67 protein-coding genes and 2 pseudogenes (1 of these 69 running past the window's edge) are annotated in these 115,343 nt (G+C 60.7%); 24 read left to right on the top strand and 45 right to left on the bottom strand.

From position 1 onward, the window contains the following. Window positions 1-506 precede the first annotated feature (506 nt). Window positions 507-1,352: a patatin-like phospholipase family protein gene (locus tag ACZ41G_RS02055; RefSeq protein WP_464145665.1), complete on the top strand. Its 846-nt coding sequence runs from the start codon at window positions 507-509 to the stop codon at window positions 1,350-1,352. A gap of 331 nt (window positions 1,353-1,683) precedes the next feature. On the opposite strand, the gene ACZ41G_RS02050 is transcribed toward ACZ41G_RS02055, so the two are convergent. Then, window positions 1,684-2,640 carry an SPFH domain-containing protein gene (locus ACZ41G_RS02050; protein ID WP_464145663.1) on the bottom strand — a complete coding sequence of 319 codons (957 nt, stop codon included), beginning with the start codon at window positions 2,638-2,640 and terminating at the stop codon, window positions 1,684-1,686. A gap of 315 nt (window positions 2,641-2,955) precedes the next feature. On the opposite strand from ACZ41G_RS02050, the gene ACZ41G_RS02045 reads away from it, so the two are divergent. From ACZ41G_RS02045 to ACZ41G_RS02015, 7 genes are all read left to right on the top strand, one after another. Continuing rightward, the gene (locus ACZ41G_RS02045) at window positions 2,956-4,164 is read left to right on the top strand and encodes an Ldh family oxidoreductase (RefSeq protein WP_464145661.1); all 1,209 of its coding nucleotides are present in this window, start codon (window positions 2,956-2,958) and stop codon (window positions 4,162-4,164) included. Window position 4,165: 1 nt separating this feature from the next. After that, the gene (locus tag ACZ41G_RS02040; protein WP_464145659.1) at window positions 4,166-5,422 is read left to right on the top strand and encodes a pyridoxal phosphate-dependent aminotransferase; all 1,257 of its coding nucleotides are present in this window, start codon (window positions 4,166-4,168) and stop codon (window positions 5,420-5,422) included. Between the two features lie 94 nt (window positions 5,423-5,516). Continuing rightward, complete coding sequence (locus tag ACZ41G_RS02035) at window positions 5,517-6,524, top strand: D-2-hydroxyacid dehydrogenase (RefSeq protein WP_464145657.1); 1,008 nt, start codon at window positions 5,517-5,519, stop codon at window positions 6,522-6,524. A 66-nt stretch (window positions 6,525-6,590) separates the two neighbouring features. Then, window positions 6,591-7,046, top strand: a complete 456-nt coding sequence (locus tag ACZ41G_RS02030; RefSeq protein WP_464145655.1) for a GNAT family N-acetyltransferase — start codon at window positions 6,591-6,593, stop codon at window positions 7,044-7,046. Window positions 7,047-7,409: 363 nt separating this feature from the next. Then, window positions 7,410-8,543, top strand: coding sequence for a methionine ABC transporter ATP-binding protein (locus ACZ41G_RS02025; protein WP_052400856.1), 1,134 nt, complete (start codon window positions 7,410-7,412; stop codon window positions 8,541-8,543). After that, window positions 8,540-9,217, top strand: a complete 678-nt coding sequence (locus ACZ41G_RS02020) for a methionine ABC transporter permease (protein ID WP_033505047.1) — start codon at window positions 8,540-8,542, stop codon at window positions 9,215-9,217. The genes ACZ41G_RS02025 and ACZ41G_RS02020 overlap by 4 nt, the downstream gene beginning before the upstream one ends. Beyond that, a complete protein-coding gene (locus tag ACZ41G_RS02015) occupies window positions 9,207-10,073 on the top strand; it encodes a MetQ/NlpA family ABC transporter substrate-binding protein (RefSeq protein ID WP_464145652.1) in 867 nt (288 codons plus the stop codon). Before ACZ41G_RS02020 ends, ACZ41G_RS02015 begins: the two co-directional genes overlap by 11 nt. A 425-nt stretch (window positions 10,074-10,498) precedes the next feature. Here ACZ41G_RS02015 and ACZ41G_RS02010 read toward each other — a convergent pair whose 3' ends face one another. The 5 genes from ACZ41G_RS02010 to ACZ41G_RS01990 form a co-directional block, all read right to left on the bottom strand. Then, window positions 10,499-10,930 (bottom strand): hypothetical protein, encoded by a 432-nt coding sequence (locus tag ACZ41G_RS02010; RefSeq protein ID WP_464145650.1) that lies wholly within the window; start codon window positions 10,928-10,930, stop codon window positions 10,499-10,501. Between the two features lie 96 nt (window positions 10,931-11,026). Continuing rightward, window positions 11,027-12,370 (bottom strand): M20/M25/M40 family metallo-hydrolase, encoded by a 1,344-nt coding sequence (locus tag ACZ41G_RS02005; RefSeq protein ID WP_464145648.1) that lies wholly within the window; start codon window positions 12,368-12,370, stop codon window positions 11,027-11,029. Between the two features lies 1 nt (window position 12,371). After that, a complete protein-coding gene (locus tag ACZ41G_RS02000) occupies window positions 12,372-13,277 on the bottom strand; it encodes an ABC transporter ATP-binding protein (RefSeq protein WP_464145646.1) in 906 nt (301 codons plus the stop codon). After that, window positions 13,274-14,377 carry an ABC transporter permease gene (locus tag ACZ41G_RS01995; protein WP_152570287.1) on the bottom strand — a complete coding sequence of 368 codons (1,104 nt, stop codon included), beginning with the start codon at window positions 14,375-14,377 and terminating at the stop codon, window positions 13,274-13,276. Before ACZ41G_RS01995 ends, ACZ41G_RS02000 begins: the two co-directional genes overlap by 4 nt. 107 nt (window positions 14,378-14,484) lie before the next feature. Continuing rightward, a complete protein-coding gene (locus ACZ41G_RS01990) occupies window positions 14,485-15,534 on the bottom strand; it encodes an ABC transporter substrate-binding protein (RefSeq protein ID WP_464145643.1) in 1,050 nt (349 codons plus the stop codon). A 341-nt stretch (window positions 15,535-15,875) separates the two neighbouring features. On the opposite strand from ACZ41G_RS01990, the gene ACZ41G_RS01985 reads away from it, so the two are divergent. From ACZ41G_RS01985 to metK, 3 genes are all read left to right on the top strand, one after another. Then, window positions 15,876-17,315 (top strand): O-acetylhomoserine aminocarboxypropyltransferase/cysteine synthase family protein, encoded by a 1,440-nt coding sequence (locus ACZ41G_RS01985; protein ID WP_464145641.1) that lies wholly within the window; start codon window positions 15,876-15,878, stop codon window positions 17,313-17,315. 221 nt (window positions 17,316-17,536) lie between these two features. After that, the gene (locus ACZ41G_RS01980; protein ID WP_464145639.1) at window positions 17,537-18,289 is read left to right on the top strand and encodes a class I SAM-dependent methyltransferase; all 753 of its coding nucleotides are present in this window, start codon (window positions 17,537-17,539) and stop codon (window positions 18,287-18,289) included. A gap of 161 nt (window positions 18,290-18,450) precedes the next feature. Further along, window positions 18,451-19,638, top strand: coding sequence for a methionine adenosyltransferase (metK, locus tag ACZ41G_RS01975; RefSeq protein ID WP_464145637.1), 1,188 nt, complete (start codon window positions 18,451-18,453; stop codon window positions 19,636-19,638). A gap of 1,314 nt (window positions 19,639-20,952) precedes the next feature. Here metK and ACZ41G_RS01970 read toward each other — a convergent pair. Together ACZ41G_RS01970 and ACZ41G_RS01965 are read right to left on the bottom strand one after the other, a co-directional pair. Beyond that, window positions 20,953-22,170: a trans-sulfuration enzyme family protein gene (locus ACZ41G_RS01970; RefSeq protein WP_464145635.1), complete on the bottom strand. Its 1,218-nt coding sequence runs from the start codon at window positions 22,168-22,170 to the stop codon at window positions 20,953-20,955. Between the two features lie 1,003 nt (window positions 22,171-23,173). Further along, on the bottom strand, window positions 23,174-24,544 hold the full coding sequence (locus ACZ41G_RS01965) for a glycerate kinase (RefSeq protein ID WP_464145633.1): 1,371 nt from the start codon (window positions 24,542-24,544) through the stop codon (window positions 23,174-23,176). Window positions 24,545-24,687: 143 nt separating this feature from the next. Between ACZ41G_RS01965 and ACZ41G_RS01960 the strand changes: the two genes are divergently transcribed. Continuing rightward, window positions 24,688-25,716, top strand: coding sequence for an aldo/keto reductase (locus ACZ41G_RS01960; RefSeq protein WP_441481570.1), 1,029 nt, complete (start codon window positions 24,688-24,690; stop codon window positions 25,714-25,716). Window positions 25,717-26,414: 698 nt separating this feature from the next. Next, window positions 26,415-26,774 carry a YccF domain-containing protein gene (locus ACZ41G_RS01955; protein ID WP_033505108.1) on the top strand — a complete coding sequence of 120 codons (360 nt, stop codon included), beginning with the start codon at window positions 26,415-26,417 and terminating at the stop codon, window positions 26,772-26,774. A 61-nt stretch (window positions 26,775-26,835) separates the two neighbouring features. Here ACZ41G_RS01955 and ACZ41G_RS01950 read toward each other — a convergent pair whose 3' ends face one another. From ACZ41G_RS01950 to ACZ41G_RS01925, 6 genes are all read right to left on the bottom strand, one after another. Further along, window positions 26,836-29,025: a GTP-binding protein gene (locus ACZ41G_RS01950; protein ID WP_464146178.1), complete on the bottom strand. Its 2,190-nt coding sequence runs from the start codon at window positions 29,023-29,025 to the stop codon at window positions 26,836-26,838. Window positions 29,026-29,339: 314 nt separating this feature from the next. Then, entirely contained in the window at window positions 29,340-32,672 is a 3,333-nt protein-coding gene (ileS, locus tag ACZ41G_RS01945) for a mupirocin-resistant isoleucine--tRNA ligase (protein ID WP_464145630.1), read from the bottom strand. Between the two features lie 695 nt (window positions 32,673-33,367). Continuing rightward, a complete protein-coding gene (locus ACZ41G_RS01940) occupies window positions 33,368-38,281 on the bottom strand; it encodes a Spy0128 family protein (protein WP_464145628.1) in 4,914 nt (1,637 codons plus the stop codon). 425 nt (window positions 38,282-38,706) lie between these two features. After that, entirely contained in the window at window positions 38,707-40,788 is a 2,082-nt protein-coding gene (locus ACZ41G_RS01935) for an ABC transporter ATP-binding protein (protein ID WP_464146176.1), read from the bottom strand. Then, window positions 40,788-42,524 carry an ABC transporter ATP-binding protein gene (locus tag ACZ41G_RS01930; RefSeq protein WP_441481697.1) on the bottom strand — a complete coding sequence of 579 codons (1,737 nt, stop codon included), beginning with the start codon at window positions 42,522-42,524 and terminating at the stop codon, window positions 40,788-40,790. The genes ACZ41G_RS01935 and ACZ41G_RS01930 overlap by 1 nt, the downstream gene beginning before the upstream one ends. A gap of 143 nt (window positions 42,525-42,667) precedes the next feature. Next, window positions 42,668-43,333: a MarR family winged helix-turn-helix transcriptional regulator gene (locus tag ACZ41G_RS01925; protein WP_464145626.1), complete on the bottom strand. Its 666-nt coding sequence runs from the start codon at window positions 43,331-43,333 to the stop codon at window positions 42,668-42,670. A 510-nt stretch (window positions 43,334-43,843) separates the two neighbouring features. Here ACZ41G_RS01925 and ACZ41G_RS01920 point away from each other — a divergent pair. Then, on the top strand, window positions 43,844-46,165 hold the full coding sequence (locus tag ACZ41G_RS01920; RefSeq protein WP_464145624.1) for a glycoside hydrolase family 3 N-terminal domain-containing protein: 2,322 nt from the start codon (window positions 43,844-43,846) through the stop codon (window positions 46,163-46,165). A gap of 99 nt (window positions 46,166-46,264) precedes the next feature. Here ACZ41G_RS01920 and ACZ41G_RS01915 read toward each other — a convergent pair whose 3' ends face one another. The 7 genes from ACZ41G_RS01915 to nrdD form a co-directional block, all read right to left on the bottom strand. Beyond that, a complete protein-coding gene (locus ACZ41G_RS01915) occupies window positions 46,265-46,894 on the bottom strand; it encodes a TetR/AcrR family transcriptional regulator (protein ID WP_441481565.1) in 630 nt (209 codons plus the stop codon). A gap of 43 nt (window positions 46,895-46,937) precedes the next feature. Beyond that, window positions 46,938-48,209, bottom strand: a complete 1,272-nt coding sequence (locus ACZ41G_RS01910; RefSeq protein ID WP_464145622.1) for a glutamate-cysteine ligase family protein — start codon at window positions 48,207-48,209, stop codon at window positions 46,938-46,940. A 243-nt stretch (window positions 48,210-48,452) separates the two neighbouring features. Next, entirely contained in the window at window positions 48,453-53,291 is a 4,839-nt protein-coding gene (locus tag ACZ41G_RS01905) for an acyl-CoA dehydratase activase-related protein (RefSeq protein WP_464145620.1), read from the bottom strand. Between the two features lie 202 nt (window positions 53,292-53,493). Beyond that, the gene (locus ACZ41G_RS01900; RefSeq protein WP_464145618.1) at window positions 53,494-53,628 is read right to left on the bottom strand and encodes a hypothetical protein; all 135 of its coding nucleotides are present in this window, start codon (window positions 53,626-53,628) and stop codon (window positions 53,494-53,496) included. A gap of 2 nt (window positions 53,629-53,630) precedes the next feature. Continuing rightward, window positions 53,631-54,155, bottom strand: coding sequence for a hypothetical protein (locus ACZ41G_RS01895; RefSeq protein ID WP_464145616.1), 525 nt, complete (start codon window positions 54,153-54,155; stop codon window positions 53,631-53,633). 237 nt (window positions 54,156-54,392) lie between these two features. Next, window positions 54,393-55,106, bottom strand: a complete 714-nt coding sequence (gene nrdG / locus ACZ41G_RS01890) for an anaerobic ribonucleoside-triphosphate reductase activating protein (RefSeq protein WP_081966451.1) — start codon at window positions 55,104-55,106, stop codon at window positions 54,393-54,395. A gap of 211 nt (window positions 55,107-55,317) precedes the next feature. After that, window positions 55,318-57,666: an anaerobic ribonucleoside-triphosphate reductase gene (gene nrdD, locus ACZ41G_RS01885; RefSeq protein ID WP_412170976.1), complete on the bottom strand. Its 2,349-nt coding sequence runs from the start codon at window positions 57,664-57,666 to the stop codon at window positions 55,318-55,320. 463 nt (window positions 57,667-58,129) lie between these two features. Here nrdD and xseA point away from each other — a divergent pair, with 463 nt between their 5' ends. Together xseA and ACZ41G_RS01875 are read left to right on the top strand one after the other, a co-directional pair. After that, window positions 58,130-59,464: an exodeoxyribonuclease VII large subunit gene (gene xseA / locus ACZ41G_RS01880; protein ID WP_033505024.1), complete on the top strand. Its 1,335-nt coding sequence runs from the start codon at window positions 58,130-58,132 to the stop codon at window positions 59,462-59,464. Between the two features lie 194 nt (window positions 59,465-59,658). After that, window positions 59,659-59,964, top strand: coding sequence for an exodeoxyribonuclease VII small subunit (locus tag ACZ41G_RS01875; protein WP_029576615.1), 306 nt, complete (start codon window positions 59,659-59,661; stop codon window positions 59,962-59,964). 269 nt (window positions 59,965-60,233) lie between these two features. Here ACZ41G_RS01875 and ACZ41G_RS01870 read toward each other — a convergent pair whose 3' ends face one another. Continuing rightward, a complete protein-coding gene (locus tag ACZ41G_RS01870) occupies window positions 60,234-61,274 on the bottom strand; it encodes an endonuclease/exonuclease/phosphatase family protein (RefSeq protein WP_464145613.1) in 1,041 nt (346 codons plus the stop codon). 152 nt (window positions 61,275-61,426) lie between these two features. Here ACZ41G_RS01870 and ACZ41G_RS01865 point away from each other — a divergent pair, with 152 nt between their 5' ends. Beyond that, the gene (locus ACZ41G_RS01865) at window positions 61,427-62,518 is read left to right on the top strand and encodes a hypothetical protein (RefSeq protein WP_464145611.1); all 1,092 of its coding nucleotides are present in this window, start codon (window positions 61,427-61,429) and stop codon (window positions 62,516-62,518) included. Window positions 62,519-62,807: 289 nt separating this feature from the next. On the opposite strand, the gene ACZ41G_RS01860 is transcribed toward ACZ41G_RS01865, so the two are convergent. Continuing rightward, a complete protein-coding gene (locus ACZ41G_RS01860; RefSeq protein WP_029576618.1) occupies window positions 62,808-63,464 on the bottom strand; it encodes a peptide deformylase in 657 nt (218 codons plus the stop codon). Window positions 63,465-63,466: 2 nt separating this feature from the next. Beyond that, complete coding sequence (gene glmM, locus ACZ41G_RS01855) at window positions 63,467-64,867, bottom strand: phosphoglucosamine mutase (protein ID WP_015450010.1); 1,401 nt, start codon at window positions 64,865-64,867, stop codon at window positions 63,467-63,469. Between the two features lie 584 nt (window positions 64,868-65,451). Between glmM and ACZ41G_RS01850 the strand changes: the two genes are divergently transcribed. From ACZ41G_RS01850 to ACZ41G_RS01835, 4 genes are all read left to right on the top strand, one after another. Further along, entirely contained in the window at window positions 65,452-66,054 is a 603-nt protein-coding gene (locus ACZ41G_RS01850; protein ID WP_464145609.1) for a cytidylate kinase-like family protein, read from the top strand. Between the two features lie 18 nt (window positions 66,055-66,072). Then, complete coding sequence (locus ACZ41G_RS01845) at window positions 66,073-68,808, top strand: bifunctional amino acid transporter/iron-containing alcohol dehydrogenase (protein WP_464145607.1); 2,736 nt, start codon at window positions 66,073-66,075, stop codon at window positions 68,806-68,808. 103 nt (window positions 68,809-68,911) lie between these two features. Beyond that, window positions 68,912-69,355: an N-acetyltransferase family protein gene (locus tag ACZ41G_RS01840; protein ID WP_464145605.1), complete on the top strand. Its 444-nt coding sequence runs from the start codon at window positions 68,912-68,914 to the stop codon at window positions 69,353-69,355. Window positions 69,356-69,714: 359 nt separating this feature from the next. Beyond that, window positions 69,715-71,079: an aspartate aminotransferase family protein gene (locus tag ACZ41G_RS01835; protein WP_464145603.1), complete on the top strand. Its 1,365-nt coding sequence runs from the start codon at window positions 69,715-69,717 to the stop codon at window positions 71,077-71,079. Between the two features lie 142 nt (window positions 71,080-71,221). On the opposite strand, the gene ACZ41G_RS01830 is transcribed toward ACZ41G_RS01835, so the two are convergent. From ACZ41G_RS01830 to ACZ41G_RS01765, 14 genes and pseudogenes are all read right to left on the bottom strand, one after another. After that, window positions 71,222-71,590 carry a HepT-like ribonuclease domain-containing protein gene (locus ACZ41G_RS01830; protein WP_033505013.1) on the bottom strand — a complete coding sequence of 123 codons (369 nt, stop codon included), beginning with the start codon at window positions 71,588-71,590 and terminating at the stop codon, window positions 71,222-71,224. Continuing rightward, the gene (locus ACZ41G_RS01825; RefSeq protein WP_321046399.1) at window positions 71,590-72,147 is read right to left on the bottom strand and encodes a helix-turn-helix domain-containing protein; all 558 of its coding nucleotides are present in this window, start codon (window positions 72,145-72,147) and stop codon (window positions 71,590-71,592) included. The genes ACZ41G_RS01830 and ACZ41G_RS01825 overlap by 1 nt, the downstream gene beginning before the upstream one ends. Window positions 72,148-72,252: 105 nt before the next feature. After that, window positions 72,253-74,859 carry an aminopeptidase N gene (pepN, locus tag ACZ41G_RS01820; RefSeq protein WP_412170964.1) on the bottom strand — a complete coding sequence of 869 codons (2,607 nt, stop codon included), beginning with the start codon at window positions 74,857-74,859 and terminating at the stop codon, window positions 72,253-72,255. A 653-nt stretch (window positions 74,860-75,512) separates the two neighbouring features. After that, window positions 75,513-77,372 (bottom strand): ribonuclease J, encoded by a 1,860-nt coding sequence (locus ACZ41G_RS01815; protein WP_015449999.1) that lies wholly within the window; start codon window positions 77,370-77,372, stop codon window positions 75,513-75,515. Between the two features lie 60 nt (window positions 77,373-77,432). Further along, the gene (gene dapA, locus ACZ41G_RS01810; RefSeq protein ID WP_033505010.1) at window positions 77,433-78,338 is read right to left on the bottom strand and encodes a 4-hydroxy-tetrahydrodipicolinate synthase; all 906 of its coding nucleotides are present in this window, start codon (window positions 78,336-78,338) and stop codon (window positions 77,433-77,435) included. Between the two features lie 144 nt (window positions 78,339-78,482). Further along, window positions 78,483-79,235, bottom strand: a complete 753-nt coding sequence (dapB, locus tag ACZ41G_RS01805; RefSeq protein ID WP_321046401.1) for a 4-hydroxy-tetrahydrodipicolinate reductase — start codon at window positions 79,233-79,235, stop codon at window positions 78,483-78,485. 100 nt (window positions 79,236-79,335) lie between these two features. Further along, window positions 79,336-80,730, bottom strand: a complete 1,395-nt coding sequence (locus ACZ41G_RS01800; RefSeq protein WP_321046402.1) for an MFS transporter — start codon at window positions 80,728-80,730, stop codon at window positions 79,336-79,338. Then, a complete protein-coding gene (locus tag ACZ41G_RS01795) occupies window positions 80,731-81,654 on the bottom strand; it encodes an N-acetyltransferase family protein (protein ID WP_464145598.1) in 924 nt (307 codons plus the stop codon). 143 nt (window positions 81,655-81,797) lie between these two features. Then, window positions 81,798-86,258, bottom strand: a complete 4,461-nt coding sequence (locus ACZ41G_RS01790; RefSeq protein ID WP_464145596.1) for an ATP-dependent DNA helicase — start codon at window positions 86,256-86,258, stop codon at window positions 81,798-81,800. Beyond that, window positions 86,255-90,763 carry a PD-(D/E)XK nuclease family protein gene (locus ACZ41G_RS01785; RefSeq protein ID WP_464145594.1) on the bottom strand — a complete coding sequence of 1,503 codons (4,509 nt, stop codon included), beginning with the start codon at window positions 90,761-90,763 and terminating at the stop codon, window positions 86,255-86,257. The genes ACZ41G_RS01790 and ACZ41G_RS01785 overlap by 4 nt, the downstream gene beginning before the upstream one ends. 982 nt (window positions 90,764-91,745) lie before the next feature. Continuing rightward, window positions 91,746-95,861 (bottom strand): DNA-directed RNA polymerase subunit beta', encoded by a 4,116-nt coding sequence (locus ACZ41G_RS01780; protein WP_464145592.1) that lies wholly within the window; start codon window positions 95,859-95,861, stop codon window positions 91,746-91,748. Window positions 95,862-95,953: 92 nt separating this feature from the next. After that, window positions 95,954-99,523, bottom strand: a complete 3,570-nt coding sequence (gene rpoB / locus ACZ41G_RS01775; protein ID WP_464145590.1) for a DNA-directed RNA polymerase subunit beta — start codon at window positions 99,521-99,523, stop codon at window positions 95,954-95,956. 640 nt (window positions 99,524-100,163) lie between these two features. After that, complete coding sequence (locus tag ACZ41G_RS01770; RefSeq protein ID WP_464145588.1) at window positions 100,164-100,826, bottom strand: hypothetical protein; 663 nt, start codon at window positions 100,824-100,826, stop codon at window positions 100,164-100,166. Window positions 100,827-101,021: 195 nt separating this feature from the next. Beyond that, window positions 101,022-101,915, bottom strand: a pseudogene (locus ACZ41G_RS01765) (HhH-GPD family protein); the annotation flags it as partial. 161 nt (window positions 101,916-102,076) lie between these two features. On the opposite strand from ACZ41G_RS01765, the gene ACZ41G_RS01760 reads away from it, so the two are divergent. Next, window positions 102,077-102,751 (top strand): tRNA (cytidine(34)-2'-O)-methyltransferase, encoded by a 675-nt coding sequence (locus tag ACZ41G_RS01760; protein WP_081932183.1) that lies wholly within the window; start codon window positions 102,077-102,079, stop codon window positions 102,749-102,751. Between the two features lie 1,210 nt (window positions 102,752-103,961). On the opposite strand, the gene ACZ41G_RS01755 is transcribed toward ACZ41G_RS01760, so the two are convergent. The 6 genes and pseudogenes from ACZ41G_RS01755 to ACZ41G_RS01730 all read right to left on the bottom strand — a co-directional run bounded on the left by ACZ41G_RS01755 (window position 103,962) and on the right by ACZ41G_RS01730 (window position 110,773). Beyond that, complete coding sequence (locus tag ACZ41G_RS01755) at window positions 103,962-105,326, bottom strand: PFL family protein (protein ID WP_033507421.1); 1,365 nt, start codon at window positions 105,324-105,326, stop codon at window positions 103,962-103,964. A 67-nt stretch (window positions 105,327-105,393) separates the two neighbouring features. After that, window positions 105,394-105,666, bottom strand: coding sequence for an ACT domain-containing protein (locus ACZ41G_RS01750; RefSeq protein WP_015449974.1), 273 nt, complete (start codon window positions 105,664-105,666; stop codon window positions 105,394-105,396). Between the two features lie 272 nt (window positions 105,667-105,938). Continuing rightward, window positions 105,939-107,162: a galactokinase gene (gene galK / locus ACZ41G_RS01745; protein ID WP_464146173.1), complete on the bottom strand. Its 1,224-nt coding sequence runs from the start codon at window positions 107,160-107,162 to the stop codon at window positions 105,939-105,941. 192 nt (window positions 107,163-107,354) lie between these two features. Further along, entirely contained in the window at window positions 107,355-108,638 is a 1,284-nt protein-coding gene (gene galT / locus ACZ41G_RS01740; RefSeq protein WP_441481547.1) for a galactose-1-phosphate uridylyltransferase, read from the bottom strand. A gap of 351 nt (window positions 108,639-108,989) precedes the next feature. After that, window positions 108,990-109,781 (bottom strand): annotated as a pseudogene (locus ACZ41G_RS01735) (DeoR/GlpR family DNA-binding transcription regulator); the annotation flags it as partial. 218 nt (window positions 109,782-109,999) lie between these two features. Beyond that, window positions 110,000-110,773, bottom strand: a complete 774-nt coding sequence (locus ACZ41G_RS01730; protein WP_464145585.1) for a polyprenol monophosphomannose synthase — start codon at window positions 110,771-110,773, stop codon at window positions 110,000-110,002. Window positions 110,774-110,949: 176 nt separating this feature from the next. On the opposite strand from ACZ41G_RS01730, the gene ACZ41G_RS01725 reads away from it, so the two are divergent. After that, on the top strand, window positions 110,950-112,095 hold the full coding sequence (locus ACZ41G_RS01725) for a quinone-dependent dihydroorotate dehydrogenase (RefSeq protein ID WP_464145583.1): 1,146 nt from the start codon (window positions 110,950-110,952) through the stop codon (window positions 112,093-112,095). A 741-nt stretch (window positions 112,096-112,836) separates the two neighbouring features. Here the strand turns inward: ACZ41G_RS01725 and ACZ41G_RS01720 are convergent. Then, on the bottom strand, window positions 112,837-113,103 hold the full coding sequence (locus ACZ41G_RS01720; RefSeq protein WP_464145581.1) for a hypothetical protein: 267 nt from the start codon (window positions 113,101-113,103) through the stop codon (window positions 112,837-112,839). A gap of 1,110 nt (window positions 113,104-114,213) precedes the next feature. On the opposite strand from ACZ41G_RS01720, the gene ACZ41G_RS01715 reads away from it, so the two are divergent. Next, window positions 114,214-115,343: the 5' portion of a serine/threonine-protein kinase gene (locus tag ACZ41G_RS01715; protein ID WP_464145579.1), read on the top strand. The gene runs 271 nt beyond the window's last position; the window shows 1,130 of its 1,401 coding nt (coding positions 1-1,130); its start codon is at window positions 114,214-114,216; its stop codon lies off the right edge, out of view.

Below are 115,343 nucleotides of genomic sequence, written 5' to 3'. Positions count from 1 at the left end.
ATAACCGACGAGCCACATTGCGGCTGGATGGCCAGTGCAGTTTCCCAGTTGTATTGGACGGGCCGCAACGGCTGTATGTCTGCTGAATGAAGCATCTGTCCGCTATGCGATCAGGCAGTCGCACCATGGGCAGATAACACGAAAAATCGACAACATCACCGATTTATCAGCACGTCATGCAACCCGATAGTTGCACTGCGGCAGGATAACCGGGACAATCAGCAGCGGCGAAGCCATATCTGCCCACTGTGCAACCACGCAGTCACACCACAAGCAGATAAGCGGCGACACCAGCCGCAACACTGCAACACCGCGGTCATCAGTCGGGCCACCACATACATCCCGATGCACCACATGCACCTCCGCACCCCTATGCGACACTTCAGTATCATCTGCCCGGTTTCCGCCATCGGTCGCCACTTTGTCCACGCTTCACCCGTAAGCTCGCATTATGCGCGCATGTCAGGCATGCGTCCGGTGAGATTACCAGGTGTGAGGGAGACGAAATGGTAACAACGGCGCTTATCGATGTCGGCGGAGGGTATCGTGCGATTTTCGGGGCAGGCGTCATGGACCGGCTCATGGAAATGCACCTCGACTTCGACCACTGCTACGGCGTCTCCGCGGGAAGCGCCAACATGGTCGGGTACATCGCACGTCAGCCCTATCGCAGCCACAAGTTCTACACCGAGTACGCCAATCGCAAGGAATACGCAAGCGTTCAAAACTTCAGGAAGAACCATAATTTCGTCGGACTTGACTACGTGTACGGCACGCTGTCGAACCATGACGGCGAGTATCCGGTGGATTTCGAAGCGTTCGAGGCGAACCCGACGGGTTTCACCGTCGTCGCATGCAACGCCGAAACCGGGCAACCCAAATACTTCGACAAGTCCGATGTCCATTTCGATGATTTCGACATCATGAAGGCATCCTCCGCCGTGCCTGTCGCCTGCGAACCGTACGTCATCGACGGCATCCCCTATTTTGACGGCGGCATCGCCGACCCCATCCCCGTGCAGAAAGCCATCGACGACGGGTACGATCGGGTCGTGGTGATTCTCACCCGGCTCAAGGATGTGCTGCGCGAGCAGAAGAAAGATATCATGCCCTCGCGCATCTTGGAACACACCTACCCGGCCGCAGCCGACCGGCTGCTCAACCGGTACCAGACGTATAACGACGAGGTGGCGCTGGCCAAACGGTACGAACAGGAGGGCAAGGTGCTGATCATCGCGCCGGAATCCCTGTACGGACTGTCCACGCTGACCAAGAAATTCGAGGGGCTGGAACGCATGTACCGTGCCGGGTATGCCGCCGCCAAGGCGATTCCGGCATTCCTGGAGAGCTGAGTGCTGCGAATCCTGATCACGCCCGGTTGCTGGAGGCCGATTTGGCGGTTTGGTGACGAAAAATCCTGACAACCCGCCAGCGCAATCTGGAAGGTGAGGTGCCAGAATCAACAACCACGGAATCGGCCGCCCCGCAATCAGCTGACCCGAAATAGGCGCGAGCGAGGCGCCGAGTCTGACGCGGCACACGCCGGCACACACCGATGCACATGAATCGGCACACATGACAAGTGGCGGGTTCCAGACATCACAAGCGTCTGGAACCCGCCACTGGCAAGAAATCCGCGTCGCGCCCGAATTTGAGCGAGGGCGCGGACATCCGTGCTCTGTACTAATTGCGCGGCGCCATATCGGTCTGGCGCGCGGAAGCCGTCGCCGTGGACGCAGCAGCAGCCGTATCGGACGGAATCTCGCTGGCGGTGAGCATGGCCTTGGTGACCTGCTCGTACAGATCCTGATACCCGCCAGGCGTGGAAGCCGGCAACACCACGGTCTTCGCGTTTCGGGACTCGGACAGCGAGCGCATCACGTCGAGATACTGGTTGAACAGGACCACATTGTTGACATCCGCAATATTCATGCCGACGGCCTGCAAGCTCTTGATCTGGTCGACGATGCCGTTGGCGATTTCACGACGATAGTTCGCCTGGCCCTCGCCCTGCAGGCGGGTCTTCTCGGCTTCCGCGGCGGCCTGGGTTTCGATCTGGATGCGCTGTGCTTCGGCGCGCTGGCGGGTGGCTTCCTTCTCACGCTGGGCGGCGTTAATGGAGTCCATCGCGTTCTTGACCTGCGGGCTCGGGTCAATCGCGGTGATGAGGGTCTTGACGACGGTGAAGCCGAAGCGGCTCATTTCCGTGCCGACGGTCTTCTGCACGTCGGCGGCGACATCGTCCTTGCGGGCGAACGCGTCATCAAGGGTGAGCGCCGGAATCGCGGAACGCAGGGCGTCCTCCATGTAGCTGCGCAGCTGGCCGGCGGGATCCTGCAACTCGTAGTAGGCGGTGGCGACCGCTTCAGGCGCGACACGGAACTGCGTGGAGGCGACCACGGTGACGAACACGTTGTCCAGCGTCTTGGTCTCCAACTTCACATTCAACTGGCTGACACGCATATTGGTTTTCTGGGCGATGCGGTCGACGAACGGAATCTTCATGCGAAGCCCCGCATACTGCACCTTATGGAACTTGCCGAACCGTTCAATGATGTAAGCCTGCTGCTGCGGGACCACGTACAGTGCGGAGCACAGCAGAAGCACCACGATGACAATCAAGGCGATAACAAACGGCATGTGGGATTCCTTTCATCCGAGTCCGCGCGATCCTTGCGCGAACAGCCTGCTTCATCATATCAGAAACTAGGCAGAATACTGGGATTCCGCCATTTTCAAGACACGCTTCCCAAAAGCTGAGAGCCGGCTATCGATTTTTGCGAACGCAACGCCACCGCACGAAAGCGTGCAGGTTGTTAGGGTCAAAGACAATCAACGCATTCACACTGACTGCAGCCATCTGCGGTCACACAGCCATACCGCACTGCCGGATGCGGCGCACATCATCGCACCGTGACGCCGGCACGCCGCATGTCCCATCCAAGGAGGTTCCGCATGCCACGTATCTTCCAGGTCAGCGTTCCGTCCCTGCGGGTCACGCTGTCCTCCATTTTCCGCAAGCAAGGCTTCAATTCGACTGACGCCTTGTATCTGGCCGGTACGCTCATCGACGCCGACCAGAGGGGGATCAGCTCGCACGGCACGCAGCGCATGGCCATGTACGACACGAAAATCAGACATCGGATCATCGACCCGCACGCACGCCCCGGCATCGTGCGCAGCAAAGGGGCCACCCTGCTCATCGACGCCCACGCGGCCATGGGCCAACTCGCCATGCGTGAGGCAACCAATCTGGCCATCGGACTGGCACAATCACACGGTGTAGGTCTGGTGACCGTGCGCAATTCAAACCATTTCGGCACCGCCGGACAGTACGCGCGCAAAGCCGCCGATTCCGGATTCATCGGCATCGTCTCGACGAATTCCAACCCGATTGTCGCGCCAACGCACACCGCCATCCCAGCCCTAGGCAGCGACCCGATTGCCGTGGCCGCCGGATACGGGGACGACCAGCTGGATTATGACGCGGCGACCAGCACGGTGTCGCTGGGCAAAATCGAGATTCACGAGAAGACCAGCACGTCCATCGACGCCGACTGGGCGGTCGACGCGCGCGGAACCGTATCTCACGATCCGTCGGCCATTATGGACGGCATACGTTCCAATCCACGCCGGGCTGCTTTGACTCCGCTCGGCGGGCCGGGCGAGAACGGCGGCGGGTACAAAGGGTATGGACTCGGGCTCGCAGTCGAACTGCTCACCGGGCTGCTCGGCGACGCGCCCGCATCCATCGACTTGAAGGGCACGCGCATCAGTCACAGCATCCTCGTGATTTCCCCGGAAGCCTACGGCGGCAGCGACGCACTCGCCGCGCGGGTCTCCCAACTCGCCAAACGTCTGCGTTCCCTGCCCTCAAGCGACGGACATCCCGTGCTGTTCCCCGGCGACAAGGAACGCGCCGCAATCGCCCAGCACCACGACAGTGTGCCGATCGACGAAGTGACATACAAGCAAGTGCGGGACATCGCCTGGGGGCTTGATATCGACGAGCCGCAGATTGTGCGGATTGACGGTGGGGATAGCGCGATCGCGACCGGCAACGGAAAAACTGACGATACACCGCACGAAACCACCAATATTGGCGAGACAACCAGTACGACAGCCCGCGCCAATACACCCATCATCGCCCAGACATCGAGGTGAAATGACTACATCAACCGATTCCACAACACACACACCATCAACGGCAATCCACACTCACGATCCGGCGAGCCGCCCATCCCCCGACCGGGTGATTCCGCAGGCAATCGCACGTCTGGCACCATCCGCCATTCGTGCCTTTGACGCGGAAGTCTCCCAAATCCCCGGCATTATCAAGCTGACGTTGGGCGAACCGGACTTCCCTACCCCGGAATTCATCAAACGGGCGGCGGCACGTGCATTGGACGCCAACCGTACCCATTACGCGCCCAATGCGGGAACTGAAGGCTTGAGAACAGCCATCAGCGCGTATCTGGCACGGCGGCGAGGATTGGCCATATCTTCGGATCGTATCATCGTGACCACAGGTGCCAGCGAAGCGCTCAGCAGCACGCTCGGCACATTGCTGGCAGTACCGGGGGCGGAACTCATCGAATTCACGCCGGCATTCGGGCAGTACGCGTCACTGGCACGCATCCATGGAGCGAAGCTCACCGCCATCGACACCGCCGGCAACGGATTCCATCCTGATCCAACAGCCCTTGACAGGGCGCTTGACCACACTCACGGGCCTGCTGTCGTTATTCTGAATTCACCGTCCAACCCGACCGGCACCGTCGCGAGCGAAGATGAGTTACGCGACTTGGCGCGCATCATCGACCGGCATGACGCTATAGCGGTCAGCGACGAAGTGTACGCGGAAATCAGCTTCGAACACAGGCCTGCGCCCTCAATCGCCAAGTTCATCCCGGAGCGAACCGTCGTCATCGACAGCGCCTCGAAGACCTACGCGATGACCGGATGGCGTCTCGGCTGGCTTGCAGCTCCCGCATGGCTTGCACCTGCCATTCTCAAGTACCACCAGCTCGCAGTCTCCTGTGCCGCGACGTTCAGCATGGATGCCGCTCAGGAAGCTTACGAGCATGGGGACGACGCCATTGATGAGATGGTTGAGGAATACCACCGTCGCCGGGACTTCCTTGCTGGGGCGCTCAACGCCGCCGGATACCGGACCGTAAACCCCCAAGGCGCGTTCTACCTGTACGTGAGAGCGCCCGAACGGTATGCCAACGGTCTGGAATTCGCCCGTGATCTTGCCGAACGTGCCAAAGTCGCCGCGATTCCCGGCACAGCCTTCGCCGCCGGCCCTTCGCCATATGTGCGATTCAGCTATGCGGCAAGCCTGGACACCCTGCATCAGGCTACGGACAGGATTCGTGCGTTCGCCGATAGGCAGGACAACAACCGCCAGGACCGTTGACCCGACACACCGGTCCGTACACTCCGGACCCGGCAATCATCACACGGCAACACGCCACATTACGTACGTATCAACCTCATACCGAAAGATCATCATGACATCCATCGCTTTCTACCACACCCTGCCTGAAGAGCAGCCGTTTGCCGAACAGTGGGCCGAGGAGCACCACGTTGACGTCACCTGCTTCCCGTTCGAGCTGACCGATGAAACACTGTATACCGTCGATGGCTTCGACGGAATCTCCTATAAACAACGCTTCCGTCCCAGCAACAACCCCGATTTCTATCGCAAGCTACACGATGGCTACGGCATACGCCAAATCGCGCTACGCTCCGCCGGTATCGACTCCATCGACGTGAAAGCCGCCAACGAGCACGGCATCCGCATCACCAACGTCCCCTCATACTCCCCCAGCGCGGTCGCTCAGCTTGCACTCACCCACATCCTGCAACTGCTCAGACATGTCCCCCAATACCGTGAGCGCAATACGCACCAGGATTTCGCAGCCACCGGTCTCATGTCCCGGGAACTGAGCGAATTGACGGTCGGTATCATCGGTGTCGGTCGCATCGGTTCGACACTCGCGCGGATGCTCCACGCGCTCGGCGTGACCGTACTTGGCAACGATATCCGCGAACGAAACGACCTTGACGGCATCGTCACCTTCACTAGCAAAGACGATCTGCTGGCACGAGCCGACGTGGTCAGCATGCACACGTACCTTGACGAGACCACCTATCATCTCATGGACCCGCACAGGTTCGCCCAGATGAAGCCGACGGCGATTTTCATCAATGCCTCGCGCGGACCCATCGTGGATACGCAGGCGTTGATTGACGCCCTACAACGCCATGAAATCGCAGCAGCCGGGCTGGACGTGATCGAAGGCGAGGCGACACTGTTCGGACATACGCTCAAACCGGGCGAGCCGACCGGAAATCCGGCGTATGACACGCTCGCCGCGATGCCGAACGTCGCCATCACCCCGCATATTGCGTTCTTCACCGACATCGCCGTACGCAACATGGCCCAGCAGTCGCTCAACGACGCGCTCACCATCATCCAAGGCGGCACCAGCGAACACGAAATCCACCTCGACTGACTTTCAACACAATCCGGCAGATATACACGGGCAACATCCATATCCAGCAACGAGAAAGAGAGCACAATGACCGACACCGCACATTCCAAGAACGACACAACATGGCGGATCCGCCGTATGACACCTGAGGACTACGACGACGCATACGCGCTGTGGGATCGCACGCCCGGCATGCATCTGCACTCGCTAAACAACACCTACGGGGGCATCGTGCGTTTACTTGATGCCAATCCCAACACCTGTCTGGTAGCGGTCGACGGGAATGACTCCATCGTCGCGACCGCCCTCGGGGCTACCGACGGGCGAAAAGGGTACCTGTACCACATCGCCGTCGACGAGCAATGGCGCGGCCAAGGCATCGGCAGCACGCTCGTCCGCCGCATCGAAGATGCGTTCCAAGCGGTCGGCATTGTCAAAGTCGGTATTCTCGTTGTAGCTGACAATGAGGACGGCAAGCGGTTCTGGAAACATCAGGGCTGGAAGACACGTCCGGACGTGGTGTATTTCGACCACGATCTGTGAGCGGGCAGCCCGCAAACAACCAGTGGCACAACTGCTCATCCGCGAACGCTTCAGGAAAGGGTGGCGATCACCGACAACTGCCGGGGATCACCACCCTTCCCTTGTCTGTGGCACAAGTTCATTATCCGTGCCCCTCTACGCGCCACATGATATGCCCGCGATAACCACCGTTGATATCCCCCAGTTACTTACTGCCGTACCACACTGCAACCGGCGATAACCGACACCGATAGCAAACCCGCGATTGGCCTGCGATGAGCCAATAGACTCGCAACAACACATCATCAACAGCGCCACGGCAATGCAACACCACAGCACTGCCACTGTCGTGACACTCTCCACCAAGCCGCGAAGGAGGTACCCGTGGGCAACGCGATCATCGAAATCACCCAACTGAGCAAACGCTACGACACCCCCGAAGGCGCATACACCGCACTGCATGACGTCAACCTGAGCATCGAAGAAGGATCGATCTTCGGAATCATCGGACTGAGCGGAGCCGGAAAATCAACGCTCGTCAGATGCATCAACGGACTTGAACCCATCTCCGGTGGGACAGTCAACGTGCTCGGCCAATCCGTCCCTGACCTGTCTGCCAAGCAGCTGCGGCAACTGCGCAAATCCATCGGCATGGTCTTTCAACAGTACAATCTCATGCCATCACGCACTGTGGAAGGCAATGTGGCACTTGCCTTGCGCCATTCGGGGCTCGGCTCCGCGGAAAAGCGCGACAAGACACGCAAACTGCTCAGCCTGGTCGGACTCGAGCAGCACGCCGAATCCCACCCATCACAACTGTCCGGAGGACAGCAGCAGCGAGTCGCCATCGCCCGCGCGCTCGCCAACAACCCGCGTATCCTGCTGCTCGACGAGGCGACCAGCGCACTCGACCCGGACACCACCAAAACGATTCTCAAACTTGTCAAACGGCTCAACCGAGAGCTGCATCTGACCATCATCGTCGTCACCCACCAGATGGATGTCGTCAAATCCATCTGCTCGCATGTCGCCGTCATCAATCACGGGACCATCGTCGAACAGGGAGAAGCCTTTGACGTATTCGCCAATCCACAAGCCGAACTCACCCGTCGTTTCGTCGGCGACTACACCGGGCTCAACCATATCATCGAAACCCTACGCTCGCAGGGCACGACGGCGGGGATTGACCCAAACGGCCAGCTTATCCACATGAGCTACGCGAACAAGACCGTCGCTGAAGGCCTGGTCTCCGCGGTCACCGAACGATTCCACGTCATCGTCAACATCCTGTTCGCATCGCTGGATATCGTCGATGGCTATCCGCTCGGCAGCATCGTCGCCCAATATTCCGGCGATCCGGAACATATCCGCCAGGCTCTGGACTACTTGCGAGACAAAGGAATACGCATCACCGCCGTCCAAACCGATAGCGAAGAGAACACCGTCGAGAGCGCAGCCACTACCACAGATGCAGTCTCAAACACAACAGCATCCACCCCGAAGGAGCATATCGCATGACCATACTCGAGCAATTGTTCCCACACGTTTTCGAAAATCCGGATGTCTTCGTTCAATCCATTCTCGAAACCCTGCAGATGTTCCTCATTGCAACCCCGGAATGGTTCATTCTCGGCATTGTCTTCGGACTGACGCTCGCACTGACCAAGCCCGGCGGCATGTGGGAGAACCGGGCGGTCTTCCAGTTTCTCGACAAGCTGACGAATCTGTGCCGATCCATCCCGTTCGTCATCATGATCGCGCTGCTGTTCCCACTGACCCGGCTGATCAGCGGCACTGCGATCGGCGTCAGGGGCGCGATTTTCCCGCTCATCGTCGGCATCACCCCATTCTTCTCCAGACAAGTCGAATCCGTGTTCAACGGTCTCAACCCCATGCTCATCGAGTCCGCGCAGGCGATGGGACTCGGGCCGTGGTCAATCATCTGGAGCGTCTACCTGCGTGAGAGCATCTCCGCACTCGCACGGGTTACCACCATCACCTGCATCAGCTTCAACTCCGAAATCGCCGTCATCGGCGCTATCGGGGCGGGAGGGCTCGGCGACTACGCCAACCGGTATGGATTCGAGCGCAATCAGCTCGACATCACCGTCGCCGCCGTCATCACGCTGCTGGTCTTCATCACCATCATCCAGACCATCGGCACCATCATAGGGAGGAAGAATGAACACTGAACACCGTATCCGCCGCAAGGCAATCGCCACGATTCTCGCTGTAGTCTCCGCTGCTGGCCTGGTCATTTCCACAAGTGCTTGCGGATCATCGTCCGCGGGCACCACGACCGTCAAAGTCGCGTTGACCACCGCCACCGATGAACCACTGTGGAAGCTGGTCAACCAGAATCTTGAAAAAGCCGGATCGAAAGTCCGCGTGAAGACCGTGGCCATGAAAAGCGCGGTGCTCGGCAATCAAGCCCTTTCCTCGGGCGACGTGGATCTGAGCGCTCAGCAGCATTATGCCTTCCTCAACGGTGAAATCAAAGAGAAAAAATACAAGTTCACCGTGATTGGCGAATCATATATCAGCCCGCTAAATATCTATTCGAATTCCATCAAGAAGATCTCACAGCTGAAGAAGGGCGACAAGGTGCTCATTCCCAATGACGTCACCAATGGCGGCAGGGCGCTTGTTGTGCTCCAGGAAGCGGGAGTGATCAAGATTGACCCGAAGAAGAACGATCCGGCGAATGGTGTGTATCCTGCCGAGGAAGATATCACATCGAACCCGAAGAACATCCAGATCGTGCCCACCGACCGCAACCTGATCATGAGCTCACTGGATGACGCGGCCGCGGGCATCGCGAACGCGAACGCCGTCGTGGATTACGGCAAGAGCATCAGTGACGCGATTTTCGCTGTGAATCCGGATCCGAAGAAAACGGTCAACAAGCCGTGGATCAACGTAATCGTCGCCCGGACCGCTGACAAGGACAACGCGAATTACAAGGCGATTATCAAGGCCTACCAGCAGGCGAACGTGCGGTCTTATATGAAGAAGGACTCCAAGGGAGCTGAAATCCCGGTGTGGTGAGCCGCGATAAAGACTCTTGAAGCGCAAGACGCGGGGGTGCCGCTGAGGTTGAACTCGGCGGCACCCCCGCGTTGTTGGTGTGATGGCAGTGGCCATGCCTGCGACAGCTTTGGCTACGGCGGGCAGGGTTCTGTGTTCTGCCTTTGGTACGTGGAGACAGATGGTATGAGGAGCACGATGTGAGGATTGACTCACACAACGACAGACTTGACCACTTGACCCGTCCGGCAGACAGATTGGCCGAATCCGCCATCGGCGATGATGCGCCTCTCCTCCTCAGCACACACCTGTTCGCGACACACAAACCCCACGTCCTGCACTCACCCGGTTTGACATATACGAAACCCCACATCCGGCTCGACGTATCAATCCGTAGCGTTGGATGCGGGGTTCGGGATTGGACTAGGTGCTTACACCTCCCCTGTTCAGTGGTGGCAGCAATCACCGTCCATATCCATCGATGATGACGAGGATGATGGGGACGGGGAAGCAGAAGTATCAGACGACGTGCCGGCGGGAGTCCCTTGGTCGTTGCCATTGCCGCTGTCTGCGTTGCTATCCATCGTCATATCGTCCATCGAGTTGCCCGAAGTATCAGCCGCGTCATCGGAATCCGAGGAATCCGCAGAATCGGTGGTATCGGCCGAGTCATGCGCATTCTTCGTGGTCGACTGGCTTGTCGAACCACCCGCATTCCTGCCCACAATGACGGCGCTATCCGCAGAACCGCAGCCCGCAGCAACCGTCAGTGCCATCACGCACACCACCGATGCGAGCGCCCGCGTCGCCCATCTGAGCCCGACGGCACGCGGCTTCTCCGGCATCGCCCGCTGTCGCATTCCCGATACTGTTCCCATATTCTTCTCCATTCCCTATTCAATCCCATTCATTCTCATGACAACGCGCGCACCCGCGCATGCCATCGACACCACGCATGTGCGCACACAAGCCAGCTAGAACGTGGCGATGAACCGCTGCAGCACGTCCAGCCCGAACTTGAGCGCATCAACCGGCACATGCTCATCGACACCATGGAAATTCCCGATGACATCGAATCCCTGCGGCACCCGCAACGGGATGAACCCGCACACTTCGATATCCGGATTGATCTTCAACACCGCCTTGCTGTCTGTACCGCCCGACGACAGGAACGGCACGACCACGGCGTCTGGATCGACTTGGCTCAGCGTACGCTCAATCGCCGTGAACAGCTCGCCATACACATCCGTGACATAGCCGCGGCTTCGATGAATCTTTTCCACGCCCACCTCCGAACCTGCGAGTTCGCGTAGGCGTCCTAACAGCGTGTCCTCCTGCCCCGGCAACGCCCTGCCGTCAATCAGTGCGCTCGCCTTCGCCGGGACGATATTGACTGTGCTGTCTGCATCGATTGATGTGACGTTGAACGTGTTGCGCACCGAGGAAGCGACCCACGGCTTGGCCGGACCGGTCCGGTCGATGAGTGCTGCCGTGTCGTATTTCGCCTGTCGTCCTTCCTCTTGACGGACGATATCTTGCAGACGATTCACCAGCAATTGCCCGACTTGCCCGGCATCCGCAGGCCAAGAATAGTCGGCGATCCGGGCAGCGGCTTTCGCGATCTTCACCACCGCATTGTCCCTGTTAATCTGCGAACCGTGCGTTTGAGTTCCTTGCGCGTTGAGCCGGAACCATTGTGTGCCTTTCTCACCTGCCTGCACGTAGTAGACGCGGCGCCCATCCACGTATCCGCCAAATCCGCCGGTCTCGCTGATGATGGCGCCGACGTGGTCAAACCATTCGGGATGATGCTGTGCAATCCATTCGGATCCTTTGAATCCTCCGGCCTCCTCATCAGCGAACAGGATGAAACGCACCGACCGATGCGGCTTTCCTCCGGAACGCAGAATCGCGCGCAACGCAGCCAGTGACATGCCGACCATATCCTTCATATCGATGGCGCCGCGCCCCCAAACGCATTCGACTCCATCGGCATCCGGATGAATGTCTCCCCCGAGTGGATCGACGCTCCAGTCCTCGAGACGCGCAGGCACCGTATCCAAATGCCCATGGATCAACAAGACCGGCAGATCAGGGTTTTCTCCCGGAATATCCGCAATGAGATTCGTGCGTCCGGGAGCACTGTCCACCAGCGTAGAGCGGATGCCCACTTCTGCAAGCCGGTCCGCGACCCATTGCGCGGCTTCAGTTTCGCGAGCTTGACCGTCGCCTGCGTTCTGCGTGTCGAACTGAATCAGCCGCGAGGTGAATTCCACTGCCTCCTGTTGTGCTTGAATGTCTGTCGCGTCCTCGGCCATATCAATCCTCCTTGTTGTCCACTGGTGTCTCGTTTGGCAACAGTTCCTGCGCGTCCCCAACAAAGGCATCCCCCGCGTGCTCCTCATGCGCATCGAAATGAAGTTTCGTCAGCAATTGCTTGCGGTAGGCGGCGAATTCGTCGGACACACGATCTCGCGCATCAAGATTGATTGGCACGATTTCCTTGATCCGTCCCGGTCGAGGTGTCATAATCACCACGCGGCTGCCAAGATAAATCGCCTCGTCCACGTCATGCGTCACCAAAATCATCGTCATGTGGTACTGCTCCCAGATGTCCAGCAGCCGGTCCTGTAAATCCGCGCGGGTGAACGAATCCAATGCACCCATCGGCTCATCGAGCAGCAGCACATCGGGATGGTCAATCAGCGCACGAGCGATCGCCACACGTTGGGCCATGCCGCCGGAAATCTGATGCGGATACGCCTGTTCGAAACCATGCAAACCGACCATCTCGATATACCGGGCAACATCGGCCTTATGCTCCTTGTAAATACCCTGGGCTTTCAAACCGAACGCGATATTCTCTTCCACCGTCAGCCACGGGAACAGGCTGCCCTGCTGGAACACATAGCCCCGCTTGGGATTCGGCCCCTCGATAGGTTCACCAGCAAGGCTCAAGGTTCCGCTCTGCGGATGGTCAAGCCCTGCGATAAGGCGAAGCAGCGTGGTCTTTCCACACCCGGACGGCCCGATAATCGACACAAGCTCGCCCGGATAGATGGACAGGCTGACATCCGACAGTGCATGGACGACACTTCCGTCAGGAGCCGTGAATTCACGGGACACATGTTCAATGGACAGCTCAGGATTCACGCCTGCGGGCACATCCGCCAGTGTCTGTCTGCCACTTGCTACGGTGAGATGGTCAAGTTCAGTGTCGCTCATCGTACGAGTCCTTTCTGCCAACGCAGCATACGGCCGCGAACCACTTCGATGATCTTCATGATCAGAGAGAACAGGATTGCCATCACCACAATCGCCGCGAGAATCTTGTAGTAGGAGGACCATGCTTTTGCCTGGTCGATGTAGTAGCCCAAGCCACCGGGCTGCCCCATCATCTCGGAAATTACCAAGGTCAAGAACGACAGGCTGTTCGCCATGCCGATACCGGTGAAAATGCTCGGCGTCGCATTTGGAATGGCCACATGGAACAGGATGTACGGAGTGGATGCGCCGAGCGTACGGGCGGCTTCAACCAGCATTTTCGGCGTTCCCTTGATGCCTTGTGCGGTCAGGAACGCAACAGGGAACCACGAGGCGATGACCAACAGAAACACGGCTGCGGCGAAAGGAGTCGGCATCAGGGTCAGCGCGAACGGCATCCATGCGACCGACGGGATGACACCGGTGATTTTCAACACCGGAAACACCCAATAATACGCCTTGTCGAACCAGCCGATCAGCACGCCGGTAACCACGCCGAGCACCACGCCGACAATGAATCCGGCGATGAACAGACGTGCCGAATACAAGGTGTTGAGCACGATATACCCGCCATCGGTGACGAATGCCTCCATCACCTTCGCGGGACCCGGGAAGAACGGCTGTGGCAGCGTCTGCAATTTGGTGCCCGCGATATCCCACAAGGCGAGCGCCACGCCCATTGCGAAACGGAACGGGGCCCGGCTGCGATAGTACTCGCGTTTGTCAGCCGCATGCAGATCAACGATGCCGGCAATCGCATAGACAACAGCCAGAATGACCAGCAGCGCTCGATATGCCTCCTGCCCGGTGAGCAGGAAAATCCACAACTGCCCTTGTGGGAAGCTCACGTGGGCGATTTGTGGGAAGAACAGACTCACCAACTCGGCGATGATGAAACCTGCGACGGTGAACACGATGGTCATCGGATACGGCATGGTGGCAATGCGTGGATTTTCCGCGGATCGACGCCGCGTGCCGTGTGCATCCGCAGCCTCGCGTGCCGTCAGTCGGGTCGCCCGTACTGCCGGTGGCACAGTCAGGTCTGTTATCAAACTACTCATGGGTCTTCTTTCCTTGCATGATTGAGCATGCGAACCGGTTTGTCCTGGGAACTTCCGGGACCGGCGACGCGGCCGACCTCCTTACGGGGGCCGGTCTGCGCCTGGGTTTACAGGTCGATCTTCTGGTAGATCGTGTCCGCCAGCTTGGTGGTGTCGTTGGTCTTGAGGAAGCCGATGTCCTTGAGCTGATCAGTGAAATACTGCACATCGCTCTTGATAGCCGCATCCTCGTTATCCTGGACCTTGTAGTCGTAGTCCTTGAACAGCTTGGTGGCGAGCGAGACATCGGTAATCGAGGAGTATTTCTTCTCGGCGATGATTTTCGCCGCCTGCTGCGGATGCGCCGCGATATAGTTGCGGGCCTTATTCAACGCGCGCAGGATGGCCGCCATCTCCTCGGGCTTCTCCTTGATGATCTTGTTCGAACCGTACAGGAAGCAGCAGAAGTGCTTGGCGAAGGTCGGGTCGGAACCGAGGTCGAAGATGATGTCGACCGTGCCCTTCTGCTCCTCGACGGTAGGCAGCGGGTCCCACAATGCCGCGGCATCGATATCGCCGTTCTGCAACGCTTGGAATTCCAAGCTCGAATCGTCATATGGCAGATAGGTCACATCACTGTTGTTCTTGTCGACGTTGAGACCAGCCTGGCCGAGCCACATATTCGCTGCCATGTACGGGGTGCCGCCGATTTCGTCGACACCGATTTTCTTGCCTTTCAAATCCTTCGCGGTCTTGATGCTGGATCCCTTCTTCACAGCAATCTTGATGCAGCCCTTATGCAGTGCGCCCACCACACTGGCGGACACGCCTTCCTCAATCGATGGGAAGAACTGGAAATCGCCGTTCGTGACCGGGAAGCGCCCGGAGTTCAGGCCGACCTTGCGGGTTTCCGCATCGGCGGTCACCAATTTCGCGTTGATGCCTTCGGCCTTGAAATACCCGAGTTCCAAGGCGATGGCGATCGGCGAGCTGCACAGCGAGCTCGACTTCGGGAACTCGATGGTCCCGTACTTGTACGTAGTGCTGGTAGCTTTCGAGTCGCCGCTTGCCGACGACGACCCAGACGTCTTGACACTGCATGCGTCAAAGGCGAATACGGCGATCAACGTGCATAGGATCGCCGCGCCTTTGACGACGCGTCCGTGGATGTTCAACATGTGTTCTCCTTGATTCTCCGCTGCGGCAGATTCGGCCGTGATGGTGTGGCCGTTCCGCATTAGCCTCGAACCTAATCGCACGCCGTGTGCGAAAGCAAGGATGACGGCATACAAGATGCTTATAGGAAGTTCAAAAAGCGTTGCCGTCCGCGCGCAGGCACCCCGCTATAGAGCCTGGTTATGGAATCGCACAACAAACGTGTTGAACCCGTAATATGCGTGTCTGCCGATTTGGCGCATACCGTTGAGGACAACTCTGCGACAGATCAGTTCGCAGCATCAAGCGCAACCGACCGGGCAAAGCATCCGATCGGCAAGGAGACCAAATTTAAGGAGACCGTATGGGAAACATCAATGAAATCACCGATAATCCCGCCTTGGCAGGCGACGGCGTCGCAGGCGGTGAGGGGCGCGAAGAAAGTGAAGGAGATGAAGGATTCGCCACCCGGCAGCTGCATGCCGGCTATGATGCCCCTCGGCATCTGGATTCCAGTTCAGTGCCGATTTATGCAACCGCGGGATACGACCTGCACAATGCAGCCCGCGGATCGCGTGCGGCCAACGGTTTGGAACCGGGCGCGCACCTGTACTCCAGGGTGGGCAACCCCACACCGGAAGTCCTTGAGTCACGGCTTGCCTCGCTGGACGGCGGGGTCGCCGCCGTAGCCTTCTCCTCCGGTATGGCGGCCATCAGTTCCACAATTCTCAATCTCGCCGACCACGGTGGACGAATCGTCTCAACCCGCGACCTGTACGGCGGCACCTTCGATTTCATCAACAATCTGCTCCCCGCGCTCGGCGTAGGAGTGGATTATGTGGATACAGTCGATGACGAACAGCAGCTTGAAGCGGCAATCGGCCCCGACACCCGCCTTGTCTTCCTGGAAAGCGTGTCGAACCCGACCACGCGGATTACCGATCTCGATCTGGTCGCCCGCGTCGCTCACCGGCACGGTGTCGCCGTCGTCGTGGATAACACCCTGCCCACGCCGTATCTGTTCAAGCCGATCGAGCATGGCGCGGATATCGTCGTCTATTCCACCACGAAAGCAATCAACGGGCATGGCAATGCCGTAGGCGGCGCGGTAGTGGATGCAGGGAAACTCGACTACGGGCCGGACAACCATGTCGATGACGGGGAACACTCCGCCCAGGGAGGCATGAAACCACGCTACCCGCAGTTCAACTCCTTCGTGCATAACATCAGCGATGAAGCGCACAGGCAGCACCGAAGCTTCGTGGACGCCTACGGACGCAAGGCGTTCATTCAACGGCTACGTCTGAAATACCTTCGGCTGCTCGGTGCCGAGCCCGGCCCGTTCGAAAGCTATCTGACCTTGCAAGGCTTGGAAACGCTTGATGTCAGGCTCGACCGGGCGGTGTCAAACACCCTCACCGTCGCACGTTTCCTTGATGCGCATCCGCACGTCACGCGCGTAGATTACGCCGGTTTGCCGGACTCACCCGACCATGCGCTCGCGGAACGTGATTATCCGCGCGGCGTCGGCACAGTGCTCGCCTTCACGCTCGAAGGCGGTGTCGAACAGGCGAACGCGTTTATTGACGCGACGCAGGTGTTCACATATCTGACAAATATCGGGGATTCCAAGTCGTTGATTGTCGATCCTGCGCGAACCACCCACCGCGAGTTCAACGCGGATCAACAGCGCGCCATCGGTGTGGAACCAACCACAATCCGCTTGTCCATCGGATTGGAGGACTCCCGAGATCTCATCGCCGATCTGGAACGTGGATTCCGGGCGGCGTATGGGCAGGCGTGACGTCTCGACAGGGCTTGGGTCGGCCGGCGGTAAGGTCTGCGAATTTCGTACTGTCCCGTCTGCCGGAGTCTTCTTACCCGCCAATACGCGATTGTGAGTCAACAGCTCATCTTTCAATTCAACGATCCGCTCATTCACCAATACATCAGTACACATTCAACCAACATGTCAACCAACATGTCAACCACCCAATAATCCATCAACAACAAGGAGAGAGAACCATGAGCACAACCGAACCACAGGAAGACCTGTACGCCGGCTATGACACCGTCCTCGACGACACGCAACGACTGCGCCCCAACATCTACGAATCCCGGCTGCGACTACTGCACAAAGCCCTGACCACCACGCCCGACGGCGAGGACGCTGACCCCGGGTCCATCCTGTCCATCGGCGTGGGCAGCGGGATCTTCGAAACCCTGCTCGCCGAACGCTATGGCATTCGCGTCAGACAAGCTATCGAACCATCACATGCGCTCGGGGCGCAGGCGCGCGCGAAGGGTCTCGACATCGTCGCCACGACCGCACAGGAATTCGATTACAGTCAAGCGCCGTACGACACCATCGTGTACAACGGCTCATCATTCGGATTCATCCCAGATGATGAGATCATCCCCACATTCCGGCGCAATCGTGAAGCGCTCACGCCGAACGGACGAATCGTGCTTACCGATGTGCCAGCGGAATCGGCGCTCGGCATCGTGCTGCGTCTGCGTCAGGCCGCAGGATTGGACGATTCGCTTGTCAAGCCGTTGCTGGAGGGCACAGCATTCTTCAATGTGGACACGCATATCTACAAGCCGTACTGGCATGAAATCCCCTGGTATGACAAGGCTCTGCGCGCGGCTGGATTCTCCCGTATCTCCCACTGGCAGACATTGCTGGAGAACCTGCCGTATCACAATGATGAACCACATGATCCGGTACCCGGTTATCAGAGCGGCAACTATGTCGCTATCATCGCCGAGGCATGAGCCTGGCGCAACGACACTCAATCGGAACTGAGCAATATTCCTGCTTTGACGTGGCAGCACACACGACAATTCCATCCACTATCCATTCAACATCGCCATCCATCAATCGGCATACCGGGCCCCAGAAGTCCCGCAGTCAATCCATTGAAAGGAACCCACCCATGGCACGATTCTTCTCCTCGGAAGCGGTGACCGAAGGCCACCCAGACAAAGTCTGCGACATCATCTCCGATTCCATCCTCGACGCGTATCTCACGCTGGATCCGGATTCCCGTGTCGCCGTCGAAACCACCGCAAAAGACGGGCTCGTCGTCGTCGAAGGCGAAGTGAGCGTCCCGCGCGTCCTCGACCATGTGGCTATCGCGCGCCAGGCACTGCACGACATCGGATATACCACAGCTGAATCCGGCATCGACCCGGATGGTTGCGGCATCATCAACAACATCCGGCCACGCGTGTTCGACAATCCGCAAGGCGATTACGGCGACACCGACAAAATCGCTGACAAGGAAACCGCATACAACACCTTCGGCGGCGACCAAGGCATCATGATCGGATACGCGAACGATGACACGGACGCGCTCATGCCACTGCCCGCCTACGCGTCCAACCGTATCGCCAAACGGCTCGCGTGGGTGCGCAAGAACGGCATTATTCCCCAGCTCAGGCCGGACGGCAAAGTGCTCGTCACCGTGGAATACACCGACGATCTGCGACCTGTCGCCTTCCGGCATGTGCTGATTTCGACCCAGCATTCGCCTGAGATTTCCGTTGAGGAGGTGCGCCGCCAAGTGCGCAAACAGGTACTCGACCCCGTGCTCAAGACCTTCCCGGATATCGCAGCGGATGACATCGACGTCGTCATCAACGCCTCACCCTTCCACACGGGCGGGCCGAAAGCCGATTCGGGACTGACTGGGCGCAAAATCATCGTGGACACGTACGGCGGGTTCGCCGCTCACGGCGGCGGCGCGTTCTCCGGCAAGGACCCACGCAAGCCCGACCGCTCCGCGGCATACGCGGCACGCTGGGTGGCCAAAACCATCGTGGCCGCAGGACTTGCGCGGCGCGTACAGGTTTCGCTCGGATACTTCCGCAATGTCGCTGCTCCGGTCAACATCGACGTGGAAACTTACAGAACCGAGACGGTTGCGCGCGAAGCAATCCAGAAGGCTATGGAGCAGGTGTTCGATTTGCGTCAGCTCGCCATCATCGACGAGCTGAACCTGCGCCGGCCAATCTACCGTAAAACCGCGGCATACGGGCATTTCGGTCGGACTGGCGAGGAATTCACCTGGGAACGCACCGACAAGGCGGATGCGTTGCGGGATGCCGCGCTGGCGGAGTAGGCAGGAGCAGGTGATAGCAAGCGCCGTGTCATGCGCACATCCGCTGCAGAGGTCAGGGCCACTGTAGTAGTGAATGTGTGCATGACACGGCGCGGGTTGCTATAGCTGCATGATGATGTTCCCGGAATGATTGGATACTTGGGGTCCGACCGTTTCGGGAGCATTGCTTTGTTAGCCGAGGTGACCGGTATTCTGGGACGATTGACCGATTCTATGACCTGGGCGTGGCGCGCAGGTCTTTTTAGGTCGTTGCCCTTGACCCAAACCGTACATCGATGGTCGATATCGGATGCAGGCCAAGAGCGTGTGCTGCGCCATCTGCCTGTCCAAGCAAGCAGAAGCATGCCGTGGTATTCCGTAGCATTCCGGTCAACACGGATATGTCCTTCCACGCTGTTGCCAGCTCTGTTGATGGGTCTGAATCGAGAATTGGATGACGAAATCCGATTCAGTACACAATACGGTACGCAACACCTCGCCCAGCTTATCGTGGATGCTTGGAATTCCGCCGATGTACGGCATATCATGCGTGCGCCCGGACACTGTCGTCGTCTGTCACGCGGACCGAACCGGAAATTGGACACCAGAATCGGATCCAGTCCAATAGGCGGCGGCGGAATTGGCTGCACACCCGGTAGCTGGAATCATGGAAACCTTGGTACTCCGCCATTTTCATACGAATGCAGGTGTATACCGTCTGCCGCGGATGCTCCTGTTATGCACCAAATCGGAGATTGGGCTGCGGAATCGTATTCAGCCCAATGGATTACAACGGAACCGACGTGCGACCAAGCGCCCCGAATTCCGTATGCCTTGGTAATCGGCCATTTTCACACACACGCAGGATTATTCCGTTTTCCGCGGATGCACCTGTTATGCACCAAATCGAAGATTAAAGCCCGGGATTGGATTTGGTCCGCGCCTAGTACCAGCGATGAGTTGAAAGGCAACTCTCCCGGTTTCTGGAACCGATGGATTCCGCCGTTCCTGGTTTTGGACGAGCATTGCGTATCCGCTGCGTTGACTGTTTGCTCGGACTGAATCGGAAATCAAGCGTGAAAGTCCGATTAGACAACGTGCAATACGATGCATGCGATTGTCTGTCTTTCAGAAACCGTTGGGGCTCCAGCGCAGGCAATACCGCACGAGTTGCACCATGATGCCGGATTCCGTTCACGAAATCACAAGTTTTTCGACGGATGCAATCCGACCGATAGAACAGCAATCGGCCCGGTGGCAGATGGTATTGCACCATGCGTCACCAGGCCGATCGGATGTCCGGCTGATTCTGGGCGTTTCCCTAGTCCGTCACGCCTACCGCACCGTCTCCGCCAACTGCGGCTGTGCCGCCTTCGCCGCGACCGCGAACGCCTGGTCGAGGTCTTCGATGAGGTCGTTCACGTCTTCGATGCCGATGGACAGACGGATGAGCTCGTCGGTGATACCGACTTTGAGACGTTCCTCGCGCGGCAGTTCGAAATGCGTCATACGACACGGCAGCTCCGCCAGGCTCTCCACCGCGCCAAGACTGACGGCAAGCCGGAACAGGTGCAGGTTGTCGAGAATGTTCGCCGGATCAATGCCTTTGACCACTTCGAAGCTGAGCACACCGCCGAAGCCCTTCAAACCTTTATCGGTGTCGCCTGGCTGGCGGCCGCCTTCGACGCCCGGATAGTGTACAGCAGCGACGAGCGGATTATCAAGCAGCCAGTTCGCAATGGCGACGGCGTTGCTTTGCTGACGTTCGATACGCAGGCCGAGCGTTTGGATACCGCGTCGGACGGCATCGGATTCAGCCGGCGGAAGGATGCCTCCCAGCCGGTTCTGCGCATAGTAGACACGCTCGCCCAGCTTGTCATCGCGTACGACGGCAAGACCGGCGATGACATCCGAATGCCCGGCCAGATACTTGGTCGCCGAATGCAGGACGATGTCCGCGCCCAAATCCAGCGGCTGCTGCAGATACGGGGTCACGAAGGTGTTGTCCACAATCACGATGGCACCGTACTTGTGGGCAATCTGCGCAATCGCAGCGACATCATTGACCTGCAACAGCGGGTTGGTCAGGGTCTCGAAATAGACGGCCTTGGCGGGTTCGCTGGCACCGTCCTCGTCGCCGGCGACGCCAACGCCGCTGATCGCCGCTTCGAGCGCCTCGTAATCATTGGTGTCCACGGGCTGGCTGACCAATCCCCAGCGGGTGAAATGCTCGTTGAACTGCGAGTAAGTGCCGCCGTAAACGTTGCTGCCGACGACGATTCGGTCGCCCGGCTTGAAAATCGACAGGACCGCATGGATGGCGGCAAGCCCGGAGGCGAACGCGAAACCGCGGGTGCCGTGTTCGAGCTGCGCGATCTGGCGCTCGAGGAAGTCACGCGTCGGGTTGCCGCTGCGCGCGTAATCCCAGCGGGGCATGGACTCGACCGATTCGAAAGCATACGTGGATGAGTTGTAGATAGGCGGATTCACGGCCCCGGTCGTGTTATCGTTCACCGGCAGTCCGTGGACCAGCTGAGTGTTGAACCTCGTCATAGTGCACCCCCTAGGTAGTGTCGCAAGCGCCGCGGGCAGGCCGGGCGGATGGTTGGTTTAGTTGTTGGGTTGTTGTGTTTGCTGTTTGGTTTGGTTGTGTCTGCCGTGTTGCCGGCGGCGGGACCTTTCGGCCTCATGTTGGTTACGAACCTAATCGCGCAAGGCGCGCAGGTACAAGCTGCAAGGCATACGGGATACTTATATGCGGCTAACAACCGTTGCGGCGATTGGGGTTTTGCCGCTTGACGGGCGGAGTCCGGCGAGCGCGACACGCGGGAGGCGAGTGGCGATTCACCACGAGAAGACAGTGCTGCGACACGCGGGCGGCGGGCGCGACACAAGGGAGGCAGCGTGCACGACACGCAGGCAGCGGGCGCCGCGGAGCGAGGGAGCGACGCTGCAGCCGAAGGACAATCGGGGACAATCGGCACCGGTGATGGCGGGTCTGTTTTGGCACAGCACACAACTACTGGGTGCGCACTGACTGCGCATGCGCCGACATACACAACTCACCACATCACCGCTAAACCATCAGGCTCCCGGAATGAAATCAGTGATTACATACGCCTCAGCATACGAAACTCACCACACCGTCATTGAATTGCTTGACCATCCGATGATATTTACCGATCGCGCATGCCCCGGCATACACAATTCGTCATGCTTCGGCTCACTGGATGGCGTCATCCTCAGTGCATTCAGCGAAGGGGCATATAGATGCGGTTCACTGTGTGAGTCAATCCTCACACGACAGCATGTCGACAAGCCGGACCACGACCAGGCGATGCCATACCGTCATCATGTGAGCCAATCCTCACACAACGGGCCCCTGACCAGCTCAATCAGCTGATTCCGACCAACGGACCGGTCACTATGTGAGCCGATCCTCACAAACCCGCACCTCCAGCCGCCGAATCCGGCGACGCCAGCCTCCTGACCAGTCACCGTGCGAGCAAATCCTCACACAACGGCACCTCACAGCGAAGGAGCCCGCAGCGAGCCCTCACCTGTCCGCGCCCGCCACCGCAACGAGCAACCGCGCGACGTTTGCTGCGGTGGCGGCGAGGTTGCCGGCGGTCTCGCGGCACGCGTCCGCGAGGGATTGCGGTTCGCGGATGATCGGGAATACCGCGTCGATGCCGCACGCGTACAGATCCGCGGATGCCGAATCATCGGCATCATCCTGAGGAATAGTCCGAGCGGCTGAGCCATCGGCACACCCATCCGCACCCCGGCTCCCGGCAACCGTCTGCGGCACGGCGGCGACACCGCGGGCGACCGCTCCGGCGAGCGCCACGACCATGATGCGCGGATTGGCTTGCTTGACGATGTGGGCGACACCGGCCGGGGTTTTGCCGTAGGCGGTCTGCCCGTCGATCCGCCCTTCACCAGTGATGCACACGTCCGCCGTCCGCGCACGGCTCGCAAGCCGCGATGCCGTCGCGACGAGCTGGATGCCGGGTTCGATAGTCGCGTTCGTGAAGGCGAGCAGTCCCGCCCCGGTTCCGCCCCCTGCCCCGGATCCGGGAACCGCGGCGACAGAACGCCCCAAATCACGCTCGATGACCTGCGCGAACCGGTCGAACGCATCATCAAGCTGCCGGACCATACCAGGGGTCGCACCCTTTTGCGGCCCGAATACCGCGGATGCACCGGTTGGCCCGGTCAGCGGATTGGTGACATCGGTGGCGATGCGGACCTCTGTATGCGCGAGTCGCGGGTCCATGCGGGCGGTGTCGATATGGTCGAGTCGTGCGAGCGCCGCACCGCCCGGTTCCAAGTCCCGCCCGGTCGCATCCAGTAATCGAGCGCCAAGCGCCTGAGCGATGCCGGCGCCACCATCGTTGGTCGCGCTGCCGCCGAGCGTAACGATAATCGTGCGCGCCCCGTCATCGAGCGCGTACCTAATCAGCTCGCCAGTGCCGAACGTGCTGGCATGCAGCGGGTCGTGCGTATGCTCATCCACGTATTGCAGACCGCTGGCACGTGCCATCTCTATCACGGCGACACGCCCGAACTCGGCCGCTGTCGCACGATTCGCGTTTCCGGCGTTTCGCACACCAGCGAATCCCCGTGCACCCGCGATTCCCTGTGTACCCGCGGTTCCCCTCACACCGCCGATATTCTGCGCGTCCAACAGCCCATACTCCGCGCGGACCGGCCGCATCAGCGGATCGTGGACCATCGCACTGCGGCGCCGCCCGCCAACGGAAGCCAGCAGCGCATCCAGCGTGCCTTCTCCCCCATCAGCCATCGGTGCAATATCGCAACACGCCGTCGGGCAAACGGCCTTCACCCCGCGCACGACTGCACGACACGCCGACACGGCATCAAGCGACCCTTTGAACGAATCCATCGCAATGAGAAACCTCACGGCTCCAGCCTATGATGAGGACGCAACCAGCGGCACGGCACGACACGGTCAGGCATTCGCAACCGAACGCCAGCCGCCCGCCCACCGCACGCCGCACACCACGCACGAACCCAGTGCACAAACCCAGCACGCAGGAGGCAACGATGCCATCATCAACCAACACCACCGGTATCAGCACATACACGCCATCCCCCGACCGGTACGAAACCATGCCGTATCGCCGAAGCGGCCGCAGCGGTTTGAAACTGCCCGCCATCAGCCTCGGCTTTTGGCATAATTTCGGCGATTTCTCGTCATACGACACGATGAAACAGCTGTGCTTCACCGCATTCGACCACGGCATCACGCATTTCGACCTCGCCAACAACTACGGGCCGGAACCCGGCAGCGCCGAACGCAACGCCGGAAGGATTTTGCACGATTATTTCGGCGCACACCGCGACGAGCTGGTTATCAGCACCAAAGCCGGATTCGACATGTGGCCCGGCCCATACGGCGACCACGGCAGCCGCAAATACCTGCTTGCCAGCCTTGATCAGAGTCTGACGCGACTCGGCCTCGACTACGTCGACATCTTCTACCACCACTGCCCCGACCCGGACACGCCGCTCGAGGAAACCATGGGCGCGCTCGCGCAGGCGGTCACTAGCGGCAAAGCGCTGTACGTGGGCCTGTCGAACTATGACGGGCAGCGGCTCGAAGCGGCCAAGGCGATCCTTGATGAGCTGCATGTGCCGTTCATCATCGCGCAGAACCGCTACAACATCCTTGACCGGACCGTGGAACACAACGGCCTGCTCGATGCCGTCAACCGGCTGGGCAAGGGGCTGATCACCTACAGCCCGCTCGACCAGGGACTGCTCACCGACCGGTATCTGGACGGGATTCCAGCGGATTCGCGCGTGGCCAGGGACGGCCGGTTCCTCACCGAAGCCGACGTGGCACGCACGCATGACGCGATTGTCGCGTTGAATACGATTGCCGCTGCGCGCGGGCAGAGTCTCGCGGATATGGCGCTCGCCTGGCTGCTGCGCAAGAGCGAAGTGACCAGTGTGCTCGTGGGTGCGTCCCGACCCCAGCAGCTGCTTGACAGCCTCGGCGCGTTGAACGGGCCTGATTTCACCGATGACGAGCTCGCCGCTATAGACCGGATCGCTAGCGACGGGCGGTAACCGTCTGTGTTGGGCTCGCAACGATTGCGATTGGGTTGAGCCGGTTGCGGCTGCGGATGCGGATGCGGTGCCGCTGCGGAAGACCAGCTGCAATCAGTACGACAGCCCAGCCTTCACAAACTAGCTACGCTGACAACCCGCCCAGCATAACCAGTTTGTGGAGGCGCGCAAACCGGCTACGATGGCAGTCCTGCTGCGTCGCCGACGCGCACGACGACAGGCGAAGCGGGAAAAGAGAAGGGCCCGGAAGACCGGGCCCTGAAAGGAGAGAAAAAAGAGAGAAGGGATTGAATTATGGGATTCAAGAGGAGAACCCATCAGCTTTTGCTGACATCATTTAGGATACGGACGTCACCTTGGGTTCACAATATGTTTCCCTGTGAATACTCTGAGATTCGCTCAGGCAACGTCCAGCCTGATGTGCAAGCAGTCATCCCTGCCAAATCGATTATCCACACCTGCCCCTTCGCGACACCGTTCATAGCCCATCCGACCACGCTCACCCAACCACACGCGTCCCACGCAATCTCCACCAGCTCAATCCCCGACCGCATCCAATTCAATCACCCGCTACACGACCACCCCGTCCAATCACTCCCTGCCAACCGTCTCCACCCAACCTCATCCGACCGCGTCATGCCCACTCAACCGCACCTGACCAATCAACTATGTCACCCACGCCATGCACAATGGGCGGCATGAACACGTTGGGCAATATCCTGTGGCTGATTCTCGGCGGTCTCGAACTGGCTGTGGCATGGGCGATCATCGGCATCGTGCTGTGCATCACCATCGTCGGCATCCCGCTCGGCATCCAAGCGTTCAAAATGGCTGGCCTGACACTCACCCCGTTCGGCAAGTCCGTGGTGTATGGCGGTGGCGTCGGCTCACTGCTCGCCAACATTATCTGGGTGGTGTTGGTCGGCATCTGGATGGCAATCGGCTACATGATCGCAGGCGTACTCAACTGCATCACCGTCATCGGCGTGCCGTTCGGCATCCAGTCATTCAAGATGGCGAAGCTCGCGTTGTGGCCGTTCGGCGCGCAAGTCATGTGACCGCGAGACACACGCTCTCATCATCCCGCAGTTCCGCCGGCCGCAATAACCACCGACCCTGCTACGCCTGCTGCCACGCGAACGGCAGATGCATGAACTCCGGCACTTTGTACCATTTGACCGGATACCCGGCACCATGCGCGCAGAACACCGAATCCGGAGTGTTCTCCAGATCGGCTTCGGGATCATACCCGGCTGCGGCGATGACCGCGTCCTCGTCGTGGCACGGTCGGTAGCCCGCCGACACGCAGGTCAGCGACCCGCGTCCGTGCGTATATGCATTCACTTCCATCGCGTAATCACGCATACCTTCAACAGGCGCCTCGCCCTCCAGCACCGCCGTCGTGCCGTCGTTGTCAGGTGGGTCGAACACGCCGTTCATCCGCTGGATATCAGCCATCGCATGCCCCACCTGGTCGGCGGGCAGCTCCAGACGGAAGCGGTACCACGGTTCAAGCACATGGCAATGCCCGCCCTGACGCGCCTGCATAAGTCCTTCGCGGATTGCGCGATACGTCGCCTGGCGGAAATCCCCGCCTTCAGTGTGCTTGTCATGCGCCCGACCGGTCAGCAACGTAATCCGCATATCGGTGATTGGCGCGCCGATAAGCACGCCCAGATGCTCGCGTTCGCGCATATGCGTCATGATCAGGCGCTGCCAGTTGCGGTCGAGCACATCCAAACTGCAATCGCTGGCGAATTGGAGTCCGCGGCCACGCTCGAGCGGCTCCAGCAGCAGGTGGACTTCCGCGTAGTGCCGCAACGGTTCGAAATGCCCCACCCCTTCGACCGGCGTGTCTATGGTCTCGTGGTATACGATGCCCCCGCGATCGAACGCGACTTCGATGCCGAAGCGCGTGCGCAGCAGTTCCTGCACGATTTCCAGCTGGACAGCGCCCATGAGCTGGATGTGAATCTCCTCAAGACGCTCGATCCACCGCACGTGCAACAGCGGTTCCTCGTCCTCGAGTTCACGTAGCGCACCCAACAGTTTGTGCGTATCCGTGCCATCGGTGGCCGTAACCGTGTAGGTGAGCACCGGTTCAAGCAGTGGATGCGAGGCGTCCGTCTGCATGCCGAGTCCCTGACCTGGCACCGTGCCTTCCAGACCGGTCACCGCACAAACTGTTCCGGCGGGGGCGGATTGCAGGATATCGTATTTCGCGCCGGAATATCGCCTGATCTGGTCGATTTTTCCGTACGGTTCAATCTCGCTTTTCACCGGCAGTTCGCCGCCGGTCACTTTCAGCCAAGTGAGCCGGTTGTGCTGGGCGTCATGCGAAATGCGGAACACACGGGCGCCGAAATCCTTGCCATTGCTGCGATCACTACTGTTATCGGCGTTATCTTTGCCATGATTGACGGAAGTGTTGTCGGAAGAGTTGTCGCCGTATCCGTCATAGCGCGGCTCAGGAGCGTACGCGGCAAGCGCATCCAGCAGATAGCGGATGCCTTGCAATTGCAGCGCTGATGTCCACATACATGGGACGAGCTTGCGTTGCGCGATCATCCGGCTGATGGTCGCCGGGCTGATCCGACCGGTGTCGCAGTATTCGTCGAGCGCGGATTCGTCGAGCGCGGCAACATCCTCATCGTGTTCCATTCGGGAACCGGCGGAAATCTGGGCGTGGGCGGACGAGCCGCCGGCAATCATGCCAGTTGATGCGCCCGTGGCTGCATGGGCGTCTGCGGTAACTGAAGCATCCGAAGGTACGGGGGTGTCCGCAGTGACCGGGGTATCCGCATTCTCAGCGATATCGGCGGAATTCTGCGGCAATCCGGCATCCACGCACACCTCGCCAAATCGCTTGCGGATGCCGGCGAGCACGTCATCGCGCGAAATGCCGGGAGCGAGCGCGTCGATTTTATTGATGACGATGAAGGTCGGCACATGATAGCGCTCCAGCAATCGCCACAGAGTCTCGGTATGACCTTGCACGCCGTCGACGGCTGAGATGACGAGCAGAGCGACATCGAGCACACCCAACGTGCGTTCCATATCGGCGGCAAAATCCACGTGCCCGGGCGTGTCGAGCAGGGTCAAGCGCATACCCGGATAGTCGATGATCGCGTCTTTGGAATAGATGGTGATGCCACGTCGTTTTTCCAACGCGTCGGTATCGAGGAACGCGTCGCCATGATCGACGCGGCCAAGCCGACGCACTTCGCCGGACACGTAGAGCATCGCTTCGGAGAGGGTGGTCTTGCCCGCATCCACGTGGGCGAGCACGCCCGCGACGATCTGCTTCATCATGCTCCTGTCGGTCGGTGGAAAGCGCCGGGCAGTGCCCGACCTCCCCATCCTAGGACGCCATGGCGTCATCGCTGCCGGTGTACCCGCCGCCCCCTACTCCTATCTCTCCTCCAACCTTCTACCGACGCTGACAGTGGTCTCAGCGTCGGTAGAAACAGGGATGCGGGTGGGCAGATACACAAACTGGCTACGCTAGCGGACTCACCAGCGTAACCAGTTTGTGAGGTTAGGAGCGTCGATACTCAACAAGATGCACCCCTTGGGTGTCGAACCAGCGGGCATCACGCCCACCAGCTCAACGCCCCGAGGCGTCACGCCTTGGCGACGGCGACCTCGAGTTCCTTGGCGGTATCACTCGGCTTGATGTCGAGCGTCGTGGCGAGCGTCTCGTGGGCGATCAAGTCACGGAACTGCTCAAGCTTCGGCGCATCCACCGCGGGTGCAGTCAAGGTCAGCACAATCCGGTCAGAGATGTTGAAATCAGCTTCCTTTCGGGCATCCTGCACCGCACGGACCGCGTCACGCGCGTAGCCTTCGGCCAGCAGATTGTCGTCGAGCGCGGTGTCGAGAATCACGAACCCGCCGGACGGCAACGCCGAGGACACCGAATTGGCAGCCTGCTTGGCATCCTGCTCCTCCACGCGATTGATGACCTCGAACTCGCCATCCTCGAGCACGATATCGCCGTTCGGCGTCTCGACCACAGGGGCGCCGGTTGCGGCATCCACATGCCAGGCACCCGTCTTGGACGCCTTGATGGCGAACTGCACCTGCTTGCCCAGGCGCGGGCCGGCGGCGCGCGCATTGACCTTGAGCTGGTGGATGATCTTCAGCCCGTGTTCCGGCGCATCCTCGAGAGTCGAGAAGTCCACGGACTTCACGTTGAGCTCTGACTTCAAGATCTCGATATAATCCTCGACCGCCTCCGGGTCGGCGACCACGACGGTGAGCTTGCTCAGCGGCTGACGCACGCGAATCTGCTCAGCCTTGCGCAGCGACAGGGTCGCGGAGACGACCTCGCGCACCTGGTCCATCGCGGACACAAGCGCATCATTGGCCTTGAGCACGAGACCAAGCTCCGTAGGCTCGCCGGTCTTCTCGTCAGTAAGGAACGGCCAATCCGCCAGATGCACGGATTCGCCGCCGGTCAGACCTCGCCACACAGTTTCCGCCTCCATTGGGGCGAGCGGGGCGAGTGCGCGCATGAAGGTTTCCAGCACGGTGTACAGCGTGTTGAACGCGTTCTCGTCCTCGTTCCAGAAGCGGTCGCGCGTGTTGCGGATGTACCAGTTGGTGAGCACGTCAATGAAATCAGTGACCGCCTCGCACGCATCGGAAATCGCGAAATCATCCAGCGACTTCTCGACACGTTCAACCAGCAGGCGCGTACGGGCCAGCAGATACTGGTCCATGCGCGGCAGGCCGTCGACTTCGTCGGCACGCAGACGACGCGCATCGAAGCCCTTGCCGCCGTTCGCCGCATTCGCGTACAGCGTGAAGAAGTAGTACGAGCTCCACACCGGCAGCATGACCTGGCGCACCGTGTCACGAATGCCCTCAGCGGTGACGATGAGGTTGCCGCCGCGCAGAATCGGCGAGCTCATGAGGAACCAACGCATGGCGTCGGAACCGAATTTGTCGAACACGCCGTTGACATCCGGGTAGTTGCGCAGGTGCTTGCTCATCTTCTGGCCGTCGGAGCCGAGCACGATGCCATGGCAGATGACGTTCTTGAACGCCGGCTTGTCGAACAGTGCGGTGGCCATGATGTGCAGCGTGTAGAACCAGCCGCGCGTCTGGCCGATGTACTCGACCACGTAATCGCATGGGAAGTGCTGCTCGAAATACTCCTTGTTCTCGAACGGATAGTGGAACTGCGCGAACGGCATGGAGCCGGATTCGAACCAGCAGTCGAGCACATCGGTGATGCGATGCATGTGGCTCTTGCCGGTCGGATCGTCCGGGTTGACGCGCGTCAGACGGTCGATGTACGGGCGGTGCATGTTGATCTCGCCCTTGTCGTCGCGCGGGTAATCGCCGAAATCGGCCTTGAGCTCATCAAGCGAACCGTACACGTCGACGCGCGGGTACTTCGGGTCGTCGCTCACCCACACCGGGATAGGCGAGCCCCAGAAGCGGTTGCGGCTGATAGACCAGTCACGCGCGTTGGCGAGCCACTTGCCGAACTGGCCGTCCTTGACGTTGGACGGGATCCAGTTGATTTCCTGATTGTGCTTGAGGAGGCGGTCCTTGATCTTCGTGACCGAGACGAACCAGCTCGACACTGGCTTGTAGATCAGCGGGGTGCCGCAACGCCAGCAGTGCGGGTAGGAGTGCACGTAGCTCTTCTCCTGGAACAGCAAGGCGCGATGCTCCTCGGGGATGCGCGCGAGCGGGCCGTCTCCGGCGCGCAGGTTGCGCAGAATCGGCAGGTTCGCGTCGAACACGTACATGCCCTCATAGTCGGGGGCGAGCGCGTTGAACACGCAGGCTTCGTCGAGCACATCCACAGACTTGATGCCCTTGGCGTTGAGCGTGTTCATATCGTCTTCGCCGTATGGCGCCTGGTGCACGAGGCCGGAACCTTCGACCGTGTCGACGTAGTCGGCAGTGAAGATCTGGAAGGCGTTCGGGCCGGGGGTACCGCCCTCGGCAAGCGCCTTGTCATCAGCGAAATACGGGAAGACCGGCCAGTAGCGCCAACCTTCCATCTCGGCGCCCTTGAGCTCGCGCACGACTTCGTAGTCTTCGCCGAGTTCCTTGGCGTAGGCCTCAAGGCGCGGTTTGCCGATATAGAATTTCTTGCCGGCGAACTTGCCTTGCGTGGGGCGTACTTCGACATAGTCGATGTCGGCGCCGACGACGATGGCGAGGTTGGTGGGCACGGTCCACGGGGTGGTGGTCCAGAACACGGCGTAGGCATCATCCTCATCACGCAGTTTGACGGCGACGGACACGGTGGTGTCCTGACGGTCCTGGTAGACGTCCGCGTCCATGCGCAACTCGTGGTTGCTCAGCGGGGTGCGGTCCTTCGGGCAGTACGGCAGCACGCGGTAGCCCTTGTAGGCCAGGCCCTTTTCGTACAGCTGCTTGAACGCCCACATGACGGATTCCATGTACGGGATGTTGAGCGTCTTGTAGCCGTGGTCGAAGTCCACCCAGCGGCCCTGACGGTGCACGTATTCGCGCCATTCGTTGGTGTATTTGAGCACGGATGCGCGGCATGCGTCGTTGAACTTGGCGATGCCCATCTTGTTGATGTCGTCGACCGAGTCGATGCCGAGTTCCTTCTGCGCTTCGAGCTCGGCGGGCAGGCCGTGCGTATCCCATCCGAACACGCGGTTGACCTTGTGACCCTTCATGGTCTGGTAGCGCGGGATGACGTCCTTCGCATAGCCGGTCAGCAGGTGGCCGTAGTGCGGCAGGCCGTTGGCGAACGGCGGGCCGTCGAAGAACACGAACTCGTTCTGGCTGTGATCGCCGGACGGGCGGCGTTCTACGGATTTGTTGAAGGTGTCGTCGGTGTCCCAATAATTCAGCACCGATTCCTCGAGCTTGGGGAAATTCGGGTTCGGCGCGACATTGGCGCTTTGCTCGCCGGTTGATGCCTTGGGATACACGTGATCGGTGGTTTCGCTCACCATATTCTCCTCGACTGGCTGGTTGACATTGCCACGAGGACGACGGGGCTTACGCTTACGCCGCGGTACCACCTCGCTTGCCGCGTACCGCCGGGAACCGGTTGTGCACGACCGCTTGTGTCCGGCTGTCTCGGGCCGGTCCCGTCGGTTCTACTGGGGGCTTGGCGTGTGCCGCACCCTGTTCTTCCGAAGGCTCCCCGCTGATGACGGATCATCGCCTCATACAGCCGCCATGATAGCACCGCGGGCGGGACGACCGAGCGACTCACAGCGAACACGCGATTCGATGCCGTCCTTCCCCACCTTCTACCGACGCCGGCGGGGTGCTGAGCATCGGCAAAAGCAGCAATAAAAGCCCTCCACCGACACTCACACCCGACTCAGCGTCGGCAGAAACAGAGATGGGACTTCTGCACAACTGAGAGCGGCGGAGCTGCTTGCTCACAAACTGGTTACGCTCACGGACCGCTTTGCGTAACCAGTTTGTGAAGGGGATGCGTGATTCGATGCCATCCTCCCCCACCTTCCACCGACACTCAGCAGACTCAACGACACACTCACAATCCAGCAACGCTGGCAGAAGCCCCCAGCTGCACACTCACAATCTGGTTACACTGAGCAGCATCCCAACGTAACCAGATTGCGAGGGGACGGAATGCTCGTCTCAACACGCGCGCGCGATGAGACAGGAATCAGGCTCACCGTCCGGCTCGGCGCAAGCGACGGGCGATTTCGGTGCACAACAGCGCGACGATGATGGCGATCAGACCGCCGCATATCAGCGAACGCGCGGTCGAAGAACCACCGGTGAACGGCAGCGCGGTGACCACCCGCTCGTTGGTGAAGCTCAGCTGATTGGCACTGGACTTGCCGGTATCGTCGCTGGCGCTGGAATCGTAGATGACTTTCGCCGTGCTCAGCGTATTGCCATCGTCGTCGACCACCTGTGTGACCTTGACGCCTGCCTTATTACCAAGCTTGCGTTGCGCGGCATCGGTGACCGTATCGCTGACGGTGACGCTCACCTGATAGACGGCCTTCGAGTATTTCACGCCGGTTGCACTGTCAGTGCCACCAGTTCCAGCGGCACCGTTGTTGGCGCCATTTTCACGGATTTCGTATACGTAGGTCTTGCCGGCATCTGCCGCCGTGAACGGGAATGCGCCGAATGAAGCGGAACTCGTAGACCCGTCCGCCCCTTTCTTCAGTGTCAGCGTCGCATTGCTCGGCAGCGGTCCGGCGGGACCTGCGGACCCATCCTCGTTGGTCGTGCTCAACGCGGTCATGGTAAACGTGTATTGGGCACCCGCGGGCCACCCGCCTTCAACGGTTTTGCTCACTTTCACCGCGGTGGTCGGCACGGTGGTGTTGGCGAACACCGGCGCGGTTGACGTGTCGTACACCACGGTCGCCACCAGCTGGTTCGGATCGGATGCGGAACGCACGACTCCCACCGAAGCAGTATGTTTTGTCGTGTCATATAAGGTGGTGCCTGATGCCGCACCCGTGGGAACATTCTCCGTGATCGTGTACTGGTATATACCGACCTTCTTGTAGGTGATCTCGAAATCGATGGCGCCGTTGTTCCCGTTCGGGACGGTTTTGCTCTGGACGGTGGTGGTGTTGCCTTCATCGTCCGTGGATGTCGAGGTCGTGGCACCATCAGGCATGGGCGCGCTGCCTGTCGGGTCGGTCAACGTGAAGGAATAATCTCCGGATTTCGCAGCCTCGCCGTTTATGGTTTTGATGGCCGTGATGGTCGCGGTTACGGACTTCACCGGTTTGGTGGTGTTGTAGATCTTCGGGAAATGCTTGGTGTAGGCATCACCTTGGTCGGGTGTCGCCACCAGGTCGAAGTTCGAAGCGTCGTCGAAATTATCCTCCGTGATGGTCACACCGGCCTTGGCGTGGTAGATGGTGCCGTCCGTCACGCCATCCCAGCCGTATGCCACATAGTCTTTGTTCTGGTCGTCGTCGCTGGTCTTGTCTTGGTCGACGACAACCATCGCCCTCAAACCGGTCACGCCGTCCTTGACGACTTTCTTCACCAGCACGCTCGCCGTGCGATCGGTGGTGTCGTAGGTTATGGTCGGGTCGCCCCCGTCTACCTCGCGGAAGGTATACGTGAACTTGGCGGAATCCTTGCCATTCAAATCCGCAAGCGTGATCGGCACCGTGAAATCAATCAGACCACCGTCGCCGTTCGTCACCGTCGTGTTCATCAGCTTCGGCGCGTTGCCGGAGGGAGTAACGGAGAAGGTGAATTGGCCGGCTTTCGCGGGTTGGCCGTCAAGCAGTTTCGTCGCTTTAATCTGCACCCAACCGGTGGTGGTCGTGTTCTGGATGACCAGCAACGCGTCGGTGCCTGCATAACTGACGGATGCGGAGAGTGTGTTGTCGCTGTTGCGCGTCACGGTCACTTTCGCAGCATAGACATTGCTGTCATACACGATCGAATCCGTGCCGGTGACCTCGTGGATGGCGTAGGTGTAGACGCCAGGATATTCGAACGTGATGTCGTCCCACGAGGCGTGGCCTGCGCCCTGATTCGAGGTGGTCGCGGTCGGTGTGCCGTCGCTGTTCTTGGCGGTATCGTCGGGCATCGGCACGCTCACCGCGTTGCCGTCGAGATCCACCGCATCGGTGGACACTGGTTGCAGTTCGAAGGAGAACTGGCCGGCGGTTGTCGCGGGAATGCCGTCGAGCATTTTGGTTAGTCGCAGCTGGGCGGTGGTCGGCACGGCTTTGACATACGTGTTGTTGAAGCCTGCCGGTGCGTCGCCGGCATCGTAGCTGACCGTGTCGCTGAGCTTGTTGGTGCTCGGGTCGCGAGTCACAGTGATGGTGACGGAGTGGGACGCGGTGTCCTTGGAAATGAATGGGTCGCCCGGCGCCTCCTCGGTCATCGTGTACCGGTATGTTCCAGCTTGGGAGTAGACGATTGGACCGAAATCGATGAGGCCGTTCTCACCGTTCGCATTCAGGCAGTAGATGTCGCCGTTCTCGTCGGTTGCCGGGGTGGTGCAAGGCATCGGCGTGTCTTTCGCCGCCGTGAGACGGAAGGTGAATTGGCCGCTGGATGCGGGCTTCCCGGCGAGTGTCTTGTAGGAGTACAGGTATTCCTTGATGTCGTGGGGCTTGATTGTCGTGTTCTTGAAAATCGGCGGGTCAGCGGAATCCGTGCCGTTGGCGCTATACGTGACGGCAGCGGATAGCTCGTTGGTTTTGGGGTCGCGGGTAACGTTGACCGTGACCAGGACCACGGAGGAATCGTAGGCTATACCCGCGTCGCTGCCTTTGCTTTCGGTCATCGTGTACGTGTAAGTGCCTTCGGCGGTGTAGCGGATGGTGTCGAAGGTGATGGAGCCGCCGCTTTTCGCGTTGGCGGTGGACTGCGAACCATCATTCGCTGCACTTGTGGACACAGGAGTGGTGGTTTCGTTCGCGCGCAAGGTGAACGAAAAAACATCGTCAGCGAAGCCAGTCCGACCGTCAAGCGTCTTCTTCGCCGAAATCGTGACATCCACCGGTTTCGGTGCGATGGTCCTGTTGGCGAACGCATTACTGCCGGTGCCCGTGGTGACGGTGCCATCGGAGGCTTCCTTGCTGTAGGAGACTTCTGCTTTGAGCTCGTTGGTTGTGTCGTCCCGGGTAACGGTGACGGTCGCGGTCACCGTGCCGGTGTCGTAGCTGATACCGGCGTCTGCGTCATCAGGCTTGATTTCGGTGATGATGTAGGTGTAGGTGTCTGCTTTGTTGAAGACGATTGGGCTGACGATGGCCTTGCCGACCGAATCGTTGGTGATGGTGGTTGACCCTCCAGCGGCGACGCCTTGAGGCATCGGCGCATCGTCTTTCGCCTGGACGTTGAAACTGTAGGCGCCTCGCTCCGGGGTTTTGCCGTCGATGGTCTTGGTGACCTCCAGTTGAGCGGTGGCGTCTTTGGTATACACGTTATTCACCGTGATACCGCCCGTGTCGGCGTAATGCACGGCGGCGACAAGCTTGCCCGCATTGGCGCCAGTGCCTTTGGTGACGTTCACGGTCACCGAATGTGCCGTGCTGTCATAGCCGACATCGGGATTGTTCCCCGGAATCTCAGCGATCGAATACACATACGTGCCCGGCTGGGTGTACGTGATCGCCCCGAAACTGAAGGTGCCATCGCTGCCCACGGTTGCGGTGTCGCTTGCCGGAAGCGGGGCGTTCGTGTCGGTGGCGATACGGAACTTGAAGGTACGGAACAGGTTGCGGATCGTCGCATCATCGCCGGTGGTGCCGTATTGGGAAATCGTCTTGCCGTTGATGATCTTGGTGCCGCTGATGGTGGCGGTGGCGGGATTCTTGGAATAGTCGATGGAATTGTCGACGATATTGGCTTCCATGGCGGAAGGTGTGATGGTGCTGGTGCCGAGGAGGTTTTGGTAGCGATACAAGCCTTGCCCTGGCTGGAACAGTTTGAGCGTCTCATTGACCTGCAGCGTATAGTCCGTCGGATCGATGAGCTTCTTGTATGCTTTGATCATGGCTTCGTCGAACCCGTAGTAATTGCCGGCGGTGGGTTCGACGAGGGCCGCGTACGTCTGGGTCTTGGAATAAGCAAGCCCGCCATCGGTGTAATGCCATACCGCGAGCTGAGTGACCATGCGCTGCTGATTTTCGTTGAGCCCGTAAAGCAGATCTGAGGGGTTGTTGGGGTTGTTGTTCGGGTAGCCGCGTGTAATGACGGACATGATGCGGCGTGCGAATTCGGTGGCGTCCGAGATGGTGCCATAGCTGTCAGAGGTCAGACGGTTCGCAGCGTTTTTCCACAGCAAGGCAATGGAGCCTTCGGCCTCACCGTATTCCGTGTATTTTTTGGCGTTTGGGTCCTTCGGGTCATTGTATTGTTCGCCTCGCGGCGTGGTGTTCAAATAGTTGTAGCAGTACACGACCTGGGGCTTCTGGGACTTGTCGCTATCGTCGCTCACGGTGATGGCGGGCAGAGGATCGACTTTCCTGCCGTCGCCGGTGACCGCCACCGCCTGGCGGCTTTCCCACTTTGTCAATTCCTTGTATTCCCAAGCGTTCGTGGTATTAGAGGTGATTGTGAATGTGGAGGTCGCTCTCCATTGCTTTGACGTATCGACGGTGTTCTTGTATTCGGGGACTGTGAACTTCACATCAGCCGCGCTGTTGTAATCCGCCGGTGCTTTGACTTCACGCAAGGTGTAGGAACCCGCGGCGACCTGGACCGCGAGCGCGGTCGACGTGCTGGTCCAGCTGGCGGACTTGCCGTCCGCGGAGATGGTGACGGCGACGTTGGATGAGCTGTCTTTCTTGATGTAGCCGTCGGTGGTGGTCAAGGTGAGTTCGGCGCCTGGGATTTCCTTGCGGATGCTTTCGCCGGTTGACGACGACACTGAGGTGTCATACTGCGGGTTGCCGGCAGCATCGTTGCCCCATTTGTGGATGGTCAGCTTGCGGGTGAGGGGATCCGCGGTGGAGTTCGTCGTCGGGCTGGCCGCAGAAGCTGCGGTGCTCTTCAGGAACGACGTCGGCGCGATCATCGCGACGGCGCACAGCACCGCAACGAGAACGATGAACCCACGACGAATCATTGATTTGTGCACTTGGTGTTCTCCCAATTTCGACCGATTGCTGCATCCGGCACATGGCAGTACAACTCATCCCCACCTTGCCGCCGGTCCCACACCCCCTGTTTGGTTGCCGTAAGGCGCACAGCACGGGGGTTCTATCATGAAAACCCGGTATCGAACCGGTTTAATACTATCAAAACCATCCCCTTTTCTTCATCCCCCTTTCAGAAAGTGTGAGTGAGTTCACACCTGAAAAACTCCTGAAACAACCTCATCCCCCACCCTCATACCCCGTCCCCATTCCCCATCGCGCCCGCCCCATCACAAACCAGCTACGCCCACAAGCCGCCCAGCGCAACCAGTTTGCACAACAAAACCCTCTGCCGACACTGGCAGGGGTGTCAGCGTCGGCAGAGGGTTGGAGAGCACGGGGCGGCATGCACCGCCCGGGTCGCACGCTACTCGAGTTCGAGCGCTCCGGTGTACAGCTGGTAGTACTCGCCGCGCTGGGCGATGAGCTCATCGTGGTTGCCACGTTCGATGATCCGGCCGTGGTCAAGTACCATAATCACGTCCGCATTGCGGACAGTGGACAACCGGTGCGCGATCACGAAGACCGTACGGCCCTTCATCAACGCGTCCATACCCGCCTGCACAACCTCTTCGGTGCGGGTATCGATTGAGCTGGTCGCCTCATCCAGAATCATCGCCGGCGGATCGGCCACAGCAGCGCGCGCAATCGAAATCAACTGGCGCTGCCCCTGCGACAGACCGGAACCATCACCGGACAGCACGGTGTGATAGCCCTCCGGCAGCATGCGGATGAATCCGTCCGCATTCGTGCGTTTCGCCGCCTCGATGCATTCCTCGTCCGTCGCGTCCAGACGTCCGTAGCGAATGTTGTCCATCACCGTGCCGGTGAATAGGTTCACATCCTGCAGCACGATGCCGAGCGAACGGCGCAAATCCGGCTTGCGGATGTTGCGTACGTCGATGCCGTCATACAGGATCTGGCCTTCCTGGATATCGTAGAAGCGGTTGATGAGGTTCGTGACCGTGGTCTTGCCCGCACCCGTCGCACCAACCAGCGCGACCTTCTGACCCGGCTTGGCGAACCACGTGATGTCATGCAGCACAGGCTTGGACGGATCGTAACCGAAGGTCACATCGGTGAAGCGCACATCGCCGCGCAGCAGCGTGTACCGGCCGTCCGGTGAAGTGATTGCGCTCTCCTTGGCCTTGGCGGCGACTTCACGGGCCTGGCCGCGCAGTTTCGCTGCGGCGGCGAGCGAACGCGTGCCGTCGTCATCCGCCGCGCGTTTCCACGCCCAATGCTGCGTCTCCCGGTCGGTTTCCGTCATCGTGCGCCCGTCTTCGCCGAGTTCGACGTTGACAAGCGTGACCGTACCGCCATCGGCTTCCACCGGCTCATCCATCAAAGCGAAGATGCGCGAGGCGCCAGCGAGCGCCATCATGACCATGGTGAACTGCATGGAGACCTGGCCGAGTGGGTTGATGAATCCGCGCGACAGGGTGAGCATGGCGATGACCGTGCCGAGAGTCATGGTCCCGGCGCCGCCGAAGCCGAAGTTGTGCATGCCGGACAGGCCCGCCCACGCGCCGAGAATCGCGGTGATGACGTACAGCAGGTAGCCGGAGTTGTTCACAATCGGCATGGTGATGTTGCCGTAGGTGTTCGCCTTGGCGGCCGCATCGAACAGTTCGGCGTTGCGGCGGTCGAATTCGCGTTGCGTGGCGTCCTCGTGGTTGAACACCTTGATGACTTTCTGACCGTTGACCGCTTCCTCGACGAAACCGTTGACATCGCCGAGCACGCGCTGCTGACGCACGAACTGGCTGCCGGAGCGGGCGACGAGCTTGTTGACGAACACGAACAGAATAATCGCGAACGCAAGGGTGAACAGCGCGAACGGCACGGACAGCCACATCATCGCAATCAGGGATGCGAGCGCGGACAGCAGCGAGGAGAACATCTGCGGGAAGGACTGCGAAATCGCCTGCCGCAAGGTGTCGGTGTCGTTGGTGTACCGGCTCATCACGTCGCCGTGCTCGTGGGTGTCGAAGTAGCGGATCGGCAGACGCTGCTGGTGGGCGAACATGTCGTCACGGATCTTCTTGAGCGTGCCCTGCTCGATATCGATAATCAGCCAGCCCCACAGCCACGCGCAGAACGTGCCGACCGCGTACATGATGGCCAGCAGCGTGAGCGCGCGGATCAGCGGGCCCCAGTCGGGGTGGGTGGCGGTGACCAGCGGGATGATGTACGTGTCGACGAGCCGCTGCAGGAACGCGATGGACAGCGCCTGCGCGGCGGCGGACACGATGATCGACAGGACGACGATGACCAGACGCACCGGGTATTGGGAGATGTAGCCCCACAGGCGCTTCACGGTGCCGCGCGGGACTTTCGGGCGCGGCTTGCGGCCGGCTCCAGACACAGAGGTCCGGGCGCCAGGTTTCGCCGACACGTCGTCGGGCTTGGCGGCATCCATGGGTTTCGTGGTGTTCTGCGTGCTCATCATGCCTCTCCTTCCTGGGTGGTGCTTGTGGTGGACTGGGCGCTAGCGGTGGCTGCGACGCCATCCGCGGCATCCGCTTCGCCGTGGTTCTTGGTCTGCAGCTCGTAGATCGCGCGGTATTCATCGCTGGTCTTCAACAGCTGCTCATGCGTGCCCTTGTCCATGATGCGGCCGTCCGCCATGACCAGAATCATGTCAGCGTCCTGCACGGAACTCAACCGCTGGGCGATGATGATCTTCGTGACGTCCGGCGCCTCGGAGCGCAGGCCTTCGCGAATCAACTGGTCGGTCTTGGTGTCCACCGCGCTGGTGGAATCGTCCAGAATCAGGATCTTCGGGTTCTTCAGCAGCGCGCGGGCGATGCACAGGCGCTGACGCTGACCACCGGACACGTTCGTACCGCCCTGTTCGATCATGGTGTCGTACTTGTCGGGGAATTCCTGGACGAAGCCGTCCGCCTGAGCGATCTGCGCAGCATGGCGGATCTGCTCGTCGGTGGCCTCCGGGTTGCCCCAACGCAGGTTATCGGCGATGGTGCCGCTGAACAGCACGTTCTTCTGCAATACCATGGCGACCTGGTCGCGCAAGACTTGCAGATCGTATTCACGCACGTCATGCCCGCCGACCTTCAGCGAGCCTTCAGTCACATCGTATAGACGCGGAATCAGCTGCACGAGGCTGGATTTGGACGAGCCCGTGCCACCGATGATGCCGACCACCGAACCTGAGGGGATGTCAAGATTGATGTCGTCAAGCACCGGCTTCTCCGAGTTGCGCGAATAGCGGAAGGTCACATGGTCGAATTCGATGGAACCGTCCGGCACCTGCTCAATCGGGTGGTCGGGGTCGGTGACGGTGCTGCGCTCCTGCAACACCTGGCAGATACGCTCGGCGGACGCCTGCGAGATGATGAACATGACGAACACCATCGAAATCATCATGAGCGCCATGAGGATCTGCAGCGCGTAGGTCACCAGTGCGGTCAGGTCGCCGGTGGTCAGGCCGTGCGCCGCATTGTTCCCGGAGGCCACGATCTGCTGCGCACCCATCCAGGACACCGCGAGCAGGGCGATGTAGATGCACGCGTCCATAAGCGGGGCGTTGAAGCTCAGTATGCGTTCCGCCTTGACGAAATCACGGTAGATGGCGCGGGAGATGCGGCCGAACTTCTCGATCTCATGGTCTTCGCGGTTGTACGACTTGACCACGCGGACGCCTTGGAGGTTCTCATCCACGTCGTTGTTGAGCTTGTCGTAGGTATGGAAGACGCGCTCGAAAATCGGGTGCACCAGAAGGACGATCGCGAACAGCGCGATGCCGAGAATCGGGATGATCGCAAGATATACCAGCGAAATCGGCTTGCTGATGCGGAACGAGCAAATCCATGCGGCGATCATCATGACAGGGGCGCGCACGCCGATGCGGACGATCATCTGGTAGGAGTTCTGCAGGTTGGTCACATCGGTGGTGCTGCGGGTGATGATCGAGCCGGTGGAGAAACGGTCGATATTCGTGAAGCTGAAGCCCTGCACCTTGGCGAACACGTCGTGGCGGAGGTTCTTCGCGAAGCCCGCGGAGGCGACGGCGGCGAACCGGCCGGCGAGCGTGCCGGCGGCAAACGAGACGAGCGCGCACAGGAACAGGATCAGGCCGAATTTCCACACGGCAGGCATGGAGCCGCCGGAGATGCCCTGGTCGATGAGGTTCGCCATGACCGTCGGGATGACGATTTCCATAATCGCCTCAACGGCGACGGCGAGCGGTGTAAGCAGACTTTCCTTCTTGTATTCGCGCAGGCTGTGAAGCAGGGTACGGATGACGTGCGTGGGTTTCGCCGGTGCATCGGCGGCGGCGCGCGTAGTCGCGGGTGTGCTCGTGGTCACTGGTTGCGTTCCTTTCCTTCCTTGATGGTGTTCCGGTCATAGTGGATGATGCTTGCGGCGAGGCAGCCAACGGTCTGTGACGGTTCCGGCTGGTCCGTGGACTGCGCCGGCGCCCGGGTGGCTTGGGATTGGGCGGCGATGTCGAGCGCGGTGTCCATATTCTGATGCAGCCGGGCGAGATAGTTGCGTAATTGGGCGAGTTCGTCGGGCGTAAAACCCACGGTGAGGGAGGTTTCGGCGCAGTGTCCGTTGACGATGAGATCGGCGACGATTCGGTCGGCTTTGGCGGTGAGTTCGATCCGTTTGAGCCTGGCGTCACGGGCGACCGGTTTGCGGATGATCAGCCCCTTGTGCTCCATGCGGGTCAGCACGCGTGAGGCGGTGGACCGGGTGATGCAAAAGCGGGTTTCGATATCGTGCTGGAATATCTCATCACCGCGATGGCGGTCGAGGAACATGATGATGCTGGCGTTGCCGTCTGTCGCTTCGCGCGCGCTGGCAGGCATCGTCAATCCGAGATACCGGCGGACCGCCCTGGCGAGCCGTTGGATTTCCACTCCCAGGGGGATCTGATCGGACGCCGGGGCGCAGCCGGGCCCGGACCTGCTGTCATCGCGGCAGACAGCAGGCGTGATGCCAGACTGATTGATGTCATATGTCATGTTCTTCCCCTGTGACTGCCCGAATGATGGATGTGATGCAGGATACGTGCGGTTGCCGTGGCGTGTTGGCGTGGACGTTCCGAATGTTGATGGTAATAGGTGCTCCATACAACAGTTGCATATGCAACATTCGGCGTGTCGAACCGGTTTGCCATCGACCACGCAGCTTTCCCATGACCGAACGGTCCACATACGGCTCTCCGGGATACCGTCCGCACGGTTACGGTCACCGCCCCTGCCCTGCGGCGCATTACGGCAACCAACTCGCCGCGGAGGCTCATCACCGGCCGACGACGGCACCCGACAACAGCCAGCATCCGCCGTTGCCACGCCGGCCGAACCGGTCTGTTTGCAGCAATCCCAAGGAAGCACGGCGCAGCCTTCGGATCCCCGCGATTCCCGGCAGCCCGAAGACCCGCGGACACGCCCGCACCGCTTGTCACATCATGACCGAACCACTAAACTACCAGTTGGTAACTAAATCCGCCTCGATGAAGAAAGCGAACCGTCATGACCGACGATCTTCCCTACCGAAACCCAGAACTGCCTGCATCGCAACGCATCGCCGACCTGCTCGGACGCATGACCCTCGAAGAGAAAGTCGGGCAGATGATGCAACTCGATGCCCGCAACGGCAACCTCGATGATCTCATCGTCACCAAACACGTCGGCTCGATTCTGCACACCAGCCCAGCCGACCTGCCGCGCGCCGTCGAAACCGTGAACACCAAAACACGCCTCGGCATTCCGTTGCTTATCGGCGACGACTGCATCCACGGATACTCCTTCTGGCCGGGAGCCACCATCTTCCCCTCGCAACTGGGCATGGCGGCCAGCTGGGACCCCGCCGCAGTGCAGGCAGTCGGCCGCGCGACCGCCAAAGAAGTCTCCGCCACCGGCGTGCACTGGACCTTCTCCCCCGTACTGTGCATCGCCCGAGACACCCGATGGGGCCGCGTGGATGAAACCTTCGGCGAAGACCCGACCCTGATCGGCGACATGGCCTCCGCCATCATCAAGGGCTACCAAGGCGGCGCCAAAGCCGGCGAGCCGCTCGCCCACGACGCCATCCTCGCATGCGCCAAGCATTTCGCCGGCTACAGCGAGACCCAAGGAGGCCGTGACGCTTCCGAAGCCGACCTGTCCCACCGCAAACTCGAATCATGGTTCCTTCCGCCCTTCGAACGGGTCGCCAAAGAAGGCTGCGGCACCTTCATGCTCGGCTACGAGTCCATCGACGGCATACCGGTTACGTTCAACCACTGGCTGCTCTCCGATAAGCTGCGCGGTGACTGGAACTACCAAGGCACGCTGATCACCGACTGGGACAACGTCGGCCGCGCGGTGTGGGAGCAGAAAGTCAAAGCCAATTATGCGCATGCCGCCGCAGACGCAGTCAAAGCCGGCAACGACCTGATCATGACCACACCGCAGTTCTACGACGGCGCCATCGAAGCCGTGCACACCGGCTTGCTGGATGAAGCGCTGATCGACGCCGCAGTGAGCCGCATCCTCGCGCTCAAATTCCGGCTCGGCCTGTTCGAAGACCCCCGATTGCCCGATGAACGGCGCATCAAAGAAGTCGTCGGCTGCGACGCCCATCAGCATCTCAACCTGCGCATCGCCCGTGAATCCACAGTCCTGCTGAATAACAACGGGGCGCTGCCGTTCGCCGCCGCCGGCAAACGCATCGCCGTCATCGGTCCGCTTGCCGACGACGCCCAGAACCAGCTGGGCGACTGGGCGGGCAACTCCGGCCAAGTCACCTGGATGCCCGACGGCCAGCCGCGCGGCATGATCACCACAATCCTCGACGGATTCAAACAACTCGCCCCACAAGGCTGCAAAGTCACCTACTGCCGCGGCGCGAACATCATCGACCTGGTCGATGACCCGGAAGGCGCATACTTCCCGGACGGCCAGCCGCGCCCGAAACTCGCCGTCAGCGCCCCCGTCGACCAACGGCTGCTCGACGAAGCCGTGGATAACGCCCGCCAGAGCGACCTCATCGTCGCTGTCGTCGGCGACGTCGTGCAACTGGTCGGAGAAACCTGCTCGACCGCAACCTTGGAACTGCTCGGCGGCCAGAACGCCATGCTCGAAGCGCTCAGCGATGTGGCGCGCGAGACCAGCACACCGCTGGTCGTCGTGCTGATGAGTTCCAAACCCCAAGTCATGCCCGCATGCGTGATCGGCGGCAACGGCGTGATCGTGGACGAATCCACAGCAGCCGGCGTCAGCGCGTTCCTGTGGGCGCCGAACCCGGGAATGAAAGGCGGGCAGGCGATCGCCGAAATCATCCTCGGCATCACCGATCCCAGCGGCAGGCTTCCCATCACCTTCCCGCGCCATGTCGGGCAGCTGCCGGTGTATTACAACCAGATTCGCGGCCAACACGGCAACCGCTACGCCGATCTCACGCAGGACCCGGCATTCGCGTTCGGCGAAGGGCTGAGCTACACCACCTTCGACTACGGCGAAGTGGCCATCACCAACACCCCGGCATGCGGGACATACACCGTGGATGACACCGTACACGCCGAAATCACACTGACCAATACCGGCGACCGGGCAGGCACCGAAGTCGTTCAGCTGTATATCGGCGACATCGTCACCTCATACAGCTGGACCGACCGCGAGCTCAAGGCGTTCCGACGCGTGCACCTCAAACCGGGCGAAACCACGATTGTGGCCTTCGACATTCCGGTGGCCGACTGCACCATCGTCGATCAAGAAGCCCACAGATTTGTGGAACCCGGCGAGTTCGAGGTGCTGATCGGCCATTCCAGCCGTCGCACAGACCTCAAACGCGCCACGTTCACCGTCGCATAGGTGGCATCCGCCTAGGCGGCAACGCCATATAGCGATAACAATCGCGCGTTTTGCGTACCAACCATATACGGAGTACGGTGCCGCCGAACCCACGACGGTTCAGCGGTACCCCTCCCACAGCGGCAGCGGAAACAGCAAATCCTCCATCGCCGCCCATTCCTCACACAAATCAATCGCCGGCTCGCGCAACCAACGCAACTGCACGCCATCCATGATCTCCATCGCACGACGGACCAGCGGGCGCATATCCTGCCACTGTCCCACCCACTGCGGAATCTCCCATGCGAATCCGCTGTAATACCGCCATATCGCATCCGGCCGACGGGCGAACTCCTCATGCAGCGGATGCCGCGGATTGAACGATTCGACCTGAAGCATGGAAAACAACTGCACCAGCATGCGCCGCTGCGCATTGCACTGCACCAGGAATCGCAGATAGGCGGGGAACCGCATCGCACCCGGCCCGCTGCCCGGCAGCCCGGAGGCGCGGAACTCCTCCGGGCTGCCAATCGCATTGTAATATTCGTGATACACCATCGCCAGCATATTGTCTTTGCTGCCGACATACCGCAGCACGCCCTGCTTGGAAATGCCGACCCGGTCAGCGACATCCTGCACGGACATGCCGTTGAATCCGCGTTCGCCGATGAGTTCGACCGCGGCGTTCAGCACCTCGCGTCGACGCTCCTGCGGTGGTTTGCGGATCCGCTTGCTGCGCTGAGTATCCATACACCCGAGTGTATCGGTGCGAACGGAAAACCCGAGCGCGCTCTCAGGCCTGGAACACGTCTGGGTGGACGGGATCGCCCGGCACATCGGCAAGCAGCCCCTCCAGCCCGAGGAACTCCTGCCAGAAGTCAAGCGGCTGCCCATACGGCGTCGCCTCACTGCCATGCGCCTGCACGTTCGCCTTCGCTTCCAACACGTCAAGATCGCTCAGCCCATCGAAATACGATGTCAGCCGGCCGAGGTTCTCATCGTCATAGAACAGGGAACCGATGATCTCCGTCAACCGTTGGGCACGTTCGACCGGCAGTGAATCCCAGTGGCGCAGTTCGATGAAGTTCTTCAGCCGCACATCGTTGAAATGCGTGGACAGCACATGATTGACCTCATACGCATTCAGTTCGCGATCAGGATAGATTTCTCCGGCGTTGTCGCGGAACGCGGCGCGATGCTTCTGAGCGTCAGGCAGCCCTTCAGCCTCGGGCGTGTGCGTCAGATCGGCGAACATCATCGGAGTGCTCAACACGTCCACCGCGTAATCCTCCCAGCCGAACCGGTCATCGTACAACCCGGGGATCAGGTTGGTGCGCTGGCAGTCAAGGAAATCCCACATGCGCTGGCGCAGCAGCGGGAACGGGTTCTCGGTGCCTTCGAAATACGGGGTGTTGCGGAAGAACCACGCGAGAATCGGGCCGATTGCCGTCCCCACGCGCAGCTTGCGGATGGCGTCCTGCTCGTTCTGATAGTCGATGCTCACCTGCGTGGAAGCGGAACCGCGCATCATGCACAAGCCGTACTGGCCGACGCGTCCCAGATAATCGGTCATCGCCTCGTACCGGCTCTTCGGGTTGACCGGAATGTCGGCGTAGCTGGTGTTCGGCTGGTAACCGTAGTTGATCAGGCGGAAGTCCAGCGCGTCAAGAATCGGATCGACCTCGTCACGGAAGCGGCCGTAAATCTCGCTCAACTCTTGTGGATCGTGCAGCACACCGATCGAGCATTCGACTTGGGCGCCCGGTTCCAGGGAAATCGAAATCCCTTTTCGGGCAAGCCCAACCAAATGCCCGTTCTCCCAGTATTCCTTATCGGCGTCATAATACGGGCGCATACGGTTGAGCAGCTCCTCAACCCCGTTCGGCTCGTAGTAGTTGACCGCCTGGTCGCTGCCATTGCGTACGGGCAGATGCTCGATCTCCACCCCGTAGCCGTCATCGCGTTCCGGCTTGGCGCCGCTTTCGAAGAAGCGGACCAGGCTGTCAACGTGCTTGGGGTTGACGGTGGCATTCATGTGCGCGTAGCTGATGCGTGGTGTGCTCATGCTGCCATCGTAGGCGAAATACCGTCGTCACGCGCGCAATGCCGCGCCGTACGCTCTACGAAAAACTGATAGCGACTTGCAACGTTCCGGATTGTCCGCCACGTTCAGCGTGCTGTTCTGCTTGCTCAGGGCGCGTACAGACCGTTCGGATGATACCGGTTCGGGCGGGTTGTTATACGGTTCGAACGCTGAGCCGGTTCGGGCGGGTTGTATGCTTCATCCGGCTCAGTTCGTTCGCTCGCTTCAGTCCGCGGTGGACAGCGGAGCTTGCGAATCGCTTTCCTGCCCCGGCCGGTTGCCGGCAGCACCGTGCATCGGCTCGTCAAGATGAGCGTTGTGGTTCTTCTTGGCGGCGGCAATCATGAGCTTGAGCCGGTTGAGCTGGTTCGCCTCGGACGCGCCCGGATCATAGTCGATCGACACGATGTTGGCCTGCGGGTACAGACGGCGGATCTTGCCGAACATGCCTCGCCCGGTCACATGGTTAGGCAGGCACGCGAACGGCTGGGCGCACACGATATTCGGGCAGCCGGATTCGATCAGCTCGATGATTTCTGCGGTCAGCAGCCATCCTTCGCCCGCTTGCACGCCGACTGACGTAACCTCGTCGGCGGTCTTGACGAGCTGCTCCATGCGTTCGTCCTGGCTGAACTTGCCGTGCGCGGTGGCGATGGCACGACGCACCGGATTAAGCCCGCGATTAAGGGCCCACCGCATGATCGCGTCCATAGTCTGGCTACCGCCGGTGCCCAGATGGTCCTCGTTCCACTTGTCGGTGTACGGGTGCTGGGTCATGAATTCGATAATGCCCGGCACCACAGCCTCGCAACCTTGCGCCTCGATCTGGTCAACGACATGGTTGTTGGCGTCCGGATGGTATTTGACGAGAATCTCACCTACCACACCGACACGCGGCTTGCGCGGGATATCCTTGAGCGGCAGCTCGTCGAAGGTGCGCACGATCTTCTTCAAGAGCTGCGGGTACAGCCAGTAGCCCTTGCCGTACACACGCTTGGCGGTTTTGGAATACCCGTGGTGTTCGATGGTCTCGCGCAGGATCGTATCCCACTGTTCATATAGGGCGTTCGCGCTGCCCGGTTCCGCCTCGTAGGGGCGGACGCGGTACAGGCATTTCATGAGCAAATCGCCGTACACGAGCGCTTTGCCGGCACGTTCCAGCATCGCCGGTGTCGCCTTGAAGCCCGGGTTGCTTTCCAGCCCCTGGAAGCTCAGCGCGATGACCGGAATCTGTGGATATCCGGCGTCAATCAGCGCCTTGCGGATCAGACCGTAGTAGTTGGTGGCTCGACACATGCCGCCGGTCTGCGAAATGGCGAGCGCCACATGGTTGGGATCGTACTTGCCTTGGATGATGGCGTCCACCAGTTGTCCGACGACCATGATCGCCGGATAGCAGGCGTCGTTGTTCACGTATTTGAGGCCGGTTTCGACATCTTCGTTGCTGGCGTGTTTGAGCACGTCGAACTTGTATCCTCCGGAGCGGATGACGGATTCGACCAGCGAGAAGTGCACCGGGCTCATCTGCGGGCAGACGATGGTGTAGTCGCGCATGGATTTCTCGAAGCGGACCTTGTGCGCGTACCGGCTCATGGTGGCCTCGTTGCGGGCGGATCCGCCGCGCTTGCCAGTCTTCGAGCCGTCCTGCTGCGATGTTTGGGCATTGCGGCACGCGGCCTTCCTGACCGCCTCGGTGAGCTTCGGATTCTCGGCCATCACGGTGTCGAGCATCGCCTGACGTCCCGGGGTCGGAGCAGGGCCGCCGGTGTGGCGGAAGCCGCTGTCGGATGCGGTTTGCGCGGGCTGCGGTTCCAGCGATTCAGGAGATTCCAGCGATTCGGGAGATTCCGACGACTTGTGACCGTCGCGCAATTCGGCGTTGCGTTCACGCTCCTCGACGGCGGCTTTCAGCGAGCGCAGACGAATCTTGGCCGCGCCGAGGTTGCTGACCTCGTCGATTTTGAGCACGGTGTACACGTCGGCCTTGTCGGCGAGGATTTCGCTGACCTGGTCGGTGGTGATGGCGTCGAGGCCGCAGCCGAAGGAATTGAGCTGCACGAGTTCAAGCCCCGGATAGGAGGACACGAAGCGCGCCGCCGCATACAAGCGGGCATGGTAAGCCCACTGGTTCTGTACACGCAACGGCATGCGTGTGACCTTGCGGTCGCCCACCTCACGGAATCCCGCAGAATCCTTGGCACGGGGGTTCTTCTCCCCCGCGGCCAGATAGTCGCTCAAATGCAAGTCCTCACCGGGCTGCAGCTCGCAGATCGAATCCTCGGAAAGCACGACCATACCCAGCGAGCAAATCGTCTCGGGAATGCCGTGATTGACTTCAGGATCGATGTGGTAAGGCCGCCCGGCGAGCACGATGCCACGGCAATCATGCTCCTTCATGTACGCGAGCGCGCGCAAGCCTTCCTGCTGTACGTCATGCTTGAACAGCTTATCCTCGGCGTATGCAGCCTTGACCGCCTCCTGCGCCTCGTCCATCGTCACGTTCGCCCACGCGAATTCCTCGACAATGCGCTTAGCCATGAGCTCATGGTTGGCGAGGTTGAAATAGGGGCGCATGTAGCGGATGCCGGGTTCGCGCAGTTCGGGCATATTCGCGCCGATGACGACCGGGTAGTTCGCGACGACCGGGCAATTGTAATGGTTGTCGGTGTTGGGCACGAGGTTCTCCTCGTAGCTCACGCACGGGTAGAAGATTGTCTTGACGCCCTTGTTGAGCAGCCATTTGATATGGCCGTGCACCAGCTTCGCCGGGTAGCAGATGTTCTCGGAGGCGATGGATTCGATGCCGGTTTCGAACAGTTCGTGGCTGGAACGTCCGGAGATGATGACCTTGAAGCCGAGATTGGTGAGCAGGGTGAACCAGAACGGGTAGTTCTCGTACATGTTGAGCACGCGCGGAATGCCGATTTCTCCGCGAGTCGCCTTCTTATCGGTCAGGCGGCGGTAGGCGAAGCAGCGCTTGTACTTGTAGTCGTACAGGTTCGGCCGGTCGGAACGCTTCTTCTTCGCGTCGCCGCCGCGTTCACACCGGTTGCCGGTCACGTAGCGCGAACCGTCCTGGAAGGTCGTGATGGTGAGCTTGCAGTGGTTCTGGCACAGCTTGCACACGTCACGGGACGTGGTCATCGACAGATTGTCAAGCGCCTGACCGCTCAGGATGCCGGAACGCGTGTGCTCGGCGGCCGGATCGTCGTCCGCAGCGTCGACGTAATGCATGCGGGCGGTCAGCGCGGCGCCGTACGCGCCCATAAGGCCGGCGATGTTCGGGCGGGTGACCTCGCGTTTGGTCAGCAGTTCGAAAGCACGCAGCACGGCATCGTTGAGGAAGGTGCCGCCTTGGACAACGACCGTGTCACCGAGCGCATCGGCGTCACGCAGTTTGATGACCTTGTACAGTGCGTTGCGTACGACCGAATAGCACAGGCCCGCGGCGATGTCCTCGATGGATGCGCCTTCTTTCTGCGCCTGTTTGACGGAGGAGTTCATGAACACGGTGCAACGCGAGCCCAAATCGACCGGATGTGTGGAGTTCAGGGCTTTTTGCGTGAATTCTTCGATGCTCAACCCCATGGACTGGGCGAAAGTCTGCAGGAAGGATCCACAGCCGGACGAGCAGGCCTCGTTGACGGCAATCGAGTCGATGACCCCGTCGTTGATGGCGAGGTATTTCATGTCCTGGCCGCCGATATCGATGACGGCAGTCACGCCGGGGCTGACCATTTCGGCGCCACGGTAGTGCGCCATCGTCTCGACGACGCCCTCATCCAAGTGCAGACCGGTGGAAATCAGACCTTCGCCGTAGCCGGTCGCACAAGAACGCGCAATCCACGCTTCAGGCGGCAGCTGCGCCTGGATGCGTTTGACGATGTCCACGGCGGCGGTCAGCGGGCTGCCCTCGTTCGTGGCGTAGGAGGACCATACGATTTCGCGGTCGTCGTTGACGAGGGTTGCCTTGATGGTGGTCGAACCCGCGTCGATGCCGAGGAAGTGCGGGCCGGATGCCCCTTCGAGCGTGCCCACATGCACGTGTTCGCGGTGGTGACGGGCGTTGAACGCCTCGCGGTCCACCTCGGTGGGGAACAGCGGTGGCATGGTCTTCGTATTGCTCGGCAGGTTCTTCAGTCGCTCCAAATCATCAAGAATCTGCGCGCAAGTGCGTGGTTCGGCGACCGTGGCGGTGCTTGTGTCGTCATCGTCGTCGTTGTCGTCGCCGGCGATGAGTGCGGCACCGAACGCGACATACAAATGGGCGTTGCTCGGGGTGATGAACTCGTCGACCTTGCCTTCGAGCGCACGGTGGAAGGCTTCGCGCAGCTCGGACATGAAGAACAGCGGCCCGCCGAGGAAAACGACGTTGCCGTGGATTGGCCTGCCGGAAGCAAGGCCCGCGATTGTCTGCGTGGCGACGGCGGTGAAGATCGAAGCCGCCAAATCGGGTTTCGCCGCGCCGTCGTTGATAAGCGGCTGCAAATCGGATTTCGCGAACACGCCGCAACGCGAAGCAATCGGGTACAAGGTCTGGTAATGCTTGGCCATTTCGTTGAGGCCGGCCGCATCCGTATCCAACAGGGTGGCCATCTGGTCGATGAATGCGCCGGTGCCGCCCGCGCACGAACCGTTCATGCGCTGCTCAGGGGTGGGCTTCAAATACGTGATTTTCGCGTCCTCGCCACCGAGTTCGATGATGACATCAGCTTGCGGGATTTCCTGGTCAATCGCGCGGGTTTCGGCGATGACTTCCTGGATGAAGGGCACGTGGATGTTGTCGGCGAGTGTCAGGCCGCCGGAGCCGGTGATCGCCAAGCGAATCGGTTCGTCGCCCCGCCCGAGCTGGTCGAGTCTCGTCCGGATGTCTTCGAGCAGACCGGCGACGGTGGCTCGCACATTCGCGTGATGTCGGCGGTAGTCGGAGAACAGCGCACCGTCAAGCGTGTCACTTTGGTCGAGCACCACTGCTTTGACCGTGGTCGATCCGATGTCGAGACCGACACGCAACGGTTTCCTCCCGTGTTCGCCGGTCATGACATGTTCTCCCTGTTCCACCATCTGCACCTCATATCCATTGTCGGCGGAGTGCCGGGCGGTGCCGACCTCAAACCGTGCACCTGCCCGCCCCGCCGAATTTCCTCTAGTGAATGCTAACGCATACGGACGTCAGCGGAACTCGCCCCCAGCGAAACAGGACAGATGTCTGGTATCTGTCCCGCGGATTTGTGCTACCCGCGAGTTGGAACACGCGCATGCCCGGTCAGGAGCGTGCCGGTGTCTTTGCCGGCATCCGGCGTTTCACCGCGGCCGACACCGCGGCAGTCGCCCGCATGGCGCCCCAGGCGAGCAGGGTGACGACGAACGCGACGAACACGCCGCCGACTAGCAGACGCACGGTCATCGGCACCTTGATGCGCCCCGACAGCGCGCGGATGGTGCGGTTTCGGAGGCTGCTGGGGTGAAGGTGGTTGTGGCGGTAGGGGCGGCTGCATCGCAGGATGCGGTATCGGCGGGGCCGGACGAGTCGCTTGCAGGCTCAGCGGCAGTTGCGGTCGTCGTGGCTGGCTCAATCCATCGCGTGGGATGGTAGAGCATGCGCAACCGTGTAGGTATCGGCGTGGCGCGGACGCTGTCGGCATGCGTGTGCAGGTACCGCAGTTTGTCGCATTGCCAGACGGAATACGCGATGACCGCCCCCATGAGTGAGGCCTCCGGGCCGACGCCCGCGCCGGCGGCGAGGATAATCAGCGCGATGAGCAGGTCACGCCATGCGGTGTGATAGTTGATAGCTTCCCCGCGTTTCAGGGCGCCGAGAACATCGCGCGTGGTGTGTGGAATGTCACCCCAGCGTCGTTTGCCCCAGACCAGCAGCAGGGTGCCCACGACCGCGACCGGCACGGCGTACACCCATCGCGACGGCACACGGACGGCCCACACCTCTCAAATCAGCGTAACCGCGGTGTTCTCCACCACGAGGAACAGCGCAGCAATCGCAAGGACGATCACGCTCAGCGACGCCGCATTACAGCGCATACCTGATTCGTTTCATCACCCTAGCCACTGTAATCGCCCATCCCTCACAAACCAGCTACGCAAACGGCTTTCCCAGCGTAGACAGTTTGTGGGAAACAGGCGCGAGACGGACGCACGCCAGGGGATTTACTGTTCGGCGGAGATGCTATCGTTACCTTCCCCGGCGGCGCGATCCTTGCCATAGATTTCCGGGATGAAGCGCTCCTGGTCGTGCAGTTTGCTCCAGATGACAGGCTCGCCCGCCACAAAGGATTTCTGCACGTCGATGATCCGCTGATTGCTCGAACCGCGGAATTGCAGCAAAGAATCGTGCAGGTCCTTGATATACCGGCCGTCGACGAGAATATCGATCTCGTGTAGCAGATCGAGTTTGTCCGGGGTCTCGCCGGGGCGCATGAGCTCCTCCCACGTGTAGCCGGTCCAGCACCAGATGTCTTTCGTATGGCCGAAACGTTCGCGGATTTTGCGTGCCAGCGGCAGCAACACGCCCGTATTGAGCAAGGGCTCGCCGCCAAGGAAGGTGATGCCCTGCACGTATGACTGGGACAGGTCGTCCATGATTTGCGCCTCGAGCGCGTCATTGTATTCATGGCCTGCTTGGAAATCCCAGATGGACTTGTTGTAGCATTCCACGCAGTGGAACGGGCATCCGGACACGTACAGGGAACAGCGGATGCCTTCGCCATCGGTCATAAGGAACCGCTTGTAGTCGGCGATCATATTGTGGCTCATCCGGTTCGTCCACTGTCCGGCTTTCGGGTTGTTCGACCGATTGGTCGGGATGAACGGACCGCGGTCGGTCTCCCCCGCCGCGAAATCATGCAATGTCGTTGCTGCCATCTGTACTCCCCTGCTCCTTAGCTCCTTGTTGTATTCCGGGCACGCCACCGAAGCTTGCCCGCACGGCAATGACGGCCGTGTGCAGCGTGCATCACGGCCGTCATCATTGTTTCCCGGTTCGCCGCCTTCGGATATCCGTCTGGCGGCCTGCTCCCGGTGTTTTCCGGGCTATGTTTTTCCGGATGTTGCGCTCCGGATTATGCGCTCCGGGCTACTTGGTCTCCTCGAACCATTCGCGCTCGGAACCGTCCTTGAGCGTCACATGGCCAGTTTCGCCGCTCATGTGCTTGACGCGGTGGGCGATTTCCTCGTGGCGGCCATGCACCATCGGGCGCTGGACCGGGTTGCCGAGGTATCCGCACGTGCGCTTGGTCACGTTGCATTTGTCAGGGTCGGAGTTGCCGCACTCGGGGCACTTGAAACCCTCTTCGGTCGGTTCGAAGTCGCCTTGGAAACCGCACACGAAGCAGTGGTCGATCGGGGTGTTGGTGCCCAGGTAGCCGATGCCGATCTTGTAGGCGTAATCCCACACGGCCTCAAGCGCCTTGGGATTGTCTTGCAGGCACGGGAACTCACAGTAGTTGATGAAGCCACCGGACGCGTAGTAGGGGAAGTCCTTCTCGTAGTCAAGCTTCTCCATCGGCGTCGGGGACAGCCACACCGGGTAGTGGAAGGAGTTGGTGTAGAAGTCGTGGTCGGTTACGCCTTCGACGCGGCCGAACTTCTCGCGATCCATGCGGTTGAAGCGGTCGGTGAGACTTTCCGCCGGCGTGGAGTACACCGAGTAATGGTAGCCTTCGGCCTTGCACCACTGCTTGCACAGCTGGTTCATGCGCTTGACAATGGACAGCGCGAACTCCTTGCCTTCCGGATCCCAGCTGTGGTCGCGCATCCAGTCCTTACCGTAGAACACAGCCGTCGCCTCGTACAGGCCGATGTAGCCCAGAGATACAGTGGCACGCTCGTTGCGGAAGAGCTGGTCGACGTTGTCGTTGGCGCCGAGGCGTCCGAAGGCGCCATAGCGGAACAGGGTCGGCGCGTTGACCGGGGTGGCCTGCTTGCAGCGCATGATGCGGAACTGCAGCGCCTGGTGCGCGACTTCCATACGCTCGTCGAACAGCTTCCAGAAGCGGTCCTTGTCGCCGTGGGACTCAAGGGCGATACGCGGCACGTTGACGGTGACGACGCCGAGGTTCATGCGGCCGTCTTCGACATCCTTGCCGGTCTTGGGGTCGATCCAACCCTGCAGGAAGGAACGGCAGCCCATCGGGGCCTTGAAGGAGCCGGTGATCTTGACGATGTTGTCGTAGAAGACGACATCCGGGTACATGCGCTTGGTGGAGCATTCGAGCGCCAGCTGCTTCATGTCGTAGTTCGGGTCGCCCGGGTCGGCGTTGATGCCGTGCTTGATGGTGAACACGAGCTTCGGGAAAATCGCGGTATGGCGGTCCTTGCCCAGGCCGCGGATACGGTTGAGCAGGATGGAACGCTGGATTTCGCGGGCGAACCACGAGGTGCCCAGGCCGAAGCCGACGGTCACGAACGGGGTCTGGCCGTTGGACACACGGTTGGAATTAATCTGATATTCCATGGTCTGCATGGCGTCATAAATCGCCTTGCGGGTCATGATCTTCGCATAGATTTCGCGGATCTGCTGGATAGGCTCGGCATCCGTGTCAAACGGGACGTCGTCGGGCAGCGGGGCACGGTTCTCGAAGTGCAGACCGGACGGCTCCTGGGCCTTGAGTCCGCGCACGACGGTTTTCGCGGCCTCGACCGGCATATCGTCGGGGAACATGGCGTGGGCCATCTTCAGGTGCTTTTCATAGTCGAGCTTCGCATACGGCTCAAGCATCTCGTCGGCGCGGTTGACGGTCTGGCCGCCGTACTGTGCGCCCGCGATGTCCTTGATGATCTGCGTGATCTGCGTGGCGGCGGTGCCGATGGACTTCGGGGAGTCCATCATCGCGTTGCCAAGCTCAAACCCATGGGCGAGCATGTCGCCGAAATCCGGCAGCGAGCAGTTGGTCATCGCAGTGAACGGCGAGTAATCAGCATCATGGAAGTGGATGTCGCCCTTCATATGGGCGTTGGACACGGCGTCAGGCAGCATGGAGAACGCGGATGCCTTGGAGACGGCGCCGGCGAGCAAGTCGCGCTGCGTGGCATAGACGTTGGAATCCTTGTTTGCGTTCTCACGCACGAGGGATTCGTCGCGGTTGACCAGACGGCTGACCGCTTCGTTGATATCGGTGGCCTTGGCGCGCTCGATGTCCTTGTTCAGACGATAGGTCGTGTAGTTGCGGGCGACCTCATACAGATGGTCTTCGATGAGGCCGTGCTCGACCAGGTTCTGGATGTCCTCGATCTTGGCGGGACCGTTGTAGCGTTCCTTGATTTCGCCTTCGACCTGGTTGGCGAGGTCGCGAATCAGCTGCTCCTCCTCCGGGCCGATCTCCTTGTCGAGATCCTTGAAGGCGGACTTGACGGCGCTGATGATGTTAATCGGGTCGAATTCGACGATTCGGCCGTCACGCTTCTCGACGAGCACCTTGCCCATATCCGACTTCCCTTCCGCGACAGTGTCTGCCACATCGCTGTCCGGGGTGGCGGTCCGAGGCACATCAAGAACCTGCATGTCCATTGGGTTCCGTCCTTTCCCTTGGCCGGGCGCCTCCCGGCCTTCATCGTTCTGCATTTGCCACATCGACTGTACCACGAGATATAGTGCACGATCACCGAGTGTTGCCCAAGATATAGTAGCAATCCGCATCGTTCCGCCAATAAGCGGCAAATGTGATGAGGATTACACGAGCACCTCAGCGTGTCGTTTCCGACACGCCACCACCACCCATGAAAGAGTGATATACGCGGGCGCGCGCGCAATGAAATTGTCCGTTCGATGCGCAACAGTAGAGGCCATCGAACATCCGTCAGGCTACGTCAGCCGACGGCGGACGGGTAGGGCAGTCACGCCACGCACGCAAGTGGCACGCCACGCCCACGGCGCGAAGGGAAGGCATATGCAGTACGGGTATCAGGAAGCGAATTACGGCTATGGCAATGCCGTGGCAGCCCCCGGCAACGCCGACGCGCCCAAGCCACTCGACCAGCTGCCGCGGCTCGCCCGCGACACCACCGCGGAGAACCCTTGGCCGGTCAGCGTGGTCAGCCAGAAATACCACGATGCCGTCGAACGCTGGCCGGCGTCGTGGGTCGAAGGCCAGATTGTCGAAATCAACATGCGGCGCAGTACGTCTGGCTACATCACACTGCGCGACAACACCCAGGACATCTCGATGTCCGTCATGGGGTTCAGGAACTTCGTCGCGATGGCCCGCGAGTTCAAACAGGGCGAGCGCGTCGTTGTCCATGGCAAGCCGGAAGTGTGGGTGAAGGCGACACGCCTGAGTTTCATCGCCGACGACATCCGCCGCGTGGGAGCCGGCGACCTCAAGGTGCAAATCGACGAGCTACGCAAGAAGCTCAAAGGCGAAGGCCTGTTCGACGCCGAAAACAAGATTCCGCTTCCGGAATTCCCGCGTTGCATCGGCCTGATTTGTGCGCCCCAGGCCCGCGCCGAAGGCGATGTCATCACCAACGTGAACCTGCGTTGGCCGGCGGTGGACTTCGTGATTGAGCATGTCCACGTCCAGGGTGCGCAGTGCCCGCCGGAGGTGGTCCAAGCGATCCGCAAGCTCGACGACGACCCGAGAGTGGACGTCATCATCGTCGCGCGTGGCGGCGGCAGTTTCGAAGACCTCATCGGCTTCTCCGACGAAAACGTGGTACGTGCCACGGCGGCATGCCGCAAACCAATCGTCTCGGCAATCGGGCATGAGGACGACTGGACGCTCATCGATTTGGCCGCCGATCTTCGCGCCTCGACGCCGACGGATGCGGCAAAGAAGGTCGTACCAGACGTGCGTGAGCAGTGGCAGCTCATCACCAACGCCTGGCAACGCATGAATCTGCGAATGGACGCCATGGTCGGCAACGAGCAGCGGCTTATCGAAGGCTATGCGAACCGGCCGAGCCTGACCAACCCGAGTACCATGCTCGAACCGCATCAGCGGCTGGTTGACGATGCCGTGCAACGCATGCGATATGGGTTGACCAGAATCATCGACGACGCCGGCATGACCGTCGAAAAGCTGCACGCCAGCCTCACCGCCATGAGCCCGCAGGCGACCTTGAACCGCGGGTACGCCGTCGTGCAGACCGCCGACGGGCATGTGCTTGACAACGCAGCCGATGCGAGCGTGGGAGAGCAACTGTCGATCACCCTGCACCACGGCACCCTGCTCGCCGAAGCCAAAGGGCAGACGGGCGGAAACCACATCGACACCGGCGACTGACGCAGTTGCGGCGCGCCCGTGCGATGCCCGTGTGGTGCTTGTTTGGTGCCTGCCGCCATATGGCCACCAGCAGGCACAGCATCGCCCGCGCAACGCCACGACCCCAGCCCATCGCAACGCAACCGACAATCCGCCTATCAATCATCGACATCAATCACCACTATCAATCATCAACACCCATGGAAGGAACATCGATGACAGTTGAAGCACAGGATCCCCAGAAGACCGACACCACGGCTTCCAGCCTGACCCAAGAGGAGCGCGAGCGCATCGCGTCCATGTCCTATGAGGAGGCGCGCGACCAGCTGATCCAAGCGGTGCAGGCGCTCGAAGCCGGCGGGCTGAACCTCGACCAGTCCATGCGCCAGTGGGAGCTCGGCGAAGCGCTTGCCAAGCGCGCCCAGACCTTGCTCGACCAAGTCCGCGCCAAACTTGACGCCGCGCAGGCCCAGCAGCAGACTTCCGCCGACACCGCGGGAACCCAGTCCAACCTTGAGTGACCGCCGGCTTGGCGGGCGTTTTGCAGGCGGGGCCAGCCGAAGCTGCGCGGCGGCAAGCCGAAGCGGGGCGGCCGTTAGCCGAATGGCCGTCCGCCGGTTGCGCGCCCGTCTAGCTGCGGCCCGCCAAGCAACGTGAGCCGATGCGCGTCTACGCTGCCGTACCATGCGCAACCGCAATCACTCCACACGCGACGCCCCACAGATGACACCCCGCAGACGCATCGCCATACCCGGTGCGATGCGCCGTCACGCCACCTGTGAATGCGTTGTCATGCCACCTGCAATGTGGCGAGCAGCGCCGCATGGTCCGAACCGGTCACATGCTTGGACTGCACCTGCCCGACGACCATACCCTGGTCGATCAGGATGTGGTCGATGCCGGCGAAGGCGGGCACGCCGGTATGGTTCGCCGGCCATGTGAACACCAAACCATGCCCTGCCTGGCGTGTGGCGTCAGAGAACCTCGAACCGAGGATACCGCGGAAAGCGGCATGGTCGTATGTGGCGTTGAAATCCCCCATCATCACATACGCCGTACCGGTTTTCTGCCGCATCAGGGACAACTCGTTTAGCGCTCTGTTCCACTGGGACCAATACCCGGGCTGCGGCGACGTGGTGTGCACGGAGATGAACCGCACCTGCACGCCGCCCATATCAACCGTTCCCGCCGGCATGAACGAGGCGCTCGAATGGCCCTCGTCATCCACGGGGTCGTCAAGTGCGACCGCCGACCACAGGCCGTTGCCGTACACGCCGTCAGACGATGAGACCTGCGAATACGGCAAATAATCGCCGATACCATCCGCTTCCAGCTGTTTGACGAACGCATCCGTAGTCTCCTGCAACGCGAGCACCTCAACACGCTCGTCACGCACCAAATCGACCACAGCCTGGGGGTCGGCCTGCCCTTTGAACACGTTGAGCGTCATCACCCTCGCATAATGGTCGCCGGTCACCGCATGCGCCTGACCGACCGCCGTCACCGCATCCTGTGACAACGCGGCCTGGGAGCGGAAAAACGGCGCCTGCCACCACACCTGCGCCGCGACGCACGCCAACGCAATCAGCGCCACAAACCAACGATTCGAGAACAGCGCGAGCAGCAACGCCACCACGGCGAGCGGCACGAACCACGGGGTCAGCGAGACGACGACCGGAACATACGGCAGCGACTGCAAATCAGCAGGCAGCGCCCGCGCAATCGTCCCCAAGACGGCGACAATCATCAGCAATCCCGCAAGCACGCCAGAAAGCACGCGCTTGCGTTTCGGCTTCACCGCAGGCGCTGACGAATTGGGTGTTCCAGCCATCACATCTCCGTTTTCCTTGTCGTATATCCTCACCACATGTATCCTCACCACTGTAATGCGCGAACGCCCGCCCACCGTCGCAGACAAACGAACCATCGCGCAATGCTCACCAGTCGGCTATGCTTGAACCAACCGACATGAGAAGGACCGGCATGACCGAACCCACCACACCACCCCAACATTTCGAAGCATTACGGGACTTCGCCAATGACCTGCTGAACCATTCCGGCTTGCAAGGGCCGACGTTCCTGTGGGATCGTTCCATTCATGATGACGCGCAAAGCGATGACGCTGAGCGCGAAGACATACCCGTGGCTCCCCCGGAGGAAGCGAAGCAGACCATCGACGCGCCGATTCGTTGGTATTTGCGCGCCATGGATTCGCTCAGCCCGACTCCGCAAGCCGACGGCGCCGACGGCATCAACCGCACAGACATGCCGACCTTCTACTACAGCACCGGGGCGCTGTCCGGGGTCGAGGCTGTCGTCGGAAACGCGCTGATGAGCACGAGGTGGTGCGATGCGGCCGGCAATCTCGCAACCGCGCTGATTACGACGTCCTCATTCCTCGGCAGCATCGCCGACCGGGAAGGCGAAGGACTCGCCTATCTCAAGCGTTTGATTGATGAGACGCGCATTTACTTCGACAGCGTGGCCCAGCACGCGGATCCGGTCACCGGCGGGCAAGCGCTCTCCGGTATCGTATCAGCGGCTTGTCAGGATGATTTCCGGTTCAACCCGGTGCAGATGGTTCAGCTTATCTCGTGCTCGCTGCCGTTTGCGCAATGGGACGACACGCGGGTATTTGTCTACGATGCGATAGACCGGGCGCAAGCGACCATGGCATCGGTCGAGCGCGATATCCGCTCCAACGACAAGGACGACCCGGCGGGCAATCTCATGATGGATTCCGAGGGGAATCTGGTCGATGTGTCGGCGGGCGGCATCCGCGAGCAGTTCGACATGTCGATGCTCATGCTGCGGCATGACGTGTTGCGCATGTGCGGGGAGGACGAGCAGGCCGACCGCATGCTCAGCGAGCACAGTGACATCGAGCCGATGGCCGACGCATATGCGGCGCAGCTCATCAGGCGCGGACAGTGGCGGCAGCTGCGGGACTTCGCCGGGCGCGTGCTCGCCGACGACCCCTACCAGCAGATGGCGCTGATTCCGCCGCAGCTGGCCCCTGACGAGTGGCACACCATCCTTGATCTGGCGCAATACGAACTCGCGCACGAGCAGTGAGCCGTGCGGCAAGACGCGCGTGTTGCAATGCGACGACCTGTCTCGTGTGCATGATCATAGGCACGGCGACCCCTAAAACCGGCACGGCCGAATGCACCAAACCGACCACCGACACTGAGGGCCCCGTCAGCGTCGGCAGAAGGTTATGACTCTGCTTCCACCGACGCTGAGATGACTCTAAGCGTCGGCAGAGGGTTATTGTTCCGCCTCTGCCGACGCTTACGATGCAATCAACGTCGGCGGAAAGTCGCGAATCGCACGTGCCTGCTTGCCGATGGTGTCGCTTGGCTCAGTTGAGCTTGAACCCGAGTTCCTTTGCCGCGGCAATCGGCACCGGATCGTCGCACCAGTAATCCTCGACGTTCTCATCGGTTGCCAGCGAACGAATCTGAGCCCGGTCGATGTACAGCTCGCCGCTGAGATGATCGGTCTCATGCTGGAAGATACGAGCCGGCCATCCGTGCAGTTGCTCCTCGTGCCAAGTGCCGTCCATATCCTGCCAACGCGCGGTGATATTGCGCCAACGCTTGCGCACCGCCTGATAGCCGTCAAAACTCAGGCAACCTTCGTAGAAGCTGCGCGTTTCGGTACCAATCGGCTGGTAGGACGGGTTGATGATTGCGTGGAACGGGAATTCGGATATCTCACGCGGATCGTCCTGGTCGTCACGGATATGGTCCTCGACCACGGCGAGCGCGATGCCAAGCCCGATTTGTGGGGCGGCAAGACCGACACCTGGCGCTTCGAGCATGGTGGTTCGCATCGCCTGGACGAGTTTGGTGAGGGTGTTCTTGCTCAGTTGCCCGTTGTAGCGGCGCGTCGGCTGGCGCAGCACCGGTTCACCCACCTGGACGATTGGGAGGATGCCTTCGCTGTCGCCGGATCTGAGCAGGCTTTCAACCGCACGGTTCAGCCCCAAATCGATACTCGAGCCTCGTGTGAACATGCTCATGCCAGTTCCTCCGCGACAATCTTGGCGAGACGGTCGCACACCTCGTCCGCTTGCTGTTGGGTGGCGGCCTCAGCCATCACACGCACCAATGGTTCGGTGCCACTCGGGCGCAGCAACACGCGACCGGTCTCCCCCAGCAACGCGGTTTCCTTTTCAACAGCCTTCTGCACGGCGGCGTTCGTGGTCACCGCCTGCTTGTTGGAGCACCGGACGTTGACCAGCTGCTGCGGCAGTTGCGGGAAGTCGGCGGCGAGCTGTTTGAGGCTCTTGCCGGATTTAACGACTTCGTTGCACAAGGTCAGCGCGGTCAGTGTGCCGTCGCCGGTCGTGGCGAACTCGCGGTTAATCACGTGGCCGGACTGTTCGCCGCCCAGCGAATAGTCGCCGCGCAGCATCTCCTCGAGCACGTACCGGTCGCCGACGTTGGTCTGCACGGTCTTGATGCCCATGTCTTTGAGGGCGAGCTTCAAGCCGAGGTTGCTCATCACCGTCACCACGAGCGTGTCGTGGTTGAGCTTGCCTTCGCGCTTCTTGGCACGCGCGAGGATGCCCATGATCTGATCACCGTTGACCATGGTGCCGTCCTCGTCCACAGCCAGGCAGCGGTCCGCGTCACCATCGAAGGCGACACCCATCGCGCTGCCCGTGGCCTTGACCATGGCCTGCAGTTGCTCAGGATGCGTGGACCCCGCATGATCGTTGATATTGTAGCCGTCCGGGGATGCGTTGATCACGATGACTTCCGCACCGGCGCGACGCAACGCCTCCGGGGCGACCACGGATGTGGCGCCGTTGGCGCAGTCGGCGACCAGACGCAAGCCTGCGAGCGGCTTCGGCTGGGTTTTCTCCGGTCCGACGACTGGGGCGATCGTGGATACCAGATGGTCGATATACAGGTTCGTGGCGGTCACGGTGTCGTGGCTGACGCGGCCTACCCCGGCTCCGGTCGGGCGGTCCCAATCCTTGCCTAGGACTGCTTCAATCTCGTCTTCCTTGCTGTCAGGAAGCTTGAAGCCGCCGCGTGCGAAGAACTTGATGCCGTTGTCAGGCATCGGGTTGTGGGAGGCGGAAATCACCGCGCCCATCTCAACGTTAAGCACGGAGGTGAGGAACGCGATGCCCGGAGTCGGGATGATGCCGACATCGATGACGTCGAAACCGCCGGCGCTCATACCCGCCGACAGCGCAGATGACAGGAAGTCACCGGAAACACGGGTGTCGCGCCCCACCAACGCACGACGCCGTCCTTCGGAATGCACGTCATCATCCTTGGTTTTCGGCGCATCGGCCTGACCGAGCACGCGGACGGCGGCGTCCCCCAGATCCAATGCCAGTCGGGCGGTAAGGTCTTTGTTCGCCAGCCCGCGCACACCATCGGTTCCGAACATTTTCGGCATGGTAGTAGTCCTCGCTTCTTTGACATGAATATGCTGCACACCATCGTACCTACCCGTGCTCCCAAACCCGCCGCCGGTGTGGGTGAACATTTACGAAGCCCACCGCCGGAACCTACCGCTGACATTCCACGAGTCTGAACATGTCCAACATGTGGAACGTCTTCGAACAGCTTTCCCACGCTCCCGAACCACCCCGCGGATACCCCCGATTCCGCGCGAAGTCAATCACGACAACGAATCAGCCCGTTGCTCACACTCAATGTTACGTCCACATTCCGCCCACGTAATCGACGTATGAATGGCACACAACACCCGAAACCTTCCGCTCTTATAACAAAATCAAAGATTTCACAGGTCCTACACCGGTCCACAAGATCGTCGCGGGCAGACGAGATCTAAGCACATCCCACGCGTGTACCACCCAATGGAGGCTTCATATCGACCCGGCTCGGCACCGGCGGGCACATGCAATCCATAACCCCGAACGATACCTGCCGCAACCCGATACCCCATTTTGGCCCGCACACGACCGGCACAATCACCTCGGAAACCAAAGAAACCAAGCATATCAAGGAGATGGCACGATGAACTTCAACCCGGACCACGTCATCATCACCATCGGCTGCGAATACGGCGCCGGCGGCCCGCAAATCAGCAAAATGCTCGCCGACGCTCTGGGCATCGAATACTACGACCGCGACCTGGTCGACAAGGTCGTCAACCAACTGGGCGTCAGCCGCGGCCTCGTCGAGCAAGCCGACCAAAAGCCGAACGTCCAATACGCCTTCGAAACATCCCTCGGCCCGCGCTACGCGAACCTGAGCAACCGCGTCATCTTCACCCAATCCGAGGTCATCAACGACCTCGCCGAGAAGTCGTCATGCGTCATCATCGGCCGTTCCGCCAACTACCTGCTGCGCGACCGCGACGACGTGCTTGACGTGTTCCTGTACGCGCCGAAGAGCGTGCGCATCGAATCCATCATGGAACAAGACCACGTAGACGCCAAAAAAGCCAAGGAAATCGTCGAATACAACGACGAACTCAACCATTCGCGGCACAAGTACATCACCGGCACCCACCGCGGCGACCGCAGCCAGCGCGACCTGCTGCTCGACACCAGCCTGCTCGGATGGGACAAAACCGCGAAATATCTGCTGACGCTCGTCGAAATGCTGGGCGAGTGACGAGAGGAAGTGAACCAAATGACTGACAAGAAAGCATCGGAATTCGACAAGGTCTTCAACGTCTGGGACATTCTCGTCATCGCCTTCGGCGCCATGATCGGATGGGCGTGGGTCGTCTCCAGCGGCGACTGGATTGACCGCGGCGGCGTGGTCGGCGCCATGCTCGGCTTCGTGCTGGGCGGCGTCATGATCTTCTTCATCGGCCTGACCTACGCGGAGCTGACACCCGCCATGCCGGACTGCGGCGGCGAACACGTATTCAGCTACCGTGCCATGGGACCGACCGGGTCGTTCGTATGCACGTGGGCGATCATCCTCGGCTATGTAAGCGTCGTATGCTTCGAGGCGTGCGCGATGCCGACGATTATCACCTACCTGTTCCCCGGCTTCCTGCAAGGCTATCTGTACACGGTCGCCGGATTCGACATCTACGCGTCCTGGCTCGCGGTAGCCATCATCATGGCCCTGTTCATCACGTATATCAACATCCGCGGCGCGAAAACCGCGGCCATCGTGCAGACTGTACTCACCTGCGTGATTGGCGGCGCAGGCATCCTGCTGATCGCCGGCTCCGTGATCAGCGGCAATCCGTCAAACCTTGAAGGACAGGCGTTCGTCGGCGGCAACACCGCGAGCGTATTCGGCAATATCCTGCGCGTCGCGATGATGACACCGTTCTATTTCATCGGTTTCGACGTGATTCCGCAGGCAGCCGAGGAAATCAACGTGCCGCTCAAGAAGATCGCGAAGATGCTGCTCCTGTCGATCCTTCTCGCCGTGGCGTTCTACGTGCTGATCATCTTCGCCGTCGGCTACGTGCTCAGCCCCGAGGCCATCGCGCAATCGGAAAGCTCCGGCAGCGGCCTGGTGACCGCGGACGCCATGGCCCGCGCCTTCCACACCGATGTCATGGCCAAAGTGCTGATCGTCGGCGGCCTGTGCGGCGTGGTGACCTCGTGGAACTCCTTCATGATCGGCGGCAGCCGCGCCATGTACTCCATGGCCGAGTCCTACATGATCCCGCCGGTGTTCGGCAAGCTGCACAAGACCTACAAGACCCCGTGGGTGGCGATCGGCCTGATCGGCCTGCTCAGCTGCCTCGCCCCGCTGCTCGGCCGCAAGATGCTCGTGTGGATCGTGGACGCCGGCAACCTCGCGTGCTGCGTCGCCTACTGCATGGTCGCAATCTCCTTCGTGATCCTGCGCAAGAAGATGCCCGACATGCCCCGCCCGTACAAGGTGAAGCATTACAAGTTCGTAGGCTTCATGGCCATCGTCATGTCCGGCTTCATGGTCGTCATGTACTGCATCCCCGGCAGCGCGGCGGCCCTCGTGCCCACCGAATGGGCGTTCGTCGGCAGCTGGGCGCTGCTCGGCGTGGTCTTCTACTTCGCATGCAAGGCCCGCTATGGCAAGAAATTCGGCACCTTGGTTGAAGTCGCCAATGACGAGCTTGACCAGGATTACGCTCGCGAGCGCTCCGCAGCCGCTTCCATCGCGGCCGGCGAGGCCGCCGGGGCCGCACCAGCAGCCAAAGTCGCGACCATCGGCCAGGCGGAGGTCACGGCGGCGATATCCGCAGTCACCGCAGCAGCTACGGACACGGCAACCGAGCCCACGGCACGCACGTTCAGCTACTATGCGCCGGTCAATCTCACCTTCGGTGCAGGCACGCTGGCGAAGGCGGGCGAACTCGCCAAACCGCTTGGTTCCAAGGCACTTATTGTGACCGGCCGTTCCAACGCCAAGAAAACCGGCGTGTACGACAAGGTCAACGATTCACTCACAGCGGCGGGCATCACCACCGGCCTGTTCGACAAGTCGTCAGCCAACCCGCTGACGACGACGGTCGAGGAGGGCGCGCGCTTCGCAAAGGACGGCGGCTACGACATGGTCGTCGGCCTGGGCGGCGGCTCAGTGATGGACTGCGCCAAAGGCATCGCGTTCATGGCGAAGAACGACGGCGATGTCAACGATTACATTTATGGACGCAAGTCCAGCGATGTAGCGCTGCCGCTCGTGCTCATCCCCACCACCTGTGGATCGGGTTCCGAAGCCAATGGTTTCGCGGTGCTCACGAACCCGGAGAACGGCGACAAGAAGTCCCTGCGATGCCCGGCGATCATGGCCAAACGCTCGATTGTGGATCCGGAAGCGATGATGACCATGCCGAAGGGTCAGCTGGCGGCGGTCGGTTTCGACGCGTTCTGCCACTGCTTCGAGGCGTACACAGCCAAGAACGCGCAGCCGTTCACCGATGCGCTCGCGCTGTACGCGCTTCCGCTGATCCTCGACAGCCTGCCACGGCTTGTCGCAGGCACGGGCACGCTCAAGGACTGGGAACACATGTCCGAAGCGGCCACAATCGGCGGCCTGGTGATTGGTACAGCGGGCATCACGCTGACGCATGCCATGGAGCATCCGGTCTCCGGTTTGAAGAACGTGACGCACGGCAAGGGTCTTGCGGCGCTTGCCCCGACCGTCGTGGACGCCACATGGCAGGGCGACCGGTTCAAGTTCGGCAGGCTGGCACGGCTTATGGGCGGCTATACGGCCGAGGATTGCGCCGGGAAGATCCGCGGTTTCGAACGGAAAATCGGGCTCGATGTGACGCTGAGCGAATTGGGCATCAGCGAATCGGACATCCCGTGGCTCACCCAAAACGCCATGAAGGTCTCCCCCGCCAATATCGCCAACACGCGCACTGAAATCAGCGCAGAGGACATCTCCGAACTGTATCGCAAGGCGTTGTAAAGGTTGCCGGCGGGCGGCGGCCGTCGTACGAGGACGCGAACGCGTCCAGGTACGGCGGCCGCCGTCTTGTCGTATGGTGAACGGTTCAAAAGAAGGAATACTGATGATGTTGAAGAACGCCGAATCCGGTGACTTCCCCGAGGCGTTGCGTTTCATCCGCGCGCTGTGGGATTACAACACGTATGAGGATGGGCCTACGCGCGACGTGTATGAACGGGTGCTTGCCGATGACGCGAGTTTCGTGTTTTTCCTGCTTGACGACGAGGGGCGTTATGTGGACATGTGCCATGGTAATTATTTCGAGACGTTCTGGATGTGCGGGCTGACATGTTACGTGTCCAGTCTGATTGTGGATGAGCACGAACGGGGCAAAGGCTACGGCACGATGATGCTCGATCATGCGGTTGAGCTGGCGAGACAACGCGGATGCCGGGCAATCACACTTGATTCCGGTCTGCCGCGGTCTGCCGCGCATCGATTCTATGAGAGGTACGGGTTCGAGCGCAGCTGTTACGGGTTCGAGCTGCAATTGCCGTCATCTCGCTGAAATGTTCAATATGCGGACAGTCCCATCGGCTCTGGCCCGGTTCGGATACCGCGCGGATCGGCATCCGCACGCCCGGTGCCACGACGTCTGAAGGCAGCATCGCAGAACTGCAAAACCATGGAATCAAGCGGATTTCACAACACCGGACACCGTGCCCGCAACAGCTGCGCCCGATTCGTACGACGCGAATGTTACAGGGAAAACACTCCTGTTTCGACAAAGAAACGACCCCATTTCAAAATGTCAAAAGCAGAGCAACACACGGGTGTTAAACATTTCGTTGTCAGGTAAGACGGCGACGAAATCCGCAGCATTCCGCCACCGGTATTGCGAAAACCATTAGTCAAGGAGATACCGCGATGACATTGGCTGAAGACATGCCCCAGATTGTCACTGAAAGCGTTCCGGGCCCCAAGACCCAGGAGTTCCTCAAGAAGCGCGACGAGAACGTCCCCGCCGGACTGTGCTCTTCGACGTATCCAATCTGCATCAAGCGTGGCGAAGGCGCCATGTTCGAAGACCTCGACGGCAACAAGTTCCTTGACTGGGTCGGCGGCGTCGGCGTGCTCAACATCGGCTACTCCCGTCCGGAGCTCGTCAAGGCCGTGCAGGACCAGGCGACCAAGTACTTCCACACGATTTTCAACGTCATCGGCCATGAAGGCTACGTGGATCTGGCAGAAGGTCTGAACGAGACAATTCCGTGTCGCGGTGAGCACAAGAAGACCTATTTCGCCAACTCCGGTGCCGAATGCGATGAGAACGCCATCAAGATCGCCAAGTCCTACACCGGCCGGCAGGGGGTCATCTGCTTCTCCGGCGCATTCCACGGCCGTACCAACCTGACCATGGCCCTCACCGCGAAGAAGGCCTATTCCAAGGGCATGGGCCCGTTCCCGGCGGATATCGCCCGTGCTCCGTACCCGTACCTGTATCGTGCGCCGAAGGGCTACTCCGAGGCGGAGGCCATCGCCTACTATGTGGACGGCCTGAAGAAGGTGTTCGACCAGGGCATTCCTGCCAATGAAGTCGCCTGCCTGCTCGTCGAGCCGCTCCAGGGCGAAGGCGGCTTCATCCCCGCCCCGATCGAGTGGGTCAAGGCCGTGCGCAAGATCTGCGACGAGAACGGCATCCTGCTCATCGCCGACGAAGTCCAGTGCGGCAACTGCCGTACCGGCAAGTACTTCGCCTCCGAATACTGGGCCGAGGCGGGCGCCGCCCCGGATATCGTGACCACCGCGAAGTCCCTCGCCGGCGGCATGCCGATTTCGGCGATCACCGGCCGTGACGAGGTCATGGATGCCGCCCCCGCAGGTACCATCGGCGGCACCTTCTGCGGCAATCCACTGTCCTGCGCGTCCGGTCTGGCTGCGATGAAGATCTACAAGGAAGAGGACTTCCCGGCCAAGGCACGCCACATCGGCGAGCAGGTGACCGCGGGCTTCAAGGCGATGGCCGAGAAGTACGACGTCATCGGCGATATCCGCGGCCTCGGCGCGATGATCGGCGTGGAATTCGTCAAGGATCGTGAGACCAAGGAGCCTGCCACCGAGCTCGTCGCCAACCTCATCCAAGAGGCTCTCCAGCGCGGTCTGCTCATGGAATCCGCAGGCACCGACAGCAATGTCATCCGCTTCCTCGCGCCGCTCGTCATGACCGACGAGCAGACCAAGCGCGGTCTGGAAATCTTCGAAGAGTCCCTCAAGGCGGCCCTCGCGAAGTAAGCCATCGCGATGATTGCCATGCGGATTCGACGGATTCGCCCGTGGTGATTGTTCATAACGTAAGTGGCGGGTCATTCCATCGCAACGGTTGGACGGCCCGCCACTTGCATGCCCGCAAGAGCCCCGTTGCCGACACCGGCGTTCAATCCTCGATGGCGTCAAGATACGGTTGCAATTGGGCAAGCAGCCGTGGAACATCCACCGTGGCGGATACGTACAGAGCGTCAGGATCGATTTCATCGTATTCGTGGACGATGGCATTACGCAATCCCCGCAGTTCATGCCATGGCAGCTGCGGGACTTCTTCGAGGAACTCGTCGGATAGCTTCCGCGCAGCCTCCTGCGCCTGAACCATATCCATGGCGACCGAATTGAACCTCATGTAATCCGTTTCCAGCTCCTGAGCCGAAGAAACCGCGCTGGCATCACGGCTTGCGCGGACCAGATGCTCCGCGAGACGGATGAGATTCGTATCATCCCTGAATCTCTGGTCGGCATGTCGTCGTTGCATCACACCACCCGAACCATATCGCGCTGAATATGCTCGTAGAATCGCCTGCTTGCACGACTGCGCTGCGCGTGCCGACGCAGTGAGACAAGTGAGGTCAGCGAGACTTCCCTACCAAACGACCGTTCCAGTTCACTCTTCAATCGTGCAAGGTCGTCCATGCCGAATCGACTTGCTCCCCGCGAGACATACAGCAAGTCGATATCGGAATCGTCATCCGCCTCGCCGCGAGCGAATGAACCGTAAAGATACACTTGCGCAAGACCGTATTTCTTTGCGATAGCACCGGCGATCAGCTTCACCGTCGCGATATCGACGATACTGCTGGATTTCACGGTGAGACCGGATTTCGCCGAAATACCAGTATTCAGTGCGATACCTGACTTCGTCGTGAGACAGGAAAGGGCATCGTCATACCGTTGCAGGAAATCCTGAGTCGGATTGCCGCCGTGTTCCGCGCGCGATAATGCCGATTGCGTGGTGCCCATCCGGAACGCCACCGCTTGCTGGCTCAACCCCGCTTGAAGACGGCGGGCCTTCAATGCGTCAATGGTGTCCATACCAGCACTATAGCATATATGCTATATATATCGAATTGAACGTCTGAGGGCCGGCCGACACCAAAACGGCAGCCGGCCGGCCCTCAAGGTGTCTGTGTCAGAAGGTCACAGCGCCTCGTTGTAGGCGCGCACCTTGAGCACACGACGGGAGGATTCGACGTTCTCGATGATGATGCGGCGCAACGCGCGCGGCGCATCAGCGTGCTCGCTGAGCCACTGGTCGCCCAGTCTGACGAGTTCCGCCGGATCCGCATAGGACGGGTACAGCCCTTCGAGCAGGGCTTCGGCCATGTGGAAGGTCTTGTGTTCCCACACCCAGTCAACCTGGTTGAAATACTCGGCGGCGTACGGCTTGGCAAGGTCCTCGCGCGGGGTGGATGCGAAGCCTGCGGCGACCGCTTCGAGCTGCATGTTGGTCAAATCGCCATTGTGCAGCGCCTGGTCCCACGCCCACGACTTCGCCTTGGCCGTCGCGCGGCTCGCACGGGCTCCGTAGGCGAATTCACGGTTCTCGGTCGTATCGCGCTTGGCAAGCTCCTCGTCGATGCGCGCGTTGTCGATGGCGTTCACACCGGCAAGCGCCTTGAGGATCGTCCAGCGCATGTTGTTGTCGATGTCGAACCCCTCGAGCTTGACCCTGCCGTCCAGCAGGCCTTCGGCGTTGGCGAGGAACCGTTCGTCGCCTTCCACGCCGTAGGTGAGGTAGGCGCCGACCAGCTGGAACTGCTCATCGGAGCCGGCTTGTGCCTTGCCGGCGAGCTTCCACAGGCGCTCGGCGGTGTTCTTCGCCACGTCGGCGCTGCGGGCAGGGACGACATAGTGGTGGGCCGTCGTGGACACCTGCGCGAGTGCGTAGCGGAAGGTGGTGGACTCGTGTTCAGTCGCCAGCGCATCAAGGCTCGTCTTGATGAAGCGTTCGGCCGGGAATTCGCCGTCACGGGTCATATCCCACAGGGACAGCCACACCACGGACCGCGCGAGCGGGTCAGCGAAGCGGTAGAGGTTTTCCGCCGCGAATTCGAGGGATTGCGTATCGAACCGCAACTTGGTGTACGTCAGGTCATCGTCGTTGACCAGGATGAACGCCGGACGCTTCTTGCCGGCTGCTTCCTCGACGGTCGTATGTTCGCCGGTCACGTCGAGTTCGAATCGGTCAGTGCGCACGATCTGCCCGTCAGCGTTCTCGTTGTAGAAGCCTACCGCGAGGCGGTGGGGCCGCAGTACGGGGTGCTCCGCGGGGGCGCTCTGCTCGAGGGTCAGTGCGGCGATGGTGCCGTCGGGGTTCTCGTCGACACGGGCGCTGATGGTGTTGATACCCGCGGCTTCCAGCCACTGCTGGCTCCAGGCCTTAAGGTCGCGACCGGAGGTCTGCTCCAGTTCGGCGAGCAGGTCGGCGAGCGTGGCGTTGCCGTACGCGTGCTTGTTGAGGTAATGGTTGATACCTTTGAAGAACTTGTCGCGGCCAACATAGGCGACGAGCTGCTTGAGCACGGACGCGCCCTTCGCGTAAGTGATGCCATCGAAGTTCACATAGGTGTCGTTCAGGTCATTGATCGGCGCGACAATCGGGTGGGTGGTCGGCAGCTGGTCCTGCGCCTGGCCCCAGCTCTTCTCTCCGGAGCTGAAGGTCGCCCACGCGTCATGCCATTCGGTCGCCTCCGCGGTGGCGAGCGTGGACATGAATTCGGCGAAGGATTCGTTCAGCCACAGGTCGTTCCACCACTTCATGGTCACGTAATCGCCGAACCACATGTGGGCGAGCTCGTGCAGCACGGTGACCACGCGGCGCTCGGCATATGCGTCGGTCACCTTGGATTCGAACACGTACTGGTCGCGGATGGTGACCATGCCGATGTTCTCCATCGCGCCCGCATTGTATTCCGGCACGAAGATCTGGTCGTACTTGGCGTACGGGTACGGCACACCCCAGGTCTTGGCGTAGAACGCGAAGCCCTTCTTGGTGATGTCGAACAGGTAATCGGCGTCCTTGTCGAGCGCATCCTTGAGCGCCTGACGGCAGTAGAGCGCCATCGGGATGGTACGGCCGTCCTCGTTCGCGTATTCAGTGTGCCACTGCGCATACGGGCCGGCACAGATCGCGGTCAGGTAGGAGCTCATCACCGGGGTGGGCTCAAACGTCCACTGGCGGGAGCTTTCCGCCGAATGGTCGCCGAGCGTGCCTTCAGCGGTGATATGGTCCACGTCTTGCGTGGAGGTGACCGGCATATTCGACGTGACAATCCAGCTTTGCGGGGCGAGCACGTGGAACTCAAAAATCGCCTTGAGATCAGGCTGATCGAAGACAGCATAGACACGACGGGCGTCCGGCACCTCGAACTGGGTGTACAGGTATACGTTGCCGTCGGAGGGATCAACACTACGGTGCAGGCCTTCGCCGGTACGCGAGTACTGGCAGCGGGCGGTGACGGTGACCTCGTTGTGCTCGAGCAGCCCGGCCAGTTCGATGCGGTTGTCGCGGTAGGCGGTCGCCGGGTCAAGCTCCTTGCCGTTGAGGGTGATCGAAGTGACGTCGTCGGCGATCAGGTCGAGGAACGTGCTCGCTCCGGTATTCGCGCCAAAGGTGATGGTAGTGGTCGAACCGAAATCCGTTGCGCCTTGGGTCAGGTCTAGGCTGACGGCATAGTGGATGGGCGCCTTGACGATGGATTTACGTTCCTGTGCTTCTTCTCTGGTGAGGTTCGCGCCTGGCATGTCGCTCCTTCCTTGTACGGCTTTGGCTGCATGCAGAAATACACCGGTTGGCACGGTGTATCTGTCCGTGGTTGCTGGCCGGTATCGCAGATTCGCATGGCTGATGCCGTAGTGCCGTGTATACGCAAAACATCGCGGCTCGGCATGTGAGCCACGCCTCGCCGCGATGTTGGTTGTTCTTCAGTGCTTGCCGCACTGGTTGTCGATAACGTGACGATTCTACGCCACGGTACGGGCAATGTCCATTATTCGACAGAACGGGGTGCGCTGCAAGGGAAAAGTCTTCGGCAGATGATATAGGCGTGGGCTGTAATCACGGGGAAACGCTAGACGACCATGAGACGACCGTAAGGCCACCGTTGGAAATCACAGAGAAAATACAGGGAAACCGCGAGGCAAGTGCATGAGGACACGGGTCAGATATAAGGCAACCACAGGGATATCACAGGATGACCACACGGAAACCACAAGGTCAGCACAAAGCGACCGCAGGGAAATCATGGAACAGCAACAGCGCAATCACAGAGCAATCCCGCCAATGATATATGAGTGAGCGCCGTCCCACGGAAATGGTGGAACGGCGCTCACTGATGGCTTGCCGTTGAATCACAGCTATAGTCGCCGCGAAATCGCTACGAAGCTGTGCCGTTCGCTCAGCGCAGCGGATCGTCCTCGTCGCGCTGCGCGATATCGGCGACCACCGGCACGATAACCGGCTTGCGATGCAGCTGACGCGCGACCCAGCTGCCCAGCGTACGACGCATGATCTGCTGGAGCTTGTGCGTGTCGCGGGTGCCTTGCATCATCGCGTCCTGCAACTGCTCGACGATCTGGTGGCGGACCTTCTCGAACTCGCTTTCGTCCTCAGCCACGGCGTTCAGGTAAATCTTTGGACCGGAGAGCACGTCCGCGGTGTCGGTATTGACCACCACGAAGCTCGACACGAAGCCTTCGGTGCCGAGGATGCGACGCTTCTCAAGATCCTCATCGGTCAGTTCGCCGACCGAATCGCCATCGACATACACATAGCCGCACGGCACGGAACCGACGACCGCAGCCTTGCCGTGGTACAGGTCGACGACATCGCCATCTTCTGCGAGCACGACGTTGTCCGGGGCCACACCCGTCTTCACCGCGATCAGGCCGTTGGCGACCAGATGGCGGTTCTCGCCGTGGATCGGCATTGCGCACTTCGGCTTGATGATGTTGTACAGGTACAGCAGTTCGCCCTCGTTCGCGTGACCGGACACGTGAACCGCCGCATTGTCCTTGTTCACCACGCGGGCGCCCAGCTGGACGAGCTTGTTGATCACGCGGTACACACCGTTCTCGTTGCCCGGAATCAGCGAGCTGGCCAGAATCACGGTATCGAACTCGTTGACGGTGATATCGCGGTGATTGCCGTCGGCGATACGCCCAAGCGCTGCCATCGGCTCGCCCTGCGAACCGGTGCACATGTAGACGATCTTGTCGTCCTGAATGTCCTTGGCCTTCTTGAGATCGACGACCGTGCCCTCGGGGATGTGCAGGTAACCCAAATCGGCGGCAATGGACATATTGCGCACCATCGAACGGCCGACGAAGACGACCTTGCGGCCGTACTTGTGGGCGGCATCGACGACCTGCTGCACGCGGTGCACGTGGCTGGAGAAGCTCGCGACGATGATCTTGCGGGTCGCTTCGGCGAACACGCGGTCAAGCACCGGGCCGATTGTGGTCTCGGGGCGCACGAATCCGGGGACTTCCGCGTTCGTGGAATCCATCATCAGCAGGTCGATGCCACGTTCGCCGAGCTTGCCGAACTCAACCAGATCAGTGATCTTGTGGTCAAGCGGCAGCTGGTCAAGCTTGATATCGCCGGTGTCGATAAGCGAGCCGGCGGGCGTGCGCACACATACGGCAAGCGCGTCTGGAATCGAGTGGGTGACGGTCACGAACTCAAGGTTGAACGGGCCGGCCTTGATCTTGTCACGGCCTTTGACCTCAATCATCGTCGGGTTGATGTGGTGTTCCTTGCACTTGGCCTCCACAAAGGCCAGCGTCAGCTTGGAACCGATCAGCGGGATGTCCGGACGCAGCTTGAGCAGGTACGGTACGCCGCCGATATGGTCTTCGTGGCCGTGGGTGAGCACCAAGGCCTCGACCTTGTCGAGACGGTCCTTGATGTAGTGGAAATCAGGCAGGATCAGGTCAACGCCCGGCTGCTCCTCCTCAGGGAAAAGCACGCCGCAATCGATGAGCAGCAGGTGGCCGTTGTATTCGACCACGTTCATGTTGCGGCCGATTTCGCCGAGACCGCCAAGCGGCACGATACGCATCGAGCCCTTGCGGTACTTCGGCGGGGCGATCAGCACATCGTCCTGCTGGGGGGCCGTGGCGAACTCCTGTGGGCGCGATCCACGGCGCGTGGTCGTACGGCCGGTGTTGCGGGCCGACGACGTGCGGGCGCGGCGGCCGGTATGCTGGCCGCGCCTGCGGGAATTGCTCTTGTTCTGTTCTTGTTCTTTTGCCATTTCCTCGTTGGGTTTCTGTTACTTAGTGCCCGCGCCTATACGTGGGCGAGGTAGTGCCCGTCACAGGAGGCCAGCGGCGCGCATGCCTTCGCGCGCGCGTTCGAACTCGGGTTCGCCCGGTCCGACATTCGGCAGACGCATCGTCGTGCAATCCAGCACGCCGCGAACCTTGAGCGCGGCTTTGGCCATGACCGCCTGGAATCCGGTGCCATTGAGCGATTCGACCAGCGGGGAAAGCTGGACGGCGATCTTCTGTGCCGTATGGATATCGCCTTGATCGAACGCATTGGCCAGATCGCGCATCGGACCGGCGGCCGCATGGGCAATCACCGAAATGATGCCGACAGCGCCGACGGACAGGAACGGCAGGAACAGACCATCATCGCCGGAATACCAAGTCAAACCGGTCTCCAGACGCTTGCGCACCGCTCCAGCGATGTCGCCGGTCGCGTCCTTGACCGCCTTGACGTGATCCAGCTCGGCCATACGACGGTACGTTTCCAGCTGGATGTGCACGCCGGTGCGACCCGGGACGTCATAGATGATGATCGGCTTGTCCGCCGATTCGTTGACCGCCTGATAGTGACGGAAAATGCCCTCTTGTGAAGGGCGGGAATAGTACGGCGCCACCACGAGCACAGCGTCGCAGCCCGCCTCTTGCGTCTGCTCGACCATGCGTACGGTGTGCGCGGTGTCGTTCGAGCCGGCACCGGAGATAATCGGAACATCAACCGCTTCCTTGACCGCGGTGACGAGGTCGACTTTCTCCTCCATGTGGGTGACCGGCGATTCGCCGGTTGTGCCGTTGACCACCAGACCGTCGGCGCCATCCGCGACCAGCTGCTTGGCAAGCTTCTGGGCTGCGTCATAATCGATGGAACCGTCAGTTTTCATCGGCGTCACCATAGCGGGCAGAATACGCCCGAACGGGGCCGGATCAAGAAGATGCATGGTGGTATCACTCATACTTGGTAACCGTACCTCTGGGGTGGGACGCAGACCCCATCGTTCCCAAGCCCCTCTCGAGGCCTACAAGCCACCCAGCGTCGGCACAACCTTCTACCGACGCTCAGGACGGTCGCAGCGTCGGTAGAAGGACGGGAAATGGGGTTAGAGGTCGAGGAAGTGGTCCAGGCCGACGGTGAGACCGGGATAGTTGCCGGACGCGATCTTGCGTACAGCGAGCAGGACGCCGGGCATGAAGGAGATGCGGTCGAAGCTGTCGGCGCGAATCGTCAGCTGTTCGCCGGCGTTGCCGAACAGGACCTCCTCGTGGGCGTTAAGACCGCGAAGACGTACCGCATGCACGTGGATGCCGTCAATCACCTGGCCGCGCGAGCCGCCGTCGGTCTGTGTATTGTCCGGGACAGCGCCAAGGCCGGCATCCTTCCGTGCTTCGGCGATGGCGTGCGCAGTGTGGATCGCCGTGCCGGAAGGCGCATCCACCTTGTTCGGATGATGCAGTTCGATCACCTCAGCGGATTCGAAATAGGGCGCCGCGACCTTCGCAAAATAGTCCGCCAGCACCGCGGAAATCGCGAAATTCGGGGCGATGAACACGCTCTGGTTTTGCCGCGGGGCCTTCGCGAGCGCAGCACGGACCTGGTCGAGTTTCTCGTCGGTCCATCCGGTTGTGCCGACAACCACGTTGACGCCTTGGGCGACAAGAGCGAGCACGTTGTCCAGTGAAACAGCAGGCACAGTGAATTCGACGACGACATCAGTGTTCTCAGGGGTGATCTGCGTAAGGTCGTCACCCGCATCGAGCGCAAGCGCGAGGCTCGTGTCCTCCGCCCCGTTCACCGCTTCGACCACGTGCGACCCCATGCGTCCCTTGGCGCCGACGACGGAAACCTTGATCATGTTCGCTCCTTGCCTGATTCCGGGCGGCCCGTATGCCATGAATCGCATCGGACCGCCCGAATATCATCAATACACCATACGGATACTTACTCTTATGAATCTAAAGAGACGCTTCGACGGCTTCGACAGCTTTGCCGGCTTTGTCGCTGCCCCGCCGCGACAGCCGCCATCCGAGCAGCGCGATCGGTATGGCGCACGCGGTGGCAATCCACGGGATCATGAGCCCGGCATGCGGACCTGCATGATCGACGACCACGCCGGCGATGGTCGAGCCGAGCGACGTGCCGACGGTTCCGGCGGTGGTCACCCACGACAGGCCTTCGGTCAGTGAGCCTTCCGGCACGATGTCCTTGACAATAAGGTTGCCGGTCGCGAACAATGGCGACACGCACAGTCCGGCAAGGACTTCGAGCACACCGAGCACAATCAGATGATCCATGCTCAGGCGGAACATCACGTATCCGCAGGTCAACAGGCACAGGAAGCCCACCATATGCGACCAGTTCGAGCCTTTGAGTTTGCGTGTGCCGAAGATAATCGCCCCGATGCACGAGCCGAGGGCGAACATGGCGAGCTGCAATCCGAGGAATTTCTCGATGCCGAGCGCCTTGTAGTCAGCGGTCATCGACACGTCGAAGGCGTTGAAGCTGATGTTGAACACAACGAACACGGCGAGCAGCGGTCCGATACCCGGATAGGTGAGCACGCTGCGATTGCGGCGACGCGGGGTGCGCAAACCGCCACTGTCGAGTGTGACGGCCGTGTCGGAGCCGGTTTCAGGCCCGCGACTGGCTGCACGCAGCACGTCGGCGTCGTCGGAGGGTGCGGGTTTGACCTCCACCACTTCGATGACTGGCGGTGCGGTGTTGCGTAACGAGAAGAACACCGCTCCCCCGATTCCGGCCGCGAAAGTCGGTACGAACAGCTGGGAGACCGGGCTGACGGAGGTTGCGAGGAAAGCGGCGAGAATCGGCCCGAGAATGAACACGATTTCATCGACTGCGGCTTCCAGCGCATATGCGGTGTTCAGCAATGACGCGTCCGAATTGCCGCGCAACGCGTATGCCCAGCGCGTGCGCACGAGCGCGCCGATGGAGAACTGGCAAAGTCCCATGAGTACGGCGAGGACGAACAGCACGGCGATCGGTACGCGGGCCATGGCGGCGAACGCGAAGACCAGCATGCTGGTCACTTGCAGGGCGAGCACGGGGAATCCGACACGCCGCTGGCCGAGCCGGTCGAACAGGCGCGCGTAGAACGGGGTGACCGCCGAGACGGCCAGGATATACACCGCGCTCATGGTTCCAGCGATGGTCCAGTTGTCGTACAGGTGGTTGAGCGCGAGCACGATGCCCAGGCTCATCATCGAAATCGGCAGCCGCGCCACCGCTCCGGAAACGCAGAAGGCCTTCGCACCGGGCAGGCGGAACAGCCGGGCGTACGGCGATCCCGCCCGCTCGGCGACAGCTGCGGCGCTTGACGGCGTCGTGGCCACTCACTCACCCCGTTTCGATTGCTGTTGCGCGACAGACGCTCCTGCACGCCGACGGTGCCGTACAGTACGGGACGGCTCCCCCGAATAAATGTACAAGTCGTTCATCCGCCCGTACATCTTCTCGACATGGTCTTCCGGATGGTCGGCGGCGATGCGTTTCGCATTACATACCAGACCTTGATGGTCATAGAAGCCGACATCGCAGCTATTGTCCGTGTGCAGGAAGTAGCGTTTGACGCCACGATCCTGGAAATACGCCATCAGGCGACGCCACAAGCCTCCGCCCACGCCGTGTCCTCGGGCTTTGGGCGACACGAGGAACAACCGCAATTCCGCTTGAGTGACTTTGCCGATCTGGCTGATTCGCTCGAGACGGTTTTCCGCGCGATGCCAGTACAAGGTCTCACGCAAGGCGATCGAACCGGTGTCGTCGGCGCGCAGCCGGTCGTCGATGCCAGCGAGCGTCTCCTGTGCGTGCGGATAGAGCGGTCGTTCACCGTCCACTTGGGCGAAAGTCAGACCGAGGACCTGGCCGTCGAGTTCAGCGACTTCCGCTCGGGTAGTGCCTTCGAGGTAATGCATGACAAATCGTTTCGAGACCATCTGTGACAGCGGGCGGCGCTCCGACAGCGGGCGGAATCCCCATGTCTGGTCGTATTCGTCGATGATCGCGGGAAGGTCCGTTGCCGTCAGCGGCCGGTACATGACAACGCTGCCGCCTGCGGTGGCGGCATCCGATGACGTCTTGGGCATGAGCGCGGCGGATACGGCAGGTTTGGCATGGCTTCTGGTTGTCTGCAACGGGACGAAGGCCTGCGGCGAGCGCTGGATAGATGAGCGGCTGCGGTTCTCGGTGTGGGCACCATCGGTATGGTTGCGGGATGATGCCTTGGCATGGTGGATATGGTCGCGGATCGCGCCCATGATGTTCCTCACTTTCGTTTCGACTCAGCATCCGGCACGTGTGCCCGCCCACACATGCTGCTCGAGGGTCGCGGCCCCGCTGACATGACCGTCCACGGACGCGTTTTCCAGTCCGTGGACCGCCGCCCGCGCCCACGCGCAGGTCAGTCGTTGTCAGATTCTTCGGGGATTCCGGAGCTCAGCTCGGCAAGGATATCCTGTTCTGTTTTCCCGCTCGCATGCAGCTCGCGGTCAGCCTCTTGGGGCTCACTCAGATAGTACAGGGTGGCGTCGATGGAGTCCAACGGGATGTTCTCGACCCGCGAAAGCAGCAACCGATACATGTCCAGCTGGGCGAGCTTCTCATCGATATCGCTTGGCTTGCGCGGTTTCCTACCGGTTTTCCAGTCGACGACCGTGAACCGCTTGGTATCGTCCTGCGGATCGAGGCCACCATAGAAGACCGCGTCAAGCTTGCCATGGACGATGATGTCATCCAGTTGCGGCAGTGAGATGACGATTTGGCGTTCAGCGGCTTGGGGACGACGTTTCGCCCACCGGGATGCGACCAATCGGCGTTCCCAGGTGACGAGCTTCCGTTCGAGCGCGGTGCCTTTCGCACTGGTACCTGCAGTTGCACTGGCACCTGCTTTTGCGCTTGTGCCAGCAGGGGAAGAGCCGGCAGAGGAAGAGCCAGCAGTGGAAGCGCCGCTTCGAACAGCGTCCGCAGAGCCTTGAGCGACGTCTACGGAATCTTCAGGGTTTTCAGCCTTTGCAGCGGACAGCAGCTCGGTGCGAGCATTGAGATCGCTGATCATCGCCTCACGCGTGGTCGCGGCGGATACCGGAACGGCGGCGTCGTTCATCTGTCCGTCGATGCCGGAAGCATCGGTGTCTTCGGTGATTCCGCTGTCGTCGTAGGCGTTCACGAACTGTTCGGCCCAAGCATGGAACAGGGTTCCTGCTTCGGCGCTCGGCGATGCGATACGCGGAATCGGCCGGATCATACCGCGCCAATACTGTTGTAACTTACGGTTGTCGGTCTGGCCGGCCTGCGTCTGCAGGGAAGTGACCGAACGACGGCTGTTCGCCATCAGACGCATGGCGGTCTGCTTTACTTGGTCGTCAAGATCGTCGGGGGCGGTGGAGAGTTGGTATTCCTGCGGTTGCAAATCCATATCGTTCAGCAGGGCGCGCGTCCTGCGCGACAGCACGTCGGTTTCGTTGATATTCCACGGATCGGTTCGCTCGTTCGTTTGGGAGGCGTCACTCGGCTTGGATTCCGGCGATTCCGTGGATTGCGGGGATTCCGACAAACCTGCAGATGCCCGTGATTCACTGGATTCTCCGGACACCGCGGATTTCGCAGATTTCTCAGACTTTACCGATTTGCCAGATTCCACAGACTTCGCGGATTCCGCCGATGTCATCCATTCGAGCGTCTCTTGTGCGGATTCGTCGAGTTTTCTGCGGATTTCATCGCTCAAGTTCGCCGGCCATGCCAAGCTTGTTTTTTCGTGGATCAGCTCCACAGGAGTCGTCCACGCCTGCCCCACGACCGCGTCCTCGAAGTCCTGCGCGCCATCACCGACGAAGAAACCATCCGGCAGCGGTTGGCCGACGGATGCGAGCGTATGCGGATGCCCATCCTTCGGGTCTGTGTCTTGGTCGGCTTCGAGTTCGCGCCGATCCGCCCATGAGGGCAGCGCCGCCGGTTCCAGTCCTTCCGTCTTCGCGTAATGTCTCATGGAATCGTACATTTCCTGCCAGAAGACGGACCTCGTGTTGCTTTTTCCGTCTTCGGGCCACATATCGATGGTGCTCGACTGGGTTGCGGTGACGAAGACCTCGTGCTTGGCGCGGGTGACGGCGACGTACGCCAATCGCCGTTCGTCTTCATGCAGGCGCCGGCCGTATTCTTCGCGCTGGGTGAGGAACAGCTTGTTCTTGTCGATGGAGTCCATGCCGTCAATCGGCAGATTGCGGCCTGTTCCATATTCCTCGTCCGCCAGGGTGAGCGTGTCTTCGAATTCGCTGAAGGCTTCGGTCGGATCAGCACCCTGGACGACGTCATGCGGGAAGCGCGGAAGAATATCCGCATCGGCGCGAACCGGTGCGGGCACCATATCGGCACAGGTTAGCCATGTGTTGGCTTTTTCCGTGTATTCCGGAGGCTCCCACTCCCCTGCGGCATTCGTTGAACTGACGGTCTTGGCGTCGTCGGCGGGTTTGACGCTGAGAGAGTCGCCCTGGTTGCTGGGGAAGGTCTTGTCGTTGACGTCGACGACTGCGACGGCATCCCATTGCAAGCCCTTGGCCTGATGGATTGTCATGAGCACGACATCGACTGGCTCCGTATGCGCGGCAGCGGTCGGGTCGTCCACGGTTTTCAGCGAATCAATCCAGCTGATGAAGCCTCGCAGCGTCGACTGACCGGCTTGCACGATTTCCTGGGTGTAGGTGCCGACCAGTTCGATGATGGATTCGACCGGCGCATGTGCAAGAGTCGGATTGACCGACTGCCGGGAATCGGCGAACGCTTGGGCGAGCACGGTATCGACATCCAGGTCCAAAGCGCGGATTGCGGCGCGAACCACATGTTCCAACGGCAAGCCCATGGCCTGCCGCACCTCGCGCAGGATGCCGCCGGCACGCACTACGGCATCCACCGCGGTCTCGTCCAGCTTGCAACCGGCAAGATCGGCGGGTTCATGAGTGTCTGCGACCACATCGGACAGGTAGACCATATGCGGCAGTTGCCCTCGATGTTCTCGCACGACTTCGGCCCGCTGCCGGGCCGTTTCCTTGCCTGTGGCGTAACCGGCTTGGACAAGCGCCTGATACCGCCGCTCGGTGTCTCGCTGATCGGCACACCTGGCAAGCGCGGTCAGCTGTCTGGCTTCCATGTGGAATCGAGGGGTCGCCAGCAAACGCATCAGCGATTGCGAGTCGGTGGGATCCGCGGCGACACGCAGCAAGGCGAGAACATCGCGTACGTCCGCACGCTCAAGCAGGGCGGAGTATCCGACGGTCTGTACGCTCAAACCTTTGGCGCGTAATGCCTGCTCGTAGTACGGCATCTGCCGTTTGCTACGGAATAGTACTGCGACATGCGGCCGCTCTTTGGCGTCCGCCGCCGGATCGGCATTCGTGTGGCGTGCGATGGCGAATTTGGCGAAGCGCACGACGGCGTCGATTTCCTGCCCGAGTGTCGCATACTCCTGGACACCGACCGTGCCGCGTTCGGTGTTGTCTGGATTGTTGTTCAGCGGGAGCACATCGACTTCGGACATGCGCGAGCTGCTCCGCCTGCGGTGCGTCCGGCGTAGTCCCAAGGTGAGATTGTTCGCCATCTGCAATACCATGCGCGGGTTCCTGCGGCTGATGGTCATCGGGTATGGCTTGAATCCGGGCTGTTCCAAATCGAACGCACGCTGGAAGATCCGCAGCGCGCCCGGGCTTGCGCCACGCCAAGCATAGATGGACTGGTATGGATCGCCCACCGCAGTTACCGCGGACCTGCCGGCATCGGCGATTGAACCGCCTGCGTCAGGGTGGAACAGTGCGGCGATCAGTTCTGACTGCGTGGTTGACGTGTCCTGGTATTCGTCAAGCAAGACATGGGTGTACCGATGGCGGTATTGCTGCCCGATGGACGGAAAACGCCTGACCAGTTGGTATGCGGCGATGGTGAAATCACTGAATTCAGCCATGCCGGCTTCGCGCTTCGCCTGCTCATAGGCTTCGACCAGATTGAGCAGGACGTTGCGCTGTTTGGTTGCATCGAGCATCTTCGCGCAGTGGAACAGCGCGGCATCAGCGCGTTGCTGACGCCATTCTTCTTCCTGTTTCCTCACTTTCTCGACATACTGTTCATCGGTGTCTTTTTTCGCTCTTTTGCGCCGCTTTTTCTCATCTTCACCCAGCGGGTCCCGGGACGGAATCACAGCGTTCCGCTCTTTGATATCGGCATCGACGATGCGCTGCACCCGCTCGATGAATGCGTCGTCCCAATGTCGGATGCGGCGTACCGCTTCGGAAATTGAATCACAGTCACCGCCGATCATGGCTCCGCCGATGGCGTGTGACAGGTTGAGCAGTTTTCCGACAAGCGTACGGAACTTGCCTTGCTGTGTGCCATCCGGTTCGTCGGTGTTGGATTCGCCGTCTTGTCCGTCGTCGCCGTCTTGCCCGGAGGCGGCGAACAGTTCGTCCAGATGCGCTTCGATGACGTTGGAGGCGAGTTGGATGGCGCCTGCATCGCTCAACGGCTGTGTATCCTGGTCGAATCCGACTAGAAGCCCGTATTGCCTAACGATTGACTGGAAGAACGCGTCGTAGGTCATAACCGTGGGCTTGAGCAGCATATTTGTGCCGGTCTGGAGACCGCCTGAGACTTTTTCAGACAGTTCGGCCGCCGCCTTTTTGGTGAAGGTCAGGCCGAGGATGCGCTCCGGCGGAACCTCACATGCGATGAGGTGGTTCACGCGCGCGGTCATTGTCGTGGTTTTGCCGCTTCCCGCGCCGGCTACGACCAGCACGTCATCGTTTTTAGGTGCATAGGCGACTTGCCGCTGCTCGTCGCTCGGCTGGAATGCGTTCCCCTTAGCTTTCATTCCGTTCATATTTTCCTCGTTTCGAACACCGTGTTGATTTCCCTTGCGCACGCCGGGCAAATGCCATTCCCGTCGCAATATGCCAGATGGGCTTTCTGCGGATGTGCGACAATCCGTTCGGACCGTAGGGCGGCACCCGCGTAGAACACCCGGGCAATCATCGCCAACGCCCAGGCAATCTGGGTGCTGGCCGAGACCGCGGTAAAGTTTTTCCACAACTCTTCTCGCACTCCCACAGGCGATTCGCCGTTGCGGGGATAATCGTAGAACTTTTCAGGATTACGGTAGTGGTAACGATTGGAGAACTCATGGTCGTTGAGATGTCCATCGACAAAGAGCGGGGGCTGGTACAAGGTTTCCGGAGCATAGCTTTCCGCGGGAGTCGCGTGTGCGCTGACATGGAACAATTCGCTTTGGGCAACCAACGGTTGGCTCGTTTCGCCGAGTCTGGCTCCTTCGGATGGGTAGGCCAGCCCCAGCTGGTAGCACACCAGCTGCAAATCGTTGAAAATCCCTTTGACGTCGGGTTTGTTGCCAGTTTTGTAGTCGATGAGCCTGATGACTTGATTGCCGTTGACACTCCGGTGTTCCTCACGGTCGATGCGTCCTGACAGGCGAATCGTCAGATCATCACTCATGCCTTCGGGCCAGCCGCCGACAAGCGTACCCATTATTGCGCCGATTTCGGCAGCAGTCGCCGGTACGGTAACAGCCTTGACTCGGTTGTATGCCTCAGCGATGTCGCTCAAGGTGAACTTGGCGTTGAATTCTTTCTCGCATTCAGCCGACTCAAGTTTGCCAACCTCGATTGGTTCCGTGTCTTTGCCGCCACGGCGTATCGCATACTCCGGGTCATTGGACTTCACGAAGTATGAGGCGATATTGCCCAGCATGGTGCTCACTTGGGCGTCTTTGTATAGCAGGGTGTAGCGGTCGACGGGGTCGCTGACCGTAGCGGGATCGACGCGCAATTCCTGATAGCGCGCCATCATCTGATCACTGATGACGGCAATGCGTTGATCCTCTGTTTCTCCCTGCTGGTTGTCAGGCGCGTCAAGATGCCAGTCCTGGCTGGCTTCCTGGGCAATCTGATGGACGATGGTGCCAATGCTGGCCTGCACTCCACCGGGGCGCGGTCCAGCGAACTGGTTGTCCATCATCCAGCACACCGGGCACGCCCACAGACCGTCAACGGACGACGGGGACAGTTTCACCTCGTTGGGGTTGTGTTGTTCCCCTTGACCAGCCTGCTCCCCCTGCTGCCGCACCGATATCTGGACATCCGCGGCGGGCTCGGTATGCTCCCCGTTGTTCTCCGGCACTGTCGGCACCGCAGTGAGGAAGGACCAATTGCGCGGATCCGCCGACAGCACTCCGTGGTCCTTGAGCATGGTCAGGGTCTTGTACGCGTCCTTGCGGGCGTGCCGTTCGGTCTCAGTATCGCCGGTGTTGCGGGCGAGCGTGATACGAGCCGCCGCCACCAGACCACGCACGTCGGTGCACATGGCGTCGAGATGCGCATCAAGAACCGGCATATCCGTTCCGCTCTGTGCAACGGCGGTTTCACCTCCGGCGGCCATGCCTGCACCTTGGCCGTCCGCAACATCACCGCCAGCGGTCTCGCCTGCAGCAGACCCGCCGACGTCTGAACCGTCGAAGCGTTCAGGAAGATACCGCAACAGGAAGTCCGACGGGATGAGATCGTCCGAGCGTACCGCGGTGAGCATCACGTGCTCGCTGGCACGCGTTAAAGCCACCAGCAGGCCTTTCTGCTCGTTGTGGAGCACCGCGGTGAGCCGTTCGTCCCGATGCGCCCCATGGTCCAATGATGGCAGTGTGCCATGCAATACGAGGTCGTCCAGGTCTTCGCCGCCGAACATCGTGTTGCGTGGCATGAGATTCGGCCATACATCCTGCTGCATGGCGACAATCCATACAAGCGGCCAGTGTCTGCCGCCCGAACCCGCCGGCGTCGTCAACGTGACCGCTTGGTCGATCGGCGCGACTTTGGCCAACGAATCCGCTTCGATACGCATCAAACGCACCTTGCGGAAGAAGGTGGTGATATCGCCTCCTGCGCCCGCGCCGGAAGCGTAGTCGAACAGACGCATCGCCACGTCGAGCCGATCGTTGGCGGCACGCCCCTCCTGTGAATTGACCAGCGCCGCCGTCTGCCAGGCAGTGGCGACATGGCAACGCTCCCAAGCCAGACTCAACACATACACCGGCTTGGTGTCGTCAAGCCTGGTGATACCGGAGGCAATCTCGCCCACAATCCGCCACAGGTTGCCGAACGCGCGAATGTCCGCGTCATGACGGGATATGGAACTCAAAGCGCCCAACACTTGCACGGACGCGTCTTCGTTCTCCTCCTCATGCGTTCCAGCACCGTGTGCTGCCTGCGGGCAAGTGAGCAGCAAGTACATCGCGTCCAGCGTCAACGCCGGCGGCTCGGTCGTCTCGTTTGACGTTGCTTCTGGAGATGCCTGGCTGTCTTGTTCACCTGCCTGAACCAGCGCGTCTCGTAGCGCGCCCCAACGCTGTTCCAAGAACCGCAACGGGGCTTCATTCCGAGGTTGTGCAGCAGAATCTGCACCGACCCCACCGGTATTCCCAACATCCTCAACGTGAACGGTACCCATAGCATTACCGGTATCAGAAGTTTGGCCTGTCTTTCCGGCGGTCTGCTGCCGTATGACTGTGGACAGCGAGACTAGAGACTGCATGGCCAACTCCACGGGTTCGATGCGTGCTGGGGACTTACCGCTCTTCCGCCGAGCGGTAATCAACGGCGAGCCCATGACCATGCGCACACGGGAACGGATGAACGCAGCCAGCCTCGCAATATTGTCCCGCCCGGCTGCACCCGTGTCGGGAGTCCCGACGAATCGCGCATCATTGACAGCGGATGCACCGCGCAGACGCACCTGGGCGAGTTCAATCAACGCGAAGAGCCCTTGGACGAACGGCTCGTCCTTCAACGGCGTGGTCACCGACGAGTACCGCACCGGCACACCGTCACGACGCAGCCTCTCACCGAACGCCCGCACAGTCGCGTTGTCATGCGCGATAACCGCCATATCATTCCACACACGCCCATGATCGAGATGCTCTGCCTTGATGGCAGCGACCACAGCTTCGAGCTCTTCATTCGCCGAAGCATAGAGCCGGGTGCCCACGCTGCCATCCTGGGTATGGTCAGTGATGCTCCCGTCCGACGTTTCAGTGTTGATGGATGCGATTGGATAGCTTCCGGGCACGACCGCGTTCTTCCACGGACGTTCCGGAATCGGCATATCGAGTTGTTCTTCAGAGGCGATGTCGAGACTCACCCGTGAGACGACCAGATTACGGTACCCACCCTGCTCAGGCTTGTCCAGCGTGCCTACCGCGGCATGGAATACGCCCTCCGCCGACAACAGACGCCCCAACGCATATTCCGGATGCGACCCGCGGAACGCCTGCACCGATTCGTCCGGATCGTTCACAATGAGCAACCGCGCACCGGCACCGGTCGCTTGTTCGAGAAAAGCGAGACCTGCGAGCGTCAAATCCTGCGCGTCGTCGACCACAATGAGTTCGGGAAGATCCTCCCCGCTCAACGAGGGCACCACAAGCGCCCCTTCAACAAGCAGCATGGACGGGTCAAGTCGGTATTGCCCCGGATAATTGCGCTCAATCGCCGCCGCATATTCCTGCCGCAATGCGAAGGCAAGACGCCACTGGACATCAAGCCGTTTCGCCTGCGGTCCCATACCCGCGCCGGAAGTCCCCGTTGCCCCGGCAATCGTGTGCAAGCGTCCAATCAGCGGCTGCTCGTCTGACTCACGCAGTCCGAGCTCATTGATGCGGGAGATGATATCGCGCAACTGGATGATGAACGCGTCGCTGATACCTTTGGTGAATATCGCCAGCGATGTGGATTCCGATGCCGCGCCAGGACCGGAAACCCCGCTCAGGTTTGTGCCTGCGCGCGCACCTTGCTGCGATACTGGATCGCAGACCGTATCTGCCCAGGAATCCTGGGCGAAATACTCGCGCAACAGCTCGCATGTGGGGCATTCGTCTCCACTACGGGCATGCTGAATATGCTCGGCAACCACCAAACGCAGCAGCGCATCTTGTTCGGCGCCGTTGAGCAGACGCGGCAACGCCTTGCCCTCGGCCGACCGCACTGCCGTAATTGCCCTGAACGCGAGCGCCGACATGGTTGTCACCGGACGGGCTTGAGAAACCACCCCGAGCGCACGAATGGCCTCGTTACCCAAAGCATCCGCCGCAACGCGACCGGATACGGTCATCACCGCGCGCGTGTCCCCAAACGTGCGAATGCCCTCAAGCAGCGCGCGATAGGCGAACTGCGTTTTGCCGCTGCAAGGCGCCCCCAAAACCACCAGCGTCCGGGTAGGGTCCCCGGAGCCGTTCGTCAGCGTGCCGGCGAGCAACGCCCGCACCAAATCATCGCAGGGCTGCCCGCTTTCGCTGCGCCCGCCGAACGTCGTGCTGCTTCGCATAGATGTACCTCCTATGAAATCCATCATATGTGTGCGACACGCCGATGATTCGAAGTGGAACATCTGCTGCAACCGTCGTCCGGCAAGACGTTAAATCCGGCGCAAGCGACGTCCAGCGCGGCGAATCATGATATTGCTTGACAAAATACCGGCAAACGGCAACCGGTCTACGTGCCACCGGTCTGTTGCCGGTCTGCGACTCGCGGACGATTCGCCGCAAGCGGTATGACGTGTGTGCTCCATGCTCTCACCCCCTGGGATTGTCCGGCAATCGATTGATTGCGATCAAATGGTTACGCAAACATTCCGTTGGGACTGGGGATACATATCAGCAACGCATCGAGTTCTTCGAGCCAGTACAGCTTCAATGCATTATTACCCCCCAATGACCACCACTATTTATAGAACGCACTTGCGACCACGTCAAACGATTTACTACATTTTTGTCTTTAGTGTGGTGAAAGTTACATCATGGTGATGTGCATCGTGCCCTCAAAAATTGTCCGAGCAATCCCAAGTATCCCCGAACGTTCCCGCGCACTCCTCTGCATTCCCTACTGCTGATTGGATTCCGCAGCTTCCGACGCAGCTGTGGTTCCGTCTATCCCCTCCCCGATACCCCTAATCTTCCGTGTTCTCGGCGTGTCGCCTCGCTCGCTATAGGCGAACGCGGTATGCGGAAGCCTGCGTCGCGAATATTGCTGACTGCTGCGTTCACCATCATTGCCGCAAATGTCCAGAACCATTGATGATACCGTTCGTCCCACTGCGAGCAACCCTGCTGCGCGACACGTCAGTCGCATGACAGCCAGATAGCCAGCCAATCAACCCTCAACCCCGACGGCACCCGCCCGCCATGCGACACATCAGTCGCACACCCCCGACATACACGAGTCGGGCCGGGCGACTGCGTTTCCACAGTCACTCGGCCCGACTCGAAAATACTGAGCGCTCTCAGCGTGCCCGGCGGATCACAGGCCGATCAGGCCTGCTGTCCGTCACCGTCACCGTCGGCGCTATCAGCACCAGCTTCGTCAGTACCGTCGCCAGACGCATCATCACCGGCGTTGCCGATATCTTCCTGACCGCCCTGGTCGTCCAGGAAGTCGTCAGGATTGAAATCGTCGGCGTTGAAGTCGTCAGGGTTGAAATCGCCGCCGAGCTTCATGTCGCCGAAATCAATGTTCGACAGGTCAACGTCGCCGTTCTCGTCGCCAAAGTCGAGCGGAGCGTCGGTGTCGCCACCCAGCCCGAAGTTCGGGTAGATGGTGTCGCGGATCGCCTTGTCCGGCTCGACCGTCGCGTTGCGGTAACGCGCCAGACCAGTGCCGGCCGGGATCAGCTTGCCGATGATCACGTTCTCCTTGAGGCCCTTGAGATCGTCTTCCTTCTCGTTCAGGGCGGCCTCGGTGAGCACGCGCGTAGTCTCCTGGAAGGATGCCGCGGACAGCCAGGAATCGGTGGCGAGCGAAGCCTTGGTAATACCCATGAGCTCCGGACGGCCGGCGGCCGGCTTGCCACCGTTCTTGACGGTCTGCTTGTTGATCTCCTGGAACTTCTGGCGATCGACGAGCTCGCCCGGCAGCAGCGCGGTGTCGCCCGCGTCGAGCACGGTCACGCGATGCAGCATCTGGTGCACGATGACCTCGATGTGCTTGTCGTGGATATCCACGCCCTGGGAGCGGTACACGTTGTGCACTTCCTCGACGATGTTGACCTGAGCGGCACGCGGGCCGAGGATGCGCAGGATCTTCTTCGGATCGACGGAACCTTCGCACAGCTGGGTGCCGGCGGCGACATGGTCGCCATCCTTGACCAGCAGCGGAGCACGGCGCGACACCGGGTAGACAATCGGCTCAATGCCTTCGCCGTCCGGAGACAGCGTGACCTGACGGCCACGATCGGTGTCCTGCACCTTGACGGTACCGGCGTAATCCGTAATCGGCGCCTCGCCCTTAGGTGTACGAGCTTCGAACAACTCGGTGACACGCGGAAGACCCTGCGTGATATCGGATGCCGAAGCGACGCCGCCGGAGTGGAAGGAACGCAGCGTCAGCTGAGTACCAGGCTCGCCGATGGACTGGGCCGCGACGATACCGACGGCTTCGCCGACATCAACCAGCGTGTTGGTGGCCAGCGACCAGCCGTAGCACTTCGCGCACACGCCGCGCTTGGATTCGCAGGTGAGCACGGAACGCGCCTTGACTTCCTCCACGCCGTGAGCGACCATGTCGCGCAGCACGTCCATGGACATGGCCTCGTCTCGCTTGTACAACACTTCGCCGGTCTTCGGGTCGAGCACATCCTCAGCGAGCAGACGCGAGTACGGACCACCGTCGGCAGCCTTGACGAGCACGAGATTGCCGTTCTCATCACGCTCGGCGACCTTCATGACGAGGCCGTGCTTGGTGCCGCAATCCTCTTCACGCACGATGACTTCCTGCGCGACGTCGACCAGACGACGGGTCAGGTAACCGGATTCTGCGGTACGCAGTGCGGTATCGGCCAGACCCTTACGCGCGCCGTGCTGCGAGATGAAGTACTCGAGCACGGACAGGCCTTCGCGGTAGTTGGACTTGACAGGACGCGGGATGATCTCGCCCTTCGGGTTAGCCACGAGGCCTCGCATACCTGCGATCTGGCGGATCTGCATCCAGTTGCCTCGTGCACCGGACTGGACCATGATGTTCACGTTGTTGTCATCATGGAAGTTGTCGCGCATGGCTTCGGCGACCTTGTCGGTGCATTCGGTCCACAGGTTGATGAGCTCCTGGCGGCGCTCCTCGTCAGTCAACAGACCGAGGTCGAACTGGGAGTTGACCTTGGCAGCCTGGCCTTCGTAGTCCTTGATGATCGGCTCGCGATCCGGCGGCTCGACGATGTCGGAGAACGCCATGGTCACGCCGGACCACGGTGCGCGGGTGAAGCCGAGATCCTTGAGCGCGTCAAGGGATGCGGCGACCTGCTGCGTGGAGTAGCGCGTCGCGATGTCATCGACAATCTTGGCGAGACGGCCCTTGGGGACCTGCTCGTTGATGAACGGGTAGTCCACCGGCAGGGTGCCGTTGAACAGGACACGTCCATAGGAGGTGGCGAACAGGTAGGTGCCGTCGGAGAAGCGCTCCTCCTTGACGACATCCGGGCTGCCCGGCTCCGGGTCGGTGACCTTGAGCTCGCCCGGCTCCCAACCGGTCGGCAGCACGAAGTCCTTCGGCATGCGAATCAGCACCTTGGCCTGCATGTCGATGTCGTGCTTGTCCAGAGCCATGATGACTTCGTCCAGCGAGCCGAACACGCGGCCCTGCCCCTTGGCTCCCTCGACCACTGTGGTCAGGTAGTACAGACCGAGGATCATATCCTGGCTCGGCATGGTGACGGTGTGGCCGTCTGCCGGCTTCAGGATGTTGTCGGACGCCATCATGAGCGTACGGGCTTCAGCCTGCGCCTCGGCGCTGAGCGGAAGGTGGATTGCCATCTGGTCGCCATCGAAGTCCGCGTTGAATGCGGCGCAAGCGAGCGGCGGCAGGTGGATGGCCTTGCCTTCGACCAGGATCGGCTCGAAGGCCTGAATGCCCAGACGGTGCAGCGTAGGTGCACGGTTGAGGAGCACCGGATGCTCGGAGATGACTTCCTCGAGCACGCCCCACACAGCCGGGTCGGCGCGATCGACCAGATGCTTCGCGCTCTTCATGTTCTGCGCGTAGTTGAGGTCCACAAGACGCTTGATGACGAACGGCTTGAACAGCTCAAGCGCCATCGGCTTCGGCAGACCGCACTGGTGCATGCGCAGGCTCGGGCCGACGACGATCACGGAACGGCCAGAATAATCCACGCGCTTACCGAGCAGGTTCTGACGGAAGCGGCCCTGCTTGCCCTTGAGCATGTCAGCCAGGGACTTGAGCGGGCGGTTCGAAGCGCCGGTGACCGGACGGCCGCGACGGCCGTTGTCGAACAGGGAGTCGACGGCTTCCTGAAGCATGCGCTTCTCGTTGTTGAGCATGATTTCAGGGGCGCCGAGCTCGATGAGGCGCTTGAGGCGGTTGTTACGGTTGATCACACGACGGTACAGGTCGTTGAGGTCTGAGGTCGCGAAGCGGCCGCCGTCCAGCTGGACCATCGGGCGCAGATCCGGCGGGATGACCGGAATCACGTCAAGCACCATGGCCTCCGGCTTGTTATCGGTGGTCAGGAACGCGTTGACGACCTTGAGACGCTTGAGCGCACGGGCCTTGCGCTGGCCGGTACCCTTGTCGATCTCCTCGCGCAGCTCCTCGGCCGCGGCCTTCAGATCGAAGTCCTGCAGACGCTTCTTGATGGCTTCGGCACCCATGCAGCCGTCGAAGTAATCGCCGTAGCGATCCTTCATTTCACGCCACAGGTCGACGTCGCCTTCCATATCCCCTGGCTTGAGGGTCTTGAAACGGTCGAACACGGCGGTCAGACGCTGGATCTGATCGTCGTAACGCTGGCGGATAGCCGCCATGTCGCGTTCAGCGCCGCTACGCAGCTTGGCGCGTGCGCTGCCCTTGGCCTCGCCGGCCTCTTCGAGGGCATGCAAATCCTCTTCGACCTTCTTGGCTCGTGTCTCGATGTCGCTGTTACGGCGACGCTCGAGGCTCGCAATCTCATTATCGAACTCGGACTGCAGGTCAGGCAGATCCTGATGACGCTGCTCCTCGTTCACCTCGGTGACCATGTAGGCCGCGAAGTAGATGACCTTCTCGAGGTCCTTCGGAGCGATGTCAAGCAGGTATCCCAGACGGCTCGGAACGCCCTTGAAATACCAGATGTGGGTGACCGGGGCGGCCAGCTCGATGTGGCCCATGCGTTCGCGGCGCACACGGGAGCGGGTGACTTCCACACCGCAGCGTTCGCACACGATGCCCTTGAAGCGCACGCGCTTGTACTTGCCGCACGCGCACTCCCAGTCACGGGTCGGGCCGAAGATCTGCTCGCCGAACAGACCGTCCTTCTCAGGCTTGAGGGTACGGTAATTGATGGTTTCAGGCTTCTTGACCTCGCCATAGCTCCAGCCGCGGATGTCGTCGGCGGTGGCCATGCCAATGCGAAGCTTGTCAAATGCGTTGACGTCCAGCACTCTTGATTCCTGTCTTTGAAATTGTTTCCATCACGTTTGCGGGAGCTGTCCGCGCCCGGCCCGCTTCAGGCGGGACACGGACAGCTGTATCGTCACTTGTATTCGGGCTCTTCCGCGGCCTGATCCTCCTTGGCGGAGGCGTCCGGGCGGGCACCGATGTTGAAGCCGAGATCGTTGGAGTTGGAAGCCGGGTCGTCGTCTTCCTCACGCATGTCGATCGCCTGGCCGTCGGCGTTGAGCACCTCGACGTTCAGGGCGAGCGACTGCATTTCCTTCAAAAGCACCTTGAAGGACTCCGGGATGCCTGCCGGCGGCAGGTTCTCGCCCTTCACGATGGCTCCGTAGGCGCGCACGCGGCCGTCGACGTCATCGGACTTGGTGGTCATCATCTCGTGCAGCGTGTAGGCGGCGCCGTAAGCCTCGAGGGCCCACACCTCCATCTCGCCGAAGCGCTGGCCACCGAACTGGGCCTTGCCGCCGAGCGGCTGCTGCGTGATCATCGAGTACGGACCGGTGGAACGCGCGTGAATCTTGTCGTCCACGAGGTGGTGGAGCTTAAGCATGTACATATAGCCCACGGAAATCGGCTTCGGGAACGGTTCGCCGGTGCGGCCGTCAAACAGTTGCGCCTTGCCGTCCTCGCCCACGAGCTTGTTGCCGTCCTTGTCCGGCAACGTGCATTTGAGCAGGCCCTTCAAAGTGTCCGGACGGACGCCGTCGAACACCGGGGTCGCGACCGGGGTGCCAGGCGCGCCCTTTTCGGCGCCTTCAGGCACGTACTTCTTCCAAGCGGCCTCGACATCCGGGTCAATGCTGATATCCCAGCCGGCGTGTGCAATCCAGCCCAAGTGAAGCTCGAGCACCTGGCCCAGGTTCATTCGGCTCGGCACGCCCAGCGGGTTGAGCATGATGTCGATCGGGGTGCCGTCGGCCATGAACGGCATATCCTCTTCCGGAAGAATCCGGGAGATGACGCCCTTGTTGCCGTGGCGGCCAGAGAGCTTGTCGCCCTGCGTAATCTTGCGGTGCTGGGCGATGTACACGCGGATCATCTGGTTGACGCCGTTGGGCAGCTCGTCGCCGTCCTCCTCGGCATCCTCGCGGGTGATTTCCTTGACCGCGATGACAGTACCGGTCTCGCCGTGCGGCACGCGCAGCGAGGTATCACGAACTTCGCGGCTCTTCTCGCCGAAGATGGCGCGCAGCAGGCGCTCCTCCGGGGTCAGCTCGGTCTCGCCCTTCGGGGTGACCTTGCCGACGAGGATATCGCCGGCCTCGACCTCGGCGCCAATGCGGATGATGCCACGCTCGTCAAGGTTCGCGACCGCGTCCTCGCCGACGTTTGGCAGGTCGCGGGTGATTTCCTCAGCACCGAGCTTGGTTTCGCGGGCGTCGATCTCGTACTCTTCGATGTGGATCGAGGACAGGGTGTCGTCGCGCACCAGACGCTGGGAGATGATCACAGCGTCCTCGTAGTTGTAGCCGTTCCAAGGCATGAACGCGATGAGCAGGTTCTTGCCCAGTGCCAAATCGCCCTTCTCGGTGGCCGGACCATCCGCAAGGACGGTGCCCTTCTCCACGCGCTCGCCATGCTTGACAAGCGGGACCTGGTTGTAGCAGGTGGTCTGGTTGGAACGCTGGAACTTGGCGAGCTTGTAGCTGGACTGCGTGCCGTCGTCGTTCATCGTGCGGATGATGTCGGCGGACACGTAGGTGACCACGCCATCCTTCTCGGCGAGGATCACATCGCCGGAATCGACGGCTGCACGCCATTCGGAACCGGTGCCCACGAGCGGGCGCTCGGACTTGACCAGTGGGACGGCCTGACGCTGCATGTTGGTACCCATCAGCGCTCGGTGGCCTTCATCATGCTCGAGGAACGGAATCAGGGAGGCGCCGACGGACACCATCTGACGCGGGGAGACATCCATGTAGTCGACCATCTCGACCGGGACATCTTCCGCTTCGCCCTGGGCGTCACGCACAAGGGCTTCCTTGGAGACAAAGTTGCCGTTCTCGTCAAGCTCCTGGTTGGCCTGCGCGATGACGTGCTCGGCCTCGCGGTCGGCTGTCATGTAGACGACCTCGTCGGTCACATGGCCGTTGACGACCTTGCGGTACGGGGTCTCGATGAAGCCGAACGGGTTGATGCGGCCGAAGGTCGCCAGCGAGCCGATCAGGCCGATGTTCGGGCCTTCAGGGGATTCGATCGGGCACATACGGCCGAAGTGGGACGGGTGCACGTCTCGCACTTCCATGGATGCGCGGTCACGGGACAGGCCGCCGGGGCCGAGGGCGGACAGACGACGCTTGTTCGTCACGCCGGCCAGCGGGTTGTTCTGGTCCATGAACTGGGACAGCTGGGAAGTGCCGAAGAACTCCTTGATGGTCGCGTTGACCGGGCGAATGTTGATCAGGGACTGCGGGGTGATGGCCTCGGCGTCCTGGGTGGTCATGCGTTCGCGCACGACACGCTCCATACGGCTCAGGCCAGTGCGCAGCTGGTTCTGGATCAGCTCGCCGACCTGGCGGATACGACGGTTGCCGAAGTGATCGATATCGTCGACGTCCACACGCAGATCGATCGGCTCGCCGTCACGCATGCCCGGGAAGGTCTTGTCGCCGGCATGCAAAGTCACCAGGTACTTGATGGTGGCGATGATGTCCTCGCGGCTCAGGCTGCGATCGTTGTAATCACGCTCAAGGCCCAGCTTGCGGTTGATCTTGTAGCGGCCGACGCGCGCCAGATCGTAACGCTTGGTGTTGAAGTAGAAGGAATCCAGCAGGTTCTTGCCGGCCTCGGGGGTCGGGGTGTCCGCCGGGCGAATCTTGCGGTACAGGTCGACGAGGGCCTCGTCCTGCGTGTTGATCGAGGTTTCCTTCGCCAGCGCGTCAAGCACAAGCGGGTAATCCTTGAAGGATTCGGCGATCTCCTGCTTGGTCATACCGATGGCCATGAGGAACACGATCGCGGACTGCTTGCGCTTGCGGTCCACGCGCACGCCGAGGACGTCGCGCTTGTCGATCTCGAACTCGAGCCATGCGCCGCGGCTCGGGATGATCTTCGCGCCGAAGACCTCCTTGTCGGAGGTGCGGTCCTGCTGGCGGTCGAAATACACGCCCGGGGAGCGCACGAGCTGCGAGACGATGACGCGCTCGGTGCCGCCGATGATGAAGGTGCCGTGCGGGGTCTGCAGCGGAAAATCGCCCATGAAGACGGTCTGGCTCTTGATCTCGCCGGTGTCGCCGTTTTCGAACTCAGCGTTCACATACAGCGGCGCGGAATAGGTGTAATCCTTCTCCTTGCACTCCTGGACCGTGTGACGCGGCTCCTCGAAGTACGGGTCGGAGAAGGTCAGGCTCATAGTCTGGGTGAAGTTCTCGATCGGAGAAATCTCCTGGAAGACCTCGTCAAGGCCGGAAACATGCGGCACGGTGTTGGTGCCGTTCTTTTCGTCTTCCTCAACGCGCTTCTTCCAGCGCTCGTTGCCGATCAGCCAATCGAAGCTGTCGGTCTGCACGCCCAGCAGGTAGGGCACATCGATGGGCTCACGGATGGAGCCGAAATTCACGCGATCCGACGCCTTGTGCAGTTTGATGTCATGCTCGTCGGCACGTGCGATGACTTTGGTGGTGTTCGTCGTAGCTTGTTCAGCAGCCAATGGACGTTCCTTATCGCTCGCTTTGTCGTTTGTTCCCCGGAAACGCGGGCGGACGGCCACTATATGCTGTTCGCGGGCGCTTCTTCACTGTCAGCATGCCCGCAATATGACACACTTTACGCAAAGTCAATAGTTTAGCCGATGATTGCGCGCGCCGCAAATGCGACACGCTTGTGGGGGTGGACAGGGATGGTGGGGGGGGTGGGAGTGATGGGCGGCTGCTGGAGTGAGGGGATGGCAACGGGAGTGGCGGAAGTGGGGCGGAGGGATCGATGAGCGGCTGCGGGAGTAGCGGGAGCGGCCTGTCCGTCACGCTGACCGCCAGAATGCGAGCCAATCCTCACACAACCACGGGCCACCCAGCCAACCCACCGCCTAGTATCGCCATAGATGGACGTTTGAAATTGATGGCGGGAAGGACCATCCAACGCCGCCCGTCCAGCCACGCGCTGCGAATCCCCAGTACCACCCATTCAGCACCGTCTGACGACATCAAGCCACCCATTCAGTACCACCATTCAGCACCGCCAGCCACAAGCCGCCAACCCACCACTGTCAACCCAGCGCCACCCGCCCAGCACCGCCAATCCACAGCGCAACCAACCCAACTCCGCTGACCGGCACCGCCTATCCAAACCGCCTACCCGACGGTAATCGTCACCTTATTGCTCACAATCTTCGGATGGTCCTTCATCGATAGCTGCGCGGTATAAGTTCCGGCGTCTACTTTCGGCAGCGTCGAGTCGTCGGCGCACGAGTCCCCGGTACGATTCGTGTTCCACGTCATCGTCTGCGTGTCGGTATCCCCCACCGCAAGCAGCAGCTGGCGCGAATCCACATCGCACGCGTCAGACCGCCACACGGTGTCGCTTCCCGACTTGATGGTCAGCACCCGCGAATCATCCGCAGCATCAATCAGGCAGCTGCTCTTGCCCTTCGGCACATACTTGATGGTCGCTGTGAATTTCATGGAACCACCGACAGCAACCGTCTGGGAATCCGACTGCAACGACAAATCGATATCGGACGCCGTACAATCCTTGACTTTGCTCTGCTGCATCGGCGTCGGTACCGCCGAACGAGTCAGCGCCATCTGGTCGTCATGGCGGATCGACGCATCAATCGCCATCATCCCCCGGCCGAGGCTGTACACGCAAAACGCAATCAACGCAAGAACGACAATCAACGCAATCAACGCAACAATGCGACGCCTGCGATAGATCTGCCGCTGCCGTTTGGACAATTTGCGGCGGGGACGGCGATTCCGCGGGTTGTTGGAAGTGCGCTGGCTGCTCGATGACATATGGTCCAGTGTAGTCATGCCAGTGGTGACGTGTCACGCGGACGCTACGTCGGATTGCGAAGTTGCGTCAGATTGCGAAGTATTGGCGTGCGTTTCGATGATCGCACTGGCATCGGCGCTGCCAACGGCACCGGCACTGTCATCGGCACCGGCACCTGCGTCCGCGTCGGCATCAGCATTCCGGACACTCCCGGCGGGCAGGCGAATCCCTTCATCACCAATGATTTCAATCAGTCCGTCCTCGTCAAGCGAGGCGACACACGCATCAAGCTGCGTCTGGTCGGGCCACAACGACGCCACCCGCGCACGCGACAATACCGGGGCATCCGCAGGTAGCGCACGCAACGCAGCCAACACGATGCCGCGCACCTGTCGATTCGTGCCCGCGAACCGCTGACGGGGACGAGTCCGGCGCTGTCCCAGTCCCGGACGGCCCGCCGCAAGAAACGCGCAAACCGACGCAACCGGGCAAGTCTCACAAGCCGGAGATTTCGCCGTGCACACCAGTGCGCCGAGCTCCATCACCGCCTCGTTCCACACGACGCTGGCTGTCTGATCTTCGGGAAGCACGCGCGAAGCCAGATCCCGATCCTTCGCCGTCGTGGACCCGCCCAACGATTCCGCGCCGACGAACAGACGCGACAGGACACGCCGAATATTCGTATCGATGACGGCAATCCGCTCTCCGAACGCGAAACTCATGACCGCACTCGCCGTGTAATCGCCGATTCCGGGCAGCGCGACCAGCTCGTCGTAACTGTGAGGAAGCCGGTTGCCGTATCGCGTGGCGACTTCGCGGGCGCACTCCTGCAAACGCAAAGCGCGACGCGGGTAGCCGAGGCGCCCCCATGCGGTGATGACCTCTGCCGTGGATGCCGCGGCAAGTGCTTCCGGGTCCGGCCAATGGCGCATCCACGCGGTCCAGTAGGGCACGACCCGGCTCATCTGGGTCTGCTGGCTCATGACTTCGCTGACGAGGACGCCCCACGGGGTGGTGCGGCCGAATCGCCATGGCAGGTCGCGGGCGTTCGCGTGCCACCACAAGGTGAGCACGCGCTGGATTTCAGGCGTGTGCCGGATTTGGGGCACGTGGTCTGTGGCGGCAGGCTTCGCGCGGCCGGGTGGCGCGTCTGGCGTATGCTCAATGTCGGGGCGGTTGGTGTTCATCGTGTGCCGTATCTTAGCATTCGACCGGGGCATGTATGATGTGCCGCGCGCGGCTGTCGGTTGAACGGGTTAGGTTGGAGCGTATGACACATGAAGCCAATCCGCAGCAGTCTCAGGACGCCGGCTCGTCGGCGAATCCGGAGGCGAAGGTCGAGTCGATGTTCGAATACGGGTATCGCAAGTCGAATTATGGGCCGGATGAGCTCGTAACCGACGCGCACGGCAATCCGATCAATGTGACGGATGCGATGATGAGTGCTGAGGATGCGGCGAAAGCCGAGACGAGCACGCCGCACCTGTGCTACTACTCGCCGCGTATCCCCGGCAATACGGGGTCGGCGATTCGCCTGTGCGCGGTGACGGGGACGATTCTGCATCTGGTCGAGCCGCTTGGATTCAATCTGCATGATACGAAGTTGCGCCGCGCTGGATTGGATTACCATGACATGGCGCATGTGGTGCTGCATCCGGATTTCGACAATCTGGTTGAATCGATGCCGAATTCCAGGATCATCGCGTTCACTGCGCATGCGACGAAGCTGTACACGGAGGTCGAGTACCGGCCGACGGATATTCTGCTGTTTGGCCCTGAGCCTGGCAATATCCCCGATCCGACGGATATCATGTTCGGCCCGCATGTCGCCGAGCAGGTGCGACTGCCGATGCGTCCGAGCCTGCGAAGCCTGAACCTGACCAACTGCGCGTCCATCGCCATCTACGAAGCCTGGCGCCAACTCAAATTCAAGGGCGGCGCGTAAAATCAAACACCCCCACTGGGGTGTTTGATAGCGCCGCTGAGGGCCGATTGTATCGAGGCCCGAAGCAGAAAAACAGCCGGCGAAGCCGACAAAATCACAAAATAAGCCCGGCGCGTAAGCGAAATGGCCCCGGTGGGCCATTTCGTAGCGCCGCTGAGGGCCGATCTCATCGAGGCCCGAAGCAGAAAAAACGGCGCGAAGCACGCCATAAAAACAACACAAGCCCAGCACGTAATTGCATGAGCTTGACTAATCGTCCCAATCCTCAGTTCGTCATCCGCCGTGTTGACGCTTCGAAGTGGCGTCGCCAGTGCAAGGAGACTGCCCCTGCTTGGGCACTGATGGGAGTCCGAGCGAAATCGCCATGCCAGCTGCTTTCCTCCCGCACAATCCGCGGGAATTTATCGGAATCCACCCTCTCCACGGATAATCTCCCATCGAGAACGTTGGAATCCTGGGGTTCTCGAAAATCGACCAAAAGCCATCTGTGGGAGAAAAGCAACAGAATGACGCATCCGCGCTAAACTCCCACGAGAAACCGGGATGTTATGCATCAGAAGTCGGTTCTTCGAAGCTCTCCCGTCCCGCCCACGATAACCGCCGACCACACCGTCAACGCAACATGTTCCGCAGGCACGCAGCGAAATCCGCCGCTCTCTCGACCTTCTGCCGACGCTAAATGGTGTCTCAGCGTCGGCAGAAGGTTGGGGTCAAGAAGCACCGCGCCCAAACCATCTCCACCAACTAGCTACGCTAAGCACGCCCGAAACGTCACCAAGTTGTATACTCTTACAAACCGGCTACGCCAAGCGGGCCGTGGACATAACCAGTTTGTATACTCACATCAACCGGCTACGCTAACGAACCGCCCAGCGTCATCAGATTGTGGATTGTCACCAACTGGGTTCGTAAACGCCAACCACCGCTACCCGCAACGCAGCAACCACCGTAACCGGTTACGACAGCCAACAACCAACGACCAACGACCAACAACCAACGACCGACAACCAACAACCGACAACCGACAACCGACAACCACCGTAACCGATTGCCAGCCGCCAACTACCAGCTACCAGCAACCAACTATCAACCAGCCGGAATAGCGAACGGGCCGCGTACCGGACAATCCCGGTACGCGGCCCGTCGGGTCACATCCAATACCCTTGATTACTCGAGAATACTTGGGATACCTGATACCCTCTATAGCAGTTCAGTTCTTGAAGCTGTGGATCGGCGCCGGGATTCGCCCGCCGCGCGACACGAATGCCTCGCAGCTGGCGGTGTTGACCGGCATAATCGGCGCGTAGCCCATGAGTCCGCCGAATTCCGCGGATTCGCCGACACCCTTGCCGATGACCGGGATCACACGCACGGCGGTCGTCTTCTGGTTGACCATGCCGATGGCCGCCTCGTCGGCGATCATGCCGGAGATGGTGGACGGCGTGGTATCGCCCGGAATCGCAATCATGTCAAGGCCGACCGAGCACACGCACGTCATCGCCTCGAGCTTTTCGATGCGCAGGCAACCGGACGCCGCCGCATCGATCATGTTCTTGTCCTCGGAAACCGGGATGAACGCGCCGGACAGGCCGCCGACGTACGAGGACGCCATGATGCCGCCCTTCTTAACCTGGTCGTTAAGCATGGCCAGCGCTGCAGTGGTGCCGGGCGCGCCGACCTGCTCAAGCCCGCATTTCTCAAGCACTTCGCCGACAGAGTCACCGGCAGCGGCGGTCGGAGCAAGCGACAAATCGATGATGCCGAACGGGATGCCGAGCCGGCGCGACGCCTCCTGGGCGACCAGCTGGCCGACACGCGTGATCTTGAACGCGGTGCGCTTGATGGTCTCGCACAGGAATTCGAAATCCTTACCCTTGGCCTCGTCAAGCGCGCGGGAGACCACACCCGGGCCCGAAACACCGACATTGATGACCGCGTCGCCTTCGGTGACACCATGGAAGCCGCCCGCCATGAACGGGTTGTCATCCGGCGCGTTGCAGAACACCACAAGCTTGGTGCAGCCGTCGCTGTCGGTCTCGCGGGTGGCGTAGGCGACGTCCTTGACGATGTGACCGAGCAGGTAAACCGCGTTCATGTCAATGCCGGTCTTGGTGGAGCCGACGTTCACCGACGAGCACACGATGTCGGTTTCGCTCAGCGCCTGCGGCAGGGAGCGGATGAGCATCTCCTCGGCAGGCGTCATGGATTTGGAAACAAGTGCGGAGTATCCGCCAATCAAGTCAACGCCGACAGTTTTCGCGGCTTTGTCAAGCGCATGGGCGATGCGCACAAAATCCTCGGAGCTCTTGCAAGCACTGGCTCCGACCAGCGAAATCGGCGTGACGGTGATGCGCTTGTTGACAATCGGAATGCCGTAATCGCGCTCGATGGCCTCGCCTGTGGAAACCAGGTCCTTGGCGTACGTGGTGATCTTGCGGTAGATGTTGTCACACACCTCGTCCACGGTGTCGGCCGCGCAGTCAAGCAGGCTGATGCCCATGGTGATGGTGCGCACGTCGAGCTTCTCCTGCTCGATCATCTTGTTGGTCTCGTGGACCTCCATGATATTCAGCATGGTCGTGTCTGTCCTTTTCGATTCGTTCGGTTGCGTTCTTGTGCGGCGATCCGCGTGATAACTGGACTCAGACGCGATGCATCTTGGTGAAGATCTCTTCGCGCTGGCAGCGGATGCGCACGCCGATTTCCTCGCCGAGCTTGTCGAGGTCGTTGACCATGGTGCCGAATTCGTTGTCGGCGTTGCTGTAATCGACGATCATCATCATGTTGAAGAACCCGTCGATGATGGTCTGCGAGATGTCGAGGACGTTGACATGGTGACCGGAAAGATACGTGCAGACGCGGGCGATAATGCCGACGGTGTCCTGGCCTACGACGGTGATGATTGCCTTGTTCATGGATCTCCCTTGGAAAATCGGTGCGATGGTATCCAGATGGATTCAAGTATAGGGAATGCACACGTCATCGGGCCGGGAATGTCCGTTTCGGGACGATTTGCCTAAGGCGGAAGGATGCCGACTCGCTGTGCAAAATAGCGGACGTCAGGTCAACGACGCCTGAAGCGGGACACATAAAACAACAGACGCCCGAAACGAACTCGGCATTGTTGCCGACGGTCCGTTCCGGGCATCTCGGCCTTGCTGACGTTCCCCGTGTCAGTCGATCTGTATCAGTCGACGCGGTGCGCCGAAGAGGATGCGACCGCGGCGAGCGCCCGAGGCTGGTGGAATCCATGCACTGCAAACGCGTCGGCAATCTTTTGCGCGACTTCACGGCTGCGTCCCTTGTCTACCAGCGCGATGATGGAGCCGCCGAAGCCGCCGCCGGTCATGCGGGCGCCGTACGCGCCGTTGGCCCGCGCGGTGTCCACTGCGACATCGAGCTCCGGCACTGTGACTTGGTAGTCGTCGCGTAGCGAATCGTGGGAGGCGTTGAACAGTTCGCCGGCACGCTTGATATCCCCTGCCGCGAATGCGTCGACGAACTGTCCGACACGGCCGATTTCGGTGATGACGTGACGTACACGCCGGCGCTCCACGTCATCATCGAGCTTGCCGAGAACGTCCGCAAGCGCGGCCTCGGGGTCGTCGGCAGCGTTGACCCGGTCGGCGATCACCCGCAGGTTCTCCACCCCGAGTCCGGCAGCCGCCTGTTCGCAGGTGGCGCGGCGCTGGGCGTATTGCCCGTCGTTGAGCTGATGCGGGGCCTGCGTGTCCACGACCAGCAGTTCGAGCCCATACTTGTCGAGGTCGAATGCCTGCTGGGACACGCTTTCAAGGGCGCTCAGGCCAGGCCGGCAGTCCAGCAGCAGAGCGTGCCCCGGCGTGCATCGCATGGAGGCGTTCTGGTCAAGCCCGCCCGTGGAGGCGCCCGCCATATCGTTTTCCGCGGCGATGGCCGCGTTGATCAGGGTGATGCGTCCCGCATCGCTTGAGCCGAAGCCGAGCCCGTACACGTCATCCAGGGCGAGGGCGGTCGAGCAGGTCATCGCGGCGGAGGAGCTCAGCCCGGAGCCGAGCGGCACGCATGAGGCGAAGGCCGCGTCAAAGCCCTCGACCTGCCCGAATCCGGCTTCACGCAGCGCCCATGCGACACCAACCGGGTAGGCCGCCCACCCGTCGACGCCTCCGGCTGTGAGACCGTCCAAATCGGCTTGTGCGACCTTGTCGGGGCTGACATCGGAAACCACACGCACACTCGTGTCTTCGCGCGGTTTCAGTGCGATATACGTGCGGTGCGGCAACGCGATGGGCAGGCACAGGCCGGCGTTGTAGTCGGTGTGCTCACCGATTAGGTTCACACGGCCCGGAGCGGCCCACACACCTGCCGGCGCCTCACCGTATGCCTGTTCGAACAGCTCTCGGGCTGCGGCGGCGCCTTCCGCGTCGCCCATCGCGTCGATGAACGGGATGCTTCCGGCGGCATCCTGCGTTGCATGCTGCTGGTCTGGTGTTGTCATGATTATTCCTTTCGAATGATGTTGCGCTGATGTGCCGCTGTGCTGTCCACCGGCAGCTGGTCCAGGCCCACCGACGTTCCGCACGCCAATGCCTGGTCAGCCGCCGCACGGCCAGCCGATACATGTTCAGTCGTCGATGTCAATCGGCCCGAGTTCGTGGAAGCGCTTGGCGATGAGTTCCGGCGTCGTGTCGGACACCCATGCCGCCATCCCCGATTCGGAGCCGGCCAAATACTTGATTTTGTTGGCCGCCCTGCGGAAGGAGAAGAACTGGAGGTTGAGCCGGTAGTTCGCGCGGCGGGCATCATGGATCGGCGCCTGATGCCATGCGGCGATGTACGGCAGATCCATGCCCTTGCCGTCGCCCTTGTCGAAGAAGGCGTTGCCACGCTTGAGCAACGTGGAGTACATCTGTGCCAAATCCCAACGCTCCTGGTCGTCAAGCTCGTCGATGGTGAGCACGTCGCGCACTGGGACGACATGCACTTCCAACGGCCAGCGCGCCGCCGCCGGCACGTAGGCTACCCAGCTGTGGTTGCGCATGACGATCCGCTCCCCCGCCTCGATTTCGGCGTTCATGAGGTCGCGCAGCAGGTTGCCGCCGGTACGTTCGTGGTATGCCTCGGTGTGCTGCAGTTCAGTTTCCAGCTTCGGCGCGATGAACGGGTAGCAGTAAACTTGGCCGTGTGGATGGGCGAGCGAGACGCCGATTTCCTGACCGTGGTTCTCGAACGGGAAAATCTGCTCAATACCGTCGATATGCGAGATCTCGGCGGTGCGGAAGGCCCACGCCTCGACAACCGTGCGCAGGCGGCGCACCGGCAAATCGGCGGGCAGACCATGCTCGTTGGGGTCGAAGCAGATAACCTCGCACCTGCCGCCGGCCATTTTCTGCTGCCACAGCGGGTTGCCGTCGACATTCGTCACCGTGTCAGGCACGCCGGGCACGCGCACCATCGAGGGGAAACGGTTTTCGAAGATGACAACGTTGTAATCGGTATCCGGCACTTCGCCGTCCTGATACGGGTCACCCGGCTTGCGCGCGGCGAGCGGGTTGCCCTTCGCAGTGGCCCCCGGACCGGCGGTGATCGGCCGGTTCATGCGCGCAGTGGCCATGGGGATCCAGTCGCCGGTCAGCGGGTCGCGGCGCATCTGCGGTGCAGCGTACGGCACCTCGTTGCCGTCGGCGTCCAGATGAGGCGCGAAACGGTAGGCGAGATGGCGGGGGTCATGCAGTTCGCGGGTCTTCTTGCCGCTGACGTATTCAGGGTCGTCATCGAGATAGAAGAAGTCGCGTCCGTCGGCGAGGGTGGTCGGTGTGATGCGGATGTTGGCGCTCGCGTATGCGCCGGGCTGATAGTACTGCCATGCCGGCGTCTGCTGGGCCGATTGGGATGATTGGGTGGTCATGTCGTCTCCTTTGTTGGACGGTTGAGCTTATGTTGTCTGTTTCTTTCACAACAGAATCGCATGCGTCGCCAAGACTGAATGCGCCGCGTTGCGTCTCTGTCGCGGCGACGGGCTGCGCTGCTCGCCGCCGGGTCTGGTTGTGGTTGTCTGCTACTTGCCGACCGGCCTCGGCGTTCCCGTTGTCCGTCCGGCCTTCGTCTGCCTGCCGCGAGGTTCACGATCCGCAGGAAGGTCATACTCGTCATCGACGGAATCGGGATATCCCGGGCCTCCCGCGGCAGCATGCGCCCCGACATGTTCGGCGACCACGCCGTTCTCGTTCGGGTGTATCCGGCGGGGCGAACGTACTGATTCGTCCGACTCGCCCTGTTTGGCGAGCACGAGTTCCTTGACCAGTTCGCGTGTTTTGGTGACGGAATCAGGGTCGAGCCCGTCATCGGTGATCACAGTGTCGACCTGGTCGAAGTTGGCGAACAGGGACAGCGAGGTGCTGCTCCATTTGGTGTGGTCGGTGAGGATAATCGTCCGGTCGGCAATATCCATCATCGCCATGTCGGTGGCCGCTTCCAATGAGTTCGGCATGAGGAAGCCACGCGGAATGGACACCGAATGCGTGCCGAGGAACACGGTGTTCACGCGCAGGGATTGCACGACCTTGTCCGCAATCGGCCCGACCAGGGAGTTGGAACGGGTGATGACGCCACCGGTGACAATCACCTCGACATCCTTGGATTCGAGCGCCTGGACGAGTTCGGCGACGGGAATTGAGTTGGTGAGGATGGTGATGCCGCTGGACTGCTGGGATTCAAGCAGGTGCTGTGCGAACACGTAGGCGGTGGTGCCGCCGCCGATGGCGATGACGTCGCCCGGGGAGACGTAGTTGACTGCCTCCTGTGCGATGGCGTCCTTGAGGCCGATGTCCATCTGCGATTTTACGGAGAACAGAGGTTCGCTCAGCAGGGTGCTGGTGGTCACTGCGCCGCCGTGGACGCGTTTGAGCAGGCCCTTGTCGGCGAGTTCGGCGATGTCCCTGCGTACGGTCATGGCTGACACGCCGAGCTCTTTGGACAGCGCGGTGATGCGCACCGCACCGCGAGTGCGCAATCTGCTGAGAATCAGATGCTGACGTTGTGACGAAATCATATGAACATTATCGCACACAATTGCGCACACAAGTGACAGCATTGAGCGGATAACGCTCGACAACATCATGAAAACTCACAAAAACGCTAAGTTTTCCGCACCTTCCGTAAGCAAGATGAACATAAACGAACGCATCCTCGTTGTGGTCATCGGCGTGTCGCCCGCAGCGTGTCGCCTGCTGCGCGTCACCCGCCAGTCGGCACCCGCCAGTCGATCCGCTAATCGGCACGACGGCCATGGGCAGAACGTATCCGCGCAATCCCCCACAAGGTGACATTCCGTATCGCCTCAACGACAATCGCCGAATCCATCTTCGACACACCACGGCGACGTTCGGGGAAGACGATCGGCACCTCGAGAATCCTGCCGCCGACTGCCGCGGCGCGCCTAGTCATATCAATTTGGAAGACATAGCCGTTCGCTTCAACGGACCGCAAATCCATATGTCTGAGCAAATCGGCCCGGTACGCGCGAAACCCGGCGGTCATATCGCGCACACCCAACCCCAGCATCCTGCGCGCATACCATGACCCGCCCCTGGAAATCAAATCGCGATACCACGGCCATCCTTCCGTACGCCCGCCCGGCACACGTCTCGAGCCGATTACCAGATCCACGCTACGATCGCAGCGCATCACCTTGAGCATGCGCGCCAAATCCTGTGGGCGGTGCGAACCATCCATATCCATCTCGCATACCACGGCATACCCGCGATCCAACGCCCATGCGAACCCAGCCAGATATGCCGGCCCCAGGCCGCCTTTGCCCCCGCGGTGCAGCACATGGATACGCCCATTGTCTTGTGCCATCTGATCGGCGAGCTCACCCGTGCCGTCCGGGGAGGCGTCATCGACGATCAGCACGTCAACATCCGGATTGTAGGCGAACACACCATCCAGGGTCGTGCGGAGGTTCTCGCGCTCGTTATATGTCGGCATCACCACGCACACGCCGTCCCCCGCCATGCCGGTTCCACTCGCAGATGCTGTCATGACTCCCCTTTCAAGCTGCTTCACGTCGTTTTTTCATCACTTCATGCCACGTCAAACGACTGCAAGCCGTATGTGCCGCCTCAAGCCGTTTGACGCCACTAGCCCCAATTGGACTCTGTGTTCACTGTACCCGCGTTTGTTGCGAACACGCTGACAACAGTGCCACAATATGAGGTATGAGTCACGTTTCCGAACAGCCGTTGCACGACGCCGTCAACAAGGCGACTACCGACCTTTTCACTTTCGGCTACAAGCACATCGTCAAGCCGTTCTTCGTGTTCAACCACACACCTGACGTTGCACACGACCAGATGATTGAATTCTGCCGTGTCACCCGCAATATTCCGCCGCTCATGTGGCTGTTGCGCGAAATGCTCGACTACACCGACCCGATTCTCGAAACCGATGTGATGGGCGTGCATTTCGATAACCCCTTCGGCCTGTCCGCCGGTCTCGACAAGAACTGCGACATGCCGGTGCTGCTCGACAACGCCGGATTCGGCTTTGAAACGGTTGGCTCGACCACCGCACGCCCGTGCGCGGGCAATCCGAAGCCATGGTTCCACCGGCTGCCGGAATACGATTCGATGATCGTCCATGTCGGGCTTGCCAACGACGGCAGCGAACGGGTTATTCCGCGGGCCGAACGCGCATGGGACAAGGCGAAAAGTATGCAAGTGTCCGTGTCCATCGCGCGGACGAACGACAAACTGTGCGGAGACATCGACGAAGGCATCGAAGACTACTGCACGTCGATGCGCCGAGCGGCTGGGCACACGGCGATGATTGAAATCAACATCTCCTGCCCGAACACCTATGTCGGCGAACCGTTCGGAGAGCCGGAAAACCTCGACCGGTTGTTCAGCGCGTTGGACAAGATTGACCGCCCGCAGCCGGTGCTGGTCAAGATGCCGCTGAACAAGACGTGGCCCGAATTCCGCGAGCTGCTTGACGTGCTGGCGGAACACAATGTGCAGGGCGTCAGCATCGCAAACCTGCAGAAGGACCGCAGCGGTATGGAGATACCAGCGATGTGGAAGGGTGGACTGAGCGGTGGGCCGACCTACCGCGCGAGCAACGCGATGATTCGGCAGGCCTACCGCGAGTACGGCGACCGCTTCGCCATCGCGGGCATCGGCGGCGTGTTTACCCCCAAGCAGGCGTACGAGAAGATCCGCGCGGGCTCCAGCCTAGTCATGTTCATCTCCTCGCTCATGTATCGCGGACCACAGCAGATCACGGTGCTCAAGCGCGGACTCGCTGAGCTGTTGCGCCGGGACGGGTTCGAGCACGTCAGCGAGGCAGTCGGCGTCGACGCTTAATCAGGGCTTGATTGGGGCTTGATGACGGTGTTGTGCTGCGCCTTGATTGCGTTTGATTGCGTTTGATTGCGTTTGATTGTGCTTGATTGTGCTTGATTGTGCTGGGGTTCACGTGGCAAGGTTCGCGCGGCGGATGAACTCCACATCAAGCATGTCACCACATACAAAACACGACAGAAAACTGACGGTTCGGCACTGGCGCGCAGCATTTGCCGAGTTGCGTATGTCGGGGCACGCGCAATCCGGCAAATGCCTCGGGAATCAGCCGCCAAGCAAGCCAATCAGACGGTTCGCGTATGTCAGGAGATACACGGATTGACGCCGAACCGCTCAACAACTCATCCAACAACTCACCGACCCATTGCACCGCTGCAATCACCCATCCGCTCTCTTTCTACAAACTGGCTACGCCGGCAAAGGAGTTAGCGTAACCAGTTTGTAGAACGCGCGAAGTCCCCACATTGGTCCCGCAAGAGACGGGATTCATGACTGATTCGATGCCCAACCGTGTGAGTCAATCCTCACACAACGACCCTCAACGCCACCAAGCCAACTATCCCCGACCGTCCAAACCGCCACCGCGCAAACGAATCCTCACACAACGACTCCCCCGGACCGACAAACCAGCCAATCACAGCCCCCAAACCGTCAGTGTGTGAGTAAATCCTCACACAACGACATCTGACGCTGCCAAATCAGCTCTCCCGCGACCGCCCAAACCGCCACTGTGCGAGCCAATCTTCACACAGACGTACTCTCACGCAGATTGGAATCAGCCGATATGCCGACCAGTACCACCAAATGGGCGGCATATCGGCTGATTCCAACCACACCGACCACAAGCAGCACCACTGCCAATATGAGCTTGCCGCGCAGACCACTGGCACCAACACCCCAAGAAAGGCCGGGCAGGAACATGATGAACAACGATACGACGCTGAACACGATATTGACGATTCGATTGGGCAGCAGGTCGAAACGATGATCCTGTGATTCAGTCGCCGCCACACCAGCCGCAGGATTGGAATCGCTATACGGTCCGCTTTGCTGCGGGACTTGCTGTGGAACTTACCGCGACCAAGGTGACCGTTGCATGGGTTGTGGTTGCTGCGATATCGGCGATTGTTGCAAAGGCTGTGATTGCCCGGAAACCGCCGACTGCTGCAGCCAAGGAGATTGTTGCGGGGCCTGAGCATACCTCGGCATCGATGGCGTGGATGTACCCGGGCGGGAGGAAGATTGCGCCGACGGACCCGGCTGTTGCAACACTGATGGCATCGCAGATTGCTGCGAATACGACCCGTACGGAGACGGCGACTGTACATGCCGCCCTTGTGGATACGGCAGCTGACCGGACGAACCGAGTTGCCCCGGTACTTGGCCGCCGGATGGCATCCGTTCATCGTGCGGCATCAGTCCACCGCGGCCAACCGGCGACATCATATTTGGATTGCCCATATTCTTCCTCCATGCGCCGTGACTGTCATCACCGACCAGCCATCACCGACCATCCGACCACCAGTCTCCGTTGTCCTTCTATACATGTCAGCCGATTGTCGGCGGCATCAATGCTCATGAATATACCTCAGTAGCACCAATCACGCATTGTCATTCCCTATACGCGCCACTTATGCACGCGTCCGACACGCCGTCTCAACATACGGGCACCGCTCCGTTTCAGGGAAATCAAGAGCCCGTCCAGCCGATAGACACGAACGCGAACAGATGAAGTGAAACGTTTGACGACGCAGAACATCGCCGTTTTCCAGAATCATTGCTTCGCGTCAGAAGGCAATTCGTTACCGGCGAGACGTGACATTGCGATCCTCGGCACAGGATACGATTTCGACCAATACATTCGCGCGAACACCAACGCGCATGGGGGACAATGTATGCACAATTGTAGGGGGAACTGTCATGACTATCAGTGCACCGCTGTCACTTGGCGGCCCACACGAGCGACCTGTTGCAAGGCCGGATGCCGAGGCTTGGTATTCGTCGTGGAGTGCAAAGAGCATGCAAACACACCGAACCATCGAGGCTTTTCGGACAAACCAAGCGGCCCAAACGGGCATCACGGAACACGCAGTCGGGCGCATCCCTGGCTACTCACCCATCATGCAGCTTGGATCAGGCTCGGAAGCCGACGTGTACCTGTACCGTCAGCATGTCCCGAATCGCCAGGTCGCCATCAAGATCAGCAAGCAGCGGATGGATTCACAGGCGGCGAATCGTTTGCGTTCCGAAGCTGATTTCATGGGACGGATCTGCACGCACCCGCATATTCTGTCCATTTACGGAAGCGGCATCACCGCGACCGGACACGGATACACCGTGTTCGAGTACGCCTCGGGAGGCAATTTCAAGGCCTTCCTTGAACATGACAGACTCACCGCAGACCAGATGCTCACCATCGGTATCGATCTGGCGAGCGCACTGTTCACCGCACATCGTAAAGGCATTATCCACCGCGATATCAAGCCAAGCAACATACTCATCAACGCGCAACATATACCCATGCTCGCTGATTTCGGTATCGCGGGCACCATCTATGGAGGCCCCGGTGTGGGATTCACCGTTGCCTGGGCACCGCCCGAGGTACTGGCCAACGGCGGAGGCGGTAATGAGGCGTCCGATATTTATTCCCTAGGTGCCACACTGCTCGCTATGGTGACTGGGCAATCCCCGTATGAATACGCGTTCGTCGACGAGTTGGGCGATTTCCGCGGGAAGGAACGGGTGGAACGGTTGCAGGCCATCATCTTGGCAAAGCCGTTGCCGGCATTCCACCGTCCGGACATTCCCGCCCCCGTTGAGCGCGTGTTGCACAAGGCGATGAGCCCGGCTCCCGAGGACCGGTATTATTCGGCGCTGGAATTCGCCCGTGCCATGCAACGCGTGCAACTGGAAATGTATGGTCATGCCGAGCGTACGACAATCGAGGGCGAGGCGGATATCCCCACGGACCTCGCCGCGCACGCACGCCTGACCACGACGGCAACGCCGACGACTGCCGAATCGTCCCGCCGCGGCACATCACGGACGAAACCGCTTGTCATCGCATTGGTCGCCCTTGCCGCAATCGTCGCGATTGCGTCGGGATTCCTTTTCCTGATCGCCCCGCATATGGATACAACCTCAGACGACCGCGCCGTGCAGGTCTCGGGCAGCGGCCCCGGTGGCAAGACTTCGGGGCAAGATAACGGGAATGTCCCTGATTCGGGGGTCGTTGCAGGCTCAGTCCCCCA

Source organism: Bifidobacterium porcinum (assembly GCF_055378475.1).
The sequence above is the reverse complement of the archived record's forward strand: the minus strand, read 5'-3'. Positions and strand labels throughout refer to the sequence as shown.

Bases quoted from the DNA above. Each gene is read 5' to 3' on its own strand.
- ACZ41G_RS01750 (WP_015449974.1), bottom strand. From the start codon at position 105,666: ATGAACAAGGCAATCATCACCGTCGTAGGCCAGGACACCGTCGGCATT.
- galT (WP_441481547.1), bottom strand. From the start codon at position 108,638: ATGACCACCCAATCATCCCAATCGGCCCAGCAGACGCCGGCATGGCAG.
- ACZ41G_RS01935 (WP_464146176.1), bottom strand. From the start codon at position 40,788: ATGAGCACGCAGAACACCACGAAACCCATGGATGCCGCCAAGCCCGAC.
- nrdG (WP_081966451.1), bottom strand. From the start codon at position 55,106: ATGGCAGCAACGACATTGCATGATTTCGCGGCGGGGGAGACCGACCGC.
- ACZ41G_RS01850 (WP_464145609.1), top strand. From the start codon at position 65,452: ATGAACTTCAACCCGGACCACGTCATCATCACCATCGGCTGCGAATAC.
- xseA (WP_033505024.1), top strand. From the start codon at position 58,130: ATGCAGTACGGGTATCAGGAAGCGAATTACGGCTATGGCAATGCCGTG.
- ACZ41G_RS02050 (WP_464145663.1), bottom strand. From the start codon at position 2,640: ATGCCGTTTGTTATCGCCTTGATTGTCATCGTGGTGCTTCTGCTGTGC.
- ACZ41G_RS02030 (WP_464145655.1), top strand. From the start codon at position 6,591: ATGACCGACACCGCACATTCCAAGAACGACACAACATGGCGGATCCGC.
- ACZ41G_RS02040 (WP_464145659.1), top strand. From the start codon at position 4,166: ATGACTACATCAACCGATTCCACAACACACACACCATCAACGGCAATC.
- pepN (WP_412170964.1), bottom strand. From the start codon at position 74,859: ATGCCAGGCGCGAACCTCACCAGAGAAGAAGCACAGGAACGTAAATCC.
- ACZ41G_RS02035 (WP_464145657.1), top strand. From the start codon at position 5,517: ATGACATCCATCGCTTTCTACCACACCCTGCCTGAAGAGCAGCCGTTT.
- ACZ41G_RS01755 (WP_033507421.1), bottom strand. From the start codon at position 105,326: ATGCTGAATATCATGGAGGTCCACGAGACCAACAAGATGATCGAGCAG.
- glmM (WP_015450010.1), bottom strand. From the start codon at position 64,867: ATGCCGAAAATGTTCGGAACCGATGGTGTGCGCGGGCTGGCGAACAAA.
- ACZ41G_RS01785 (WP_464145594.1), bottom strand. From the start codon at position 90,763: ATGCGAAGCAGCACGACGTTCGGCGGGCGCAGCGAAAGCGGGCAGCCC.
- ACZ41G_RS02015 (WP_464145652.1), top strand. From the start codon at position 9,207: ATGAACACTGAACACCGTATCCGCCGCAAGGCAATCGCCACGATTCTC.
- ACZ41G_RS01730 (WP_464145585.1), bottom strand. From the start codon at position 110,773: ATGACAGCATCTGCGAGTGGAACCGGCATGGCGGGGGACGGCGTGTGC.
- ACZ41G_RS02020 (WP_033505047.1), top strand. From the start codon at position 8,540: ATGACCATACTCGAGCAATTGTTCCCACACGTTTTCGAAAATCCGGAT.
- ACZ41G_RS01920 (WP_464145624.1), top strand. From the start codon at position 43,844: ATGACCGACGATCTTCCCTACCGAAACCCAGAACTGCCTGCATCGCAA.
- ACZ41G_RS01825 (WP_321046399.1), bottom strand. From the start codon at position 72,147: ATGGACACCATTGACGCATTGAAGGCCCGCCGTCTTCAAGCGGGGTTG.
- ACZ41G_RS01970 (WP_464145635.1), bottom strand. From the start codon at position 22,170: ATGACGAGGTTCAACACTCAGCTGGTCCACGGACTGCCGGTGAACGAT.
- ACZ41G_RS01960 (WP_441481570.1), top strand. From the start codon at position 24,688: ATGCCATCATCAACCAACACCACCGGTATCAGCACATACACGCCATCC.
- ileS (WP_464145630.1), bottom strand. From the start codon at position 32,672: ATGGTGAGCGAAACCACCGATCACGTGTATCCCAAGGCATCAACCGGC.
- ACZ41G_RS01875 (WP_029576615.1), top strand. From the start codon at position 59,659: ATGACAGTTGAAGCACAGGATCCCCAGAAGACCGACACCACGGCTTCC.
- ACZ41G_RS01830 (WP_033505013.1), bottom strand. From the start codon at position 71,590: ATGCAACGACGACATGCCGACCAGAGATTCAGGGATGATACGAATCTC.
- ACZ41G_RS01950 (WP_464146178.1), bottom strand. From the start codon at position 29,025: ATGAAGCAGATCGTCGCGGGCGTGCTCGCCCACGTGGATGCGGGCAAG.
- ACZ41G_RS01905 (WP_464145620.1), bottom strand. From the start codon at position 53,291: ATGGTGGAACAGGGAGAACATGTCATGACCGGCGAACACGGGAGGAAA.
- ACZ41G_RS01915 (WP_441481565.1), bottom strand. From the start codon at position 46,894: ATGGATACTCAGCGCAGCAAGCGGATCCGCAAACCACCGCAGGAGCGT.
- ACZ41G_RS01925 (WP_464145626.1), bottom strand. From the start codon at position 43,333: ATGACATATGACATCAATCAGTCTGGCATCACGCCTGCTGTCTGCCGC.
- ACZ41G_RS01795 (WP_464145598.1), bottom strand. From the start codon at position 81,654: ATGGGCGCGATCCGCGACCATATCCACCATGCCAAGGCATCATCCCGC.
- ACZ41G_RS01865 (WP_464145611.1), top strand. From the start codon at position 61,427: ATGACCGAACCCACCACACCACCCCAACATTTCGAAGCATTACGGGAC.
- ACZ41G_RS02055 (WP_464145665.1), top strand. From the start codon at position 507: ATGGTAACAACGGCGCTTATCGATGTCGGCGGAGGGTATCGTGCGATT.
- ACZ41G_RS01815 (WP_015449999.1), bottom strand. From the start codon at position 77,372: ATGGCAAAAGAACAAGAACAGAACAAGAGCAATTCCCGCAGGCGCGGC.
- ACZ41G_RS01790 (WP_464145596.1), bottom strand. From the start codon at position 86,258: ATGAACGGAATGAAAGCTAAGGGGAACGCATTCCAGCCGAGCGACGAG.
- ACZ41G_RS01840 (WP_464145605.1), top strand. From the start codon at position 68,912: ATGATGTTGAAGAACGCCGAATCCGGTGACTTCCCCGAGGCGTTGCGT.
- ACZ41G_RS01760 (WP_081932183.1), top strand. From the start codon at position 102,077: ATGACACATGAAGCCAATCCGCAGCAGTCTCAGGACGCCGGCTCGTCG.
- ACZ41G_RS01860 (WP_029576618.1), bottom strand. From the start codon at position 63,464: ATGTTCACACGAGGCTCGAGTATCGATTTGGGGCTGAACCGTGCGGTT.
- metK (WP_464145637.1), top strand. From the start codon at position 18,451: ATGGCACGATTCTTCTCCTCGGAAGCGGTGACCGAAGGCCACCCAGAC.
- ACZ41G_RS01870 (WP_464145613.1), bottom strand. From the start codon at position 61,274: ATGGCTGGAACACCCAATTCGTCAGCGCCTGCGGTGAAGCCGAAACGC.
- ACZ41G_RS01725 (WP_464145583.1), top strand. From the start codon at position 110,950: ATGAGTCACGTTTCCGAACAGCCGTTGCACGACGCCGTCAACAAGGCG.
- dapA (WP_033505010.1), bottom strand. From the start codon at position 78,338: ATGAGTGATACCACCATGCATCTTCTTGATCCGGCCCCGTTCGGGCGT.
- ACZ41G_RS02010 (WP_464145650.1), bottom strand. From the start codon at position 10,930: ATGGGAACAGTATCGGGAATGCGACAGCGGGCGATGCCGGAGAAGCCG.
- ACZ41G_RS01770 (WP_464145588.1), bottom strand. From the start codon at position 100,826: ATGTCATCGAGCAGCCAGCGCACTTCCAACAACCCGCGGAATCGCCGT.
- galK (WP_464146173.1), bottom strand. From the start codon at position 107,162: ATGGGCGACGCGGAAGGCGCCGCCGCAGCCCGAGAGCTGTTCGAACAG.
- ACZ41G_RS01910 (WP_464145622.1), bottom strand. From the start codon at position 48,209: ATGAGCACACCACGCATCAGCTACGCGCACATGAATGCCACCGTCAAC.
- ACZ41G_RS02000 (WP_464145646.1), bottom strand. From the start codon at position 13,277: ATGAGCGACACTGAACTTGACCATCTCACCGTAGCAAGTGGCAGACAG.
- ACZ41G_RS02045 (WP_464145661.1), top strand. From the start codon at position 2,956: ATGCCACGTATCTTCCAGGTCAGCGTTCCGTCCCTGCGGGTCACGCTG.
- ACZ41G_RS01995 (WP_152570287.1), bottom strand. From the start codon at position 14,377: ATGAGTAGTTTGATAACAGACCTGACTGTGCCACCGGCAGTACGGGCG.
- ACZ41G_RS01980 (WP_464145639.1), top strand. From the start codon at position 17,537: ATGAGCACAACCGAACCACAGGAAGACCTGTACGCCGGCTATGACACC.
- ACZ41G_RS01985 (WP_464145641.1), top strand. From the start codon at position 15,876: ATGGGAAACATCAATGAAATCACCGATAATCCCGCCTTGGCAGGCGAC.
- ACZ41G_RS01835 (WP_464145603.1), top strand. From the start codon at position 69,715: ATGACATTGGCTGAAGACATGCCCCAGATTGTCACTGAAAGCGTTCCG.
- ACZ41G_RS02005 (WP_464145648.1), bottom strand. From the start codon at position 12,370: ATGGCCGAGGACGCGACAGACATTCAAGCACAACAGGAGGCAGTGGAA.
- ACZ41G_RS01990 (WP_464145643.1), bottom strand. From the start codon at position 15,534: ATGTTGAACATCCACGGACGCGTCGTCAAAGGCGCGGCGATCCTATGC.
- ACZ41G_RS01930 (WP_441481697.1), bottom strand. From the start codon at position 42,524: ATGGAAATCGTCATCCCGACGGTCATGGCGAACCTCATCGACCAGGGC.
- dapB (WP_321046401.1), bottom strand. From the start codon at position 79,235: ATGATCAAGGTTTCCGTCGTCGGCGCCAAGGGACGCATGGGGTCGCAC.
- nrdD (WP_412170976.1), bottom strand. From the start codon at position 57,666: ATGGGCAAGGTGCTCGTCGAGAAGCGTGACGGCCGAATCGTCGAATTC.
- ACZ41G_RS01955 (WP_033505108.1), top strand. From the start codon at position 26,415: ATGAACACGTTGGGCAATATCCTGTGGCTGATTCTCGGCGGTCTCGAA.
- ACZ41G_RS01845 (WP_464145607.1), top strand. From the start codon at position 66,073: ATGACTGACAAGAAAGCATCGGAATTCGACAAGGTCTTCAACGTCTGG.